111 protein-coding genes (1 of these 111 cut by a window edge) are annotated in these 110186 nt (G+C 70.6%); 68 read left to right on the forward strand and 43 right to left on the reverse strand.

Translation table 11 applies throughout. The annotated features are described in order from the left end of the window. Position 1 precedes the first annotated feature (1 nt). Positions 2 to 700: an IclR family transcriptional regulator gene (locus QRN26_RS09370; RefSeq protein WP_285036340.1), complete on the reverse strand. Its 699-nt coding sequence runs from the start codon at positions 698 to 700 to the stop codon at positions 2 to 4. A 26-nt stretch (positions 701 to 726) separates the two neighbouring features. Continuing rightward, entirely contained in the window at positions 727 to 1611 is an 885-nt protein-coding gene (locus QRN26_RS09375) for a TolB family protein (RefSeq protein WP_285036341.1), read from the reverse strand. An 84-nt stretch (positions 1612 to 1695) separates the two neighbouring features. Between QRN26_RS09375 and QRN26_RS09380 the strand changes: the two genes are divergently transcribed. Further along, positions 1696 to 2178, forward strand: coding sequence for a MarR family winged helix-turn-helix transcriptional regulator (locus QRN26_RS09380; protein ID WP_056009170.1), 483 nt, complete (start codon positions 1696 to 1698; stop codon positions 2176 to 2178). A gap of 97 nt (positions 2179 to 2275) precedes the next feature. Then, positions 2276 to 2554 carry a hypothetical protein gene (locus tag QRN26_RS09385; RefSeq protein WP_285036342.1) on the forward strand — a complete coding sequence of 93 codons (279 nt, stop codon included), beginning with the start codon at positions 2276 to 2278 and terminating at the stop codon, positions 2552 to 2554. 11 nt (positions 2555 to 2565) lie between these two features. Here the strand turns inward: QRN26_RS09385 and QRN26_RS09390 are convergent, their stop codons facing one another. Continuing rightward, the gene (locus QRN26_RS09390) at positions 2566 to 3774 is read right to left on the reverse strand and encodes a cysteine desulfurase-like protein (protein ID WP_285036343.1); all 1209 of its coding nucleotides are present in this window, start codon (positions 3772 to 3774) and stop codon (positions 2566 to 2568) included. Positions 3775 to 4102: 328 nt separating this feature from the next. On the opposite strand from QRN26_RS09390, the gene QRN26_RS09395 reads away from it, so the two are divergent. From QRN26_RS09395 to QRN26_RS09405, 3 genes are all read left to right on the forward strand, one after another. Beyond that, positions 4103 to 4597 (forward strand): FBP domain-containing protein, encoded by a 495-nt coding sequence (locus tag QRN26_RS09395; protein WP_285036344.1) that lies wholly within the window; start codon positions 4103 to 4105, stop codon positions 4595 to 4597. Between the two features lie 113 nt (positions 4598 to 4710). Then, a complete protein-coding gene (locus QRN26_RS09400) occupies positions 4711 to 5250 on the forward strand; it encodes a hypothetical protein (protein ID WP_285036345.1) in 540 nt (179 codons plus the stop codon). Continuing rightward, positions 5247 to 6089, forward strand: coding sequence for a nucleotidyl transferase AbiEii/AbiGii toxin family protein (locus QRN26_RS09405; RefSeq protein ID WP_285036346.1), 843 nt, complete (start codon positions 5247 to 5249; stop codon positions 6087 to 6089). Before QRN26_RS09400 ends, QRN26_RS09405 begins: the two co-directional genes overlap by 4 nt. A gap of 151 nt (positions 6090 to 6240) precedes the next feature. Here QRN26_RS09405 and QRN26_RS09410 read toward each other — a convergent pair whose 3' ends face one another. Further along, complete coding sequence (locus QRN26_RS09410; RefSeq protein ID WP_285036347.1) at positions 6241 to 6726, reverse strand: SRPBCC family protein; 486 nt, start codon at positions 6724 to 6726, stop codon at positions 6241 to 6243. Between the two features lie 27 nt (positions 6727 to 6753). Further along, on the reverse strand, positions 6754 to 7134 hold the full coding sequence (locus QRN26_RS09415) for an ArsR/SmtB family transcription factor (protein ID WP_285036348.1): 381 nt from the start codon (positions 7132 to 7134) through the stop codon (positions 6754 to 6756). Positions 7135 to 7267: 133 nt separating this feature from the next. Here QRN26_RS09415 and QRN26_RS09420 point away from each other — a divergent pair, with 133 nt between their 5' ends. The 7 genes from QRN26_RS09420 (at position 7268) to QRN26_RS09450 (ending at position 11932) form a co-directional block, all read left to right on the forward strand. Then, complete coding sequence (locus tag QRN26_RS09420; RefSeq protein ID WP_285036349.1) at positions 7268 to 8131, forward strand: CPBP family intramembrane glutamic endopeptidase; 864 nt, start codon at positions 7268 to 7270, stop codon at positions 8129 to 8131. Between the two features lie 30 nt (positions 8132 to 8161). Further along, positions 8162 to 8821 carry a YigZ family protein gene (locus QRN26_RS09425; protein ID WP_285036350.1) on the forward strand — a complete coding sequence of 220 codons (660 nt, stop codon included), beginning with the start codon at positions 8162 to 8164 and terminating at the stop codon, positions 8819 to 8821. Positions 8822 to 8844: 23 nt separating this feature from the next. Next, a complete protein-coding gene (locus QRN26_RS09430; RefSeq protein ID WP_056779407.1) occupies positions 8845 to 9456 on the forward strand; it encodes a DUF1349 domain-containing protein in 612 nt (203 codons plus the stop codon). A gap of 79 nt (positions 9457 to 9535) precedes the next feature. Continuing rightward, on the forward strand, positions 9536 to 9919 hold the full coding sequence (locus QRN26_RS09435; RefSeq protein WP_285036351.1) for a PadR family transcriptional regulator: 384 nt from the start codon (positions 9536 to 9538) through the stop codon (positions 9917 to 9919). Continuing rightward, a complete protein-coding gene (locus QRN26_RS09440; protein WP_285036352.1) occupies positions 9916 to 10683 on the forward strand; it encodes a hypothetical protein in 768 nt (255 codons plus the stop codon). The genes QRN26_RS09435 and QRN26_RS09440 overlap by 4 nt, the downstream gene beginning before the upstream one ends. Further along, entirely contained in the window at positions 10680 to 11300 is a 621-nt protein-coding gene (locus tag QRN26_RS09445; protein ID WP_285036353.1) for a hypothetical protein, read from the forward strand. Before QRN26_RS09440 ends, QRN26_RS09445 begins: the two co-directional genes overlap by 4 nt. A 38-nt stretch (positions 11301 to 11338) precedes the next feature. Beyond that, the gene (locus tag QRN26_RS09450) at positions 11339 to 11932 is read left to right on the forward strand and encodes a short chain dehydrogenase (protein WP_285036354.1); all 594 of its coding nucleotides are present in this window, start codon (positions 11339 to 11341) and stop codon (positions 11930 to 11932) included. A gap of 39 nt (positions 11933 to 11971) precedes the next feature. Here the strand turns inward: QRN26_RS09450 and QRN26_RS09455 are convergent, their stop codons facing one another. Further along, on the reverse strand, positions 11972 to 13252 hold the full coding sequence (locus QRN26_RS09455) for a helix-turn-helix transcriptional regulator (protein WP_285036355.1): 1281 nt from the start codon (positions 13250 to 13252) through the stop codon (positions 11972 to 11974). Positions 13253 to 13353: 101 nt separating this feature from the next. On the opposite strand from QRN26_RS09455, the gene hxlB reads away from it, so the two are divergent. From hxlB to QRN26_RS09480, 5 genes are all read left to right on the forward strand, one after another. Then, entirely contained in the window at positions 13354 to 13974 is a 621-nt protein-coding gene (gene hxlB, locus QRN26_RS09460) for a 6-phospho-3-hexuloisomerase (protein ID WP_285036356.1), read from the forward strand. Between the two features lie 71 nt (positions 13975 to 14045). Continuing rightward, entirely contained in the window at positions 14046 to 14672 is a 627-nt protein-coding gene (gene hxlA, locus QRN26_RS09465) for a 3-hexulose-6-phosphate synthase (RefSeq protein WP_056779385.1), read from the forward strand. 266 nt (positions 14673 to 14938) lie between these two features. Continuing rightward, positions 14939 to 16471 carry a carboxylesterase/lipase family protein gene (locus tag QRN26_RS09470; RefSeq protein ID WP_285036357.1) on the forward strand — a complete coding sequence of 511 codons (1533 nt, stop codon included), beginning with the start codon at positions 14939 to 14941 and terminating at the stop codon, positions 16469 to 16471. Positions 16472 to 16551: 80 nt separating this feature from the next. After that, the gene (locus QRN26_RS09475; protein ID WP_157579855.1) at positions 16552 to 16728 is read left to right on the forward strand and encodes a hypothetical protein; all 177 of its coding nucleotides are present in this window, start codon (positions 16552 to 16554) and stop codon (positions 16726 to 16728) included. Between the two features lie 153 nt (positions 16729 to 16881). Further along, the gene (locus tag QRN26_RS09480) at positions 16882 to 17046 is read left to right on the forward strand and encodes a hypothetical protein (RefSeq protein ID WP_162852292.1); all 165 of its coding nucleotides are present in this window, start codon (positions 16882 to 16884) and stop codon (positions 17044 to 17046) included. A 91-nt stretch (positions 17047 to 17137) separates the two neighbouring features. Here the strand turns inward: QRN26_RS09480 and QRN26_RS09485 are convergent, their stop codons facing one another. Beyond that, on the reverse strand, positions 17138 to 17887 hold the full coding sequence (locus tag QRN26_RS09485) for a type 1 glutamine amidotransferase (RefSeq protein ID WP_082498536.1): 750 nt from the start codon (positions 17885 to 17887) through the stop codon (positions 17138 to 17140). Between the two features lie 135 nt (positions 17888 to 18022). On the opposite strand from QRN26_RS09485, the gene dcd reads away from it, so the two are divergent. Both dcd and QRN26_RS09495 read left to right on the forward strand, forming a co-directional pair. After that, positions 18023 to 18613 carry a dCTP deaminase gene (gene dcd / locus QRN26_RS09490; protein WP_056009122.1) on the forward strand — a complete coding sequence of 197 codons (591 nt, stop codon included), beginning with the start codon at positions 18023 to 18025 and terminating at the stop codon, positions 18611 to 18613. Between the two features lie 63 nt (positions 18614 to 18676). Continuing rightward, a complete protein-coding gene (locus QRN26_RS09495) occupies positions 18677 to 19204 on the forward strand; it encodes a hypothetical protein (RefSeq protein ID WP_285036358.1) in 528 nt (175 codons plus the stop codon). Between the two features lie 18 nt (positions 19205 to 19222). Here QRN26_RS09495 and QRN26_RS09500 read toward each other — a convergent pair whose 3' ends face one another. Next, on the reverse strand, positions 19223 to 19702 hold the full coding sequence (locus tag QRN26_RS09500) for a MarR family winged helix-turn-helix transcriptional regulator (RefSeq protein ID WP_285036359.1): 480 nt from the start codon (positions 19700 to 19702) through the stop codon (positions 19223 to 19225). 45 nt (positions 19703 to 19747) lie between these two features. On the opposite strand from QRN26_RS09500, the gene QRN26_RS09505 reads away from it, so the two are divergent. Continuing rightward, positions 19748 to 20671 carry an EamA family transporter gene (locus QRN26_RS09505; protein ID WP_285036360.1) on the forward strand — a complete coding sequence of 308 codons (924 nt, stop codon included), beginning with the start codon at positions 19748 to 19750 and terminating at the stop codon, positions 20669 to 20671. Further along, a complete protein-coding gene (locus QRN26_RS09510) occupies positions 20668 to 21105 on the forward strand; it encodes a YdeI/OmpD-associated family protein (protein ID WP_285036361.1) in 438 nt (145 codons plus the stop codon). Before QRN26_RS09505 ends, QRN26_RS09510 begins: the two co-directional genes overlap by 4 nt. Positions 21106 to 21148: 43 nt before the next feature. On the opposite strand, the gene idi is transcribed toward QRN26_RS09510, so the two are convergent. Continuing rightward, positions 21149 to 21694, reverse strand: coding sequence for an isopentenyl-diphosphate Delta-isomerase (idi, locus tag QRN26_RS09515; RefSeq protein ID WP_056779373.1), 546 nt, complete (start codon positions 21692 to 21694; stop codon positions 21149 to 21151). 85 nt (positions 21695 to 21779) lie between these two features. On the opposite strand from idi, the gene QRN26_RS09520 reads away from it, so the two are divergent. The 6 genes from QRN26_RS09520 to QRN26_RS09545 are packed head-to-tail and all read left to right on the forward strand — an operon-like array spanning position 21780 to position 26988. Then, entirely contained in the window at positions 21780 to 22853 is a 1074-nt protein-coding gene (locus tag QRN26_RS09520) for a polyprenyl synthetase family protein (protein ID WP_082455943.1), read from the forward strand. Continuing rightward, the gene (locus tag QRN26_RS09525) at positions 22850 to 23818 is read left to right on the forward strand and encodes a phytoene/squalene synthase family protein (protein ID WP_285036362.1); all 969 of its coding nucleotides are present in this window, start codon (positions 22850 to 22852) and stop codon (positions 23816 to 23818) included. The genes QRN26_RS09520 and QRN26_RS09525 overlap by 4 nt, the downstream gene beginning before the upstream one ends. Further along, entirely contained in the window at positions 23815 to 25395 is a 1581-nt protein-coding gene (gene crtI, locus QRN26_RS09530) for a phytoene desaturase family protein (protein WP_285036363.1), read from the forward strand. Before QRN26_RS09525 ends, crtI begins: the two co-directional genes overlap by 4 nt. Continuing rightward, complete coding sequence (locus QRN26_RS09535; protein ID WP_285036364.1) at positions 25395 to 25748, forward strand: lycopene cyclase domain-containing protein; 354 nt, start codon at positions 25395 to 25397, stop codon at positions 25746 to 25748. The genes crtI and QRN26_RS09535 overlap by 1 nt, the downstream gene beginning before the upstream one ends. Continuing rightward, a complete protein-coding gene (locus QRN26_RS09540) occupies positions 25745 to 26125 on the forward strand; it encodes a lycopene cyclase domain-containing protein (protein WP_056779367.1) in 381 nt (126 codons plus the stop codon). Before QRN26_RS09535 ends, QRN26_RS09540 begins: the two co-directional genes overlap by 4 nt. Then, a complete protein-coding gene (locus tag QRN26_RS09545) occupies positions 26122 to 26988 on the forward strand; it encodes a prenyltransferase (RefSeq protein WP_056009095.1) in 867 nt (288 codons plus the stop codon). The genes QRN26_RS09540 and QRN26_RS09545 overlap by 4 nt, the downstream gene beginning before the upstream one ends. Before the next feature lie 98 nt (positions 26989 to 27086). Here the strand turns inward: QRN26_RS09545 and QRN26_RS09550 are convergent, their stop codons facing one another. Further along, complete coding sequence (locus QRN26_RS09550) at positions 27087 to 27887, reverse strand: isocitrate lyase/PEP mutase family protein (protein ID WP_056009092.1); 801 nt, start codon at positions 27885 to 27887, stop codon at positions 27087 to 27089. A gap of 218 nt (positions 27888 to 28105) precedes the next feature. Here QRN26_RS09550 and QRN26_RS09555 point away from each other — a divergent pair, with 218 nt between their 5' ends. From QRN26_RS09555 to QRN26_RS09580, 6 genes are all read left to right on the forward strand, one after another. Next, positions 28106 to 29215 carry a LacI family DNA-binding transcriptional regulator gene (locus QRN26_RS09555; protein WP_285036365.1) on the forward strand — a complete coding sequence of 370 codons (1110 nt, stop codon included), beginning with the start codon at positions 28106 to 28108 and terminating at the stop codon, positions 29213 to 29215. A 187-nt stretch (positions 29216 to 29402) separates the two neighbouring features. Next, entirely contained in the window at positions 29403 to 31079 is a 1677-nt protein-coding gene (locus QRN26_RS09560; protein WP_082498535.1) for an ABC transporter substrate-binding protein, read from the forward strand. Positions 31080 to 31087: 8 nt separating this feature from the next. Then, the gene (locus QRN26_RS09565; protein WP_056011596.1) at positions 31088 to 32059 is read left to right on the forward strand and encodes an ABC transporter permease; all 972 of its coding nucleotides are present in this window, start codon (positions 31088 to 31090) and stop codon (positions 32057 to 32059) included. Further along, positions 32056 to 32976: an ABC transporter permease gene (locus tag QRN26_RS09570; RefSeq protein WP_194668983.1), complete on the forward strand. Its 921-nt coding sequence runs from the start codon at positions 32056 to 32058 to the stop codon at positions 32974 to 32976. Before QRN26_RS09565 ends, QRN26_RS09570 begins: the two co-directional genes overlap by 4 nt. Continuing rightward, on the forward strand, positions 32973 to 34742 hold the full coding sequence (locus tag QRN26_RS09575; RefSeq protein WP_285036366.1) for an ABC transporter ATP-binding protein: 1770 nt from the start codon (positions 32973 to 32975) through the stop codon (positions 34740 to 34742). Before QRN26_RS09570 ends, QRN26_RS09575 begins: the two co-directional genes overlap by 4 nt. A 102-nt stretch (positions 34743 to 34844) precedes the next feature. After that, positions 34845 to 36023: a glycoside hydrolase family 1 protein gene (locus QRN26_RS09580; protein WP_285036367.1), complete on the forward strand. Its 1179-nt coding sequence runs from the start codon at positions 34845 to 34847 to the stop codon at positions 36021 to 36023. Between the two features lie 290 nt (positions 36024 to 36313). Here the strand turns inward: QRN26_RS09580 and QRN26_RS09585 are convergent, their stop codons facing one another. Beyond that, entirely contained in the window at positions 36314 to 37078 is a 765-nt protein-coding gene (locus tag QRN26_RS09585) for a winged helix DNA-binding protein (RefSeq protein ID WP_285036368.1), read from the reverse strand. A gap of 53 nt (positions 37079 to 37131) precedes the next feature. On the opposite strand from QRN26_RS09585, the gene QRN26_RS09590 reads away from it, so the two are divergent. After that, positions 37132 to 37797, forward strand: a complete 666-nt coding sequence (locus QRN26_RS09590) for a MarR family winged helix-turn-helix transcriptional regulator (protein ID WP_235522584.1) — start codon at positions 37132 to 37134, stop codon at positions 37795 to 37797. Positions 37798 to 37946: 149 nt separating this feature from the next. Here the strand turns inward: QRN26_RS09590 and QRN26_RS09595 are convergent, their stop codons facing one another. Beyond that, entirely contained in the window at positions 37947 to 38717 is a 771-nt protein-coding gene (locus QRN26_RS09595) for an SDR family NAD(P)-dependent oxidoreductase (protein ID WP_285036369.1), read from the reverse strand. Continuing rightward, positions 38714 to 39625 carry a fumarylacetoacetate hydrolase family protein gene (locus tag QRN26_RS09600; RefSeq protein WP_285036370.1) on the reverse strand — a complete coding sequence of 304 codons (912 nt, stop codon included), beginning with the start codon at positions 39623 to 39625 and terminating at the stop codon, positions 38714 to 38716. The genes QRN26_RS09595 and QRN26_RS09600 overlap by 4 nt, the downstream gene beginning before the upstream one ends. A gap of 182 nt (positions 39626 to 39807) precedes the next feature. Between QRN26_RS09600 and QRN26_RS09605 the strand changes: the two genes are divergently transcribed. The 4 genes from QRN26_RS09605 to QRN26_RS09620 are packed head-to-tail and all read left to right on the forward strand — an operon-like array spanning position 39808 to position 43348. Continuing rightward, entirely contained in the window at positions 39808 to 41097 is a 1290-nt protein-coding gene (locus QRN26_RS09605; protein ID WP_285036371.1) for an L-fuconate dehydratase, read from the forward strand. Then, a complete protein-coding gene (locus QRN26_RS09610) occupies positions 41090 to 42043 on the forward strand; it encodes an aldo/keto reductase (RefSeq protein WP_285036372.1) in 954 nt (317 codons plus the stop codon). Before QRN26_RS09605 ends, QRN26_RS09610 begins: the two co-directional genes overlap by 8 nt. Continuing rightward, positions 42043 to 42882, forward strand: coding sequence for an amidohydrolase family protein (locus QRN26_RS09615; RefSeq protein WP_056009066.1), 840 nt, complete (start codon positions 42043 to 42045; stop codon positions 42880 to 42882). The genes QRN26_RS09610 and QRN26_RS09615 overlap by 1 nt, the downstream gene beginning before the upstream one ends. Positions 42883 to 42931: 49 nt before the next feature. After that, the gene (locus QRN26_RS09620; RefSeq protein ID WP_056009064.1) at positions 42932 to 43348 is read left to right on the forward strand and encodes an RbsD/FucU family protein; all 417 of its coding nucleotides are present in this window, start codon (positions 42932 to 42934) and stop codon (positions 43346 to 43348) included. A gap of 18 nt (positions 43349 to 43366) precedes the next feature. Here QRN26_RS09620 and QRN26_RS09625 read toward each other — a convergent pair whose 3' ends face one another. From QRN26_RS09625 to QRN26_RS09640, 4 genes are all read right to left on the reverse strand, one after another. Then, complete coding sequence (locus tag QRN26_RS09625) at positions 43367 to 43777, reverse strand: hypothetical protein (protein ID WP_056779342.1); 411 nt, start codon at positions 43775 to 43777, stop codon at positions 43367 to 43369. Then, complete coding sequence (locus QRN26_RS09630; protein WP_285036373.1) at positions 43774 to 44871, reverse strand: serine hydrolase domain-containing protein; 1098 nt, start codon at positions 44869 to 44871, stop codon at positions 43774 to 43776. The genes QRN26_RS09625 and QRN26_RS09630 overlap by 4 nt, the downstream gene beginning before the upstream one ends. 26 nt (positions 44872 to 44897) lie before the next feature. After that, positions 44898 to 45470, reverse strand: coding sequence for a helix-turn-helix domain-containing protein (locus tag QRN26_RS09635; RefSeq protein ID WP_056779339.1), 573 nt, complete (start codon positions 45468 to 45470; stop codon positions 44898 to 44900). A 64-nt stretch (positions 45471 to 45534) separates the two neighbouring features. Then, on the reverse strand, positions 45535 to 47001 hold the full coding sequence (locus QRN26_RS09640; RefSeq protein WP_082455938.1) for an MFS transporter: 1467 nt from the start codon (positions 46999 to 47001) through the stop codon (positions 45535 to 45537). Between the two features lie 159 nt (positions 47002 to 47160). On the opposite strand from QRN26_RS09640, the gene QRN26_RS09645 reads away from it, so the two are divergent. From QRN26_RS09645 to QRN26_RS09675, 7 genes are all read left to right on the forward strand, one after another. Next, positions 47161 to 49743 carry an ATP-dependent Clp protease ATP-binding subunit gene (locus tag QRN26_RS09645; protein ID WP_285036374.1) on the forward strand — a complete coding sequence of 861 codons (2583 nt, stop codon included), beginning with the start codon at positions 47161 to 47163 and terminating at the stop codon, positions 49741 to 49743. A 334-nt stretch (positions 49744 to 50077) separates the two neighbouring features. Continuing rightward, positions 50078 to 51940: a molecular chaperone DnaK gene (gene dnaK / locus QRN26_RS09650; RefSeq protein ID WP_056009052.1), complete on the forward strand. Its 1863-nt coding sequence runs from the start codon at positions 50078 to 50080 to the stop codon at positions 51938 to 51940. Positions 51941 to 51942: 2 nt separating this feature from the next. After that, entirely contained in the window at positions 51943 to 52617 is a 675-nt protein-coding gene (locus QRN26_RS09655; RefSeq protein ID WP_056779333.1) for a nucleotide exchange factor GrpE, read from the forward strand. A gap of 2 nt (positions 52618 to 52619) precedes the next feature. Further along, the gene (locus QRN26_RS09660) at positions 52620 to 53621 is read left to right on the forward strand and encodes a DnaJ C-terminal domain-containing protein (RefSeq protein WP_056779329.1); all 1002 of its coding nucleotides are present in this window, start codon (positions 52620 to 52622) and stop codon (positions 53619 to 53621) included. Positions 53622 to 53645: 24 nt separating this feature from the next. Further along, positions 53646 to 54062: a heat shock protein transcriptional repressor HspR gene (locus tag QRN26_RS09665; RefSeq protein ID WP_056009042.1), complete on the forward strand. Its 417-nt coding sequence runs from the start codon at positions 53646 to 53648 to the stop codon at positions 54060 to 54062. A gap of 47 nt (positions 54063 to 54109) precedes the next feature. Beyond that, positions 54110 to 54769 carry a hypothetical protein gene (locus QRN26_RS09670; RefSeq protein ID WP_285036375.1) on the forward strand — a complete coding sequence of 220 codons (660 nt, stop codon included), beginning with the start codon at positions 54110 to 54112 and terminating at the stop codon, positions 54767 to 54769. A gap of 42 nt (positions 54770 to 54811) precedes the next feature. Beyond that, complete coding sequence (locus tag QRN26_RS09675) at positions 54812 to 56008, forward strand: class I SAM-dependent methyltransferase (RefSeq protein WP_056009036.1); 1197 nt, start codon at positions 54812 to 54814, stop codon at positions 56006 to 56008. Positions 56009 to 56024: 16 nt separating this feature from the next. Here QRN26_RS09675 and QRN26_RS09680 read toward each other — a convergent pair whose 3' ends face one another. Beyond that, the gene (locus QRN26_RS09680) at positions 56025 to 57494 is read right to left on the reverse strand and encodes a hypothetical protein (RefSeq protein ID WP_285036376.1); all 1470 of its coding nucleotides are present in this window, start codon (positions 57492 to 57494) and stop codon (positions 56025 to 56027) included. Between the two features lie 90 nt (positions 57495 to 57584). On the opposite strand from QRN26_RS09680, the gene QRN26_RS09685 reads away from it, so the two are divergent. The 6 genes from QRN26_RS09685 to QRN26_RS09710 all read left to right on the forward strand — a co-directional run bounded on the left by QRN26_RS09685 (position 57585) and on the right by QRN26_RS09710 (position 64024). Then, positions 57585 to 58502, forward strand: coding sequence for a DUF817 domain-containing protein (locus QRN26_RS09685; RefSeq protein ID WP_285036377.1), 918 nt, complete (start codon positions 57585 to 57587; stop codon positions 58500 to 58502). Between the two features lie 104 nt (positions 58503 to 58606). Next, positions 58607 to 60406 (forward strand): sensor histidine kinase, encoded by a 1800-nt coding sequence (locus tag QRN26_RS09690; RefSeq protein WP_056009031.1) that lies wholly within the window; start codon positions 58607 to 58609, stop codon positions 60404 to 60406. A gap of 52 nt (positions 60407 to 60458) precedes the next feature. Further along, positions 60459 to 60743 carry an ATP-dependent Clp protease adapter ClpS gene (gene clpS, locus QRN26_RS09695; protein WP_056009029.1) on the forward strand — a complete coding sequence of 95 codons (285 nt, stop codon included), beginning with the start codon at positions 60459 to 60461 and terminating at the stop codon, positions 60741 to 60743. Then, the gene (locus QRN26_RS09700) at positions 60740 to 61306 is read left to right on the forward strand and encodes a DUF2017 family protein (protein ID WP_285036378.1); all 567 of its coding nucleotides are present in this window, start codon (positions 60740 to 60742) and stop codon (positions 61304 to 61306) included. The genes clpS and QRN26_RS09700 overlap by 4 nt, the downstream gene beginning before the upstream one ends. A 36-nt stretch (positions 61307 to 61342) precedes the next feature. Beyond that, positions 61343 to 62548, forward strand: coding sequence for a glycosyltransferase (locus tag QRN26_RS09705; protein WP_285036379.1), 1206 nt, complete (start codon positions 61343 to 61345; stop codon positions 62546 to 62548). 9 nt (positions 62549 to 62557) lie between these two features. Further along, complete coding sequence (locus tag QRN26_RS09710) at positions 62558 to 64024, forward strand: MGDG synthase family glycosyltransferase (protein ID WP_285036380.1); 1467 nt, start codon at positions 62558 to 62560, stop codon at positions 64022 to 64024. 19 nt (positions 64025 to 64043) lie between these two features. On the opposite strand, the gene QRN26_RS09715 is transcribed toward QRN26_RS09710, so the two are convergent. After that, positions 64044 to 66296, reverse strand: coding sequence for a beta-glucosidase (locus tag QRN26_RS09715; protein ID WP_285036381.1), 2253 nt, complete (start codon positions 66294 to 66296; stop codon positions 64044 to 64046). 105 nt (positions 66297 to 66401) lie between these two features. On the opposite strand from QRN26_RS09715, the gene QRN26_RS09720 reads away from it, so the two are divergent. After that, positions 66402 to 67070: an ABC transporter ATP-binding protein gene (locus QRN26_RS09720; protein WP_056009017.1), complete on the forward strand. Its 669-nt coding sequence runs from the start codon at positions 66402 to 66404 to the stop codon at positions 67068 to 67070. Beyond that, positions 67067 to 68806 carry a hypothetical protein gene (locus tag QRN26_RS09725; RefSeq protein WP_285036382.1) on the forward strand — a complete coding sequence of 580 codons (1740 nt, stop codon included), beginning with the start codon at positions 67067 to 67069 and terminating at the stop codon, positions 68804 to 68806. Before QRN26_RS09720 ends, QRN26_RS09725 begins: the two co-directional genes overlap by 4 nt. Positions 68807 to 68924: 118 nt before the next feature. Here the strand turns inward: QRN26_RS09725 and QRN26_RS09730 are convergent, their stop codons facing one another. Next, positions 68925 to 69926, reverse strand: coding sequence for an iron-siderophore ABC transporter substrate-binding protein (locus QRN26_RS09730; protein ID WP_285036383.1), 1002 nt, complete (start codon positions 69924 to 69926; stop codon positions 68925 to 68927). A gap of 290 nt (positions 69927 to 70216) precedes the next feature. Between QRN26_RS09730 and QRN26_RS09735 the strand changes: the two genes are divergently transcribed. Next, positions 70217 to 70786: a hypothetical protein gene (locus tag QRN26_RS09735; RefSeq protein WP_285036384.1), complete on the forward strand. Its 570-nt coding sequence runs from the start codon at positions 70217 to 70219 to the stop codon at positions 70784 to 70786. Then, positions 70777 to 71616, forward strand: coding sequence for a hypothetical protein (locus tag QRN26_RS09740; protein WP_285036385.1), 840 nt, complete (start codon positions 70777 to 70779; stop codon positions 71614 to 71616). Before QRN26_RS09735 ends, QRN26_RS09740 begins: the two co-directional genes overlap by 10 nt. Positions 71617 to 71809: 193 nt before the next feature. Here QRN26_RS09740 and QRN26_RS09745 read toward each other — a convergent pair whose 3' ends face one another. The 4 genes from QRN26_RS09745 to QRN26_RS09760 are packed head-to-tail and all read right to left on the reverse strand — an operon-like array spanning position 71810 to position 75680. After that, entirely contained in the window at positions 71810 to 72613 is an 804-nt protein-coding gene (locus tag QRN26_RS09745) for an ABC transporter ATP-binding protein (protein WP_285036386.1), read from the reverse strand. 1 nt (position 72614) lies between these two features. Continuing rightward, positions 72615 to 73658, reverse strand: coding sequence for a FecCD family ABC transporter permease (locus QRN26_RS09750; RefSeq protein WP_056008997.1), 1044 nt, complete (start codon positions 73656 to 73658; stop codon positions 72615 to 72617). Continuing rightward, positions 73655 to 74725 (reverse strand): iron chelate uptake ABC transporter family permease subunit, encoded by a 1071-nt coding sequence (locus QRN26_RS09755; protein WP_082455935.1) that lies wholly within the window; start codon positions 74723 to 74725, stop codon positions 73655 to 73657. The genes QRN26_RS09750 and QRN26_RS09755 overlap by 4 nt, the downstream gene beginning before the upstream one ends. Before the next feature lie 4 nt (positions 74726 to 74729). Then, positions 74730 to 75680: a siderophore-interacting protein gene (locus tag QRN26_RS09760; RefSeq protein ID WP_082455934.1), complete on the reverse strand. Its 951-nt coding sequence runs from the start codon at positions 75678 to 75680 to the stop codon at positions 74730 to 74732. A 121-nt stretch (positions 75681 to 75801) separates the two neighbouring features. On the opposite strand from QRN26_RS09760, the gene QRN26_RS09765 reads away from it, so the two are divergent. The 4 genes from QRN26_RS09765 (at position 75802) to QRN26_RS09780 (ending at position 80279) form a co-directional block, all read left to right on the forward strand. Then, positions 75802 to 77964, forward strand: coding sequence for an ATP-dependent Clp protease ATP-binding subunit (locus QRN26_RS09765; RefSeq protein WP_082455933.1), 2163 nt, complete (start codon positions 75802 to 75804; stop codon positions 77962 to 77964). 110 nt (positions 77965 to 78074) lie between these two features. Next, entirely contained in the window at positions 78075 to 79052 is a 978-nt protein-coding gene (locus QRN26_RS09770) for a PrsW family intramembrane metalloprotease (RefSeq protein ID WP_285036387.1), read from the forward strand. A gap of 93 nt (positions 79053 to 79145) precedes the next feature. Then, positions 79146 to 79565 carry a hypothetical protein gene (locus QRN26_RS09775; protein WP_285036388.1) on the forward strand — a complete coding sequence of 140 codons (420 nt, stop codon included), beginning with the start codon at positions 79146 to 79148 and terminating at the stop codon, positions 79563 to 79565. 60 nt (positions 79566 to 79625) lie between these two features. Beyond that, positions 79626 to 80279, forward strand: coding sequence for a DUF1345 domain-containing protein (locus tag QRN26_RS09780; protein WP_235522583.1), 654 nt, complete (start codon positions 79626 to 79628; stop codon positions 80277 to 80279). 124 nt (positions 80280 to 80403) lie between these two features. Here the strand turns inward: QRN26_RS09780 and QRN26_RS09785 are convergent, their stop codons facing one another. Continuing rightward, positions 80404 to 80985 (reverse strand): nitroreductase family protein, encoded by a 582-nt coding sequence (locus QRN26_RS09785; protein WP_056779287.1) that lies wholly within the window; start codon positions 80983 to 80985, stop codon positions 80404 to 80406. A 79-nt stretch (positions 80986 to 81064) separates the two neighbouring features. Beyond that, the gene (acs, locus tag QRN26_RS09790) at positions 81065 to 83161 is read right to left on the reverse strand and encodes an acetate--CoA ligase (protein WP_056008981.1); all 2097 of its coding nucleotides are present in this window, start codon (positions 83159 to 83161) and stop codon (positions 81065 to 81067) included. Positions 83162 to 83334: 173 nt separating this feature from the next. On the opposite strand from acs, the gene QRN26_RS09795 reads away from it, so the two are divergent. Beyond that, complete coding sequence (locus QRN26_RS09795) at positions 83335 to 84291, forward strand: quinone oxidoreductase family protein (RefSeq protein WP_056779280.1); 957 nt, start codon at positions 83335 to 83337, stop codon at positions 84289 to 84291. A gap of 111 nt (positions 84292 to 84402) precedes the next feature. Here QRN26_RS09795 and QRN26_RS09800 read toward each other — a convergent pair whose 3' ends face one another. The 9 genes from QRN26_RS09800 to QRN26_RS09840 all read right to left on the reverse strand — a co-directional run bounded on the left by QRN26_RS09800 (position 84403) and on the right by QRN26_RS09840 (position 93463). Continuing rightward, entirely contained in the window at positions 84403 to 84747 is a 345-nt protein-coding gene (locus QRN26_RS09800; protein WP_056779278.1) for a hypothetical protein, read from the reverse strand. A 121-nt stretch (positions 84748 to 84868) separates the two neighbouring features. Then, a complete protein-coding gene (thrC, locus tag QRN26_RS09805; RefSeq protein ID WP_285036389.1) occupies positions 84869 to 86314 on the reverse strand; it encodes a threonine synthase in 1446 nt (481 codons plus the stop codon). An 85-nt stretch (positions 86315 to 86399) separates the two neighbouring features. After that, entirely contained in the window at positions 86400 to 87491 is a 1092-nt protein-coding gene (locus QRN26_RS09810) for a threonine aldolase family protein (protein ID WP_502927386.1), read from the reverse strand. A 143-nt stretch (positions 87492 to 87634) separates the two neighbouring features. Next, positions 87635 to 88078, reverse strand: coding sequence for a hypothetical protein (locus tag QRN26_RS09815; RefSeq protein ID WP_056779269.1), 444 nt, complete (start codon positions 88076 to 88078; stop codon positions 87635 to 87637). Further along, positions 88075 to 89118 carry an ABC transporter permease gene (locus QRN26_RS09820; protein ID WP_082456069.1) on the reverse strand — a complete coding sequence of 348 codons (1044 nt, stop codon included), beginning with the start codon at positions 89116 to 89118 and terminating at the stop codon, positions 88075 to 88077. The genes QRN26_RS09815 and QRN26_RS09820 overlap by 4 nt, the downstream gene beginning before the upstream one ends. 107 nt (positions 89119 to 89225) lie before the next feature. Next, complete coding sequence (locus QRN26_RS09825; protein ID WP_285036391.1) at positions 89226 to 90110, reverse strand: ABC transporter ATP-binding protein; 885 nt, start codon at positions 90108 to 90110, stop codon at positions 89226 to 89228. Positions 90111 to 90287: 177 nt separating this feature from the next. Beyond that, positions 90288 to 91292 carry an aldo/keto reductase family protein gene (locus QRN26_RS09830; protein WP_056008965.1) on the reverse strand — a complete coding sequence of 335 codons (1005 nt, stop codon included), beginning with the start codon at positions 91290 to 91292 and terminating at the stop codon, positions 90288 to 90290. 63 nt (positions 91293 to 91355) lie between these two features. Continuing rightward, positions 91356 to 92066 (reverse strand): response regulator, encoded by a 711-nt coding sequence (locus QRN26_RS09835; RefSeq protein ID WP_056008962.1) that lies wholly within the window; start codon positions 92064 to 92066, stop codon positions 91356 to 91358. Then, on the reverse strand, positions 92063 to 93463 hold the full coding sequence (locus QRN26_RS09840; protein WP_285036392.1) for a sensor histidine kinase: 1401 nt from the start codon (positions 93461 to 93463) through the stop codon (positions 92063 to 92065). The genes QRN26_RS09835 and QRN26_RS09840 overlap by 4 nt, the downstream gene beginning before the upstream one ends. Before the next feature lie 163 nt (positions 93464 to 93626). On the opposite strand from QRN26_RS09840, the gene QRN26_RS09845 reads away from it, so the two are divergent. After that, complete coding sequence (locus QRN26_RS09845) at positions 93627 to 94271, forward strand: SatD family protein (RefSeq protein WP_056779266.1); 645 nt, start codon at positions 93627 to 93629, stop codon at positions 94269 to 94271. Continuing rightward, entirely contained in the window at positions 94268 to 95035 is a 768-nt protein-coding gene (locus tag QRN26_RS09850) for a hypothetical protein (protein WP_285036393.1), read from the forward strand. The genes QRN26_RS09845 and QRN26_RS09850 overlap by 4 nt, the downstream gene beginning before the upstream one ends. A gap of 58 nt (positions 95036 to 95093) precedes the next feature. On the opposite strand, the gene QRN26_RS09855 is transcribed toward QRN26_RS09850, so the two are convergent. From QRN26_RS09855 to QRN26_RS09875, 5 genes are all read right to left on the reverse strand, one after another. Then, positions 95094 to 96527 (reverse strand): DUF6421 family protein, encoded by a 1434-nt coding sequence (locus QRN26_RS09855; protein WP_285036394.1) that lies wholly within the window; start codon positions 96525 to 96527, stop codon positions 95094 to 95096. A 155-nt stretch (positions 96528 to 96682) separates the two neighbouring features. After that, the gene (locus QRN26_RS09860) at positions 96683 to 97528 is read right to left on the reverse strand and encodes an ABC transporter permease (RefSeq protein ID WP_056008951.1); all 846 of its coding nucleotides are present in this window, start codon (positions 97526 to 97528) and stop codon (positions 96683 to 96685) included. A 3-nt stretch (positions 97529 to 97531) separates the two neighbouring features. Continuing rightward, complete coding sequence (locus QRN26_RS09865; RefSeq protein ID WP_285036395.1) at positions 97532 to 98593, reverse strand: aliphatic sulfonate ABC transporter substrate-binding protein; 1062 nt, start codon at positions 98591 to 98593, stop codon at positions 97532 to 97534. A gap of 60 nt (positions 98594 to 98653) precedes the next feature. Next, a complete protein-coding gene (locus tag QRN26_RS09870; RefSeq protein WP_082455931.1) occupies positions 98654 to 99571 on the reverse strand; it encodes an ABC transporter ATP-binding protein in 918 nt (305 codons plus the stop codon). 130 nt (positions 99572 to 99701) lie between these two features. Further along, the gene (locus QRN26_RS09875) at positions 99702 to 100283 is read right to left on the reverse strand and encodes a TetR/AcrR family transcriptional regulator (protein WP_056008947.1); all 582 of its coding nucleotides are present in this window, start codon (positions 100281 to 100283) and stop codon (positions 99702 to 99704) included. 139 nt (positions 100284 to 100422) lie between these two features. On the opposite strand from QRN26_RS09875, the gene QRN26_RS09880 reads away from it, so the two are divergent. Continuing rightward, positions 100423 to 100809: a DUF1304 domain-containing protein gene (locus QRN26_RS09880; RefSeq protein WP_285036396.1), complete on the forward strand. Its 387-nt coding sequence runs from the start codon at positions 100423 to 100425 to the stop codon at positions 100807 to 100809. A gap of 103 nt (positions 100810 to 100912) precedes the next feature. Further along, positions 100913 to 101926: an NADP-dependent oxidoreductase gene (locus QRN26_RS09885; protein ID WP_285036397.1), complete on the forward strand. Its 1014-nt coding sequence runs from the start codon at positions 100913 to 100915 to the stop codon at positions 101924 to 101926. A gap of 81 nt (positions 101927 to 102007) precedes the next feature. Here the strand turns inward: QRN26_RS09885 and QRN26_RS09890 are convergent, their stop codons facing one another. After that, positions 102008 to 103105 (reverse strand): Glu/Leu/Phe/Val dehydrogenase family protein, encoded by a 1098-nt coding sequence (locus QRN26_RS09890; RefSeq protein WP_235522582.1) that lies wholly within the window; start codon positions 103103 to 103105, stop codon positions 102008 to 102010. Between the two features lie 162 nt (positions 103106 to 103267). Here QRN26_RS09890 and QRN26_RS09895 point away from each other — a divergent pair, with 162 nt between their 5' ends. The 3 genes from QRN26_RS09895 (at position 103268) to QRN26_RS09905 (ending at position 107687) form a co-directional block, all read left to right on the forward strand. Next, positions 103268 to 104188, forward strand: a complete 921-nt coding sequence (locus QRN26_RS09895) for an AEC family transporter (protein ID WP_056779259.1) — start codon at positions 103268 to 103270, stop codon at positions 104186 to 104188. A 162-nt stretch (positions 104189 to 104350) separates the two neighbouring features. Further along, positions 104351 to 105943, forward strand: a complete 1593-nt coding sequence (locus QRN26_RS09900) for an amino acid permease (RefSeq protein ID WP_502927380.1) — start codon at positions 104351 to 104353, stop codon at positions 105941 to 105943. A gap of 160 nt (positions 105944 to 106103) precedes the next feature. Beyond that, the gene (locus QRN26_RS09905) at positions 106104 to 107687 is read left to right on the forward strand and encodes a DUF4832 domain-containing protein (protein ID WP_285036398.1); all 1584 of its coding nucleotides are present in this window, start codon (positions 106104 to 106106) and stop codon (positions 107685 to 107687) included. Positions 107688 to 107834: 147 nt separating this feature from the next. Here the strand turns inward: QRN26_RS09905 and QRN26_RS09910 are convergent, their stop codons facing one another. Continuing rightward, on the reverse strand, positions 107835 to 108710 hold the full coding sequence (locus tag QRN26_RS09910; protein ID WP_056008934.1) for an exodeoxyribonuclease III: 876 nt from the start codon (positions 108708 to 108710) through the stop codon (positions 107835 to 107837). Positions 108711 to 108881: 171 nt separating this feature from the next. Between QRN26_RS09910 and QRN26_RS09915 the strand changes: the two genes are divergently transcribed. Continuing rightward, positions 108882 to 109580 (forward strand): DedA family protein, encoded by a 699-nt coding sequence (locus tag QRN26_RS09915; protein ID WP_285036399.1) that lies wholly within the window; start codon positions 108882 to 108884, stop codon positions 109578 to 109580. A 15-nt stretch (positions 109581 to 109595) separates the two neighbouring features. On the opposite strand, the gene QRN26_RS09920 is transcribed toward QRN26_RS09915, so the two are convergent. Further along, positions 109596 to 110186 carry the 3' portion of a LysR family transcriptional regulator gene (locus QRN26_RS09920; protein WP_056779253.1) on the reverse strand. 360 nt of this gene lie beyond the right edge of the window, so the window shows 591 of its 951 coding nt (coding positions 361–951); the start codon falls outside the window, past its right edge; it ends in the stop codon at positions 109596 to 109598.

The raw sequence follows: 110186 nt of genomic DNA on the forward strand, positions 1-110186 counted from the left end.
CTCAGACCGACGACGCGATGGTCGCGGCCCCCTCGATGAGGCGGGCCGCGATCTCGGTTTCGGGGCGGCTGCTCGCGACGTAGACGACGGCGAGGGCCGCGGCCGGCGACCCGTGCACGGCGAGCGGGACGGCGACGGCACGGAGGCCCGTGATGACCTCGTCGTGGCTCGATGCCCAGCCCCGCTCGCCGACGTCGGTCAGCTCGGCGCGATGTGCGTCGTCGAGGGTGTCGGGCCACTGTGCGAGCGGTAGCCGCGAGGCGATCGCCTTGCCCGGCGCGCCCACACCGATCGGGTGTCGGGTGCCCGGCCGCTGCGCGATCGACCCCAGTGTGTGGCGCGGTTCGACGCTGACGAGCGTGACGATCTCGTCGCCGTCGAGCACCGTGAGGAAGCAGGTCATGCCGAGTTCGTTGGCGACGGCCGTCAACTCCGGGAGGGCGGCTGCCTGCAGGTCGTGGGAGACGCCGGCGGCGAGGGCGGCCAGTCGGGAGCCGAGGGCGATCCGACCGGCGGTGTCGCGAACGACGAGCCGATGGTCCTCCAGGGTGCGCAGCAGCCGGTAGGTGACGCTGCGGTGGAGGCTGAGCGCCGTGCTCAGCTCGTCGATCGTCAGTGGTGCCCGGGCGTCGGCGAGGACCTCGAGGATGCGGATGCCGCGCGAGAGCGTCTGCGAATGGGCGCTTCTGGCATCGGTCACCTCTCGACAGTACCCAGTGGCGACGGTCAGGGCGCGGTCGGGTAGGCGACGAACGCGAAGCGGGTGCTGTCGGGGGCCCAGCTGTTCACGTTGATCGTGCCCTGGCCGCCGAACACCGGGTACCGGCGGAGCGGGGTCGCCCAGTCGTCGGTCGAGACGAGGCGGACCTCGACGTCGAGGTCGGCCGGGTGCCCGATCGTCCCGGCGGGGAACGCGATGTACGCGGCGAGGCGGGCGTCGGGGGAGAGGTGCGGGAACCAGTCGACGGTGTCGCTCGCCACGAGGTGTTCGAGGGTGCCCCCGCCGTCGGGGATGCGGGCGAGCTGCGCGTGACCGGGCTCCGTGCCGAAGTGCTCGGTGTTGCACAACAGCCATCGGCCGTCGGGCGACCACTCCGGACCGTCGAGATGCCCGTCACCGGTGTCGAGGACCGTGACCGGGCCGCCGCCCTCGACCGCCGGGGCGACCGCGAGTCGCCCGGGGTGCTCGAAGCCCTCGAGTTCCACGTAGGCGATGCGCGCGCCGTCGGGCGAGACGCCGTGCAGGAAGTGCCAGCTGCCGTCGTCGGCGGTGAGCTTCGTGACGGAGCCGCCGGTGAGGGCCCCGCGGTAGATGTGGCCGTCCATGGCGGAGAGGAGGATGTGCTCGCCGTCGGGGTCGAGCACGTGGTCGTTGTTGAGCTCCGGCAGGCCCGCGAACTCGATCCGGGTCAGGCCCGCACCGGGGTCCTCCACGCTCAGCGACCACAGCCGGCCGTTGCCGTTGAGGACCAGCGTGCTCCCGTCGAGGGACCAGTTCGGCGCCTCGATGAGGAGCTCGTCCGTCTCGAACAGGACCTCCGGCTCCGCATCGGAGAGGCCGCCGAGGAGGATTCGGGAACGCTGGCCGGGGGCGAGGGCGCGGAAGGTCATGGGTCCATCGTCCTCCTCCGGGGCGGCGCCCGCACGGCCCGATCGCGGGGTCTTCGTTGTAGCGGCAAGCATTACGCTGGGACCATGACGGACACCCGCTGGCTGAGCGACGCGGAGCAGCGGGACTGGGTGCGGTTCGCGGCCGTCCTCGAGCTCCTCCCCGCTGCCCTCGATCTGCAGCTGACGCGGGACGAACACCTCACCCACTTCGACTACTTCACCCTCGCGATGTTGTCCGAGGCCCCCGAGCGCACGCTCCGCACCTCGGCGCTGGCCGCGCGGACGAACGCGACGCTCCCTCGTCTCTCGCGGGTGCTGACCCGCCTCGAGGGGGAGGGCTTCATCGCACGCTCACCGGTGCTGGAGGACCGGCGCGCGACGAACGTGACGCTCACCGACGCCGGATGGGACAAGGTCGTCCAGGCAGCGCCCGGGCACGTCGGCAACGTCCGCTCCCTGGTGCTCGACGCGCTCAGCGCCGAGCAGGTCGAGCAGCTCGGCGCGATCTCCGCGGCCCTCCTGACGCGACTCGACCCCGACGGGCGGATGTTCGCCAGCGAGGCCTGATCTCCGTCGCGTGGGGGATTCCGGTCGGTGCGGCTCGGCGTAGCGTGTCGACGGATGCCACGTGCACCACCGACAGCGTGGCGGATCGGAGCGAACCATGACCGGATCGACCCAGCCCGAACCGGGACCGGAACGAGACGAGGTGCCGGTGGCCGGCCCCGCGTCGTCGGAGCCCACGTCGTCGGAGCCCACGTCGTCCAGCGGGGGTTCCACCGCCGTCTGGTACTTCGTCGGCGCCACGTTCCTCTTCGCCGGACCGCTCATCTTCGGCGTCAACGACTTCGGGTTCTTCCGGATCATCACCCTCGTCCTCGGGGCGGTCGTGATGGTCGCCGGGTTCGTCGTGCTGCGACGGGAGACCACCAAGCGTTCCTGACCCGCGACGGGTCAGCTCGCGAGGAACGCCCTGACGCCGTTCAGCAGACGGTCGACGTCCTCGTCCGAGGTGTACGGGGCGACGCCGACGCGCAGGCCGCCGACGTCGTCGAGGCCGAGCGCCGCGAAGGGTTCGACCGCGTAGAACGAGCCCGACGGTGCGAGCACGTCGCGGGCTGCGAGGAAGGCCGAGACGTCCGCCGAACGTCGACCGGGGAAGGTCATGAACAGGGTCGCCGTGCGCTCCGCGGCCCGGGAGTGCAGCTCGACGGCGGGGGCGAGGGCGGCGAGTTCCTCCTCGATGCGGCTGCGCAGCGCGAGCTCCCGCTCGTGGACGGATGCGGCGGAGGCGACCAGGCGGTCGCGTCGGTTCTCGGCGGCACCGGGGTCGATCGTGGCGAGCACCCCGATCGCCGCGGTCACGCCGGCCAGCAGCTCGTAGGGCAGGGTGCCGAACTCGAAGCGCTCCGGCACGACGTTCGTCGACGGCTGCAGCTTGTCGGGGTGGATCGACTCGAGGAGCGTCGGCGATGCGGCCAGGACGCCGCAGTGCGGGCCGAAGAACTTGTACGGCGAGCAGACGAAGAAGTCGGCGGCGAGTGCCTCGACGTCGACGACGTGGTGCGCCGTGTAGTGGACACCGTCCACCCAGACGAGCGCGCCTGCCGCGTGCGCCCGGTCGGCGATGGTGCGCACGGGCGGGATCGTGCCGATGAGGTTCGACGCGGCCGTCACGGCGACGAGGCGGGTGCGCTCGCTGAGGGCCGCGTCGAGCGAGTCGAGGTCGAGCTCGCCCGTCGCGGCGTCGAGTTCGATCCACCGGACGGTCGCCCCGGCGTGTTCCGCGGCCTGGATCCAGGGCCGGACGTTCGCGTCGTGGTCGAGGCGGGACACCACGACCTCGTCACCCGCCGACCAGTCGCGGGACAGGTGCTTCGCGAAGTCGTAGGTGAGCTGGGTCGCGCTGCGTCCGAAGACGATCCCGCGCGGGTCGGCGGCGAGGAGGTCGGCGCAGGCGGCTCGGAAGGCGGTGACCGCGTCGTCGGAGCGGCGCTCCGAGGCGACCGACGTCCCGCGGTTCGAGAGCGGGCCGGTGAGCGTGTCGAGGATCGCCTGCCCCACCGCGAGCGGTGTCTGCGTGCCGCCCGGGCCGTCGAAGTGGGCGATGCCCGAGGCGAGTGAGGGGAACGCGGTCCGGAGTCGTGCGACGTCGAGGGTCATGCGTCCATCCTGCCGCGCGCTGAGCGTCGAGGACGGGAACGACGGGGGAGCAGGCGCGCCGTCGCTTGATACAGTGCGTGTGTGTCCCTGATCATCGCTCCGCCCCGTGTCGGGCGTCTGGAGGTCGTCGGCGTCCCCAACGCCGGCCCGAGAGCACGGTCCATCCGGTCGATCACCTCACCCGCACGGTGAGGACGTCGGCCCCGTCCAGCGCGCTCATCCGAGCCGCCGACGGGGTCGCGCACCCGACATGCCCGCTGCGGTGCCCAGGCGCCCGGAGGGTCTCTCCGCCGTCGCTCCGACGGCCCAGCCGAAACCGGTGAACCACATGATCCCCCTGAACGACTCCCAGATCAGAGCCTCCTTCGTCAACGCCTCGCGCAAGGAGGTGAGTGACGTGTCACTGCCCGCCGAGCTCGAGACGATCGACTTCGAGGTCCGCGATTTCCTCGGGTGGCGCGACAAGAAGCTGCCGCGGCGCGCGTATGTCGTGACGGTCGTCGACGGAGCACCCGTCGGCATCCTCCTCCGGCAGGCCGACGCCATGCCACGGACCCGGCCGCAGTGCGCCTGGTGCCAGGACGTGACCCTCAGCAACGACGTCGTCTTCTACAGCGCGAAGCGTGCCGGCCAGGCCGGGAAGAACGGTGACACGGTCGGCACGCTCGTGTGCGCCGAGTTCCAGTGCTCGGCCAACGTGCGCAAGCTGCCGCCGCTCGCCTACGTCGGATTCGACGCCGAGGCCGCCCGACAGGAGCGGATCGCGACCCTGCAGCAGCGGGCGGTCGCGTTCACCTCGTCCGTGCTCAACGGCGTCGGCTGAGCAGGCCGCACCGCCCGCCGTCCCCGTAACCGGGAGCGGCGGGCGGTGGGCGGTGCGTCGACGATGTCCAGTGCAGCGCGGCAAAAGTATACTGATAATGGTATAGTTTTGACATGTCGCAGGGAACCTATCGAGATGTCGTGCATGAGATCGCAGCCGACAATTACGGGTATGTGACCACCCGTGATGCGGAGGACGCCGGTGTCCCGAAGGTTGAGTTGGTGAAGCTCGCTACACGCAACAGGTTCGCGCACATCGCGTACGGGTTGTACCGCGACGAGACCATCCCGCACACCCCGTTGGACGAATACGCGGAGGCGACGCTGCGCGCAGGAGAGGGTGCGTTCCTGCGCGGGGAGACGGTTCTTGCGCTTCTCGGACTCGCAGACGTGAACCCGAAGACCATCAGCGTCGCAACTCCTCGGCGGACGCGGCGCGCCGTCCCAGCTCGTATCGCCATCACCCGGGCTCCTGCGGATGCGAGGCCGACGATGTACGAGGGCATCGCGGCGCAGCCCGTCGTGGATGCGCTCCTCGAATGCCGGGGGCGTGTCCAGACTGGTCGGCTCCGTGAAGCCGCCGACCAAGCGCGTGCGGAGGGCTACCTGACGACCGCGGAGCTCGCGCGCGTGCGAACGGCGCTGGACGTATGACGTACGACAGTGTCCCGCCGAGCCTCCGTTCACTCCGGCAGCGGGTCGCGAACCTCGAAGGCGACGACGGGCTGGTGAACAGGCGTACCGTTGCGATGGCGCTCGTCGTGGTCGGTCAGATGCTTCCAGCCGGGGCCATCAAGGGTGGGAGCGCGATGGCGCTCCGATACGGTCGGGCCACCCGATTCACGAGGGATCTCGATGCTGCGCGACCGGGCACCCTGGCGGAGTTCGTCAGCGAGTTCGAGGAACGGTTGCGCAACGGGTGGGCGGGATTCACCGGGCGACTCATCGAGCGCACGCCACCGAAACCGGCCGGGGTTCCAGCGACATACGTCATGCAGCCGTTCGACGTGAAACTCGATTATCGGGGCAGGCCGTGGTGCACCGTCACGTTCGAGCTCGGTCACAACGAGATCGGTGACGCCGACGAGCCCGAGATCGTGCTCTCGGACGACCTCGCGGCCCTGTTCGAAGCGGTCGGACTTCCCCGCCCGGAGCCGGTCCACGTGATGCGCAGCGACCATCAGATCGCGCAGAAGCTCCACGCAGCGACCGGGGTCGACAGCCAGCGCGCACACGACCTCATCGACTTGCAGCTCCTCGATCGCGAGGAAGACCTCGACTTGGAACTGGTGCGCGAGACGTGCACGCGACTGTTCGCCTACCGCGGCGGGCACGAATGGCCGCCTCTCGTCGTCGTGAACGCCGACTGGGACACGTTGTACGAAACGGCTGCAGACGGGGTCGAGGTCCTGCCGGATGCCGAGGCTGCCGCAGTGTGGGCGAACGACTTCATTCGCCGAATCGACGCGGCGACGGCTGAGGCTGCAATCTGACAGTGACCCGTCCCGATTCGTTCATCGAGCGTATGGCCGCTCGCGCGTACGCCACCGGCCGCGCCCCGAGCTGAACCGACCGCACCGCCCGCCGTCCCCGTGACCGGGAGCGGCGGGCGGTGGGTAGCCAGCGGGTTCGGTGTCCGGCGGTCTACGCCGCGAGAAGGGCGTCGATCTGGCCCATCGCCTGTCCCATGCCCTCCTCCATGCCCATCGCCAGCAGCTGCTCGAGCTGTTCGAGGCTGTCGAAGCGGTTCTCGATGGTCATGCGCGTGCCGGTCCCGAGGGCCTCGAGCGTGACGGTGGCGTGTATGACGCCCATGCCCTCCTGGCGTGCGCCGTGTTCATCCGCGAACCCGTCCTCGTAGCTCAGGGAGTCGGGCGCCCGGACCGCGGTGATCTCCCACCAGCCGTGCGCGCGCTCGCCGTCCGGCCCGGTCATGAAATACGCGGACTCGGACCCCGGGGTCAGGGCGTGCCGCGTGAACGTGGCCGGCCAGGTCGGCGGTCCCCACCAGCGCTCCAGCTGACGCGGGTCCTCCCAGATCTCCCAGACACGCGTCGGCGGTGCGTCGAACTCGGCGACGAAGGTCAAGGTGAGCTGGTCGAGGTCCTTCTCGGCGGTGAGCGTACTCATGGTCCAGTCCTGCTTCCGGTCGGTGTGTCAGGGGGTGTTGGGTGTGTCGCCGCGCTCCGGTCCGTCCTCGGCGAGGATCGCTCCGATGCGCAGCGCCCGTTGGTTCCAGACGTCCGCGTAGGCGTCCAGGAGGCGGGCAGATCGGTGCACGGTCGTGACGTCGCCGTGCACGATCTGCTGCCGGCCGCGTCGTTCCTTCATCACGAGTGCAGCCCGTTCGAGGACGGCGACGTGCTTCTGGACAGCGGCGAACGACATCTCGTACTGCTCGGCGAGTGCCGTCACCGACTGCTCCCTGGCGAGCACCCTCGTGAGGATGTCCCGTCGGGTCGCGTCGGCGAGCGCGTGGAAGAGGCGGTCCACCTCGTCGGCGGCCAGCTCCGGTCCTGCGTCAGTTTGTACAACCATTTGGTTGTAGGTTACGCGGCTCCCATGGGCGGTGCAAGCCCCTGATCGGCGGCGCGCCGTGCGCCGAGCGCCGCGCTCCAGTACGGTTCGAGCAGGTGCGTGAGGCGTACCGACGTGGCGGGAGGGCGGACGAGTGGGCGATCGGCGAGGTCAGCGGACACTGACGACCCGGGGATGGCACGACTTCTGGGCGAAGGGTGGCGTCTGGCGCTCGTTCGTGCTGGCCGTCGTCTACCTGGCGCTCTACCTCGGGGCGGGCCGGCTCATCGAGCTGGTGTTCGGCGACCAGATCGGGGCGGACCTCTTCGCGACACCGCAGAGCGTGTTCTTCGGACTCATGCTGCCGCTCATCGTCGGGTCGCTCCTGCTCACGGCCTTCGTCCTCTCCGTCGGTTGGTTCCGTGAGCTGTTCGCCCGGCAGCCGATCCGCGGTCGTTGGTGGATGTGGGTCGCGCCCGCTCTGATCCTCGCCGCCATCGTCCTCCGACTCCTCGGCATCGACTACGGCAGCTACCAGGGCTCCGTGGTCGCGGTCGCGATGCTCTCCGGGATCTTCATCGGGTTCGCCGAGGAACTCCTCACCCGCGGCATCGTCGTGAAGATGCTCCGCGACGCCGGAAGCTCCGAGTGGATCGTGATGGTGATCTCCTCGCTGGTGTTCGCGTTGCTCCACTCCGCCAACCTGCTGTCCGGCCAACCGGTCACCACCGTGCTCGTCACCGTCGTCTACACCTTCGGGTTCGGCGTGTGCATGTACCTGACGCTCCGCGCGACCGGCAACCTCGTCTGGCCGATGCTGCTCCACGCCCTCTTCGACCCGACCCTCTTCCTCTCCACCGGTGGCATCGACCACGCGGGTGCGGCGGCCGGGCAGAACGTCTTCCTGACGATCGCCGGCCCCGCCAACCTCGTCATCATGCTCGTGGCCGTCGTCGGGCTCGTCTTCGTCCGCGGGCACGTGCAGGCCAGGCCCGTCGACGACGCGCTCCGGCCGTAGCGCGGCGACGCGCTCGGTACGCTCGACAGGATGACCACCGTGCGGCAGTACCCGTCGACGATCGCGGCGCCGGTCGAGCATGAGCTCGTCATCAAGAAGTCGCGGTTCATCGGGCTCGCGCACCCGGTCTCCTCCCCGGACGACGCCGAGCAGGTCATCGCCCGCGTGAAGAAGCATGCCTGGGATGCCCGGCACCACTGCGTCGCGATGGTCACCGGGCCGCTCGGTGACCAGGCGAGGTCCTCCGACGACGGCGAACCGTCCGGTACCGCCGGCATGCCCATCCTCGAGGTCCTGCGCCGACGGGAGCTGACCGACGTCGTCGTGGTCGTCACGAGGTACTTCGGGGGCGTCAAGCTCGGTGCCGGCGGCCTCGTGCGCGCCTACTCCTCAGCGGCATCCGAGACGCTCGACCTCGCGACGATCGTGCGCCGAGAGACCCTCACCCAGGCGACCCTCGTCGTGCCCCACGCCGACGCCGGTCGCTACGACCACCTGCTCCGGGACTGGGCCCAGAGCAACGGTGCGACGCTCGGTGAGACGCGGTACGCGGCTCGGGCCGAGTTGGAACTGTGGGTGCCGCCGGCCAATCTCGCGCGGCTCGAGGCGGACATCGCGTCGGCCTCCAACGGCTCGCTCGCGGTCACGGTGGGAGACGAACGGGTCGTCGACGTCCCCGGCGCGTCCTGACCCCTCACCGATAGGGTCGCAGCATGCACACCGACGTGACCCGCATCGCCGGGCTTCCCGACCTCACCTGGACCTCGACCACCGGCCACGCCGACTACGACGCCGACGCCGGAGCGCTGACGATGACCTCCGCCGCGCAGGTGGACTGGAGCAACAGCTCCCGCGGCGGCCCGCAGGAGCTCGGGGCGACGGCGCTCGCGTTCGCAGCGCCCGAGCGGTTCACGTTGTCGGCCCGCATCGCCGTCGTGAGCGAGCGCAGCACCTTCGACGCCGGGGCCATCGCGCTCTGGGTGGACGGCGACCACTGGGCGAAACTCTGCTTCGAGCAGTCGCCGCAGGGGCAGGCGATGGTGGTCAGCGTCGTGACCAACACCTGGTCGGACGACGTGAACTCGACGCCCGTCGACGACGACGCGGTGTGGATGCGCGTCAGCCGGCTGGGCGAGGCGTGGGCGTTCCACAGCTCGACCGACGGCGTGCGCTGGGACTTCGTCCGACTGTTCCGACTCCACACCGACGCGCCGGTCCAGGTGGGCTTCCTGTCGCAGGCGCCGGTCGGGCCGCCGTGCACGGCACGCTTCGACGACATCGTGCTCGGCGACGAGCCGCCGTCGGACCTCCGCGACGGCAGCTGACGGAGGCTCGGCCGCGCTTCGGCTGCACTGCGGCGTCGCTCCGCTTGCGATTGGGAACCTATCTTCCTAGAGTGATCGCATGGCACGCAGACGACCCGGCACGCTCTTCCCGCTCGAGCTCGACATCCTCGACGTCGGCACGGTGCTGCAGTCCGCGGACGGCAGCTTCTACGGGTTCGCGCTCGCCAAGCAGCTTGCCGCGGGTGGCGACGGCGGCCTCACCGCCCACGGCACGCTGTACAAGGCGCTGTCCCGCATGACCGAGGCCGGCCTCATCGAGGCGAGCTGGGAGGACCCCGCGATCGCCGAGGGGGAGGGCAGGCCACGCCGCCGGCTCTACAAGGTCACGGGCGAAGGCGCGACCGCCCGCGACCGGGAGCACGCCCGGCTCGCGAGCGAGGCGGCGGCCAGCGCACGCCCGGCCGGCGCCGCCTGGTCGCAGACGCCGGGGGTCATCGCGTGAGCGCCCTCCGGACGCCCCAGTACCGCACGGCCTCGCGGCGGGTGCTCGGCTGGTGCGGTTGGTACACCCGCGACCTCGTGCCCGAAGTGGCCGGCGAGCGTCGGGACGAGATCGCCTCCGACCTCCACGAGCACGCCGTCTGGGCCGATGCCGAGGGGATCCCACCGACGCGACTGCGCCGCGACATCCTGCTGCGCGCCGTCCGCGGCATCCCGCACGACCTGTCCTGGCGCTCCGGACAGCTCCGCGCCGGCCGCGGCCTGGACCCCGTGTCGCTCGGGACGAGACGTACCGGGAACGTCCTCACCGCCCTCGTCCTGACCGGCGGCGTCATGGTCGCCGCAGCCGCGGTCTTCCTCCTCGTCCGCGTGGTCCGCGCGCTCTGGATCGGGGACGTCGTCGAAGCGCCGATCGGAGCGGTCGGCGTGGCGCTCGCCGCACTGCTGGCCGTGGTCGGCCTCCTGCTCGCGTTGCGTCAGCGGTCACGATGGCTCGGATCGGCCGTGCTGGCCCCGGCCGCCGCGCTCGTCGGCCTGCTCGCCGGCGACATCCTGTACCGCGTCAGCGCGACAGGCGTCCTCCTGATCTCCCGGCTGACGTCCCACAGCGGCGGTCTCGAACCCTGGTGGGTGCTGAGCCTGTCCATCGGTGTCGGTGCAGCGCTCGGCTTCATCGGTGCCGCCGTGTGGTGGTGGCCGGGTGGTCGACGGGTGGTCGGGCGGGACGCCGGCGGGTCCGGACGGATGCAGGGGGAGTCGGCATGACGCAGGACGGGATCGAGGAGTCGACCACTCCAAGGCCGGCCGGCGCGATCCGTCGTCGGATCGGACTCGGCATCGCGATGAGCGGCGTGCTCGCGGTCGTGGCCGGAGGGGTGTTCGTCGGTGTCACCAACGCCCGAGCAGCGGCCGACGACGCTCGGTCGATGGAGGCGGTGGCAGAAGCGGCGGCGTCCCTCGACGAGCTGCCACCCGTCGAGCCCGTGGTCCCCGCCGACCCGACGCAGGACCCCGGAGCACCCGAGTCACCCGCGGCCGGCGTCGACTACTCGAGAACCCCAGAGGGATGGTTCGACGCCACCACCGACCCGGCCGACGTCGTGATCCCGCCGACCGACGACCGGGGTGAGCCGAGCACCGGGATCTGGGAGAAGCAGCGGCAGATCACCGCGAAATGCATGGCGGATCAGGGGTTCTGGTACGCGTGGACGAACGACCGCGCGCTGGCCGACCCGACGCGCGGGATGATCCTCTCCGACGACAGTCCGGCCGCCGAATTGGCACAGTACGGGGACACCCCGCTCGGGGACGCCTACGACTGGACGCGGGCCGGGTGCAACGGCTACGCCGTCCACGTCACCGGGATGGACGACGCCAACTGACGGGACCGGCGTCGGAGCCCGGTGCTAGCGTCGCTCGCATGAGAATCCTGTTGATCGGCGCGAGTGGACACATCGGACGAGCGGCGGAGGCCGCGCTGGGCGACCGGCACGAGGTGATCGCGGTGTCGCGGTCGACGTCGCCAGCGGTGGACACGACGGACGAGGCCTCGATCGAAGCGCTGTTCGCGGAGGTCGGTGAGGTCGACGCCGTGATCGTCGCCGTCGGGTCCGTGCCGTTCAAGCCGCTCGACGCCCTCACCCGCGACGACTACCGTGCCGCGTTCCTCGGCAAGGTGTTGAGCCAGCTCGACGTCGTGCGGATCGGGACCCCGTTCGTCCGTGACGGCGGATCGTTCACCCTCACCACGGGCATCCTCGCCCGGGAGGCGATCGCGAGCGGTGCCGCCGCGTCGATGGCCAACGGTGCGCTCGAGTCGTTCGTGATCGGCGCCGCCGTCGAACTGCCTCGCGGCATCCGCATCAACGCCGTCAGCCCGACGGTCCTCGCCGACGCCCCCGGGTACCACGACACCTTCCCCGGCTTCCTCCCGGTCTCCTCCGAGGTGGTCGGCCTCGCCTTCGTCAAGGCCGTCGAGGGCGTCGGAACGGGCCGGGTGCTCGCGCTCGACTGAGCGCGCCGTGCCGCTGAGCGGTGATGATCGGGCGGGCGGTCAGCGGCCGGAGGACAGGGCGGCGGCCAACTCGACGCGACTCGCGACACCGAGCTTCCGCAGTACGTTGGCGACGTGGAACTTCACCGTGTTCTCGCTGATGGTGAGGGCTTCGGCGATCGCACGGTTCCGGGCGCCGCCGGCGGCCAGCTCGGCCACACTCCACTCGCGTTCCGTCAGCGCCGCCGCTGCACCGGAACGGCTCTGCGCGGTGGGAGGTGGGTCGAGGGGGAGTGACACGTGGAGTTCGGATCCCCAGCCGGGCGTCGCCTGCACCTGCAGATCGCCACGCAACGCCGTCACGCGCGCCCCGAGCTGCTGCACGCTCGGGGTGTCGATCGTCAGCTCGCCCGGGCCGTCGTCGCGGATGCCGATGAGGAGGTTGCTGCCGTCGCAGTCCCACTGCACCCGCACCCGTCCGACGGTCGACTGCTCCACGAGCGCCAGTACCGTCCCGCGGACGATGGCCCGTCCGGCGTGCGCGACCTCGCCCGGGAGCGCCCGGCCGTCGACGGGAGGCTCGATGAACTGCACCTCCGGTCCGCCGAACCGGGCGAGCGGACGGAGGTCGTCCTTCAGGCGCGCGAACGCCTGCGCGACGGGCTCCGAGGCGAGCTGGCGGTCGCGGTCGGAGACGGCGCGGAGCTGGACCATGGCCGCCGAAGCGATCTCCGTGACCGCCCGGCGGGCGTCCTCCGCCGTGGTCTGCCGCGAGCGGGTGACGGCGAGGATCGACTCGAGGGTCGTCGCGTGGGCGTCGGTCAGCTCGGCGATCGCATCCGCCCGCTCGCTCGATGCGGCGCGCGAGTCTCGGAGGTAGTCGGGAGCCGCGGTGGTGACCTGCTGCCGGATCTCGGCCGCGACGATCTCCCAGAGCGCGCCGATGAGGGCGTCATCGATCGGTCCTCGGGGGTCGGTCAGGACGAGGAGCGCCCCGGTGTCGGCCAGCCAGGCAGCGATGGGCCGTTCCGCTCCGGCGATGACGGCGGTCGTCGGGCGGTCGGTGGGCGCCGCGTGCGCTGAAGCGTCCCGCCGACGCGGCGTACGCTGCCGGACGGCGTCCAACTCGGCGATGGTGACACCCTCGACGATCGACGGGTCGCCGGCCTTCTTGCGCGGACGCCCGGTGCAGTCCTCGGTGAAGATGACGAGGGCTGAGTGCTGGACGACGGGTTCGAGGACCGCCCGGAGGGCGCCGGCGATGCGGAGCAGCGAGCTGGACGCGACGACGGCCATCCCCTGCAGCAGTTCGATCGGGTAGGTGTCTCGGTGTCCGTCCATCGTCGAACCCTACCCCAGCCCGTCCGACCCACCCGTTCGGGTAGGGGAAACCGTCCGCCTGACCAGCGGTGTACCTACCCGTTCGACGACAGGATGGATGGATGCCGAGTACGACGCCCCCCGATCACCAGCCCGGAACCGACCCGCAGCGTCCGCCGACGACCGTACAGGGCGCGCTCGCCGCCATCGACACGGAACTGCACCGCACCGTCACGACGCTGCTCTCCGCCGATGCGGCGCCGTTCGCCGAGACCCTCACGCGGCTCCAGGATGCCGAGCGGATCTTCGTCCTCGGTGCCGGTCGTTCCGGTCTGGCGCTGCGGATGACCGCCATGCGGCTCATGCACCTCGGACGCACGGTCCACGTCGTCGGTGAGACCACGACGCCGGCGATCGCCGCGGGCGACGTCCTGCTCGTCGCCAGCGGCTCGGGCACGACGACGGGCATCGTCCGGGCTGCCTCGACGGCGGCGTCCGTCGGTGCCGGCGTCATCGCCATCACGACCGACGCCGACTCCGAACTGGCCGAGCTCGCCTCCGTGGTCGTCGTCGTGCCCGCCGCCCAGAAGACCGACCACGGCGGCACGCGGTCGGTGCAGTACTCCGGCGGGCTCTTCGAGCAGTCGGTCATGCTCCTCGGCGACGCGATCTTCCACGCGCTCTGGCAGTCCGCCGGGGTCAGCGCGGAAGAGCTGTGGCCGCGCCACGCGAACCTCGAATAGTCCGCCCCATCCACTCCCCACGCGACCGACGGACGTCGGTCGTCTCCCCTCACGACAGAAAGCAGCACCACATGAAGCTCCAGGTAGCCATGGACGTCCTCACCACCGAGGCAGCCCTCGAACTCGCCGGGAAGGTCGCGCCCTACGTCGACATCCTCGAGCTCGGCACCCCGCTGATCAAGGCCGAGGGTCTCCGCGCCGTCACCGCGATCAAGGACGCCCACCCCGACAAGATCGTCTTCGCCGACCTCAAGACCATGGACGCCGGCGAGCTCGAAGCCGACATCGCGTTCTCGGCCGGTGCGGACATCGTCACGGTGCTCGGCACCGCCGGCGACAGCACCATCGTCGGCGCGGTGAAGGCGGCGAAGGCGCACGGCAAGTCCGTCGTCGTCGACCTCATCGGCGTCGCCGACAAGGTCGCGCGCGCCAAGGAGGTCACCGCTCTCGGTGCCGCCTTCGTCGAGATGCACGCCGGTCTCGACGAGCAGGCGGAGGAGGGCTTCACCTTCCAGACGCTCCTCTCCGACGGTGAGGCCGCTGCCGTGCCGTTCTCGGTCGCCGGTGGCGTCAACGCCTCGACGATCGCCTCGGTCCAGCAGGCCGGTGCGCAGGTCGCCGTCGCCGGTGGAGCCATCTACTCGGCCGACGACCCGGCTGCTTCCGCCGCCGAGCTCCGCGCAGCGATCGTCGCGTAACCCCTCCCCACCCCGCACCCTCGGGTTCGGCCAGCGCGGTGCGCTGAGCCGAGCGCGGTGCATCGGACGTGAGCGCGGGTCTCCAGAGACCCGCGCTCACGCGTGTGGGGCGCGCTCGCGCGGCAGCACCGCGCTGGCCTCCCCGACAGGTGGCTGGGTGAACCCCGGGCGTTGGACGGGATTCGGGTCCGGAGCGGCATACTGAGCAGATCACCGCCCGACGTTCGTCGCATATCGTGCCGGACGAGCACCCGGAGGATCTGCCGATGACGCCCGACACCAGCTCGACGTACCCCGTCGTCGACACGCTCGCCGGTGCCGTCCGCGGCATTCGTCGGCCAGACGGCTCGTCCGCCTTCCTCGGCATCCCGTTCGCCGACCCCCCGTTCGGCGCCCGCCGCTTCCAGGCGCCGGAGCCGACCGGCCCATGGGAGGGCGTGCGTGACGCCACCACGCACGGCGCGACGCCGCAGCGGAAGACCATGGCCGAGATCACGACGATCCCCGAGCCGTCCATCCCCGGCGAGTCGACCCTCAACGTCGACGTCTTCACCCCGGACCCCTCGCCCGCATCGGACGGCACCGGACTCCCGGTCCTCGTCTGGATCCACGGCGGCGGCTTCATCGCGGGTTCGCCCGCCAGCCCCTGGTACGACGGCCGCTCGTTCAACCGCGACGGCGTCGTCACCGTGTCGATCTCGTACCGACTCGGCTTCGACGGCTTCGGCTGGCTGCCCGACGCCCCGGCGAACCGCGGGGTCCTCGACTGGATCCTCGCCCTCGAATGGGTCCGTGACAACATCCAGGCCTTCGGCGGCGATCCGCGACGCGTGACGATCGCCGGCCAGTCCGCCGGCGGTGGCTCGGTGATGACCCTGCTCACCACGCCTGCCGCCCGGCAGCTGTTCCACCGGGCGATCTCGCTGTCCGGCGTCCCCGGGGACGTGCCGCTCGAGCAGGCCCGCTCGCTGACCGAGCGTCTCGCCGCCCACCTCGGGGTCGCGCCGACGGCCGCCGGCTTCGCGAGCGTGCCGGAGACCGCCCTCATCGAGGCGCAGGCGTTCGAGGCGACCGCCGGCGGGCCTCGCGACGCGGAGTCGATCCTCCGCGGGATGACGACCATGGACGGCCGCCTGGGCCTCGGACCGGTGGTCGACGGCGAACTCCTCGTGGACACGGTCGACGCCGGCCTGGCCGCAGGACGCGGGGCCGACAAGCCCCTGCTCGTCAGCGCGACCCGTGAGGAGTTCGCGGGTTTCTTCACCGGGCGGCCGGACGACTTCGACGCCGTACCGCCGGCCCGTGCCGTGCACCTCATGGGGGCTCCGGAATCGCTCGCCGACGCATACGTCGCGACGCAGGTCGGCGAGCCCACCAGCCTCATCGCCGGCCGCTTCATCAGCGACGTCATGTTCCGTGAGCGCATCATCCGTTGGGCGGCGGCGCGCAGTGACGCCGAGACCTGGGTCTCCGACTTCGTGTGGCCGTCGGCGGTCAGCGGCATCGCCGAGCACTGTCTCGACGTCCCCTTCTTCTTCGACCTCCTCGACGACCCGGACGTCACGCGGGTCGCCGGTCCCGCCGCACCGCAGGAGTTGGCGGACCGCCTCCACGGCGCCGCCGTCGCCTTCATCCGGGGCGGTTCGCCGGGTTGGTCACCAGCCGGGCCGTCGGCGTCGGACATCGAGGTGTTCGACGCCGCGGGAGCCCCGGCAACGGTGCCGTTCGCGAGCGCCCGGGTGATCGCCGAGGCCAGACGGCTCGCGGTCACAGCTCCGACGGGATCACCGACCGCGTAGGCCGATCCGGGTGGTCCCGCCAGGGGCTGTCACGAGCGCGTGCTGCGCGTTACGGTCTCCACACGACGAAAGGAATCAGCATGAGTGACCCACGAGACGAGATCGACGACGCGATCGGGGACGCCCAGGAGGCCATCTCCCGAGCGCTGCCCGACAACGCCCCCGAGAGCGACGACCCGATGGCGGCGCCGACGGACGATGACCCGCGTCCCGAGCCCGGCGACGGCGATCCGGCGGACCAGCCGGGCCTCCTGTAACCGCCGAAGAGGCGTCGTCGCCCGACCCCCGCGCGGTGTGCAACGCGGGGGCGCTCCGCGCGCGTATCGGAACGGCCGCGGACGATGTCAACCCCAGGACGGAATGACCGCACCCCAATACGGTGGTCACAGTTCTGCGAAAGGAGCTTCACCATGAACATCCTGCTCATCATCGTCATCGTCGTTGCCATCGTTCTCGCCATCACCGGTGGGTTCGTCCAGTCCCTCAACTTCCTGCTGTGGGTCGGCCTCGTGCTGCTCGCGATCGCGATCATCGCGTTCTTGATCAGGACGATCACGGGTCGCAAGGCCCTCTAGCTCGAACTCGAGCTTCACGAAGCGGTCGGAACCTCAGGGTTCCGGCCGCTTCGCTGTGTCCGGGCCATGGCACGCGCCGGAGCGTCGGTCGTCAGCGCAGTGACGGGTCGACGCTCGTCCGGCGCAGCACCGCGTCGGCGAAGGCGCCGAACAGTCGCTCGCCGGCCGCTCGCATCGGCTCCGCGATGGCGGCGAGGTCCGCCCGCAACCGATCGGCGGCCTCGGCGGCGGTGCCTGTCACGAACGGCAGGTCGCGGAGCATCGCGGGCTCCTCGAGCCAGTGGTCGAGTGTGGCGGGGTCCACCTCGAGGTGGAACTGGGTCGCGAACACCCGGTCGTCGATCCGGAACGCCTGATTCGGCGTCGAGGGCGAGGATGCCAACACGGTGGCCCCGTGCGGTGCCTCGACGACGTCGCCGTGCCAGTGCAGCACGGGGACCTGTTCGCCACGCATACCGAGTTCGCCGTCCACGAGCAGCTCGACGTCGCCGACCCCCACCTCGTGCGCGGACGCGCTGTGGAGCGTCGCCCCGAGGGCCGTCGCGATGAGCTGATGCCCGAGGCAGATGCCGAACACCGGGATGCCGAGCACCGCAGCGTCGCGGACGAGCTGCGCCTCGAGACCGAGGCCCGGGTGCTCCTCCACGTCGAGCGCCCCCATCGGACCGCCGAGGAGGACGAGGCCGTCGAAGCCGGTGATCTCGCGCTCCGGCGGGAGTTCGCGACGCGAGACGACGGTGTCGAGCGTCCAGTCGATGCCGGACGCCGTGAGCACCTCACCGAGCACGGCGGGCTGCTCCCAGGCGACGTGTTGCAGGATCAGGACGTGCGGTCTGGTCATCAGAGGCCTCCGGGTCGCTGCGGCGCCGACTGCTCGCCGCCCGGTCGGGGGAGTCGTCGCCGTGCGAGCATCGTAGCGAATCCGCGCGAGCGCACCCGCCCTCGGCGCCGCGCTCCCGGCCGATACACTGACAGCGTGCTGCTCTCGGACCGTGACATCAAAGCCGAACTCGACGCCTCCCGCATCGCGCTCGACCCGTACTCGCCGGAGATGATCCAGCCCTCGTCGATCGACGTGCGGCTCGATCGCTTCTTCCGGCTCTTCGACAACCACAAGTACCCGTTCATCGATCCCGCCGAAGACCAGCCGGAACTCACCCGGCTCATCGAGACCCTGCCGAACGAGCCGTTCATCCTGCACCCCGGCGAGTTCGTCCTCGGGTCCACGTACGAGCGCGTGTCCCTCCCGGACGACGTCGCCGCGCGGCTGGAGGGGAAGAGCTCCCTCGGCCGCCTCGGCTTGCTGACGCACTCGACCGCCGGCTTCATCGACCCCGGGTTCACGGGGCACGTCACGCTCGAGCTCAGCAACGTCGCGACCCTGCCGATCAAGCTGTGGCCGGGCATGAAGATCGGCCAGATGTGCTTCTTCCGGCTGACCTCGCCGGCCGAGCGCCCCTACGGGTCGAGCGAGTACAGTTCCAGGTATCAGGGACAGCGTGGACCCACCGCCTCCCGTTCCTTCCAGAACTTCCACCGGACCGACGTCGGCGAGACGCAGCGCTGACGGAGGTCTGAGGCGGGCGTTCCGACCGCGGGCCCGCTGGTGGACCAGTAGAAAGGCTCCGCCATGAGCACGTCAGAGCGTCCGGACTTCGCCAGCGCGATCACGGCAGACGGGCCGACGCCGTTCTACCCGCGCCGGATGGTGCGGTTCGGGCAGTTCGTCGGCTCCTGGGACGTGCACTCGAAGCGGCTGGACGACGAGACCGGCGAGTGGGTGGAGTCCGACTTCCGCTGGATCGTGTCGTACGTCCTCGAGGGCCGCGCCGTGCAGGACGTCCAACTCGTGGTGAACGAGGACGAGCCGTCGGGCTGGGAGACGGTGAGCACCGCGCTGCGGGTCTACGACCGGCTGATGGGTGCATGGCGGGTCAGTTACGTCGAACCGCGCCGCGGCGAGTTCTGCCAGCTCGTGGCGACGCCGCACCGCTCGGACGGCATCCGGCAGGACGGCACCCGCAACGACGACAAGTTGATCCGGTGGAACTTCAGCGCGATCACCGAGTCCTCCTACACGTGGGAGAGCTGGGTGTCCGACGACGAGGGTGCCAGCTGGTGGCTGCAGGAGCACAACGAGGGGCGCCGCATCGTCTGAGGCTCCCGCCGGGGTGGCTCAGGCGTCGGCGAGGCGTTCGAGGAGTGACGCGAGCTGTTCGCGCTCGGTGGCGGAGAAGCCTGCCAGGAGCCGCTCTTCGGCGGCGAGGTGGTCCGGGAGGGTCTCCTCGACGAGGTCCTTCCCCGCCGGCGTGAGGGCGACGACCGTCCCGCGCCCGTCGTGTTCGCTCGGTCGACGGGTCACGAGGCCGCGGTCGACGAGCTTGTTGACGCGCTGGGCGATGGCGCTCGACGTCACCATGGACCAGTGGGCGAGGTCCTTCGGGGGGAGCTCGTGCGGGGCGCCGGCCCTGAGGAGGGTCGCGAGGACGTCGAACGACGCGCTGTCGAGGCCGTGTGCAGCGAAGGTCGCCGCGAGGCGGGCGTCCACCGTCGTCGCGGCTCGGGAGAGTCGTCCGATCACGGCCATGGGGGAGACGTCGAGCTCGGGTCGCTCGGCTCGCCACTGGTTCAGGATGTCGTCGACGCGCGTGCTCATGCGACCACTCTAGCAATTCGCTCAGCGCTGAGCTATATTTGCTCAGTGCTAAGCAAAAACCTCCGCGTCGCCGCCATCACCGCGCTCGCCCCCGTCAGCTGGGGGACCACCTACCTCGTCACGAGCGAACTGCTCCCGCCCGGACGGCCGCTGCTCGCCGCGGTCCTCCGGGCGTTGCCCGCCGGACTGCTGCTGCTCGCGATCACCCGCACCCTGCCGGTCGGTGACTGGTGGTGGCGGTCCCTCGTCCTCGGCACCCTCAACATCGGCGCCTTCTTCGCCTTCCTCTTCCTCGCCGCCTACCGCCTGCCCGGCGGGGTCGCGGCCACCATGGGCGCGATCGGTCCCGTCCTCGTCGCCGTCCTCGCCAGCCTGCTCGTCGGGGAGGCGTTGACCCTCCGCCGCGTCCTCGCCGGCCTCGCGGGGATCGGCGGCGTCGCGCTCATCGTGCTGCAGGCGGACGCACGTCTCGACGTGGTCGGGGTCGTCGCCGCGCTCGCCGGTGCGGTGTCCATGTCCCTCGGCTCGGTGCTGAGCAAGCGGTGGGGCCGGCCGTCGACGGGTCGGCGGCTTGGTGGCCGCGACCAGGGTTCGTCGAGCCCCGTGTCGGGCCTGGCGGTCACGGCGTGGCAGCTCGTCGCCGGCGGGCTCGTCCTCGTGCCGGTCCTCCTCGTCGTCGAAGGGCTGCCCGCGGACGCACCCGGTCCCGCCGCGGTGGGCGGCTACGCCTACCTCGCCGTCGTGGGCACCGCGCTCGCCTACGCCCTGTGGTTCCGGGGCATCGGCGTCCTCCCGGTCGGTTCCGTCTCGTTCCTCGGGCTGCTGAGCCCGGTCGTCGCCGTGCTCCTCGGGGTCGCCGTGCTCGGTGAGGGTTTGAGCCTCGGCCAGCTCCTCGGCATCGGGGTCGTCGCCGGCTCCCTCGTCCTGGTCTTCACGGCACGGGCACCGAAGACCATACTGAGCGCATGAGATTCCGCACCGTCATCGAGCTGCAGGGCAACAACACCGGCATCCTCGTCCCCGACGCCGTCATCGACGAGCTCGGCGCCGGCAAGCGCGTCCCGGTCGTCGTGACCGTCGGCGCGACCACGTACCGCAGCACGATCACGCCGATGGGTGGCCGCTTCCTCATCGCCCTCAGCGCCGCGAACCGGGCTGCGGCCGGGGTCGCCGGCCGTGACGAGGTCGAGGTGGAACTCGAGGTCGACACGGCTCCCCGGGTCTTCCCCCTGCCGCCGGAACTCGAGCAGGTGCTCGCGGGTGACGAGCAGGCGCTCGCCGCCTACGGGGCGCTGTCGTTCAGCCGGCAGCGTGCGCTCGCCGAGCCGATCGCGCTCGCGAAGACGGACGCGACGCGCGACAAGCGCTTGGCCGCGGCCGTCGAGGCGCTCCGCGGCGCGTGACGACGAGGCCGACGCCTCCGGAGGGGCGCCGCACCGAGCAGACTCAGCGCGCGGGCGTCTCCGCGAGGAGCGGGACGACAAGCGGCAGCTGCAGGGTGAGCCACGGGCTGAACGCGAAGGGCGCGCGCTCGACCGACTCCAGGAGGGATGCGGGCTCGGCCCAAGCCCACTCCATGACCTCGGCCGGGTTCGGCTCGGGTACAGCGTCGGTGTAGGCGACGTAGACCGGGCAGATCTCGTACTCGACCACGCCGGAGGCGTCGACGGCGCGGTACCGGAAGTCGGGCAGCACGAGGTGCGGCGCCGAGATCGGCAGGCCCAGCTCGGCGCTTGCACGGCGGAGGACCGCGTCGACGCTGTCCTCCTCCGGGCCGGGGTGTCCGCAGAACGAGTTCGTCCAGACACCCGGCCAAGTGAGCTTCGACAGGGCGCGGCGGGTCACGAGGATGCGGCCGTCGGGACCGATGACGTGGCAGGAGAACGCGAGGTGGAGGGGCGTCTCCTGCGTGTGGACGGTCGCCTTCGGCGTGGTGCCGATGCGGGTGCCGTCCTCGGCGAGCAGGACGACGAGTTCTTCGGGTACCGACATGTGTCCATTCTCCCCGACGATCGGGGTGAACGCGAATGGACAGCTAGCGTACTAATCTCCAGGCTCGGTGAAGTAGCCTCGTGCTATGGAGACCCACCACGTCGTCGACGTGCCCTACCGGCAACAGCACCAGGTCGAGGACGCCCTCGAGCGGTTCCTCGAACTGGCGAAGACGCAGGCGGTGTCGTTCGGCGGCGCCGGGTACCTGCGGCTCTGGGAGACCATCGAACGCAGCATGGCCGGCGGCAAGCGCTTCCGCCCACGCATGGTCATGACCGCCTACGAGGCGCTCGGCGGAGACGACGTCGTCGCGGCAGCCCATGTCGCGGCCGCCTACGAGCTCCTCCACACCGCGTTGATCGTGCACGACGACGTGATCGACCGCGACTTCGTGCGGCGCGGCAGCCCCAACGTCTCCGGCAGCTACCGGGACATCGCGCAGACCGCCGGCATCCCCCTGCCGCTCGCCGAGCACCGTGGCATGTCCGTCGCCGTCATCGCCGGCGACCTCGCCCTGTCGGCGTCCTACCGTCTGATCGACCGCGCCGGCAGCGCCGACTCGGTCCGCACCCGCCTCCGCGAGATCCTCGACGACGCCATCTCCGCGTCGGCCGCCGGTGAACTCGCCGACGTCGACTTCACCGTCGGCGGCGTCGTCCCGACGGTCGACGACATCATCCGCATGGAACGCCTGAAGACCGCGTACTACTCCTTCGAGGCGCCGCTGCAGTCCGGCGGGGTCCTGGCCGGAGCGCCCGAGGCCACGATCGACGCCCTCGGCGCGTTCGGGCAGCAGATCGGCATCGCCTACCAGATCATCGACGACGTCCTCGGGGTCTTCGGCGACGCGAAGACCACGGGCAAGACCACGATCGGCGACCTCCGCGAGGGCAAGCTGACGGTCATGGTGGCCTTCGCCGCCGAGCAGCCCGAATGGCACGCCGTCGAGCACCTCTTCGGCGACCCGGACCTCGACGAGGACGGTGCCGCCGTGCTGCGGGACGTCCTCACCTCCACAGGTGCGCGCCAGCACGCGACGCTGCTCGCGGGGGACTACGCCAATCGGGCCTGGGAGCAACTGGCGTCGCCGAGCATCCCACAGCAGCTCCGCGAGGAACTGCGTCCCATCGTGGCCACGGTGCTCGAGCGGTCGCGATGACCGCGGGCGGCAACGGGACGGGGCACCCGAACGACGACGACTCGGCTGTCGGCGACGCCCGACGACTCTACGACCGGGTCGCGCAGGAGACGGCCAGCATCGTGATCCGGCGCTACTCCACCTCCTTCGGGCTCGCGGCCAGGCTCCTCGGCGGCGAGATCCGGCAGGACGTGGAGAACGTCTACGCGCTCGTCCGGATCGCCGACGAGATCGTCGACGGGGTCGCCGCGGCCGCCGGGCTCGACCCCGAGCGGGTCCTCGCCATGCTCGACGCCCTCGAGCGCGACACCGAGGACGCCGTCGAGACGGGGTACAGCAGCAACCTCGTCGTGCACGCCTTCGCCATCACCGCGCGGTCGGCGGGCATCGAGACCGACCTCACCCGGCCGTTCTTCGCGTCCATGCGGGCGGACCTCTCGCGCACCGTCCACACGCCCGAGACCTTCCGCGACTACGTGTACGGCTCCGCCGAGGTCGTCGGCCTCATGTGCCTCCGGATCTTCCTGCGCGGCCACGACATCGACGACGCCCAGCGCGCCGCGTTCGTCGTCGGAGCCAGGAGCCTCGGCGCGGCGTTCCAGAAGGTCAACTTCCTCCGAGACCTCTCGGCCGACCACGACGAACTGGGCCGCAGCTACTTCCCGGGCGTCGCCGTCGACGACCTCACCGAAGCGCAGAAGCACAGCCTCCTCGACGACATCGAGGCCGACCTCGACCGCTCGGCCGCCGTGCTCGCCCAGCTGCCGAAGTCGAGTCGTCGTGCCGTCGCACTCGCGCAGGAGCTGTTCTCCGAACTGGCGAGACGGATCCGCACCACCCCCGCCTCGGACCTCGTCCGCACCCGCGTGCGCGTCCCCGACCCCGTGAAGCTGCGGATCGCCGCCGGCGCACTCGCCGGCCGGACGCCCACCTCCACCGGCACCACCGCCTCCATCCCGACGATCGACGAGAGCTCCCTGTCATGACCACTTCCCCCACCCGCACCGTCGTCATCGGCGGCGGCATCAGCGGACTCGCCACCGCGGCCCTGCTCGCCCGTGACGGTCAGCAGGTCACCCTGCTCGAACGCCGCGACGTGCTCGGCGGGCGGGCCGGCACCTGGGAGCAGGACGGGTTCACCTTCGACACGGGGCCGAGCTGGTACCTCATGCCTGAGGTCTTCGACCACTTCTACCGACTCCTCGGCACCTCGGCGGCGGAACAGCTCGACCTGGGCCGCCTCGACCCGGCCTACCGGGTCTACTCCGAGGGCCGCGACGGCCACCTCGACCTCGCCGCGAACCGCGCCGACAACCTGGCCCTGTTCGAGTCCGTCGAGCCCGGTGCCGGCGCGAAGATGGACGAGTACCTCCGCAGCGCCAAGGAGACGTACGAGATCGCGATCCGGAGCTTCCTCTACACGACCTTCGAGTCGTACCGGACGCTCGCGAGCCGCGAGGTCCTCGCGCGCATGCCGAAGCTGGCGAAGCTCCTGACCGAGGACCTCGACACGCTCACCGCCCGCACCGTCTCCGACGTCCGCCTGCAGCAGATCCTCGGGTATCCGGCGGTCTTCCTCGGGTCCTCGCCGTTCGACGCGCCGAGCATGTACCACCTGATGAGCTACCTCGACCTCGAGGACGGCGTGCTCTACCCACAGGGCGGGTTCTCCCGGATCATCGACACCATCGCCGAGCTGGCCCGCGCCGAGGGCGTGGAGATCGTCACGGGCGCGGAGGTCACGGGCATCACGACGATGCCCGCCGGTCGTCGCTCGCGTGTCGCCGGGGTCAACTACGTCGATGTCGACGGTCGCCGTCAGCTCCTGCACGCCGACAACGTCGTGTCGGCCGCCGACCTCCACCACACCGAGACGACGCTCCTCCCGCGTGAGCTGCAGACCTACCCCGCCGAGTACTGGGAGAAGCGCACCGCCGGCCCCGGCGCCGTGCTCGTCATGCTCGGGGTCCGCGGTGAGCTGCCGGAACTGCTGCACCACAGCCTGTTCTTCACCACCGACTGGCGCGACAACTTCGGCCGCATCTTCGGCGAGGTGACGAGCGTGCCCGACCCGGCATCGCTCTACGTCTGCCGCCCGAGCGCCACCGACGCCGGGGTCGCCCCCGAAGGACACGAGAACCTGTTCATCCTCGTGCCCATTCCGGCCGACCCCACCATCGGCGGTGGCGGTGACGCCCGGGTCACGGAGATCGGTGACGCGGCCATCGCGCAGATCGCCGCCTGGGCCGGCGTGCCCGACCTCGCCGACCGCATCGTCGTCCGCCGCGATGTCGGTCCCGCCGACTTCGTGAACGACCTCAACGTGTGGAAGGGCACCTCGCTCGGGCCGGCGCACATCCTCTCGCAGAGCGCCATGTTCCGCAGCGGCAACGTCAGCAAGAAGGTGGACGGCCTCTACTACACGGGTGGTTCCACGATCCCCGGCATCGGGCTCCCCATGTGCCTCATCAGCGCCGAGCTCGTCGTGAAGCGCATGCGCGGCGACATCACGACCGGGCCGATGCCCGTGCCGTTGCGCAGACGTTCCGTGGCCGCCGACTGATGGGTCTGCTGTACCTGCTCGCGCTCCTCGTCTCGATCACCGGGATGATCATGCTCGACCGGCGGTTCCGACTGTTCTTCTGGGCGGACCGGCGGCGCGCCGCCGTCATCCTGCCGGTCGGCGTCGTGTTCTTCCTCGTCTGGGACCTGTTCGGCATCGGCCTGGGGATCTTCTTCCGCGGCGAGACCTCGTTCATGACCGGACTGCAGATCGCTCCGGAGCTGCCGATCGAGGAGGTCTTCTTCCTGACCCTCCTCTGCTACCTGACGATGAACCTCTTCGGGGCGGCGCGGCACCTGACCGGGCGCACGGCCAGAGGGACGGACGCCGCCACCGGGGTGAGCGGACGATGACGTACGCCGGACTTAACGCGTGGTTCCTCGCCGTCGTGGCGGTCGTCGCCCTCCTCGCCGTCGTGCGGCTCGACGCCCGCCGTCGCCGCGGTGCGCCAGGGAGCGGCCCGACGGCCGGTACCTGGCTGCTCGGTGTCGGCGGCGTCCTCGTCGTGCTGCTCCTCATGACCGCCCTGTTCGACAACGTCATGATCGGGATCGGGCTCGTCGGCTACGACCCCGAGCTCATCTCCGGCGCCTTCATCGGGGTCGCCCCGCTCGAGGACTTCGCCTACGCCATCGCCGCCGCCGTCCTGCTGCCCTCGCTCTGGGTGCTGCTCGAACGTCGCACCCCGGCTCCCGTCTCCCCATCCCCGTCCCAGGAGGACCCGGCATGAACCGACTCGGCCAGCTCGTGCTGTCCTCACGACCGCTGTCGTGGATCAACACCGCCTACCCGTTCGCGGCGGCCTATCTGCTGACCACCCGCGAGCTCGACCTGACCTTCTGGCTCGGGACGCTCTACTTCCTCATCCCGTACAACCTGGCCATGTACGGGATCAACGACGTGTTCGACTACGAGTCCGACCTCCGGAACCCGCGCAAGGGCGGCGTGGAGGGCGCGGTGCTCGACCGGCGGATGCACCGGCTGACGATCTTCGCGGCGATCGCGACGAACGTCCCGTTCCTCGTCTACCTGGTGGTCGTCGGGTCGCCGCTGTCCTGGCTCGTGCTCGCGATCAGCGTCTTCGCACTCGTCGCCTACAGTGCGCCAGGCCTGCGGTTCAAGGAACGGCCGTTCCTCGACTCGCTCACCTCGAGCACGCACTTCGTGAGCCCGGCGGTCTACGGGCTCGTGCTCGCCGGCGCGGTGTTCACCCCGGCGCTCTGGGCCCTGCTCGTCGGCTACTTCCTCTGGGGCATCGCCAGCCATGCCTTCGGCGCGGTGCAGGACATCATCGCGGACCGGGAGGGCGGCATCGGGTCGATCGCGACCGTCATCGGAGCGGCCCCGACGGTGCGCTTCGCCTTCGTCGCCTACCTCGCCGGTGGTGCACTCATGCTCGTGACGCCGTGGCCCATCCCGCTCGCCGGCCTGCTCGCCCTGCCGTACGCGGCGAGTGTGCTGCCGTTCTGGAACCTCCGCGAGGAGGACGCCGAGGGCGCGAACGCCGGCTGGAAGCGGTTCCTCCGCCTGAACTTCCTGACGGGGTTCCTCGTCACGATGCTCATCATCTGGTACTGGTTCCTGACGTCCTGATCGAACGCCGCGACCCTGTCTCAGGAGTCCGTCGGTGCGCCGCCCGCGTCATGCGGCGCCGCGCCCGGGAACTCCTGAGACAGGGTCGTCGGTCGAGGCTAGAGCTCGAAGGAGAAGCCGAGGTCCTCGGGGTACTCGCCGAGCTCGGTGAGGCCGGTCGCGGCGCGCTGCAGGGCGGCGAGCGTCAGGCCGAGCGTGCCGGGTCCGAAGCTGACGCGGGAGACGCCGAGCTCCGCCAGGCGCTTGAGCGGCACGGCGCCCGGGTAGCCGATGACGGAGATGCGGCCGTGGACCTGCTCGATCGCCTTCGCGACGAGCTCCTCCGTGCCGAGTCCGAGGAAGAAGATCACGTCGGCGCCCGCCTCGAGGTAGGCGTTGGCGCGTGCGACAGCCTCGTCCCACGCCTCGGGGTCGCCGGCGAGGGTGTCGACGCGGGCATTGATGACGAGCGGGACACCGGCGTCCTCGGCTCCGGCACGAGCGGCGGCGACACGGGCCGCGGCCTCCTCGATCGGGAACTGCGGGGCCTTCGCCGCGCCGACGGAGTCCTCGAGGTTGATGCCGACGGCACCGGCCTCGACGATCAGGCGACGGACGTTCTCGCGGACACCCGCGGCGTCGTCGGCGTAGCCCTTCTCGAAGTCGATCGTCACCGGCAGGTCGACGGCGCTCACGATGATCTTCGCGGCGGCGATCGCCTCGTCGACGTCGAGCCCGCCGCCGTCTTCGAGGCCGCGCACGTTCGAGACGGAGTGGCTCGCGGAGGCGAGGGCGACCACGCCGGGCGCCTCGGAGACGACCTTGGCGGTGATGGCGTCCCACACGTTCGTCACGATGAGGGGCGTACCCGGCTGGTGGAGGGAGTTGAGGAGGGTGGCTTTCGCCTGCAGATCGGTCATCTCCGCAGTCTGCCAGCGCGCGTCCACCGCCTGCCCGACAAGCGTCGGGAATTCAGCGAACGTTCGGGTTCGATGCGCTCCGCGGATGGCGCGAGCCGTCCGAAGCGCCGGGTCCCGTGACGGAAGACGGACCGGTCACGCACGGCATCCCGCGGCCGTCGCCGACCGGACGACCGTGATGCCCTGCGTATCATTGGTCCCCGAAGGAAGGCGTTCCCATGACGAAACCGCCGACGGTCTACGACGTCGCGCACCACGCGGGCGTCTCCATCGCCACCGTCTCGCGGGTCCTCGGCCGGCCGGACGATGTGAAGCCGGCCACCCGCGACAAGGTGCTGGCCTCGGTCGCGGAGCTGGGATACGTCCCGAGCGGTGCCGCCCGTGGACTCGCGGCCCGGCGCACGGGCGTCATCGGCCTGTTCTTCCAGGGGCTCGACGCCATGGACGATCTCGGCGACATCGCGCTCGAGGGTGACGAGGCCGCCGCCGGGGGAGCCCGCGTCGTCCGCGACATCCCCGAGCGGACCGACACGAGGACGCTCAACCTGTACTTCGACGAGGTCCTTCGCGGCTGCGAGCTCGAGTCCTGGCGGAGCGGCTTCGCGCTCCTCGTCGGGGTCGGCCGTGGGTCGACGGCGACGCAGACCGTGCGCGACATGGCGGGCCGGGTGGACGGGCTGATGGTCCTCGCCGGCAGTGCGAGCGAGGAGGAACTCGCGAGGCTGTCGCGTCACGTCCCGATCGTGGTCATGGCCGGACCCCGTCGCGGCGACGACCTCGACCACGTCTCGGTCAGCAACACCGAGGGCATGCGGACCCTCACGGCGCACCTCATCGACGACCTGGGCGCCCGCGAGCTCGAGTACGTGTCGGGGAGCCTCGGTTCGCCCGACGACGCGGAACGGTGGAGCGGCTTCCAGGCGGCCCTCGCCGAGCGGTCGCTCGACGTCCCCGACGCGCCGACGCTGCGCGGTGACTTCACGCGGGAGGGCGGTCGTCGCGTCGGTCGGGAGCTGTTCGGTCGCGGTGTGCTGCCGCGCGCCGTGGTCTGCGCCAACGACCAGATGGCGCTCGGTGTCATCGATGCCGCCCGGATCGCCGGGGTGGGGGTTCCGGACGAGCTCATCGTCACGGGCTTCGACGGTATCGACGCCGGCCGCCTCTCGACGCCCCGGCTCACGACCGTGCGCCAGCCGATGGAGACCCTCGGCCGGGTCTCGGTGCAGGCGCTCACCCGCCGGCTGGCCGAACCGAAGCTCCCGGCGATGTCCGTCCGCCTGCCGGTCGAGGTCCTCCTCCGGGAGAGCTCCGAGCCGGTCACGTCCTGACCATCGCCTCTGCTCGCGTTCGCAATTCAGGACGTTCTCGGCGTGCCGCGCCGCGTCCGTGCGCCGCGCGGCCGCCGCGCCGGGGCGGTCCTGAGTTGCGAACGAGACGGGAAATCCGACACGGGTTGCATAGGCCAATGTATGCGCTTACACTCAACGGGTACAGACTTCAGCAAGGACGGTGGCGATGACGCACACGACGCACGAGCGGACCCAGGTCCGCAGGCGCAGACGACTCGGAGCGGCGGCGATGATCGCCGCGGCGGCCCTGCTCGTCTCCGGCTGCAGCATCCAGATCAAGAGTGAGCCGGATCCCTCGATCCCCGCCGACACGATGCTGCTGGCCTCCGACAAGGGCACCCCGATGCTCGAGCGGAACTTCAACCCCTACCTCGTGAACAAGCGGTCGGCCTCGAGCTACATCTACGAGCCGCTCGTGATCATCAACGTGCTCGACGGCAAGGAGACGCCGTGGCTCGCCGAGCAGGTCGACCTCCCCGACGCGCGCACGATCGACTACACGATCCGCGAGGGCGCGACCTGGTCGGACGGTGAGGACTTCACCCCTGAGGACGTCAAGTTCACCTTCGACCTCATCAAGCAGTACCCGACGCTCGACCAGAAGGGTGCCTGGCAGCACATCGACACGGTCGAGGTGAAGGGCCAGCACGTCATCATGCACCTGCTCGACGACGACGCCCCCGCGGCCGACATCGTCTCGCAGACGCTGATCGTCCCCGAGCACATCTGGAAGGACGTCAAGAGCCCCGACACCTGGCGGAACCCGAACCCGGTCGGCACCGGGCCGTACGTCCTCGGCAACTACACCTCGCAGCAGTACACGATGGACAAGAACGAGACGTACTGGCAGGCCGACAAGATCGAGGTCAACCACCTCGTGATCCCCGCGGCCACCGGCGAGCTCGACATCGTGACCAAGGGCTTCGACTGGGCGTACTCGTTCCTGTCGAACGTCGAAGGTACCTGGGGCGCGGCGAACGACCACAACAAGTTCTGGTTCCCGCCGGGAGGCGTGATCGGGCTCGTACCCAACATGGACGTCGCCCCGTTCGACAACGTCGACGTCCGCCGCGGCATCGCCCTGGCGCTCGACCGCGACAAGATCGCCGACGCGGCGACCGAGGGCTACCTCGGTGCCGCCGGCCAGTCGAGCCTCATGCTCCCCAACCAGGAGGACGAACTCGACCCGACCCTGCCGAACCAGGGCATGATCACCCAGGACACCGCCGGGGCCCTCGAGGCCTTCGCCGCCGCCGGGTACACGCAGCAGGACGGCAAGCTCGTCGACGCGGCGGGCAAGCAGTTCAGCTTCTCGATCACGACGGCCAACGGTTACGCCGACTGGCTGCGTGCGGTGCAGGAGGTCCGCAAGGAACTCGGTGCCCTCGGCATCGACGTGCAGATCAAGCAGCCGCAGCCCCCGGGCTACCAGCAGGCCATCCAGAGCGGCACCTTCGAGGTCGCGATGGGCGGCATGGGCAACGGCATCATGTTCCAGGGCTTCAACAACAGCTTCAACAGCGAGTTCGCCAAGCCGCTCGGCGAGACGACGTCCAGCAACTTCGGTCGCTACCGGAACCCGCAGATGGACGCACTGCTCGCCCAGTACAAGGCGACCACCGACGAGGCGACCCGCCTGGGGCTGAGCCACCAGATGCAGCAGATCGTCTACAGCGACTTCCCGGTCATCGGGATGTACTACGGCGGACTCTGGGGCCTCTACAACGACAAGAAGTTCACCGGCTGGCCCGATGCGGACAACCCGTACGCGCCGCTGCAGACCTACGACCAGACCCCGCTCCTCGTGTTCACGCACCTCAAGCTCCGGAAGGACGGTGAGTGACCGTGTACATGGTGCGCAAACTCGGTCTCTTCGTCCTCACCCTCTGGGCGGCCGTCACGCTGAACTTCCTCCTGCCGCGGCTCATGCCCGGTTCCCCGACCGACGCCGCGATCGCGAAGCTCGCGCAGAACGGCCCCGTCTCCGCGGCGACGCGGGCGGCGATCGAGGCCCAGCTCGGTGTCCCCGGCGGCAACCTGTGGGAGCAGTACGTCACGTACCTCCACCAGGTCGTCACCCTCGACTTCGGGGTCTCGTACACCTTCTTCCCGCAGTCGGTCGGTGAGCTCATCTGGCAGGCGTTCCCGTACACGATCATCCTGCTCGGCATCGTCACGATCGTCGCGTTCATCCTCGGCACGCTCATCGGTGTGCTGGCGGCTTGGCGACGGAACACCTGGCTCGACGCCCTGCCGACCCTGACCGGTACCTTCGCGAGCACCTTCCCGTACTTCTGGACCGCGCTGCTCCTGCTGTTCTTCGCCGGGTACGTCCTCCACTGGTTCCCGACCTCGGGCGCCTTCGGACCGACGGCCTCGCCGGCCTTCACCTGGGACTTCATCGTCGACGTCGCGTACCACGCGGTGCTGCCGGCGCTGACGATCCTCGTCACCAGCCTCGGCGGGTGGATCATCGGCATGCGCAACGCGATGATCAACACGCTCGGTGACGACTACGTGACCTTCGCCGAGGCGAACGGACTCCGCGGTCGCACGGTCGCCGTCAAGTACGCGGCCCGCAACGCGATCCTCCCGAACCTCACCGGCTTCGGGCTCGCGCTCGGCGGTGTGGTCGGTGGCTCGATCCTCGTGGAGCAGGTGTTCGGATACCCCGGTATCGGCTTCCTCCTGTTCAACGCGGTGATCGGTCAGGACTACCCGCTCATGCAGGCGCTCTTCCTGCTCATCACGGTGAGCGTGCTCGTCGCCAACTTCCTCGTCGACATCCTGTACGGCGTACTCGACCCAAGGACCCGCCGATGACCACCACACAGCACGTCAAGACACTGCAGTCCGACGAAGCCGTCCGTCCGCCGAGGAAGTTCGCCTTCATCGGTCGATCGGCGGCGACGCTCTGGGCCAACTGGAAGTCACGCCTCGGCCTGATCATCCTCGGCTTCTTCATCCTCGTGGCGATCTTCGCGCCGCTCCTCGCCCCGTACGGTGCCAGCCAGGACGGCTTCCCGCGGAACGCCGACTCGAGCCCCGAGCACTGGTTCGGGACGACGGCGGCGGGCGAGGACGTCCTCAGTCAGCTCATCTACGGCTCGCAGATCAGCGTCACCGTCGGCTTCATCGCCGGCATCCTGTCGACGATCGTCGCCGTCCTGATCGGTCTCAGCTGGGGCTACATCAAGGGCTTCGGCGCCGAGGTCGTGAACTTCATCGTCAACCTGTTCCTCGTGGTGCCGGGTCTGCCGCTCATGATCGTCATCGCCGCGTACCTCCAGAACGGTGGACTGGTGATGATCGTCGCGGTCATCGTCATCACCGGGTGGGCCTGGGGTGCCCGCGTGCTCCGCAGCCAGACGCAGTCGCTGCGATCGCGGGACTTCGTGACGGCCGCCCGCTTCTCCGGCGACCGCCCGTTCCGCATCGTGTTCAACGAGATCCTCCCGAACATGACCTCGCTCATCGCCGGTGGCTTCTTCGGAGCCGCGACGAGCGCGATCCTGGCCGAGGCGGGCCTCGAGTTCCTCGGACTCGGCGACTCGTCGATCGTCAGCTGGGGAACGATCCTCTACTGGGCGCAGAACTCCAACGCCCTGCTCACCGGTCAGTGGATCCTCCTCTTCGCCCCCGGTCTCTGCATCGCGCTCCTCGCGATGAGCCTCACCCTCATCAACTTCGGTGTCGACGCGATCAGCAACCCGCGCCTCCGTGAAGGGAAGTCCCGATGAACGCCGTCAACCTCCAGGCCGACAGCGCACCGGCTCCGGCCCCCGGCACGGGAGCGCTGCTCGAGGTCCGCGACCTCTCCGTCGTCTACGAGTCCGTCGGTGCCGCACCGGTGCAGGCCGTCGACCACGTGTCGTTCTCCGTCGGCGCCGGTGAGTTCATCGGTCTCGTCGGCGAGTCGGGCTCGGGCAAGTCGACGCTCGGCTTCGCGGCCACCCGGCTCCAGAAGCCGCCGGCCCGCATCAACGGTGGCCAGATCCTCTTCGGCGGATCCGACATCCGCGAGCTCGACGAGGAAGCGCTCCGCGAGCAGCGTCAGGGCGGGTTCGCCATGGTGCTGCAGTCGGGCATGAACGCGCTCAACCCGGTCCGCACGATCCGCAACCACTTCGTCGACATCTTCAAGGCGCACGGGCACGTCTCCCGCGACCGCTGGGATGCACGGATGGCGGAGCTCGTCGAGAAGGTCGGGCTCACGCCGCAGGTCCTCGCCCGCTTCCCAGGTGAACTGTCCGGCGGTATGCGTCAGCGCGTGTCCATCGCGCTCGCCCTCTCGCTCGAACCGCGACTCATGGTGTTCGACGAGCCGACCACCGCGCTCGACGTGCTCGTGCAGCACGCGATCATGGACACGATCACCGAGCTGCAGCAGTCGGAGGGCTTCACCGCCATCCTCATCAGCCACGACCTCGGCGTCGTCCTCGAGGCGACCCAGCGCGTGCTCGTCATGCACGAGGGCCGCATCGTCGAGGACGCCCCGAGCCGCGACATCCTCGAGCGTCCGCAGGATCCGTACACACGGATGCTGCTCAGCCACTACGCCGACCCGCGTGCAGCGGTCGTCGAGCTGCCCGGCTTCCCCTCACGGGCGAACCGGGGCACGGCTCCCGTCTCCGGCACGACGACGAGTGTCCCGACCGCGACGAGCGCGAGCTCCGAGTCGGGCAAGGCCTCGTCGCGCGCCGGTCGTTCGGCGGAGTCGGCGGTCGTCGTCGACGCCGTCTCGAAGGTGTACCCGCCGCCGCGTCGCGGTGAGTCCGCGGTGACGGCCGTCGACGACGTGTCGTTCACGCTCGAACCCGGGCAGTCGCTCGCCCTCGTGGGGGCCTCCGGGTCCGGCAAGTCGACGATCGCGAAGCTCATCACGGGCATCGAGAAGCCGACGTCCGGCGCGGTCCGCTTCGGCGACCTCGACGTCGCCCAGCTGAACCGCAAGGGCATCCGGAATCTGCACAAGAACGTGCAGATGATCTTCCAGGACCCGTACGCGGCGCTCAACCCGCTGCACACGGTCGAGTACACGCTCACCCGTCCGGTCGTGAACTTCACGGGGCTGAAGGGCGACGCCGTCCGCAAGCGCGTGCTCGAGCTCCTCGAGACGGTCGGGCTCTCGCCGGTCGAGCAGTTCGCGGCGAAGCTTCCCCACCAGCTCTCCGGAGGACAGCGGCAGCGCGTCGTGATCGCCCGGGCGCTCGCGAGCGACCCGCAGGTGCTCATCGCCGACGAGCCGGTGTCGATGCTCGACGTGTCGCTCCGGGCCGGCGTGCTCGCGCTGCTCGAGGACCTCCGCGAGCAGTGGGGTGTCTCGATGCTCTACATCACGCACGACCTGCTGTCGGCGCGACTCGTGACCGACAACATCATGGTCCTCAATCAGGGCCGTGTGGTCGAACGTGGCGAGACCGCGCACGTCCTGCAGCACCCGCAGGATCCGTACACGATCCAGCTGCTCGACGCGGTCCCCAACCCGGCGCGCGCCAAGCGCTGAGCCCGTCCCGCCCCTGCGGTTTCTCCGGGCCCTGAGCCACCCCTCCCGGTCCCTGAGCTTGTCGCAGGGCCAACACCCCAACATGAAACAGGAGCAACACCCGTGCTGACCTTCCCCGACGGCTTCCTCTGGGGCGCCGCCACCGCCGCCCACCAGATCGAGGGCAACAACATCAACAGCAACTGGTGGGTGCACGAGCACGAAGCCGGGACGAACATCGTCGAGCCCTCGGGCGACGCGATGGACAGCTACCACCGCTACCGCGAGGACATGCAGCTCCTTGCCGACGCGGGGCTCAACACCTACCGCTTCAGCATCGAGTGGGCACGCATCGAGCCCGAGCGCGGCGTCGTCTCGCGGGCCGAGGTCGACCACTACCGCCGTATGGTCGACACCGCGCACGAGCTCGGGCTCAACCCGGTCGTCACGCTCATGCACTTCACGGTGCCGCGCTGGTTCGAGCGTGACGGGTTCTGGCGGGCGAAGGACGCCGCCGACCTCTTCGCGCGGTACACCGAGCTGACCCTGCCGATCGTCGGCGAGGGTGTCGAGCACGTCTGCACGATCAACGAGCCGAACATCGCCGCGATGCTCGCCGGTGGTGAGGACGCCGCGAACCTCGTCGCGTACGGGCTCCCCAACCCGGACCTGTTCGTCGCCGATGCGCTCCTCGAGTCCCACAAGCGTTCGCGTGAGGTGCTCTCGCAGGTCTCGGGGCTGAAGTCCGGCTGGACGATCGCGACGCAGGCGTTCCGCTCGAACGGTGAGCCCGGTTCCGACGAGATGCTGCGCGAGTACGGCTACCCGCGCGACGACTGGTACCTGGAGCAGTCCGCCGGCGACGACTTCCTCGGCGTCCAGGCCTACACGCGCACGTTCATCGGGCCGAAGGGGCCGTTGCCCGTCGAGGACGGCGTCGAGACGACGCTCACCGGCTGGGAGTTCTACCCGCCGGCCGCCGCCGAGGGCGTGCGGAGCGCGTGGGAGCTGTCCGGTGGCGTGCCGATCATGATCACCGAGAACGGCATCGCGACCTCCGACGACACGCGTCGGATCGACTACACCGACGGTGCGCTCCGAGAGCTGCACGCGTGCATCCAGGACGGGATCCAGCTGGAGGGCTACCTCCACTGGAGCGCGCTCGACAACTACGAGTGGGCGAGTGGCTTCCGGCCGACCTTCGGCCTCATCGCCGTCGACCGCGAGACCTTCGTGCGGACGCCCAAGCCGAGCCTCGCGTGGCTCGGGAACGTCGCGAAGGCGAACGGCCTCACCGACTAACTGAGGTTCGCAATTCAGGACGTCTCCGGCGTGTCCGTCCCCGGGCCCCGCTGACGAGTCGCGCCACGCGACGGGTCTCCTGAGTTGTGAACGAAGGGACCGCAGATGGTGTGTGTCCGCAATTCAGGACGCCTCCGGCGCGGCGCGCCCGATTGTGGTCCGGTCGTCCGCGACGCGCGGTGCTGGTCCTGAGTTGTGAACGGAGAGAGCCCCGGGCAGCGGTTGCTGCCCGGGGCTCTTCGGGTGGTGGTCCGGTGCGGGACGCATGGGCCGGTGACGCCGGCGACCGGTCAGCGGTCGCCGCGCGGGCCGCGACCGGAGCGACCATCTGGGCCGCGCCCGTGTGCGGTGCGCTCGTCCCAGCCGAAGGCCCGGGCGATGCTGCTGAGGCTGGCGAGGGTCGTCGCGAGGTCCTCGGGCGAGACGGCGTCGGTGACGGTCTGGCGGACCGCGTCGACCTTCGTGCGGAGCGCGTCGTGCGCCTCGCGTCCGGTGTCCGTCAGGGTGATGCCGTCGGTGTCGACGGTGACCCAGCCTCGCGCGGCGAAGTCCATGACGATCTCGGCGGTCGAGCGACGCGGCCCGCGGTGCCCACGGTGGTGGCCCCGGCCGAACGGCGCGCCACCGGAGTGGTGATCGTGTCCGAAGCCGGGACCGCCGGGCCGTCCTTGACCGAAGGTGTGGTCGCGGCCGGGGTGGCCGTGCTCGTGATCGCTCGGACGCTCGGCCGCCTCGGTGTCGGTCGCCGTCTCGGCGGTGTGTTCAGGACGGCCGAAGCCACGACCGGGGCCGAACCCGCCGCGTCGGGCGAATCGTTCGGGGCCGTGCGGTCCACGGCGGTGCGGCGGGAAGGACGCATCGATCTCGTCGACGCTCGTCGCGCCGCCTGCGATGAGCTCGAGGGTGCGCCAGCTTCGGCGACCGAGGCCGGCTTCGGCGAGCACCTCGTGCATGGAGTGCTTGATCGCATGGTCGACACTGCGGAGCCAGAAGCCGAGCGGACGCTCGTCGGACGGGCTGGTGGACTGCTCTGGGGAAGTCATTGGGGTGTTCATGGGTGGTCTCCTTATTTGCATGCTCTGTTACATGTAAATGTATAATGACATGTATGTCCGACGATCGTCAAGCGCAGCCCAGTGAACCCACAGCAACCGACCCGGTGGAGCTGATCGAGCAGGCGCTCGTCCAGATCCGGAGGGACCAGTCGGGTCGTCGCTTCGGCGGACGCGGCGGGCGTGGTGGCCCCGGGCATCGTCATCACGATGAGCACGGAGGAGACCATCACCACGACGCCCACGGCGGCGGCGGGGACGAGCACGGACGCGGTCGTGGGCCGGGCTTCGGACCCGGCCTCGGAGGGCCATGGTCCGCCGGCGGGGGAGGCCGTCATCCGCGTGAGCAGGCGATCGCTCAGGCGGCCCGGTTCCGGATGCTGGACGCGCTTGCTCGCGATGGGGCGTCCGGCGGCATGGGTATCAGCGCGCTCGCGGAGGCGATCGGGGTCGACCAGCCGCGGGCGAGCCGACTCGTGGCCGAGGCGACGAAGCGGGGCGAGGTCGCCCGGGCGGTCGACCCGAACGACGGACGACGGAGTGTCGTGCAGCTGAGCGCCGCCGGTCGCGCGGTCCTCCAGGAGGCGCATCGGGGCCGGCGTGAAGCGGTGACCACGGCTCTTGCGGACTTCACGCCCGAGGAGGCGGCGCAGTTCGCCGCCTTCCTGGAACGTTTCGTCGCGGCGTGGCCGCGCCCCGACGTCGCGGATCCGCCCGCCTGAGTTGTGGACCACGCGACCCGTCCGGTCTGAGCGGTCCACAACTCAGGACGAGTCAGGCGTGTCGGCCCGGGAACGGTAGCCTCACGGCAGACGCGCCGGGACGCTCCTGAATGGTGAACCGTGAAGCAGGCATCGAGACTCGGCTCGCGCTACTGGGGACGCAGGCGCAGCTCCTGCATGCCACCGTCGACGGCGATCGAGGTGCCGGTCGTGGAGCCGGACCGCGGACTCGCGAGGTAGGCGACGGCGTCGGCGACCTCGGTCGCCGAGACCAGACGGCCGTGCGGCTGTCGCGCCTCGAGGGCCGCGCGTTCGGCGGCCGGGTCCGCGGCGCTGTCGAGCAGGCGGCCGACCCACGGGGTGTCGGCCGTGCCGGGGTTGACGCAGTTCACCCGCACGCCCTCGCGCAGGTGGTCGGCGGCCATCGCCCGGGTGAGCGAGAGGACCGCACCCTTCGTCGCGGAGTAGAGCGCGCGCTGCGGGAGTCCGGCGGTCGCCGCGATCGACGCGGTGTTGACGATCGATGCGGCGGGCGACTCGCGCAGGTGGGGGAGTGCCGCCCGGGCGACCCTGGCCATGCCGACGACGTTGATGTCGAAGACGCGGTGCCACTCCTCGTCGTCGTTGTCCTCCACGCTGCCCTGCGCGCCGATCCCGGCGTTGTTCACGACGATGTCGAGGCGACCGAACCGGGCGACGACGGCGTCGACGGCCGCCCGCACGGAGGCGTCGTCGGCGACGTTCGTGCGCACCGAGAGTCGGTTCTCGGAATCACCGTCCACTGCGGGGTTGAGGTCGAGGATCGCCACCTTCGCGCCGTCCGCGGCCAAGCGGTCCACGATCGCCGCCCCGATGCCGGAGGCTCCGCCGGTCACGACGGCCACGAGTCCGGTGAACACGCCCGTCTCCGAGTCGCTCATCGTCCCGTCTCCATCGCTGCGAGGGCTTCCGCGGGCTTCGCCGCCGGTGCGACTCCGGGAACCGGCTCGACGAAGCGCTGCCGCTGTCGGCCGAGTCCCTCGATCTCGATCTCGCACACGTCGCCGGCCGAGAGATAGGGGAAGCGACCCGACAGGGCGACCCCCTCCGGCGTGCCGGTGAGGACGAGGTCGCCCGGTTCGAGCTGCAGGTACTGGCTGAGGTGCCAGATCACGGTCGCGACGTCGAAGATCAGGTCGGCCGTGGTGGAGTCCTGACGTGGTTCGCCGTTGACCCAGCTCCGCAGGCGGAGCGAGCCCGCGTCGACCTCGTCCGGGGTCACGAGCCAGGGGCCGGTCGGGTTGAATCCGGGGGCGCTCTTGCCCTTCGACCACTGCCCGCCGCTCACCGCCATCTGGAAGTCCCGCTCCGACACGTCGTTCGCGGTGACGAAGCCGGCGATGCGGCCGAGGGCCTCGTCCGGGCTGTCGAGGTAGGACGTGCGCTCGCTGATGACGACGCCCAACTCGACCTCCCAGTCGGTCTTCGTGCTGCCGCGGGGGATGCGGACGTCGTCGTTCGGGCCGACGACCGTGTTCGGCGTCTTGAGGAACATGATCGGGATCTCAGGCGGCGCCGACCCCGACTCGGCGGCGTGCGCGGCGTAGTTCATCCCGATGCAGACCACGGCGCTCGGCCTCGCGATCGGTGCACCGATCCGGAGGGATGCCGCGTCGTCGAGCACGGGAAGGGCGCCCGATTCGAGTGCGGCGCGAGCCCGTTCGACACCCCCGCCGGCGAGGAACACCCCGTCAACGTCGGCGGTGATCGATCGGAGGTCGTGGGCGGTGTCGCCTGAATACACGACGGGGATCTCCTCGTCCACGGGGCCGAGTCTGGCGAAGCGCATGCTGATCCTTCCGGTTCCGCCGGGTGTCCGCAGGCGAGGGACCCGGCCTCCTAGCCGATAACGTCTGAACTCTACCCCGAGGATGTCGTCGCCAGGGGTGGATTCGCGGGTTGATCCCAGCATTGACAGCACAGACATCGGATGTTTATGCTCGGGGGCACCAGCCGAAGGAGCACACCGCCGTGAGTAGCATCATCGGATTCGAGACGCATGACGTCCGTTTCCCGACCTCGACCACCCTCGACGGTTCAGACGCCATGAACCCGGACCCCGACTATTCGGCCGCGTACCTGCGTCTCGTCACCGACGCGGACGACGGGCATGAGGGTCACGGCTTCGTCTTCACGATCGGCCGCGGCAACGACGTCGAGGTCGCCGCCATCCACGCCCTCCGCGAGCACCTCCTCGGGCGCGAGGTCGAGCCGATCCTCGACACCATGGGTGCCTTCTGGCGTGAGCTCGTCTACGATTCCCAGCTCCGCTGGCTCGGCCCGGAGAAGGGCGTCATGCACATGGCGATCGGCGCCGTCGTCAACGCCCTCTGGGACCTCAAGGCGAAACGTGCGGGTCTGCCGCTCTGGCAGCTGCTGTCCACCATGACACCTGAGCAGCTCGTCGAACTCGTCGACTTCCGCTACCTGAGCGACGTGCTCACCCGCGAGGACGCCCTCGAGATCCTCCGCGACGCGGAACCGGGTCGCGCTGCCCGCACGGAAGCCCTCCTCGCCGCCGGCTACCCCGCCTACACGACGACGCCCGGGTGGCTCGGATACTCCGACGAGAAGCTCGACCGCCTCTGCCGGGAGGCCGTCGCGGACGGCTTCGCGCAGGTGAAACTCAAGGTCGGTGGTGCCGTGGAGGACGACGTCCGTCGCCTCGCCATCGCCCGGAACGCCGTCGGCCCCGACATCCGCATCGCGGTCGACGCGAACCAGCGCTGGGACGTCGCCGAGGCGATCGACTGGATGGCGCGACTCGCTCCGTACGACATCGCCTGGATCGAGGAGCCGACGAGCCCCGACGACATCCTCGGCCACGCGGCCATCGCGCGCGGCGTCGCCCCGATCCCGGTCGCGACCGGCGAGCACATGGCCAACCGCATCATGTTCAAGCAGTTCCTGCAGGCGGACGCCCTCCAGGTCCTCCAGATCGACTCGACCCGCGTGGCCGGGGTCAACGAGAACATCACGATCCTCCTCCTGGCGGCGAAGTTCGGCGTCCCCGTGTGCCCGCACGCCGGCGGCGTCGGCCTCTGCGAAGCGGTGCAACACCTCTCGATGTTCGACTTCATCGCCGTCTCCGGCAGCGAGGATGGACGCATGATCGAGTTCGTCGACCACCTCCACGAGCACTTCGTCGAGCCGGTGGAGATCGTCGCCGGCCGGTACCGCGCCCCCCTCGCGCCCGGTGGGGGATCCGAGATGCTCGCGACCTCGATCGCCGAGTTCACGTTCCTGGGTGCCGATGCCTGAGCTGCTCGTCCCCCGCCTCGCCTACGGCGCCGCCAACCTCGGCAACCTCTACCGGGAGCTCGGTGACGACGAGGCCTGGGCGATCCTCGACGCGGCCTGGGAGCACGGGGTCCGGTTCTACGACACCGCACCGCACTACGGGCTCGGCCTGTCCGAGCGTCGACTCGGCGCCTTCCTCCGCACGAAGCCGCGCGACGAGTACGTGCTGTCCACCAAGGTGGGCCGGTTGCTCGTGCCGAACCCGGACGGTGCGGGCACGCTCGACACCGACAACGACTTCGTCGTCCCGGCGACTCTGCGACGCGAATGGGACGCGAGCGAGTCGGGCGTACGTCGCTCCCTCGACGAATCCCTCGAACGTCTGGGAATCGACCACGTCGACGTGCTCTACCTCCACGACCCGGAACGCAACGACCCGGAGTCCGGGATCGCGGAGGGCATCCCGGCGCTCGCCGCCCTGCGCGACGAAGGTCTCGTCGGCGCAGTCGGCATCGGTTCGATGGACGTCGAGGCGCTCCTCGCCGCCGTCCGCACCGGGCTGACCGACCTCATCATGATCGCCGGCCGGTTCACGCTCGCCGAGCAGCCCGCCGCGGCGGAGGTGCTCCCGGCCTGCCTCGACCACGGGGTGGGGGTGGTGGCCGCCTCGGTGTTCAACTCCGGGCTGCTCGCGCGCTCGGTGCCGGATCCGGACGGTCGGTACGAGTACGGCGCCGTCCCCTCCGAGGTCTTCGACCGCGCGGTCGCCATCGCCGAGGTCTGTCGCCGGTTCGACGTCGAGCTGCCCGCCGCAGCGCTCCAGTTCCCGCTGCGGCATCCAGCCGTGCGGACGGTCGCGGTCGGCGCCTCCCGACCCGAGCAGATGGTGCAGAACATCGAACGCTTCGAGGCGCCCATCCCCGAGACGTTCTGGGCGGAGCTCCAGGCCAGCGGACTCCTCGGCTGATGCGCACGGTCGACGCGCACCTGCACCTGTGGAACCGCGCCGACGGGTACCGCTGGCTCGACGGCGCCGACGAGGTCCTGCGTCGGGACGTCACGGCGGAGGAGGCCGGGGCCGAGCTGCGTGCGGCCGGTGTCGACACGGCGGTCCTCGTCCAGGCGGACGACACGGAGGCCGACACGGAGTTCCTGCTCGACACGGCCGAGGCGCACGACTGGATCGTCGGCGTCGTGGGCTGGGTGCCGATCGACGACGCCACGCGCGCGGAGCGCCTGCTCGACCACTGGGCGGATCGACGCGCGCTCCGCGGGGTGCGTCAGCTCCTCCACGACGACCCGCGCGACGGCCTGTTGTCCACACCGGACGCGCGTCGGCTGGCCGCGCTACTCGCCGAGCGCGACCTCGTGCTCGACGTGCCCAATGCCTTCCCGCGGCTGCTCGGCGACGCCACGGCGCTCGCCGCAGCGGTGACGGACCTGACGATCGTCGTCGACCACCTCGCGAAACCACCGACCGACCCTGCGGGGTTCGACGTCTGGTCTGCGCAGCTGACGGCGATCGCCGCGCTGCCGAACACCGTCGCGAAGGTGTCGGGGCTCAGTACGGCCGGCCGTCGGTTCGCTGCCGACGATGCCCGGCGGGCGTGGGATGTCGCACTCGACGGATTCGGTCCCGATCGGCTCATGGTCGGCGGCGACTGGCCGATCACCCTCACGAGTGGCGGGTATGCGCCCGTCTGGGCGGCGCTGACCGAACTGGTCGGCACGCTCTCACCCGCCGAACGGGCGATGCTGCTCGGTGGGACGGCCGCACGGGTGTACCGACTGGACGACGTGGCGTGACCGTGGACGGACAGCCTGACGTGATCGAAACACCGACGAGGAGGTCACCATGTTGACAGGGATCGATCCGACGCTGAGCGGCGAGCTGCTGCTGCACCTGGACGCGATGGGACATTCGGACGCGGTGGTGATCGCGGACGCGCACTTCCCGGCGGCACGGCTCGGCGCACGCGTCGTCGTCCTACCGACGCTGTCCACACCGGAGGTGCTGCGCGCGGTGCGGACGGTCATCCCGCTCGACGACGAGCCGGTGCTCGACCTCATGACGAGCGCCGACGGGACGGTGCTCGAGGTGCAGCGCGAACTCATCGCCGCAGCCGGCACGACCGAGGACGCGGTGCGGTTCGTCGACCGCTTCGCCTACTACGACGAGGCTGCGACGGCGTTCCTCATCATCCGCACCGGTGAGACCCGGAAGTACGGGAACGTCACCCTGCGGAAGGGGCTCGTGACGCCTGGCGCTTGAGCCCGCCCCGCATCGTGCTCACCAGCAGAGGGCGACGATCGCGATGCCCACGGCCGCGTAGATCCCCGCTGTGACCTGCTGACGGCGGGTGCGCGGCTCGCCGGCGGTCTCGACGGTCGCCCCGTGCTCGTCGAGCGAGCGCTTCGGCTTGGGGGCGTGCCAGGGGAGTGAGCGCCAGCGCAGGGCTGCGCCGGCCAGCCCGAATCCGGTGATCGCGACCGCGAGCACCCACACCCACGACCAGACGCCGACCGGCGAGGCGAGCGCACGGACGAGGGCGAGGATCGCGATGCTGTCGACCGCGTCGACGACCAGTCGATGGCGATCGGTCGCGGCCCACCGACCCGTCGACCACGCGTGGACGACCTGGAGGGCGACGAACCACGCGATGACGAGTGACACGACCACGGGGATGAGGAGCTCGATCATCGTCCTGCTCCGATCTGTTCGAGGAGGGCGACGCCCGCGGCGTCGACCGACTGCTGGGTGGCCGAGACGAGCACGACCGTGGTGCCGGTCGCCGGGACGACGCCGACGAAGGACGCGAACCCGCCCGTAGCACCGTTGTGCCACACGAGGTCGTCGCCGTCGATGGCCTCGCGGTCGACGATCCAGGCCCATCCGATCTCACGATCGCCGAACGCCGACTTCGGGGCGAGCGCCTCGATGCCCGGTGCGCTGCCGTCGGCCAGCCGTTCCGCGAAGCGGGCGAGATCCTCGGTGTCCGAGCGGATGCCGCCGGCAGGCCCGATCGCCGTGCCGGTCCATGCGGCGGCGGTCCGTCCGCCGGCGGTCTCACCGAGGAGGTCGCGATCGCCGAGCTCGGCCGCATCGTCCACGGGGGCCGTCGAGTCGAGCCCCATCGGACCCGTGATCCGTTCCTCGAGCAGTTGGGCGTAGCTGGTGCCGGCGGCCGCTCCGAGCGCGGCGCCGAGGAGCTCGAAGCCGAGGTTGGAGTAGGTGCCCTTCGGGGTGTCCAGGGAAGCGGACCGGGCCTGCTCGAGGAGCTGGTCGAGGTCTTCGCCGTAGGGGTTCGCCGTCGTGAGCGCGAACCAGCTCGAGGAGAGGATGGTGGAGAGGTCGATCGGGAGCCGCGGCAGCCCGGAGCTGTGGGTCGCGAGCTGCTCGAGGGTCACGGCGGCGGCGGGTGCGTCGCCGAGTTCGAGGAGTTCGCCGAGCGTGGTGTCCGGGGCGACCTCGCCGCGCTCGATGGCGTCGGCGAGCAGCAGCCCGGTGAAGGCCTTGCTGACCGAACCGATCTCGAACCGGGTGTCCGGCTGGGCGCCGATCGTCGTGGTGCGGGTGCCGTCCGGGGTGACGACGACGGCCAGGAGGGCCCGGTGGTCCGAACCGGCGAGCTCGCGGACGGTCGCCGCGAGCTCCGCGTCACCCGTCGCTTCGGCCGGGAGGGTGGACGGGCCCGGCCGGACGGCGAGGCCGATCGCGAGGGCGACGGCCGTGCTGGCCGCTGCGATGATCCAGACCCGTCTGGATCGGGACGTGCGGCGTGCAGTGGTGGTCATGCTGAGTCCTCTCCGTGGTTCGGTGGTCATTCCATGGCGGCGACGGCGACGAGCAGCGGCACCAGCCGCGTGGCCGGGACGGCGACGCGTCCTCGTCCGGCTGCCTGCAGCCACCCCGCCGCGGTGAGCACGCGGACGTGGTGGTAGATCTGGCCGGTGGTGCCGATGCCGTCGAGCTCGCCGAGCTCGGTGAGGGCCGTCGTGCCGTTCGCGACCGCGAGGAGTAGCCGGAGGCGTACGGGCGACCCGATGGCCGCGAGCCGCGCAGCGGTCGTCGCGAGCGGGACGGATGCCGCGGCGTCGGCGGAACCGGCGTCGTCGCCGAGGGCGAGGAGGTCGTCGGTCGCCCTGGCGTACTGCCACTGGACCGGTGCCCCGCCCGCGACGACGGATCCGGTGAAGAGGATAGCGCCGTGTTCGAGCGATGCGGTGCGTTGTTCGAGTCCGCGGAGCGCCCAGAACGTGTCGTCGGAGGTGGCCTTCGGCAGGACGTCGTCGGAGTCCTCCGCGGCCTCATCGTCGCCGGCCGTGCCACCGAAGACCGCGGCCTCGAGCCGACGGAGGCGTGCCTCGTGATCACCAGGGTCGACGGTCGTCATGCCCCAAGTGTACAAATAACGTAATTACGAAATCAAGAGGCGGGCTGGTGTCGCCCGCCTTGGATCACCGGCGGGCGGCGAGCCTGCCCTGCTTCGCGTGGACCGGGAGGAGGAGTCCGAGGCCCACCAGGAGCACGAGCACGATGCCGAGGATCCCCCAGAACTGTTCGCCGCCGAGGGTGACGAACAGGGCGAAGGCGGTCGGTGCGAGGAAGGAGACGGCGCGGCCGGTCGTGGCGTAGAGGCCGAAGACCTCGCCCTCGCGGCCCTCCGGGATGATGCGTGCCAGGAACGAGCGGCTCGCGGACTGCGCCGGACCGACGAAGAGGCAGAGCATGAGCCCGAAGATCCAGAAGATCGTCGCACCGCCCTCGTGCAGGAGGAAGACCGCGCTGCCGGCGATCACGAGGCCGATGAGCGACGCGACGATGACCGGCTTCGGGCCGACCTTGTCGTCGAGCAGACCGATCGTGATGGTCGCGATGCCGGCGACGACGTTGGCGGCGATGGCGAAGATGATGACCTCGCCGGGCGAGAAGCCGAAGGTGCCTGCGGCCAGGACGCCACCGAAGGTGAAGACGCCCGCGAGGCCGTCGCGGAACACGGCGCTCGCGAGGAGGAAGTACAGCGTCTGCCGGCTGTCGCGCCAGAGCTCCGCGATGCTCTTCGCGAGGACGCCGTAGGAGGCGAAGAACCCGACGTGCGGCCGGGCGACGGCCTGGGGTGCGTGGTACTCGGGCACCGCGAACAGCACCGGGAGGGCGAAGATCCCGAACCAGGCGGCCGAGACGAGCATCGCGACCCGGACGTCCATGCCGTCGTCGCCCGTCACGCCGAACAGGCCGACCTCGGGGGAGATGAAGCCGAAGTACACGACGAGCAGCAACACGATGCCGCCGATGTACCCCATGCCCCAGCCGAGGCCCGAGACCTTGCCGATGGACGACGGCGTCGAGACCTGCGCGAGCATCGCGTTGTAGTTGACGCCGGCGAACTCGAACACGATGTTGCCGACCGCGAGGAGGACAAGCCCCAGCCAGAGGAAGTCCGGATCGGGGGCGACGAAGACCAGGAGCGCGGTGATCGCGACGACGACGTAGGTGTTGAAGCCGAGCCAGAACTTCCGTCGGCCGGCCGAGTCGGAGCGCTGGCCGACGACCGGCGCGAGGATCGCGATCAGCAGGCCGGCGGCGGCGAGCGCCCATCCGAGCGAGGCGGACACCGCGGCCTCGTCACCGAAGGCGTCGCTCGTCAGGTAGACGGTGAATACGAAGGTGGTGACGACGGCGTTGAAGGAGGCGGAACCCCAGTCCCAGAGGCTCCACGCGAAGATGCGTCCCTTGCGGCCCGACTGCGCCTTCACGGCGGCGACCTGTGAGGTGTCGAGGTCGACGGTGGCCGCCGCGGCGTCCGGGTCGACGAGCGGTGGGGGCGGGAAGTTGCGGGGGCGGGATCCGAGGCGTGGCGTGTCGTCGCCGGTGCCGCTCCGCTTGCCGGTGTCGTCGGTGCCACCTGGGGGTGTCGTGCTCATGCACCGAGGCTAGTGCTCCGCGGTGAACGGCCGGTAGCGCACGGCCTTCGCGCCATTGCTGGGGGTTCACTGGGACGCGGATCGGGCCCGGGAATAGCCGGGACGGTCCCGCGTTGGACTTGAGCGTACGACACTCAAGTTTGAATCCAGGAGGTTCACGTGCCCGAAGACTTCACCCAGGGCGGCGCAGCAGCAGACGGCGGTTCGTCGTCGTTCGACGACTTCCTCGCCCGATACCTCGAGGGCGAGCGGGCGCGTTCGGCGCGCACCATCGACCTCAGCCGCTTCCTCACCTCGCGGACGCAGGAGATCCTGCAGCGCGCCGGCCGGTTCGCACTCGAACGCGGCCAGAACGAGCTCGACGCGCTCCACATCCTGCGCGTCATCGTCAGCGAGGAGCCCGCGAAGGACGCCGTCGCGCGCCTCGGCGTCGACCCCAGGACCATCGCCCGCGCCGCCGAACAGCGACTCCCGCAGGCGTCGTCGCCGAGCGTCAAGGACCCGGCGATCACGCCGTCCGCGCAGCGGGCCCTGTTCCACGCCTACCAGGTCGCCCGTGCCGCAGGCTCCACCTACGTCGACCCGGAGCACCTCTTCTTCGCCCTCGTCATCAACCAGGACTCGCCCTCCGGTGAGGTGCTCGCACGCGCCGGTGTCACGGCCGACGCGCTCACGCAGGGGATGCGCCAGACCGTCGGCGACCCCGGCGTCGCGACCGAGGACCGGAGTGACGACGACGCCGACGACCTCGATTCCGACACCCCGATGCTCGACCGCTTCGGCACCGACCTCACGGCCCTCGCGGCCGGCGGCTCGCTCGACCCCGTGATCGGCCGTGCCGACGAGATCGAGCAGACCATCGAGATCCTCTCGCGCCGCACCAAGAACAACCCGGTGCTCGTCGGTGAGGCCGGCGTCGGCAAGACCGCCGTCGTCGAAGGCCTCGCGCAGGCGATCGTCGACGGCGGCGTGCCCGAGCAGCTGCGCGGTAAGCGCGTCGTCTCGCTCGACCTGCCCGCCATGGTCGCCGGAACCCGCTACCGCGGCGACTTCGAGGAGCGCCTCACCGGCCTCCTCGACGAGATCGCGGCGAACCGCTCCGAGCTCATCGTCTTCATCGACGAGGTGCACACGGTCGTCGGCGCCGGCGGGTCCGGCGAGGGCGGCATGGACGCCGGCAACATCCTGAAGCCACGTCTCGCGCGCGGTGAGCTGCACCTCATCGGAGCGACCACGCTCCGCGAGTACCGCGGCATCGAGAAGGACCCCGCGCTCGAGCGTCGGTTCCAGCCCGTGCGCGTCGGTGAGCCCTCCATCGAGGACGCCGTCCTCATCCTGGGCGGCCTCCGTCCCGCGTACGAGGAGCACCACGACGTCCGCTTCACCGACGACGCCCTCCGCGCCGCCGTGGAGCTCTCAGCCCGCTACCTGCCCGACCGCGTCCTGCCGGACAAGGCCATCGACCTCATCGACCAGGCCGGCGCCAGGTTGCGGCTGCGGCTCGGCACGACGGTGGACGTCAGTGCCCTGGTCGAGGAGCTCGCGACCCTCGAGGCTTCGAAGAACGCCGCGGTCTCGGCCGAGCACTACGAGGAGGCCTCGCGCGTCCGCGACGAGATCACCGCGGTGCAGGCCAAGCTCGACGCCGCGTCCAACGGCCCCGGCGCCCGGACGGACAGCGCGGCCGTGGTCGACGAGACGCAGATCGCCGGCGTCGTCTCCCGCGCGACCGGCATCCCCGTCAACCGCCTGACCGAGGGCGAGCGGGAACGCCTCGCCGGCCTCGAGGACGAACTCCACGCGCGCGTCATCGGTCAGCACGACGCGGTCGCCGCGGTCTCGAAGGCCGTGCGCCGCAACCGGACCGGCATGGGCGACGCGAACCGCCCCGTCGGCAGCTTCCTCTTCCTCGGCCCGACCGGCGTGGGGAAGACGGAACTCGCCAAGGCGCTCGCCGGATCCCTGTTCGCCGACGACACCTCGGTGATCCGCTTCGACATGAGCGAGTTCGGCGAACGCCATACGGTCTCGCGACTCGTCGGCGCCCCTCCCGGGTACGTCGGCTTCGACGAGGCCGGCCAGCTCACCGAGCGCGTGCGACGCAACCCGTACTCGATCGTGCTGTTCGACGAGATCGAGAAGGCCCACCCGGACGTCTTCAACCTGCTCCTGCAGGTGCTCGACGACGGACGCCTCACCGACGGCCAGGGTCGGACGATCGACTTCCGCAACGCGGTCGTCGTCATGACCTCGAACCTCGGTTCCGAGTTCCTCGCCTCCCGGTCGGGAGCGATGGGGTTCGTCGCCGGCGGTGCGGACGACCCGACGGGCTTCGGCTCGGAGGAGGCGCTCCGTGCCCGGGTCATGGGCAAGCTGCGTGAGGCGATGCGGCCCGAGTTCCTGAACCGGATCGACGAGATCGTCCTGTTCCGGAAGCTCGACCAGGCGCAACTGCAGGAGATCGTCGGGCTCATGCTCGGCCGCACCAGCGAGCGCCTCGCCGCTCGCGGGGCGTCCCTCGAGACGACGCCTGCGGCACTCGCGCTCCTCGCCGAGCTCGGGTACGAGCCGGAGTACGGAGCCCGTCCGCTGCGGCGCCTGATCCAGCGCGAGGTCGACGACCGGATCGCCGAACTCGTCGTCGCCGGTGGGGTCGCTGCGGGCTCCCGCATCCACGTCGGCGCGGCCGACGGGGCGATCGTCGTCACCGAGCAGACCGCGGTGTTGGCGGACGCAGCGTAGGGATCAGCCCTTCGACAGGCTCAGGGACCGGACCTCCGGCCCTGGGCCTGTCGGCGTCTCCGGCCCCGGTCCCCGCCTGTCGAAGGGCGGTCCCTGAGCCTGTCGAAGGGCACCCTGGCCATCCGCTGGGAGTTGAGCCAGCAGGACTCAACTTTCTTGACGACGAAACGGGCCTTCGCTAACATTGAGTCATCGGGGCTCAAGTCTCGTGCATCATCGGCAACACCCATCCAATCAGCTCGGTGCCGAGCTCGTCGAGTCGGCCGGAAGCGGCAAGCATGCCGTCCGGGTCGACGAGTTCTGAACCGGCAGTCAACACAAGGAGAACCAACACATGGCACGTGCAGTAGGCATCGACCTCGGTACCACCAACTCGGTGGTCGCCGTCCTCGAAGGTGGAGAACCCACCGTCATCGCCAACGCCGAGGGCTTCCGCACCACCCCCTCCGTCGTCGCATTCACGAAGGACGGCGAGGTGCTCGTCGGCGAGACCGCGAAGCGCCAGGCCGTCACCAACGTCGACCGCACCATCGCGAGCGTCAAGCGCCACATGGGCACCGACTGGAAGTTCGACGTCGACGGCAAGAAGTACACCCCGCAGGAGCTGTCGGCCCGCATCCTGGCCAAGCTCAAGCGCGACGCCGAGCAGTACCTGGGCGACACCGTGACCGACGCGGTCATCACCGTCCCCGCCTACTTCAACGACGCCGAGCGTCAGGCCACGAAGGAGGCCGGTGAGGTCGCAGGCCTCAACGTGCTCCGCATCATCAACGAGCCGACCGCCGCCGCCCTCGCGTACGGCCTCGACCGCGGCAAGGAGGACGAGCTCATCCTCGTCTTCGACCTCGGTGGCGGTACCTTCGACGTCTCGCTGCTCGAAGTGGGCAAGGACGACGACTTCTCCACCATCCAGGTGCGTTCCACCTCCGGCGACAACCGCCTCGGTGGCGACGACTGGGACCAGCGCGTCGTCGACTACCTGATCAAGCGCTTCAAGGACTCGACCGGTGTCGACGTCTCGGGCGACAAGATCGCGAAGCAGCGCCTCAAGGAAGCTGCCGAGCAGGCGAAGAAGGAGCTCAGCTCCTCGATGTCGACCTCGATCCAGCTCCCGTACCTCTCCCTCACGGAGAACGGCCCGGCGAACCTCGACGAGACGCTCAGCCGTGCGAAGTTCGAGGAGCTCACCAACGACCTCCTCGAGCGCACCCGCAAGCCGTTCAACGACGTCATCGCCGAGGCCGGCGTGAAGGTCTCCGACATCGCGCACGTCGTGCTCGTCGGTGGATCGACCCGCATGCCCGCCGTCGCGGAGCTCGTCAAGAAGCTCACCGGTGGTCAGGAGCCCAACAAGGGCGTCAACCCTGACGAGGTCGTCGCCGTCGGCGCAGCCCTCCAGGCCGGCGTGCTGAAGGGTGAGCGCAAGGACGTGCTGCTCATCGACGTCACCCCCCTGTCGCTCGGTATCGAGACCAAGGGTGGCATCATGACGAAGCTCATCGAGCGCAACACCGCGATCCCCACCAAGCGGAGCGAGACCTTCACCACGGCCGACGACAACCAGCCGTCCGTCGCGATCCAGGTCTTCCAGGGCGAGCGCGAGTTCACCCGCGACAACAAGAACCTCGGCACCTTCGAGCTGACCGGTATCGCTCCGGCTCCGCGCGGTGTGCCGCAGGTCGAGGTCACCTTCGACATCGACGCCAACGGCATCGTGCACGTGTCCGCGAAGGACAAGGGCACCGGCAAGGAGCAGTCGATGACCATCACCGGTGGCTCGTCCCTCGGCAAGGAGGACATCGAGCGCATGGTCCGCGAGGCCGAGGAGCACGCTGCGGACGACAAGGCCCGCCGCGAGCAGGCCGAGGTCCGCAACAGCGCCGAGCAGCTCGCCTACTCGATCGACAAGCTCATCAAGGAGAACGACGACAAGCTCCCCGAGGACGTCAAGACCGACGTCCAGGGCGATGTCGACGCCCTGAAGAGCGCGCTCGCCGGTGAGGACGAGGACGCGGTGAAGACCGCGTTCGACAAGCTCAACGAGAGCCAGGTCAAGCTCGGTGAGGCCATCTACGCCCAGGCGCAGGCCTCCGAGTCCGCCGCAGGAACCGAGGCCCCGGCTGAGGAGGCGACCTCCGATGAGGACGTCGTCGACGCCGAGGTCGTCGAGGACGAAGACGACAAGGACAAGAAGTAACCATGACTGACGAGAACCAGAACCAGAACCAGGACGATCCCATCATTCGCGACAAGCGTCGGATCGACCCGGAGACCGGCGAGGTTCGTCAGCCTGGCACCGAGGGGGCTGACGCCGACGCGTCGGCCCCCTCGGGCGCACCTGCCGAATCCGCCGACGCCGCCGCGTCGGGTGCCGAGGACGAGCTGACCGTCGAGGACATCCTCAACGCCGCTCCCGAGGAGCCCGTGCAGGCAGGCGACCTCTCGCCCGCCGAGCAGCTCGCCGCAGAACGCCTCGGTGACCTGCAGCGCGTCACGGCCGAGTACGCGAACTACCGCAAGCGCACCGAGTCCGGCCGCGAGGTGGAGCGCGAGCGCACCACCGGCGAGGTCGCGAAGGTCCTGCTGCCGGTGCTCGACGACCTCGACCGTGCCCAGAAGCACGGCGACCTCGAGGGCGACTCCCCGTTCGCGCAGATCGCGGCGAAGCTGCGCAGCTCCGCCGAGCGACTCGGTCTGAAGCCCTTCGGTACGGTCGGGGAGACCTTCGACCCCAACGTGCACGAGGCCATCTTCCAGCAGCCCACCCCGGGCGCCGAGGGCGAGACCGTCCTCGACGTCGTGGAGACCGGATACACCCTGGGCTCCACGCTGCTGCGCGCCGCGAAGGTGGTCGTCGCGGTCCCGGCGAGCTAGCCATGGCGAGTCAAGACTGGTTCGACAAGGACTTCTACAAGGTCCTCGGCGTCTCGAAGGACGTGACGCCGGCGGAGCTGAAGAAGGTCTACCGGAAGCTCGCCAGGCAGTATCACCCGGACTCCAACCCGGGCGATGCGAAGGCCGAGGCGAAGTTCAAGGAGATCAGCGAGGCCCACTCCGTGCTCGGCGACCCCGAGCAGCGCAAGGAGTACGACGCCGTGCGCGCGATGGGCGGTGGAGCACGCTTCACCGCTCCGGGCGCCGGTGGCGGTCAGGGCGGCTTCGAGGACGTCTTCGGATCGATGTTCGGTGGGGGCGGTGGCGGTGGCGGACGCCAGAGCTACAGCTACCAGCAGGCCCCTCCGGGCTACGAGGACATCCTGGGCGGCATGTTCGGCCAGGGTGGCTTCGGCCAGACGAGCGGCGGGTTCCGCGGCTACGGCGGACCGACGCCCGGACGCGACATCACCGCGCACACGACGATCGACTTCATCACGGCCACCCAGGGAGACACCATCTCCCTGCAGACCTCCGAGGGACGCACCATCAAGGTGAAGATCCCGGCAGGGGTGTCCGACGGCCAGAAGATCCGACTGCGCGGCAAGGGGCAGCCGAGTCCGGACGGCGGCGAGGCCGGCGATATCGTGGTCACCGTGAGTGTCCGCAAGCATCCCGTGTTCGAACGCGACGGCCTGAACCTGCGCGTCACCGTGCCGGTCACCTTCGTGGAGGCCGCGCTCGGCGCGACGATCGAGGTTCCGACGCTCGGCGGTGAGCCCGTCAAGCTGCGGGTCGCGCCCGGTACGCCGAGCGGACGCGTGCTCCGCGTCAAGGGTCGGGGCGTCGCGACGACGAAGGGCACGGGTGACCTGCTCGCCGTCGTGCAGATCGTCGTCCCCGCCCACCTCGGCGGCGAGGCGAAGGAAGCACTCGAACGGTTCCACGAGCTGGAACCGAAGGACAACCCCCGCGACGAGCTCATCGCCCGCGCGCGGGGCTAGGCACCACCGGAAGGGATTGGGCGCATGGACGAGAACTCGCCGGTCTTCGCGATCGCGATGGCTGCTGAGCTCGCCGGCATGCACCCGCAGACCCTCCGGCAGTACGACCGGCTCGGCCTCGTGTCACCCACGAGAACGGCCGGCAAGTCGCGCCGGTATTCGATGCGCGACATCGCCCAGCTCCGGGAGGTCTCCCGGCTGAGCGCCGAGGGCGTCAGCCTGGAGGGCATCTCCCGCATCCTGACCCTGGAGAACGAGGTCACCTCGCTCCAGGGTCGGGTGCGCGAGCTGGAGCACGCCCTCGCCAACGCCCTGCTGCGGTCCCCGGGGAACCGGGTGTTCGCCGCCGGCATGGAGGGCAGCGTCGTGCCGATGCGGAGCGGCACCCGCACGCGTCGGCGCACCGAGGTCGTCGTCTGGCGGCCGTCGCTCTCCGAGTAGTCCGACGACCACCCCGGCCGGACGCGCACGCCGCGTAGGGTTGGGGCATGAGCGCGCAGCCCGTGGTGACGAAGCCGGACCCGGCACAGACCGCTCCGGCGACCGCACGCCGGCGTCGCGGCGCGCGGCTGACGGGACTCTCGGCCTATCCGCTCATGTACTTCGGCGTCATCGCCGGGGTCCTTCCGCTCGTCACCCTCGTCGTGATCGGCGCGCCGATCCTGTTCGGCGTCCTCTTCGGCGCCGGCGAGGCGGAGTGGGTCGACGGCTTCTCCCGCGCGTTCGGGTTCATCCTGCTCTTCCTGACGCCGCCGTTCGGCGCGTGGGTGTGGGGCTACGTCGCCCTCGGCGTCGTCGCCTTCCTCGGCGGTATCGCCCTCAGCCTGCGGATCCTGCGCAGCCACGGCGTGCGCCGCGCCGGAGCCGTGACGCACTGGGGCATGTGGGCGACGGTGCCGCTGCAGCTCGTCTTCGCCGTCATCAGCCTCCTCGTCGTGTTCGGAGCGATCGCCTCCATCCGGGCCGAGGACGCCACCGGTGTCGAGACCGTGCGGGCCTTCGGCCAGGGGATCGCCATCGCGACGGGTGTGAACCTGATCGTCTCCGCCGGCCTCGGCGTCCTCATCTTCCCCGCCGTCCTCCGTGCCGTGAAGGCGGAGAAACCCGCGAAGGCGAAGCAGCCCGGGAAGCGGTCGCGCCGCCGTTGAGCCCGTCGAGCCCCGCCGACGACCCGCCGGTACGCTGAGGGGATGCCCGAGTTCTCCTTCGACGCACTGCGCCGGTTCCCCGATCACGAGGCACCGAACCTCTTCGCCGTCGATGCGACCGACCGGTTGCTGCTCGACGAAGCGGCCGCAGCCCTCGACGGGCGGGTCCCCGTCGCCGGTGAGATCGTCGTCGTCGGCGACACCCACGGTGCGCTGACGCTCGGCGCGATCGCCCTCCTCGGAGCGACGGACGTCCGGGTCCACCAGGACGCCGCGGTCGGTGAGCGCGCCCTCGCGGCGAACGCCGAACGGCTCGGCAGTGACGGCGGTTTCCGCAACCTGCCGCTCGGCGAGGAGCTGTTCACCGGCGCATCGCTCGTCCTCCTCCAGCTTCCGAAACACCTCGAAGCGCTGCACGAGATCGCCGCCGCCGTGGCCCGCTGGAGCACGGCCGATGTGCGTCTCCTGGCCGGCGGGCGGGTGAAGCACCTGACGCCCGCGATGAACGACGTCCTGGGGCGGAGCTTCTCGACGGTCGCCGCGAGCCTGGCCCGCCAGAAGTCGCGGGTGCTCCGAGCGAGCGGACCGGTGGTCGCCGCTGACGCCGAGGGCCGGCCTGCCGACACCACGACCGCGACGACGGTGCGCACCGAGCACCACGCCGACATCGGCCTGACCATCGCCGCCACCGGCACCGCGTTCGCCGGCACGAAGCTCGACATCGGCACCCGGTTCCTGCTCGAGCTGCTGCCGGACATCGCACCGGCGGCCCGGACGGCCATCGACCTCGGCTGCGGCACGGGCGTCCTCGCCGTGTCGCTCGCCATCGCGAGGCCCGAGCTCGCGGTCATCGCGACCGACCAGTCGGCCGCCGCGGTCACGTCGACCACCGCGACCATCGCCGCCAACGACGACGCGGATCGCCGGTTGGCCGAGCGCATCACGGTCGTCCGCGACGACGGCCTGTCGATGCAACCGGACACGTCAGCCGACCTCATCGTCCTGAACCCGCCGTTCCACAGCGGGACCACCGTCCACACCGGCGTCGCCCACGAGCTGTTCGCCGAGGCCGCTCGCGTGCTGCGACCAGGCGGCACCCTCGCCGTCGTGTGGAACTCGCACCTCGGTTACCGGGCGGCGCTCGAACGGCTCGTCGGCCCGACCACGCGGCTCGCGCGGAACCAGAAGTTCACGGTGACGATCTCGCACCCCCGGGCGACGGGCGGCACCACCGCCTGAGCTCGGAGCGTTCGCGTCAGGCGGCGTTCCAGAGTCGCTCGATGCGCTCCCGGTTCGCGGTCTCCTCCGGGGTCTCGTCGCTGTATGCGGACGCGTCGATCGTGACGGAGTCCGCGGCGTCGAACCACCACGTCCCCGGTTCGCCCTCGATCTCGATGCTCGTCCACGTCCCCGGTGCGACGCCGGCCTTGACGAGCCCGATCGCCGCCCCGAGCATCGCGTCGTCGCCGTTCCGGAACTCGAGCTGCAGGCGGTCGGCACTGCCCTCGAAGGAGACCAGCGAGCCCGAAGCGAGTCCCTGCTCGACCAGGGCGAACTGGGCGGCCGCTTCGGCACGCGAGCCGCCCACCGCGAAGGTGTCCGGGGTGCCGGCTGCGACGGGCCCGTCGATCCGGAGCGACGCGACGACCGACGCCGCCGGCAGGGTGTCGAGGGCGTCGAGCGCGGCACGTCCTGCCGCCGGGTCGGACACGGTGAGTCGGAGGCTGTCGCTCGACGCGTCGATGGCGGTGACGCCGGGCACGGCACCGACGGCCTGGACGACCGGCAGCATCTCCGCCGACTGGACACCGTCGTCCCAGGTGACGATGCCGCCCTGGATCTCCACTGAGACGTCCGTCGGCAGCGACCCCGTCGCGAGCGCGGTCGCAGCGGCGACGTCGTCGACGTTCGCGATCCGGAGGTCGAGGGTGCCCGGGGTCAGAGCCGCCCCGATCACCTCGAACTGTTCGGCGACGGCCAAGTAGGCGGCTCGACTCCCGCTCGGATCCCCGCTGGCGGTCGGGTCGTCGTCGTCACCGGAGGAGATGGAGAAGCGAGCGGCCTCGCCCTGCTCTGAGGACTCAGGGGTCGCGTTCGTCGCATCGTCCGCGCCGGACCCGATCGGGTCGCCGTCGTCGCTTCGACCGGTGAGGACCGCGTCGGCGTAGGCGGGGGTCGCCTCGGCCGTCTCGCCGGCCAGGTCGTAGGCGTCGAGGAAGTCCTCGCCGGGTCGCGCCTCCAGGGTGAGCGACGAGGCGCGTCCGCCGTCGGCTCCGACCGGGAAGAGGTGCAGCTCACCGCCCGGGACGCCTTCGGCCTCGAGCGATGCGAGCAGCTCCAGCTGGGTCGCGTTGTCCTCGCGCCGGTCGAGGACGGCGACGGTGAATCCGCGGACGGAGACGTCGACGCCCTCCCAGGTGGCCCCGCCGCTCCGCTTCGACTGCTCGCTGAGGAAGCCGCCGATGCGGTCCACGATCTCGCCCAGGTGGTCGGCGGTGACGGCGTCGTCGATGAGGACCGATGCGGACGCCGTTCCGCTCCAGGGGAGGTCGTTGCTGCCGCTCGCGTCCACGTCGACCACGTCGGGGACGCCGTCGAGGAGTTCCTCGAATGCGCTGGCGGCGGCCGAACCCGCGTCCACGTCCCCGCACCCGGTGAGGCCGGCGACAGCGGCCGTGGCGACCAGTGCAGCGGCGGCGATCCTGATCGTCCGGTGTCGAGGCATGCACCCACCCTAAGCAGTCGCCGCCGGGCCCCGCGTCGGGGGCGTCCCGGGTCCCAGCCCGGGTGCGGGCCGGGCCCGTATGCTGGCCCGATGTCCGAGCCGCCCACGCCAGCAGACGCAGCTGGTCGCGGTTCCCGTCGGACGGGCCGGCACGAACTCACCGCGGTCGAGCGGTGGATCGACGACCGCGCGAACCGGCTCCTGCGGGACGCCCCCGGCGGCGGCGCGCGTGCACGGCTCGTCGAGTTCCTCGTGTTCGGCGCGAAGCAGGCCTGGGCGTGCGTCTTCGGTGCCGCGATGCTCCTCGTCATCGTCGCCGCCCGGCTCTGGTACCCGGACGACGTCTGGCTCGCACGGAACGATGCTCTCGTCGTCGCCGCCGTCGTGATCCAGGTGGTCATGATCGCCACCCGGCTGGAGACCGGCCGCGAGCTGTGGGTGATCGTCCTGTTCCACCTCGTCGGGACGGGCATGGAGCTCTTCAAGACGGGTGTCGGGTCCTGGGAGTACGACGGCGGCGGGGTCCTCCATCTCGGTGCCGTCCCGCTGTACACGGGGTTCATGTACGCGGCGGTCGGCTCGTACCTGGTGCGCGTGTACCGGCTGTTCGACCTCCGGTTCGACCGCTACCCGAGCGTCTGGCTGACCACCCTGATCGCCGCGGGCATCTACGTCAACTTCTTCAGCCAGCACTACGTCGTCGACCTGCGGTGGGTGCTGCTCGCGGCCGTCCTCGTCGTGTTCGCCCGGACGATCATGCACTTCCGGGTCTTCCGGCAGACGTACCGGATGCCCGTGCTGCTCGCCTTCCTCCTCGTCGCCGGCTTCATCTGGATCGCCGAGAACATCGGTACCGTCACCGGTGCCTGGCTCTACCCGAACCAGGAGGACGGGTGGCAGCTCGTGCCGCTCACGAAGCTCGTGTCGTGGTTCCTGCTCATGATGATCTCCGTCGTGATGGTGACCTGGGTCTACCCACCGAAGCGGCCGGACCCCCGCCCGGCCTGAACGGCCGCGGACCGGGGATTGTCGGGCGTGTCCCCGTACCCGGTAGGGTTCCGAAGTGAGCGGCCCGATCCCGGTGCCCCGCTCGTCCACTCCGGAGAGCAGCCATGGCCCAGCGTCAGCCCCAGGACCCACGGTTCCGCGAACGTGCCGGCGCCCAGCCACGTCCCGTTCAGGCGCATGCAGCGCGGCCGGGCCCCGCTCGGCCGCAGCCTTCGCAGCCGGCTGCTGCTCGGCCGGATGCCGCCCGTCCTTCCGCGACGCCGGCCGTCGGCATCACCGTCCCCGCTGCGGCCGCCGCGCCCCTGCCCCGGACGAACCACCTCTTCGCCGGCGCGCAGTTCGCGTTCATCACCTCGATCGTGATGCTCGGGGTCTACATCGGCCTGACCTCGACGTGGACGCTCCTGGCACCCGACTTCCTCATCGGGCTCTCCCTCACGGCCGCAGCGACCTCCCTGCTCTTCGCCGTGCCGCCGGCGGGCGCCCTCCGCGGCCTGCTCGTGCTCGTGCCGACCATCGACATGCTCGCCGTGGCGTTCTTCCGCGACACCCTGCCGAACCTGCCGACGTCCGGTCTCCTGCTGGTGATCCCCGTCCTCTGGCTGGCCGGCGGGTTCGGGGTCTCCGCCCTGCCCGTACCGGTGTTCGGGGCGATCTTCGTCTCCCTCGTCCCCGTCGCGCGTGCCGGATCCTGGCCGACGACGCCCGGCGGCTGGGGTGCGCTGTGCATCCTGCCGGCGCTCGTCCTCATCATGACCGTCACGGTGCATCTGGCTGCCCGGCAGCTCCGTGCCCATGAGGGACGCGCCCGGATCGCGCTCGCCGCGGCGACCGAGGCGGCGGCGGTCGCGACGACGGTCTCGGAGTCCGTCGACGCCGCGGTGGTCTTCTTCCGCCCCGACGGTTCGGCCGCGCTCCGCAACCAGGCGACGTACGAACAGGCCGCGCTGGCGGGGTTCGACCCGAAGACCCGGTCGGGCGTCCACGTGTACGGGGCGGATCGGACGACGAAGCTCCGGCCCGAACAGCAGGTCATCAACCGGGCGCTGCGCGGGGAGAGCTTCCGCGGCGAGCTCTACTGGGTGGGGGAACCGGGCGACCAGCGCGCCATCATCGGGAACGCGCGACAGGTGCACACCGAGGACGGCACCTTCATCGGGACGATCACCGTCGGTCACGACGTCACCGACCTCGCCAACGCGGTCGCGTTGCGGGAGGCGTTCCTCATCGACGTCTCCCACGAGCTCCGCACCCCGCTGACCTCGATCATCGGCTACCTCGACCTCCTCACCGAGGGGCACGACCTCAAGGGACTCGGCCTCGAGCGCGAGGTCGCGACGATCCAGCGCAACGCCGAGCAGCTGTACGCGATCATCGGCGACCTCCTCGCGGCCGGTGACGCGGAGATGCGGGTGCGCATCGCGCTCACCGACCTGGGCGACATCGCCAGGGAGAGCGTGGCCGCGATCCTGCCGCGCGCCTCGGAGGCCGGGGTCGCCGTCCGCGCCGAGGTCCCACCGCACGTCGAACTGGAGGGCGACGGGTCGAGGCTGCGACAGGTCCTCGACAACCTGCTCTCGAACGCGGTGAAGTACACCCCGCGGGGTGGGCGCGTCGTGCTGACCGTCTCCGCGGACGACGACACCTCGACCGTCACCGTCGCGGACACCGGCATCGGCATCTCGCCGGACGACCAACGCCAGCTCTTCGACCGCTTCTTCCGGGCCAGGGAGGTCCGCGACGAGGCGCAGCCGGGTGTGGGCCTCGGCCTGTCGATCGTGAAGTCCATCACCGAGGCGCATCACGGGTGGATCACCGTGTCGAGCCGTCCGGGCCGTGGCTCCACGTTCACCGTGACCCTGCCACTGCGCCAGCCGCGCGCCGGCACCCCCGCCACCGCCTGAATCGGTCGCCCGCGGGGAGGCACAGCCGCACGCATCGTGGGAGGCTTGGAGGATGGCGCAGATCCTCGACCAGCCGATCGTCGACGAGGCGACCCTCACCATGCAACCGTGGGTCACCATCGTGTGGAACGATCCGGTGAACCTCATGTCCTACGTCTCGCTCGTGTTCCGCAGCTACTTCGGCTACACGCACGAGGAGGCCGAACGACTCATGCTCGCCGTGCACCACGAGGGCCGCGCCGTCGTCGCGACCGGCAACCGCGAGGAGATGGAGCGCCACGTCGAGGCCATGCACGGCTACGGGCTCTGGGCCTCCCTCGCGAAGGCCGACGCGTGAGCGCCTTCGTCCGGCCCCCGGCCGGGCCCGTCGTGCTGCGGCTCGACGAGCAGGAGACCTCGATCCTCGGCCAGCTGGCCGGGCAGCTCGTCGAGATGCTCGAGGACGCGACCCGTGCCGGTCTCGCGAACGCCGTCGAACTCGACCCCGCGATGGCCCGTCTGGTGCCGGAGGGCTACCGCGACGACCCGGAGGCGGCCGCCGAGTTCCGTCGCTTCACCGCCGACGACCTCGTCGGCGGGAAGGTGGACGCCGCCCGGACCGTGCTGGCCGCGCTCACGACGGACGACGGTGACCCCTCGGTGTCCGGCGCATCGACCGGAGCCGAGGACGGCGCAGCGGTCACGCTCGAGGGCGAGACGGCGTGGACGTGGTTGCGGTTCCTCAACGACACCCGACTCACCATCGCCGCCCGGCTCGGGATCGAGGAGGACGACGCCGAGGGCTTCGAGCCGCCGACGCCCGAGACGGACGACGAGCAGGACCCGCAGCTCATGCTCGCCATCTACTCCTGGCTCGGCTACCTGCAGGAGTCGATCATCGCGGTGCTCGACGAAGCCTGAGCGGCTGCGCGAGCGCCACGGGTAGCCTTGGGGACCATGCACATCCTCGTCTTCAGCGACCAGCATCCCGAGTCGTCCGGCGGGGCCCAGGTCTCGATCCGCCTGCAGCGGCGCTTCCTGGAGGCGGCCGGTCACACGGTGACGGTCTGTGCACCGCGGATGCACCAGACCCACGACGACGACCCGCACTACCTCGACACCCCGTCGATCCCCATCACGCTCGACCGCGAGTACTCCATGACCGTGCCCGGTCGCCTCACCGACCGGTGGCTCGACGCCCGTCTGGCCGCGCTGCCGCCGGTCGACGTCGTGCATGTGCAGGCCGACTTCTGGCAGGCGCTCACCGCCTACCGGTACGCCGAGCGGCACGGGATCCCGGCCGTGCACACGATGCACAACCGGATGGACGTCGGGATCGAGCAGACGATGCCGGCCCCCGGGCTCGTCATCGGTGCCCTCTCCTGGTGGCAGCGCCGGGTGCTCCGTCCGCGTCTCTCGACCCTGCCCACCGGCGTGTGGGCCTACCTGCAGGAGTTCGCGAAGCGCGCGGCCGTCGTCATCGCGCCGTCCCATCACTTCGCCCGGGTCCTCCGCGAGCAGGGCGTCACCGCGGGCGCCGAGGTGCTCTCGACGGGTGTCGACGACGCGGTCCTCGACGAGATCCTCGACGAACGCGCCACGACGCTCCAGGTGCCGCACCGGCTGCCGTCCTTCGTGTGGATCGGTCGGTTCAGCCAGGAGAAACGGCTCATGGAGTTCCTCGAGGCCGTCCGGCTGGCCGAGGTCGACGCGGTGTTCCGCCTGTACGGCGCGGGCCTCCTGCTGTCGAAGGCGCAGGCGTTCGTCGCGGAGCACGACCTCGCCGACCACGTCGTCTTCGCCGGGCGCGTGTCCTACCCGGATTCGCTCCGCGCCATCGCCGACGCCGACGCCCTCGTGCAGACCTCGATCGGATTCGAGACGCAGGGCATGACCGTGTTCGAGGCCGCCGCCCTCGGCACGCCGTCGATCATCAGCGATCCGAACATCGCCGCCGAACTGCCCGCCGGCACGATGTGGCAGCCCGCGGACGGTGGCGTCGAGGCGCTCGCCGCATCGATCCGCCGCGCGGTCGCCGACATCGACGCCGGCACGGCACCCGTCGTCCCGTCGGAACTCGCGCGCACCCTCCGTCAGTCGACCCAGACCGTCCGACTCATCGCGCTCTACGAGGCTGCGGCGGCTGGTGGGGCGGCGCGCTAGCATCGCCTCATGCAGCGGACGACGACACGGGACCCCGCCACGGGCGGCCACGAGCGCGTCCTGATCCTGTCGGCGGGGGTCGGTTCCGGCCACAACAGCGCGGCCGCCGCCGTGGAGCAGGCCTGCCTCGGGCGCGCGGACGTCGGCGAGGTCCAGGTCCTCGACGTGCTGCAGGCGAGCACCTCGCTGTACCGCGACGTCCTCGGCAAGGGCTACTTCGTGCTCGTCGAGGAGACGCCGTGGCTGGTGGAGTGGGGCTACGACATCAGCGACGCCCCGTTCCGGCGTCGCGGCCCGCTCGACCCGTGGACCCGGGCGAACGCCATGCCCGTGGTCGCGGCGATCAAGCGGTTCAAGCCGACGGCCATCGTCTGCACCCACTTCCTCCCGGCCCAGCTGCTCGCGTCGCTCATCCTGCGCGGCACCGTGGACGCGCGGACCGCCGTCGTGACCACGGACTACGACTTCCAGGGCCTGTGGTTGACGAGCGCCTTCCACTCGCTGTCGCTCGCGCGGGAGGAGGGGCGTGTGCAACTGACCGCCCTCGGTCTCCCGCCCGACCGGGTCGCCGCCACCGGCATCCCGATCGCCGCCCAGCCGAGCACCCCGGCCGAACGTGATCCGAGTGCTCCACCCGCGCTGCTCGTCTCCGCGGGGGCCTCGGGCGGCGACTACGCGCTCGCGGTCGTCCGACAGACGCTGCACCTGCGCTCGCCGTTCACGGCGACGATCGTGTGCGGCCGGAACGACGCGCTCCGGCACCGCATCGAGGAGCTCATCGCGCCCACGGACGACCGGTACACGGTGCTCGGCTTCACGGACGAGATGCCGCAGCTGCTCCACCGGGCAGACCTCTTCGTCGGCAAGCCGGGAGGCCTGTCGGCGTCGGAGTGCATGGCGGCCGGGCTCCCGATGGTGCTCGTGAACCCCATCCCCGGGCAGGAGGTGCGCAACGGCGACTACCTCATGGAGCAGGGCGCTGCGGTCCGGTGCAACACCGCGACGACGATCGGCTGGAAGATCGACGAGATCCTCTGCGAACCGGGGCGGCTGCAGCGCATGCAGGCGGCCGCGCGGCGCATCGGCCGCCCGGACGCCGCGCGCGACGTCGTCGGACGGTTGCTCGACGGACCGTCACGGCCGTTCGTCGTGACCAGGGCGGCGCAGAAGACGATCTTCGACGCGAGCGCCCGTCGCGTCGTCGCGAGCGAGTTGAGCGGGGAGGCGGCACTCGTCCGCCTCGTCGACCCGATCGCCGAGAGCACGGTCGCCCTACTCCGCGCTCGCGAACTGGACGAGCTGCAGCAGCGCTACACCGGCCCGGACGGCACGCTCGTCCTCCGGCGGGACGACGCGGTCCTGTCGGTCCGCCGCGACACGCAGCGACTCCTACGCGCCGTGCTCGGCCATGATGACGAGCTGGCCGTGCGGGTGGACGGGCTCGCGGATTCCGAGTCGCGGACGTCGCCGCGCTGAGCCGACCGACCGCCGCGGTTCAGCCGGCCGCACCCTCGGTCGCAACGTCGTCCTCGGCTGTGGCGTCATCGTGCCGCAGTGCCACGGCCGACGACCAGTCGTCCGGGCTGTGCTGCGCGGCCTGGAGCATCCAGTCGCCCGGACGGGCCGACCAGCGCCGGGTGGCCGGGTCCCGTTCGAGCGTCGGCGTGGGGTCGAGGGTGACGCGGACGATCCGCTCCTCGCCCGCTTGCAGGGTCACCTTCCGGAACCCCAGCAGCTCGGAGACGGGTCGCGCCCTGGCCACGTCCGCTGCGTAGAGCTGGACGACCGTGGAACCCTCTCGGTCGCCGGTGTTCGTCACGCGGACCTCGGCGGTCCCACCCGAGGCATCGAAGCGGTGACCGAGCAGGTCGTGGGCGATGGTCGTGTAGCCGAGCCCGAACCCGAACGGGAAGGCGGGCGTCCGGCCCTCGTCGTCCAACCGGCGTTGGCCCCAGCGGTCGTCGTACACGACGGCCTTGGCCGTGCGGTCGAACGGTGGGAGGTGCGCGGGGTCGGTCGGGATCACGAACGGCAGCCGCCCGCCGGGTTCGACCACGCCGGTGAGGACGTCGGCCAGCGCTCGACCGCCCTCCATACCGCCGTACCAGGCGAGGACGAGGGCCGGGACGCGGTGGCGCCAGATCTCGGTGAGGATCGCGCTGCCGCCGACGAGGACGACGACCGTCCGCGGGTTCGCGGCCGTCACGGCGAGGATGAGCCGCTCGTCCGAGGGGCGGAGCCGGAGCGAGGTGCGGTCGCCGCCACGCACGAAGCGCGACGCCAGGTGAGCGACCGCGGTGATGGCGCCACGCAGCCGGCCGGAGTCGAGGGCTGCCCCCAGCACGCCCACATCGACGCCGCCGGTCACGACCGACTCACCCTCGTCGTGCTGGTCGAAGCCGACGACGACGATCGCCGTGTCGGCCGCCGCAGCCGCCGCGACGGCAGCCCGCACGTCCCGCGCCGGCGCGGTCGTGATCTCCACCTCGGGCAGGGCCGCCCGCAACCCCTGCAGCGGCGAGACCGTGGAGGGCGGGCGGACGCGCGAGGAGCCGTGGTCGCCGAGGTTCTCCTGGTCGGCGAGGCGACCGAGCACGGCGATCCGACGCGTCGTCGCCGGCAGCGGGAGGAGCGGTGTGCCGTCGACCGGGGCGTTGGCGAGGAGCACGATCGACTCCTCGGCGACGTGCCTCGCGAGCGCCCGGTGCGCCGACCCTGCCACGATGTCGGTCGGCGGTTCCGCCGGGGCGCGGGTCGCGGCGTGCAGGAGCGTGGTGCGCAGGATGCGTCGCGCTGACTGCAGCACGGTGGCGCGATCCAGGGTGCCCGCCCGGAGGGCGGCGGGCAGTTCGTGCGCCCGTCGCAGGCGGAGCGGCATCTCCACGTCCATCCCGGCCTCGAGGCTCCCGACGGCGTCGTGGGTGCCGAAGACCCAGTCGCTCGTCACGAACCCGGTGAACCCCCACTCCTCGCGGAGGACCCCGGTGAGGAGCGGACGGTTGACGTCCATGTACTCCCCGCGCACCCGGTTGTAGGCGCTCATGACCGAGTCGGCTCCGGCGTCGACCACGGCCTTGAAGTGGGGGAGGTAGACCTCGTGCAGGGCGTGGTCGTCGACCGAGACGTCGACCTCGAAGCGTTCGTCCTCCATCGAGTTGAGGGCGAAGTGCTTCACGCAGGCCATCGTGTGCACCCGGACACCTCGGGTCATCGCCGAGCCCATCCGCCCCGTCAGCACCGGATCCTCGCCGTAGCACTCCTGGGCGCGCCCCCAGGCGGGATGCCGGAGCAGGTTGACACAGACGGAGGCCGAGTAGTTCGCGCCGCGGACACGGGTCTCCGCGCCGATGGCCGTCCCGACCTGCTGCTCCAACTCCGGATCCCAGGTGGCCGCACGCGCCATCGTGACGGGGAACGCCGTGGACGAGCCGATGACCACACCGCGGGCACCGTCGCTGAAACGGATCCCCGGGATTCCGAGGCGGGGGACCGCGCCTGCCACGAACGGCCGACGGTGGAGCAGGAGGGGGATGAGGGGCAGCAACCGCCGCGGGGAGTCGCCGTCGAGCAGCCCGAGGAGTTCCCGGTCGGTCAGCCGCGCGATGAGTCGCTCGGCACCGGCGTCGGCGTCGATCCGTCCGTCGCGGATCTGCCGGACGAGCTCGTCGTAGGCGTCCGGGTCGGTTGATCCGCCTGCGCGGCGCTGTCTCGGCGGACGGGCGTTCCGACGCCCGGTGACGATTCCCATGCTCTGCATTCTGCACCCTCGTCGGACCCATACGGCGCGAGGGCGATCACTCGGATCCGTCGCGCGGCGGAGGACACCCGGGCACCCGCCTGACAGGATGGAACGATGTCGGAACACGTGGGGGGACCGGCTGCCGAGACGCAGCCGCTGATCGAGGCCGACGAGGTCAGCGCCGTGATCGATGGCGAGACCCTGTTGGCGCCGACGGACATCCGGGTCGAGCGGGGGATGGCGCTCGCCGTCCGAGGACGCAACGGCTCCGGCAAGACGACCCTGCTCCGGATCCTCAGCGGCCGGATGCGCCCGTCGAGCGGCACCGCGACGATCGGCGGCCGGACGATCGACGATCGCGACCGCACGGTCCGACGATCGGTGTCCGCGCTCGTGGGCACGCCCGCCTACGCTCCCGACCTGACGCTCCGCGAACACCTGCGCTACATCTCCACCACCTGGGGTGTCACCGGGGGCGCGGCCGACGATGCCGCCGACGAGCTGCTCGCCGAGCTGCGCATCGACGCGCTCGCGCGACGGTTCACGACCGAACTGTCCTCGGGCCAGTCGCAGATGTTCGCCCTCGCGACGGCACTGGTGCGGCCCTTCGACGTACTCATCCTCGACGAACCCGAGCAGCGCCTCGACGCCGAGCGGCGGGCACTGGTCGCCGATCGCATCGTCCTCGCGAAGGAACGCGGAGCGGCCGTCGTCTTCGCGAGCCACGACCCCGGACTCATCGAGCGGATCGCCGACGAGGCGATCACGGTCGAAGCGCCGTGATCACCCCCGACGTCGGCACGGCACGCGAGGACCGTCGCGTCTTCAGCGCGAGCCGCGCGGTCCTCGCCGCGCGCGACGGTCGCCCACGGGCCACCGACATCGCGTTCGTCCTCTACGCCGGGCTGCTGACCGCCCTCATCGCGGGTGCGCCGCTCGTCCGGTTCGCGGTGCTCGGACTGATCGAACCCGATGCCGCCGGCGTGGTGTCGGCCGTCCGCCCCGGGGTGGTCGCGTTGATCGCGGCGGTCACGACGATCGTCGTCGTGCTCGGCGCGCGGTCGCGTGGCCCGGTCGTGCCCCGCCCGATGTCCGTGCAGTTCCTCGCGGACTCGCCGCTCCCCAGGCGACTGACCCTGCGCCGGCCCTTCGTCGGCTCCGTCCTCGCGCTGACGGGGCTCTCGGTTCTGGCGGCCGGGGTGGTCGGCCTGTCGCGCCTCCTGGTGTCGGGGGAGCCCGCCGCCGTCTCCGTCGGGGCGGCAGCCGAGAGCGCCACGCTGATCGCCGTCTCCGGCCCGACCTCACCCGCCGTCGTCGTCGCCCTCCTCATCGGTGCCGTCGGGTTCGCGCTCCTCCTCTCGGTGGCCTGGCTGGTGGGCCAGCAGGGGTCACGACGCACCGTCGCGGTCGTCGCCTCCGTCGCCGGTGGAGCAGGGATCCTCGGGCTCCTCGTCCCCGGTGGGCTGCTCCTGTCCCCGTGGGGGTGGTTGGGACTGCTCTGGTCGCCCGTCGTGGGCGGCGTCGAGAGCCTCGTGCTCGGGAGCGCCCTCGCGACCGGCGACTGGGCGGCACTGTTCACCTGGGGTGGCGGCGGCTCGTTCGCGGTGGTCGGCGTGCCGGTCGTGTGGTGGCCGGCGGTGGCCCTGGTCCTCCTCGGACTCCTCGCGCTCCTGCTCGTCCCGCGCGAACTGGACCGCCTTCGGAGCGGACCCCTGCTCGAGCAGGCGTTGCGGTGGCAGCGCGTCGGGATGATGGTGCAGAGCGGCGACGCCTCCGGTGCCGTCGGCGGCCTGCGCGCCTCGCCGACGCGGGGCCGTCGGATCCCGCTCCGGATGAGTGGTCCGTTCTGGCTCGTCGTCCTCCGCCGATCGGTCGTCGGCGCACGCCGCACGCCGGGACGGATGCTGCTCGGCTCGTCGGTGCTCGGCGCGTCGGGAGCCGCGGTCGTCGTCGCGCTCGGTCTCCCGGACGGCGTTCGGTGGATGCTCGCCCTCCCGGCCGTGTTCGGCGCCTACCTCGCGGTCGGCGTGTGGTGTGATGCCGTTCGGCACGGGATCGACAGTGCCGGCGCTCCCACCCTCTACGGCCGGAGCCCGCGTGCGCTCGTCCTCGCCGGTGCCGTCGCGCCCCTCATCGCGGTCCTCGGGTTCGGCGGCGTCGGTGCCGCGCTCGGCCTCCTGGTTGCCACGACGTCCGGTGGGACCCTGCTCCTGCAGCCGCTGGGGTGGTGGCTGCTGCTCGGGCCCTGGCTCGTCGTGCTGCGGGTCTTCGACGCCGCGAAGGGGCCGCTGCCGATCGGCCTGCTCATGCCGATCCCGACGCCGGTCGGTGACGTCTCGTCCCTCAACGTCCTCATCTGGCAGTCGGACGCCGTCCTGTTGGCGTTCCTCGTCGGTGGAGGGCTGACGGTGCTCTTCCCGGTGTCTGCCGGGGTGGCCGTCGCGCTGCTCCTCGCCGCCCTGCTGCTCGTCGGGTTGCTGGGCGCGATGCGGGTGCGGACGCTGGTGCGGCCGGCCTGAGCGACGCCGGCCTGACTCGTCTGACGCGCTGCGTCGCCGCCGGAGCGCACGAGAGCCGGAGGGAACACACGGTTCCGTCCGGCTCTCGGGTGCGGCCCCTTGCGGGGTGCCGCTGTGCCTACTTCGCGACCTTGGCGGCGGCCTCGGCGAGCTTCGGGACGAGCTGCTCGAGGACGACGGGGATGCTCAGCACCGATGCGGCGCTGTAGGCCTGCGTGAGCTCGTCGGTCGGGTCGAGGACGATGGCGCGGCCGTCCTGCACGACGGGGAGGCTCGCGAGGAGGGGGTCACCGGTCGTCTCGGCGGCGGTGAAGCCGATCGGGAGCATGACGGCGATGTCGGCGTCGAAGGCGGAGACCTGCTCCGCCGACACGGCTGCGTAGAAGCCGGCCGTCTCGAGGTCGAGGACGGCGGGGTTCTGTCGGAAGCCGAGGTCGGCGAGGATGTCGAAGCGCCCGTCGCCCTCGAGGTAGGCACCGTAGGCGTCGCCGAACTTCGTCGCGGCGACCGCGGTGAGGCCGGCGAACTCCTGGTGGAGGTCTGCGGCTTCGTTGATGGACTGCTTCGTGGCGGACACGAGCGCGTCGCCCTCCTGGGTCTTGCCGAGCGCAGCGGCGACCTGCTCGAGCTGGACGTCCCACGGGGTCGCGAACGCGGCGGTGCCCTTCGGTGCGAAGACCGTCGGGGCGATCTTGGAGAGTCGCTCGTACTGCTTCTCGTCGCCAGCGGAACGCGTGTTGAGGATGAGGTCGGGCTCGAGGGCCTGGATCTGTTCGTAGTTGACGGTGTCGCCGCTGTCCTCGATGATCTCCGGGGTGACGTCGCCGAAGAGCTCCGTCGCCCACGGGCCGACGCCCTTGTTCTCGGCTCCGAGGGACTGCCAGTCGTAGACGCCGACGGGCACGACGCCGAGGGAGAGCGCCATCTCCGCGTCCGACCAGCCGAGTGCGACGACGGTGAGGTCGCCGGCGGGTTCGGGGACCGTCACCTCACCGAACATCGTGTCGACGGTGCCGAGCGTGCCCGTGGACGCGTCGTCGGTGGAGGACCCGGCGGTGCAGCCGGCGAGGGCGAGGCCGGCGACCGCGAGCGCGGCGACGGCGGTGAGGGTGCGGGGCATGCGGCGCATGTTCTGCTTTCCGTAGAGAGTGCGGGGGATGAGGTAAGCCTAAGCTTCCCGGGTCACGTCCCGGTAACGACTGGTGGTTCGGCCAGCGCGGTGCGCTGACGCGAGCGCGGGTCTCTGAGGCGAGCGCGCCCCTCCGGAGACCCGCGCTCACCTCCATGGGGCGCGCTCACGTCAGCGCACCGCGCTGGCGAAAGGGCCAGTTGCGCGGCATATGTCGGTGTAGGCATATCTGCTCTGTGGATAACCCCGGGAGGGTGGGAGAGCACCCATAGCGTCGATGGATGCCAGTCACCCAACTTCCTCGCACCATCCCCGCCCTCGCCCTCGTGGCGTCGATCCTCGCCCTGACAGCGTGCACCGGCTCGGATCCGACACCCCCGTCGAGCAGTTCACCGCCGCCGGTGTTCGCGAACGAGGAGGAGGCGCTAGCGGCCGTGACGGAGACGTACCAGCAGTTTCTCGACACAGCGAATCTGATCCTGCATGAGGGTGGTTCGGCCCCCGAGCGCATCAGCGCGATCATGGCTCCGGAAGTCGCTGAGGTCGAGCTTGAGGCCTATGGCCGAATGCGAGACAACGGGTACCGATCGGTCGGCGACATCACGCTTGCCGATGTTCAACTGCGCGAGTTCTACAGCCATCCAGATGCCCTCGGTGTCGTTGCGCGGGCGTTCGCTTGCGAGGTGATCAGCTCGGTGGAAGTTGTCGATGCATCCGACCAGCCGATTTCGCAGCCTGGTCGAGCACCGGCAGTCGGCTTCGAGGTCTCCCTCGGCCTCGGTCCGAAGGACGGTTCCGAATTCATCATTCTCTCGAAAGAGGCAGAGGAAGGTGCATCCGCATGCGTTTAAAGAACATCGTCGTCGTCGCAGCGGTCGTCAGCATGGCGATCGCACTCGGCTCGCCCAGCGCGGTCTTCGCCGCGAGCTGTGGTTCCGCAGATGCGATCTGGGCTTGTCCCGGGAGCGGCTCGGTCGACATCGGTGGCAGTGTCGAGCGGCCCGGGACCGGGGGCGGGGGCTCCGGCGGCTCAGGCGGTGGTGACAGCGGTGGCGGTTCGACCGAGCTTCCGCCCGGCGTCACCGACGGACCCAACGGGGAACGCACCGTGTGTAGCCTCGTGCGTCCCGACGACTGCTACACGATCACCCCGGGTGAGCTGATCCCCGGCTTCGAACCCACACCCGCCGCACAACCGGTCACGATTCGGGACCTCGTCAGCTTCGCGCCCGCCGCCCCGACCGTCACCACCGAACCGGGGAGCTGGGGTGTGCGCGGGCTGCACACGAACGTGATCGCCGGTGCGTCTGGTCACACCCGCTCGGGCACCCTGCTCGGTCAGACGGCGGAGGTGAACTTTATCCCCGTGGGCTTCACCATCGACTACGGCGACGGCACCACCGCCACCAGCAGCACCGGCGGAGCCACCTGGGCGTCCCTCGGGCTCCCCGAGTTCTCCAAAACGCCCACCAGTCACCGGTACACGACCGCCGGGACCAAGACGATCACTGTGGAGGTCGAGTACGCGGCCGAGTACCGGGTCGGCGACAGCGGTTGGCTCCCCGTGATCGGAACCCTGACCATCCCGACGGACACTCCGCACCCCATCCAGATCGTCCGCAACGCGACCGTCGGTGTCGACAAGCCCTGCCGAACCGGCACACCCACCATCGGCTGCTGAACCCCGCACCGGTTCACTGCCGTGAGCGCGCCCCGGCGGCGTGAGCGCACCGCTCCGGAGGCCTGCGCTCACGTCACCGGGGCGCGCCCGTGCCCGCAGCACCGCGCTCACGCCAGCGCACCGCGCCGGCAGCACCGCCCTCACGCCAGCGCACCGCGCCGACACCACCCGCCCGCAACGAAGACGGGTCGGGTCAGTGCGCGCCCATGAGGGGGATGACCAGCGGCGTGTGCGACTCGGGGTCGTCGATGATGCGGCAGCGGAGCCCGAAGACCTCCTCCACGAGGTCGGCGGTCACGATGTCGGCCGGCGCCCCCTGGGCGACCACACGACCGTCGCGCATCGCGATCAGGTGCGTCGCGTACCTGGCCGCCTGGTTCAGATCGTGCAGCACCGCGACGAGCGTGCGGCCACCCTCCTGGTTGAGGCGGGTGAACAGGTCGAGGAGCTCCACCTGATGGGTGATGTCGAGGAACGTCGTCGGCTCGTCGAGCAGCAGCAACGGGGTGTCCTGAGCGAGCGCCATCGCGACCCACACCCGTTGACGCTGGCCACCCGACAGCTCGTCGACGAGCCGACCGGACAGCTCGGTGACGTTCGTCGCCTCCATCGCCGCGATCACCGCCGCCTCGTCAGCCGCCGACCAGCGCTTGAGGATCGACTGATGCGGGTACCGCCCGCGCGACACGAGGTCGATCACCGAGATGCCGTCAGGGGCGATCGACGTCTGCGGCAGCAGGCCGATGCGCTTCGCGACCTCCTTCGACGGGTACCGCGTGATCTCCTGACCGTCGAGCAGCACGTGCCCCTGCGTCGGCTTGAGCAATCGGGCCAGGGCACGGAGGAGCGTCGACTTGCCGCAGGCGTTCGGGCCGACGATGACGGTGAACGAGTCGTCGGGGATCGAGAGGTCGAGCTCGTGGATGATCGTCCGCTGGTCGTAGCCGACGCGGAGGCCGGAGCCGGCGAGTCTCGGGGTGGGGGATTCGGTCTTCATGTCAGCGCTTTCCCGCCTGCGTGATGAGCAGGGCGATGAGGTAGATGCCACCGAGGGTCACGGTCACCGCACCGACCGGCAGCGCGGCCGGGGCGATGATCCGCTGGGCCACGACGTCGCTCACGAGGAGCAACGCCGCGCCCATGGCGGCCGAGGGGACGAGGGTGATGCCGGCCGACTTCGTCAACCGACGCGCGAGTTGGGGTGCGGCGAGGGCGACGAAGACGATCGGACCGGCGACCGCGGTCACGGTCGCGGTCAGGGCGACCCCGACGACGAGCAGCAGCAGTCGCGTGCGCTCGACCGGGATGCCGAGCGCCTTCGCGATGTCGTCGCCGAGTTCGAGCATGCCGAGCCGACGCGACAGGAGTCCGAGCATCGGCACCAGGACGGCGACCGCGATCGTCACCGGGACGACGTCGCTCCAGCCGAGGTCGGCCAAGGAACCCATGCCCCAGCTCGCCGCCGCGATCGCCGCGTTGAGGTCCGCGCGCAGCTGCAGGTAGTCGTTGAAGGCGTTGAGGACGGCGCTGATCGCGATGCCGATCACGATGAGCCGGAACCCCTGGACGCCCCGCGACCAGGCGAGGACGTACACGACGAGGGCGGTCGCGAGCCCACCGACCAGCGCGCCGGTGACGGTCGCGGCGTACCCACCGCCGACGACGAGGGTGACGATGAGCGCACCCGTGAAGGCGCCGGAGTTGAAGCCGATGATGTCCGGGCTGCCGAGCGGGTTGCGGGTGATCGACTGGAAGATCGCCCCGGACAGCCCGAGGGCGATCCCGCCGACCACCGCGATCACCACCCGGGGCAGCCGCCACTCCAGCACGATCCGCAGCACGCTCTCCGAACCGTCACCCGCGAACGCCGCGAGGAGCTTGTCGAGCGGGATGCGGTACTCGCCCTGGGTGAGCGCGAACGCCCCGACGGCCAGGACGATCACGGACAGGATCGCGACGACGACGAGCTCGCGCCGATGCACCACCCAGCTGATCGGACCGAGGCGCACGGTGCGGCGCCCCGGCTCGGCGAACGCCGTCACAGCCCCTGCGCCTTCGACCGGCGGATCAGCACGATGAGCACGGGCGCCCCGATGAACGCGGTCACGATCCCGACAGGCATCTCACCCTGCACGGCCACCCGCCCGAGGAGGTCGGACAGCAGGAAGATGATCGGGGCGAACACCATCGTGAACGGCAGCGTCCAACGCTGGTCCGGACCGACGACGGCCCGGGCGAGGTAGGGCGACATGAGCCCGAGGAACGCGATCGGCCCGGCCGCCGCGGTGGCCGAACCGCACAACAGGGTGATCGCGACGACCGACAGCACACGCGTCCGGAGGACCTTCGTGCCGAGCGAGGTCGCGAGGTCGTCCCCGAGGGCGACGGCGTTGAGCGACCGCGAGACGACGAGCGCGAGCAGTGCGCCGACGACGAGGAACGGCAGCACCCCCAGGAACACGTCCAGCTGGCGATTCTGCAGGGAACCGGCCTGCCAGAAGCGGATCTTGTCGAAGATGTCGGGGTTCCGGATGGTGATGGCGAAGGTGACGCCCTGCAGCGTCGCGGAGAGGGCGACTCCGGCCAGGACGAGGCGCACCGGGGTGGCGCCCGCCCGCCCACGCGAGCCGATCACGTAGACCACGACGGATGCGACACCCGCACCGGCGAACGACCACCAGACGTAGGAGCCGAGGTCCGCCGTCCCGGCGATGGCGACGGCCAGGACGACCGCCAGGTACGCCCCCGCGTTGACGCCGAGGATGCCGGGGTCGGCGAGCGGGTTGCGGGTGACCGCCTGCATCATCGCCCCGGCGAGTCCGAGCGCCGCACCGACGCCGATCGCGAGGAGCATGCGTGGCACGCGGAACCCGGTCACGAGGATCGCGTTCGTGTCGCCGCCGCCCTGGGTGAGCGCCCGCCACACCTCCGACACGCTGATGGTGCCCGAACCGATGAAGAGGCTCGCGGCGGCGATGACCGCGAGGAGGAGGATCGCCGCGACGAGCAGGAGCCAGCGCGCGGTCGTCGTCCGGGCGATCCCCGTCGAGGCCTCGCGGGCGCGGGCGGCCGCGGTCGGGAGCCGCAGGCTGTCGAGGTCGGCGCTCACCGGCTCATCGGTTGTCTTCGGCCCTGCCGTGGCGCCAGTAGCCCATGAACGCGACCGACTTGCGGTCGACGCCGCATCCGGAGACGAGGTGCCTGCGCAGCGTCTTGATGGCGGAGGCTTCCCCCGCCAGCCAGGCGTAGAGCGGCGCACTCTCGAGGACCGGCCCTCCGGTCGCGTTGACGGGCGCCTCCCAGAGCAGCTGGGTGTCGACGTCGACGTCCTCGAGGGCGGGCTGCGTGGCGATCGTCGCGGTGTCGACCGACGGTGCGAGACGCCCGGCGATCCGCTCGACCTCGGGGATGAGGAGGGTGCCGACGGGCTGGGTGCCGCGGGGGAGGACGATGAGCTCGACGCCGTCGGGCTTCGTGGAGAGGGCGGCGACGTCGTCGGCGTGGGGGAGTTCGACGACGGCGATCCCGCGGGCGGTGTCCGGCAGGCTCTCGAGGATGCCGGCGATCGCCGGGAGTGCCGTCTCGTCACCGGCGAGGAGGACCTGATCGACCGTCGCGGGGGCGTGCCAGTCGATGCCGCCCGCCGCCACGGCGGACCGCGCGTTCGGGACGTTGACGATGAGCTCGTCGCCCACCTCGGCGTCCATCGCCCAGGAGGAGGCCGGTCCGACGCGGCCGTGGATGGCGATGTCGACGTCGAACTCAGCGAGCTCCGGCCGGACCTCGCGGATCGTGTAGGTCCGCATCGGGTGACGCTTGTCGTTGGGCAGCATCCGCCAGGCCTGGTACCAGTCGTCGTGCATGGGTAGCTCGTCGAACCCGGTGTCGGGCAGCGGGAAGAGCAGTTTGATGCGCTGATCGTGGCGGTTGTCCGCGATGTGCTGGACCTCGGGCCCCGTGAACGTGAACCGCCGATAGCTCGGGCTCACCTGCTCGATCCGCCGGACGACGGCTGCGAGGAGGATGAAGATCGAGTCGGGGGTCTGTTCACTGAGGCGAGGCATCGATAGGTAAGCCTACCCTTCGACGAGCTGGAGGGCACCTGTCGTGTGGATCTTGTCGCCCGCTCGGCACGGTGGTAAACTTGAGTCAGCTTCACTCAAGTTTGAACAGGAGACCGTACCCATGCCAGCAGGCCAGACGCCTCAGCAGGAGGATCAGCGCAGCGCGCTCGAGCAGTACGGCGTCAACCTGACCGAGATCGCCGCGTCGGGCAAACTCGACCCGGTCATCGGCCGCGACGCCGAGATCCGTCGCGTGAGCCAGGTGCTCACCAGGCGCACCAAGAACAACCCCGTCCTCATCGGCGAACCCGGGGTCGGCAAGACCGCCGTCGTGGAGGGCCTCGCCCAGCGGATCGTCGCGGGCGACGTCGCCGACAGTCTCAAGGGCAAGCAACTCGTGTCGCTCGACCTCTCCGCCCTCGTGGCAGGCGCCATGTACCGCGGGCAGTTCGAGGAGCGACTGAAGGCCGTCCTCAAGGAGATCGACGAGTCCGACGGCCAGATCATCACCTTCATCGACGAGCTGCACGTCCTCATGGGCGCCGGCGGCGGTGAAGGCTCCGTCGCCGCGGCGAACATGCTGAAGCCCATGCTCGCCCGCGGCGAACTGCGCCTCATCGGCGCGACCACCCTCGACGAGTACCGCGAGTTCGTCGAGAAGGACGCCGCCATGGAACGGCGGTTCCAGCAGGTCTTCGTCGGCGAGCCGAGCGTCGAGGACACCATCGCCATCCTCCGCGGGTTGAAGGAACGCTACGAGGCCCACCATAAGGTGGCCATCGCCGACAACGCGCTCGTCGCCGCCGCGTCCCTCTCCAACCGGTACATCACCTCCCGCCAGCTCCCGGACAAGGCCATCGACCTCATCGACGAAGCGGCCAGCCGGCTCCGCATGGAGATCGACTCCGCCCCGGTCGAGATCGACGAACTCCGACGCAGCGTCGACCGCCTCAAGCTCGAGGAGCTCGCGCTGAAACGGGAGAAGGACGACGCCTCGAAGGAACGCCTCGCCCGCCTGCGGGAGGACCTCGCCACACGACAGCAGGCGCTCGGTGAGCTGCAGGCACGGTGGGAGAAGGAACGCGCGAGCCTCAACCGGGTCGGTGACCTCAAGAAGCAGCTCGACGCCGCCCGCAGCAAGGCCGAACGCGCACAGCGCGAGGGCAAGCTCGAGCAGGCCTCGAAGCTCCTCTACGCCGACATCCCGCAGCTCGAACGCGAGTTGGCGATGGCGGAGTCCGCCGAGCAGGACGCCGACGGCGAGCCGCGGATGGTCAACGACCAGGTGACCGCCGAAGACATCGCGGCCGTGATCGCCGCCTGGACCGGCATCCCCGTCGGCCGACTCCTGCAGGGCGAGACCGAGAAACTGCTGCACCTCGAGCAGGAGCTCTCCCGCCGACTCATCGGTCAGCACCGCGCGGTCGCGGCCGTGTCCGACGCGGTCCGCCGCACCAGGGCCGGCATCTCCGACCCCGACCGCCCGACCGGGTCCTTCATGTTCCTCGGCCCCACCGGCGTCGGCAAGACGGAGCTCGCGAAGGCGCTCGCCGAGTTCCTCTTCGACGACGAGAAGGCCATGGTCCGGATCGACATGTCCGAGTACGGCGAGAAGCACTCGGTCTCCCGGCTCGTCGGAGCCCCTCCCGGGTACGTCGGCTACGAGCAGGGCGGTCAGCTGACCGAGGCCGTGCGTCGGCGCCCGTACTCGGTGGTGCTGCTCGACGAGGTGGAGAAGGCGCACCCGGAGGTGTTCGACATCCTGCTCCAGGTGCTCGACGACGGGCGACTGACCGACGGTCAGGGCCGCACGGTCGACTTCCGGAACGTGATCCTCGTGCTGACGTCCAACCTCGGCTCGCAGTACCTGATGGACGCCTCGCTCTCCCTCGAGCAGAAGGAGGAGGCCGTCCAGCAGCTGGTGCGCCAGGCGTTCAAGCCGGAGTTCGTGAACCGGCTCGACGACATCGTCGTGTTCCAGCCGCTCAGCGAGGAGGAGCTCGGCCAGATCGTCGAGCTCTACATCGACCGCCTGCAGCGCCGCCTCGGTGAACGTCGACTGCATCTGGCCGTGACCCCCGATGCCCGGGCCTGGCTCGCGGAGCGCGGGTACGACCCGATGTACGGCGCCCGTCCGCTGCGTCGACTCATGCAGCGGGAGATCGACGACCGCCTGGCACGGTCGATCCTCGACGGGTCGATCCGTGACGGCGACACGGTCCACGTCGGGCTGGCGCTCGACGGCGACGGCCTGACGGTCGAGCGCGCGGAGGTCCCGGCCTAGCGTTGCCCGGCCACCCCCGAATGGGGGAGGAACCCCCTGTCGTGCAGCGGGCGACGCGCACTAGCGTGATCCTCGCGATGGGCCCGATCGGCGCGCCCTGAGAGGACCCGATGTCACACGCAGCCCCGAGCACGACCCCTGAGGCGATCGAACCGCCAGCCCCGATCTGGCGACGCCGCCACGCGACCACCTGGTTCTTCTTCGGCGGGCTGGGCCTCTGGGCGTTCCTCCTCCTCGTGCCGCACGTGCTCCTCGGGAACCCGGCGGTCATCCCCGCCTGGATCCTCCTCGGCTCCGGCCTGGCCGCGGCGACGCTGCTCCTCGTGATGGTGCGGCGCCTCCAGCCGGGCGACGGAGTCACCATCCCCGTCCTGCTGTGGGCGGTGCTCGTCGGCGGATTCGTCGCGATCTCGCTCGGCAGCACCTTCGACTCCCTCATCGGCGTGGCCGCGACCGATCTGCACGACAACCCGCGCGACGTCGGTCTGTTCTTCGCCGGGGTCGCTGAGGAACTCGCGAAGATCATCGCGGTCGTCATCCTCGCCTGGCGCCTGCCGCGCAAGACCGCTCGCGGCGGCCTCTTCGTCGGCGGGGCCGTCGGCATCGGCTTCGCGGTCCTCGAGAACCTCTGGTACATCGGGCAGGGCTGGGCGCAGGGCGTCGAGGACACGCAGAAGCTGGCCGCCGGCGCGACTCCGATCGAGACGATCATCGCCCACCCGTCGTTCGAGGCGGCTCGAGCGGCCGTCGGGAGGACGATCTTCGATCCCGTCGGTCACCCGCTGTGGACGGCGCTCCTGGCCGCCGCGGTGTTCGCCGCCGCCCGCAACGGGCGCTTCCGCCTCACCGTCGGCGTCGTGCTCGCCTACCTGGGCGTGGCGCTCATGCACGGGCTGTGGGACGGGAACGCCGTGGTCTGGGGACTGCTCTTCCCCGACATGCCGGCACTCGGTGTCCTCAGCCTGCCCACCCTCGTGGTCCTCGTCGTCGTCTTCGCCCTGGTGTGGCGGGCCTGGGCTCGTCGGATCAACCGCGAGGCCGGGGTCGAGTCGCTCCACGTTCCGCGTCGCCGGCGGACGAAGGTCTGACCGCCACGCCTCCTGCACCGCGCCCACTGGGCGTCGGGCGCGCGGGGGAGTAGCGTGAGGCGCACCCGATCCGAGTCACCCGAGGAGACGCCCATGCTGGGACGCAAGACCTTCGAACAGCGCGAGGTCGACCAGGCGAAGGCGATGATCGCCGCGCTCGTCGCCGGACGGGTGACCCTCGCCGAGGCGGGAGCCGACCCCGCCGCGGTGGCCGTGGTCGACCCGGAGTTCTTCACCGGCCTGACCCTCGTGCTCGACCGTCCCTTCGTCCACCGGGTGCGGTCGGTGATCGGGCGCGGGCCGAGCGCCCTCAACGAGCTGGAACTCATCGTCGAGTCGATCATCGGACACGAGCGGGTGTTCACGGTGGGAACCGTCCTGGCGTACGCGGTGGAGGGCTCGTTCACCGGTCTCGTCCCCGGCGAGACGATCCGGCTGGGTGCCGAACCGTTCGAACGCCTCGCCGTCGGCGTCTTCGCCGAGCTGGAGGAGCTGTTCGTCGTACCGGCGTGAGCTGCGTCGTGGGCCGCGAGCCTGCACCGTGAGCCAGGCGGACGGTGCCACGATCAGCTCGTGAGCTCATCGACCCCAGGACCGATCATGGTGCGGCACGGCGCGAAACTCCGGCTGTCCGTCTCCGCCTGCATCGGCCTCGTCGTCGGCGTGGTCGCCGGGCTGCAGTGGTTCTGGGCGGGCGCGATCCTCGCCGGTTGGGGCGCCACCTGCGTCGTCTTCGTCGGATCGCTCTGGGTGCGGATCTGGCGGATGGGTCCCGAACGGACGCGCGAGCACGCGACGTCCGAGGAACCGGGGCGGACGACGAGCGAGGTGCTGATCGTCCTCGCGAGCGTCGGGAGCCTCGTCGCGCTGAGCGTCGTCATCCTCCAGGCGCGCGCGTCGACCGGCGTCGAGCAGGGCGTGCTCGCGGGCTTCGCCGTGCTGAGCGTGGCGCTCTCCTGGGCGCTCATCCACACGATCTACACGCTCCGGTACGCGCGCATGTACTTCGCGGCACCGGAGGGCGGGATCGACTTCAACCAGGAGGAGGCCCCGCAGTACAGCGACTTCGCCTACCTCGCCTTCGACCTCGGGATGACGTACCAGGTCTCCGACACGACGCTCCGCACGAGCGAGCTGCGGCGCACGGTGCTGAAGCACACGCTCCTGTCGTACCTCTTCGGTTCCGTGATCCTCGCGACCGTGATCAACCTCGTCGCCGGGCTCTAGCGCCTCGCCCGTCGACAGGTGGTCCCCGAGCCGGTCGAAAGGCCGGGACAGGGTCCGACGAACGACGACTGCGCAGCCCGGCGGACCGGACTGCGCAGCAGCGAAGCAGGGTGGAGCGAGCGGACTACTCCTGGACGATCACGAGGTCGGCGATGGGGCGACGCTCGCGCGGAGCGCTCTCGCGGTCGCGGAGCATGCCTTCCGGAAGCAGCTCGGGCTCGCCGAGTTCGCCGAGGGCTGTGACGGTGAAGGGCAGCAGACCGTCCGGCAGCGAGAAGGCCTCGCGGATGCCGTCGGCGGAGAATCCGGCCATCTGGTGCGCGAAGAGTCCGTCGCTGTGGGCCTGGACGCTGAGGTGCGCCATGGCCTGGCCGAGGTCGTAGATCGCCCACGGGCGCTCCTTGCCCTCGTCGTCGATCGTCTCGGCGACGGCGACGATGAGCGCACCGGCCTGAGCGGCCCAGCCGCGGTTGAACGGCACCAGCTGCTCGGCGATGGTGTCGAACGTCGCCGTGCCCTTCGTGCCGACGATGAAGCGCCAGGGCTGGCTGTTGTTGGCGCTCGGCGACCACCGTGCGGCTTCGAGTGCGGACGTCATCTTCGCCGCGTCGACGGGCTCGCTCGCGAAGGCGCGGGGGCTCCAGCGGTCGGCGAGGACGTCGAGGATGGGGGCATCGGTCTGAGCGGTGCGGGTCACGATGGACATGGATCTCCAAAGGGGGACGGGGAACGGGACAGGGTCGGCGTCTCCATTGACGATGGATGCAACTGCATGCATCTGCGGGCTATTCCCCGGCCTGCGCGATTCGGGCGGCGGCCACGATCTCGGCGATCCGGTGGGGCGCGGACTCGTCCTGCAGTGACGTGGTGTCGCCGAGCGGACGGCGGTCGACGATGTCGCCGAGGAGGCGCCGCATGATCTTGCCCGACCTCGTCTTCGGGAGGTCGGGGACGACGAAGACGTCGCGGGGCTTGGCGATCGGCCCGATCTCGTTCGCCACATGCGCGCGGAGCGCCGCCTCCAGGCTCGCGGACCGCTCCAGCCAGTAGGCCTCATCGTCGGCCTCGGGCCCGTGCGAGCGCGAGGACGGGATGACGAAGGCCGCGATCGCGCTCCCGGTGATCGGGTCGTGCACCCCGACCACGCCGGCCTCCCCGACGTGCGGGTGCGAGACGAGGGCCGACTCGATCTCGATGGTCGACAGGCGGTGGCCCGACACGTTGATGACGTCGTCGACGCGGCCGAGCACCCAGATGTCGCCGTCGGCGTCCCACTTGGCGCCGTCGCCGGAGAAGAAGTAGCCCTGTTTCCAGTACGTCGCCCAGTAGGAGTCGCGGTATCGCTCCGGGTTGCCCCAGACGGTGCGCGCGATCGAGGGCCCGAACCGGCTGACGACGAGGTACCCGCCGGAACCGTAGGGCACCGTCTCGCCCGCTTCGTCGACGACGAGCGCTTCGAGGCCGGGCAGGGCCCGGCTCCCGGAGCCCGGCTTGATCGTGGTCGCGCCGGGCAGCGGCGCGATGACGGCCGACCCCGTCTCCGACTGCCACCAGGTGTCGATGATGGGGGCCTCACCGCGCCCGATGCGCTCGCGGAACCACATCCAGGCCTCGGGGTTGATCGCCTCGCCGACGGTACCGAGCAGCCGGATGCTCGAGAGGTCGTGCTCGGGAGGCGGGCCCTCCGGGAACCAGGTCATGAGTGTCCGGATGAGCGTGGGCGCCGTGTAGTACGTCGTCACCCCGTAGCGTTCGATGATCTCGAAGTGCCTCGCCTGGTGCGGGGTGTTCGGCGTGCCCTCGTAGATGACCTGGGTGAGGCCGTTGGAGAGCGGCCCGTAGATCTCGTAGGTGTGGGCCGTGACCCAGGCGAGGTCGGCCGTGCACCAGTGGACGTCGTCGTCCTTGGCGTCGAAGACCGCCCAGTGGGTCCAGGACGCCTGCGTGAGATAGCCGCCGGAGGTGTGGACGAGGCCCTTCGGCTTCCCCGTCGTGCCGCTCGTGTAGATGATGAACAGCGGGGTCTCGGCGTCGAAGGCCTGGGCCTCATGGGTGTCGGGGGCGACGCCGACCGTGTCGTGCCACCAGACGTCGCGCCCGGGCGTCCACGGCACGTTCGGGGTCTCCTCGCCCGTCCGCGCCACCACGAGGACGTGCTCCACGGAGGGGACGCCGTCGACGGCGGCGTCGGCGTTCTGCTTGACCGGCACCGCGGAGCCGCGGCGGTACTGGCCGTCGGTGGTGATGAGGAGCTTCGCCTCCGTGTCCTCGACGCGGAACCGCAGTGCCTCCGCCGAGAAGCCGCCGAAGACGAGCGAGTGGATGGCGCCGATGCGGGCGACCGCGAGCGTCGCGATGACCGTCTCCGGGATGACGGGGAGGTAGATGACGACGCGGTCGCCCTGCCCGATGCCGAGTGCGGTCAGCGCGTTCGCCGCCTTCGAGACCTCGCGCTGCAACTCGGCGTAGGTGATCGAGCGGCGGTCGCCGGGCTCGCCCTCGAAGTGCAGGGCGACCTTGTCGCCTCGCCCGGCGTCGACGTGCCGGTCGACGCAGTTGACCGCGACGTTGAGCGTGCCCCCGGCGAACCAGGTCGCGGCGGGGACGGTGAGCTCCGGCGAGGGGTCGTCGGGATCGGAACCATCGACCGGCCGCGCAGGCTCCCAGGTGTGCGCCGTCTCCCAGGGGGTGACCCAGTCGAGTCGGCGCGCCTGTTCCTCCCAGAACGCGACGGGGTCGGCAGCGGCGCGCGCCCACTCGCCCGGCCCGACGTTCGCCTTGCGCGCGATGTCGGCGGGCGGCGCGTAGCTGCGGGTCTCGGCGAGCAGGTTCGCGATGGTCGCGGAGGCCGCGGCGGACGTCGATCCATCAGTGGGAGGCATGCTCCAACGCTACGGGGGCGGTGCCGGCCCGTGCCATCCCGCGGTCATCGGGCGTCATGCTCGCCCACCCCCGGGCGCTGTGGAGGAGGGTCGGGAGTAGCCTCGGAACGCCGCCTCCCTGCGCGGCGACCGTCGACGAGCGGCGCACCGCCGCGTCACGAGAAGGGAACGACATGGCCACCGTCATCCAGTACCGGGAACTCGGGTCCGCAGACGTCCTCGAGACCGTCGAGGTCCCGACCCCGCACGCCGGTCCGGGCGAGCTCGTCGTGGAGGTCCGCGCCGCCGGGGTGAACCCCATCGACTGGAAGCTCCGGAGCGGCATCCGAGGCGGTGAACTGACCGGGACGCGCCGGGTCGGGAGCGACGGTTCCGGCGTGGTCGCCGAGGTCGGCGAAGGGGTCGAGGGCTGGTCGGTGGGCGACGAGGTCGTCATCACGAACGCCGCAGGGACGTACGCGACGCACGTCGTCGTGACGCCGCAGCAGATCATCGCCAAGCCGTCGAACGTCTCGTTCGAGGAGGCGGCGGCGATCGGCATCCCGGTGAGCACGGCGTATCAGGCCCTGCGCTCGCTCGGGGTGACCGAGGGGACGACCCTGCTCATCCACGGCGGCTCGGGCGCGGTCGGGCACGCGGCCGTGCAGTTCGCCGTGGCGTGGGGCGCGACGGTCGTCGCGACGGCCAGCGAGCGGAACCATGAGCGGCTGCGCGAGCTCGGAGCCGTTCCGGTCGTGTACGGACCGGGCCTGGTGGAGCGCGTCCGCGAGGTCGCACCGCAGGGCGTCGACCGCGTGCTGGACGCCGTCGGGACCGACGAGGCGCTCGACGCCTCCTTCGAGCTCGTCGACGACCGCCGGAACATCGGGACGATCGTGGTCGGCGGGAGGGCGGCCGAGCTCGGGATCCAGGCGTGGTCCGGCGGCAACCCGCTCCCGCTCACCGACCAGGAGCAGGCGTGGCGTGCCGAGGCGATCCCCGCCGTCGCCGCGCTTGCGACCGCCGGGCCCGAGGGGCGTCCCGGGTTCAGTTTCGAGCTCGGCACGATCCGGCCGCTGGCCGAGGCCGCCGAGGCGCACCGCGAGAGCGAGTCGGGGCACCCCAGCGGGAAGCTGATCCTCGTCCCCTGACGACGAGCTGACGGCTGCCCCTCGACAGGCTCGGGGACCGGGTCGATGATGGGACCGCGACTCCCCGACGGGCTCGGTGAGCGCCGTCGGGGAGCCGAGGTCGGCGACCTCCTACTCGGGGCCCTCGCCGTTGTCGTCGCCCACCGGCGCGTGGTCGGCGAGGTCGTCGGCGTCGTCGAGGTCCTCGAGCGAGTCCTCGGTGTCGTCGGCCCCGTCGAGTCCGGCGTCGCCGACCACGTCGTCCCCGCCGACGCCGTCGCCGGCGTTGCTCAGGCCGCCGTCACCGGGTGCCGCGTCGTCGGCCGAGCGGTCGAACGTGTCGCCGTCGGGGACGACACCGCCGACGGAACTGTCGGTCGCGTCCTCACCCGGAACGTGTGCCTGAGCACCGGGGCCACCGTGCGCGAGGGCGTCGCGCTGCGCATCTGCTGCTGCTGCATCCATGGGATCGGTCATGTGAGCAGCGTAGGCACCCTCGACCCGTGCCGCTCGGGCTTGGCCGACGGCGTTCGGACGCCTATCCTCCGCGCTGCTCGCCGAGCGGCCCGCGGAACGCCAACGGCTCGACGCCCAGGGCTCAGCGGCCGCTGTGCTCCGCGATGATCGCCTTGATGCGGTCGACGTCGGCCGGCACGATCTCGAACCGCTGCTCCAGGCCCTCGATGCCCTCGAACGCCACCGGGCGCTCCGGCTCCTCGCCGAGCGCTTCGCGGACGATCTCGGCGAACTTCGCGGGCAACGCGGTCTCCAGGACGAGCATCGGGATGCCCTCCCGCAGGTGGCGCCGCGCGACGGTGACGCCGTCGGCGGTGTGCGGGTCGATCGTGACCCCGTAGCGCTCGTGCACGTCGCGGATCGTCGCGACCCGGTCGGCGTGCGTGCTGCGGCCGGAGACGAACCCGAACTCGCTGATGCGCTCGAACTCGGGTGTGCCGGAGAGGTCGAACCCGCCCTCCTCGTCGAGCGCACGGAACAGCTCGCCGAGTCGCGAGGCGTCCTGGCCGACGAGGTCGTAGAGGAAGCGCTCGAAGTTCGACGCCTTCGAGATGTCCATGCTCGGGCTCGAGGTGTGGTGCGTCTCGGCCGCTGACCGCGGGCGGTACACGCCGGTCCGGAAGAACTCGTCGAGCACGTCGTTCTCGTTGGTGGCGACGACGAGCTGGTCGATCGGCAGCCCCATCGAGCGCGCGATGTGGCCGGCGCAGACGTTCCCGAAGTTGCCGGACGGCACCGAGAACGACACCTTCTGGCCAGGACCGTCGGTGGCGAGCAGCCAGCCGTGCACGTAGTAGACGACCTGGGCGACCACGCGGGCCCAGTTGATCGAGTTGACGGTGCCGACGGCGTGGAGCGCCTTGAACGGTGCGTCCTTCGAGACGGCCTTCACGATGTCCTGGCAGTCGTCGAAGTTGCCCTCGACGGCGAGGTTCACGATGTTGTCGTCCTGGAGGCTGAACATCTGCGCGCGCTGGAAGCTGCTCATGCGGCCGTGCGGGCTCAGCATGATGACCCGGATGCCCGTCTTGCCGCGCATGGCGTGCTCGGCCGCGCTGCCCGTGTCGCCCGAGGTCGCGCCGAGGATGTTCAGCTCGTCGCCGCTCTTCGCGAGCGTGTACTCGAAGAGGTTGCCGAGGAGCTGCATCGCCATGTCCTTGAAGGCGAGCGTCGGGCCGTTCGACAGGCCGAGGAGCCGGAGTTCGGTGCCGCCCTCCTCACCGAGGGTGCGCAGTGGGGTGATGAGCGACGCGTCGTCGCCCTGGCGACCGTTCGAGTAGACCTCGGCGGTGTAGGTGCGTCGGGTGATGTCCTGGAGGTCGGCGGCCGGGATGTCGTCCGCGAACTTCGACAGCACGGCGAAGGCGAGGTCGGCGTAGGAGAGTGCACGCCACGACTCGAGCTCCTCGGCCGTCAGCTGCGGGTACTCCGCCGGCAGGTAGAGCCCGCCGTCGGGGGCGAGCCCGCCGAGGAGGATGTCCGAGAAGTGCTGGGGCAGGTCGTGTCCCCGCGTCGACTGATAGTGCATGACCGTCTCTCTCATCCGGATGGAAGCCCGACCACCAACCTTGCCACATCGTGGTTGGGCTCGCGTGGGTGGGTCGTCGCGAGAGCTAGGCGCGCGTGAGTTCCTCGCGGATCGCGGCGACGAACGCGTCGATGTCCGCTTCGGTGGTGTCGAAGGAGCACATCCACCGCACTTCGCCCTTCGCGGCGTCCCAGTCGTAGAACCGGAACCGCTCGCGCAGGCGGTCCGGAACCCCGGCAGGCAGGGTCGCGAAGACCGCGTTCGCCTGCGTCGGCTGGCTGAACCCGAGACCGGGCGCCTCGCCGGCTGCGATGAGGGCCTCGAGCGAGGAGCGGAGGCGAGCGGCCATCGCGTTCGCGTGGGAGGCGGAGCGCAGCCACAGACCGTCGCCGCCGTCGGCCGCGGGTTCGAGCAGGGCGATGAGCTGCGCGGCCCCGAACCGCATCTTCGACGCCAACTGCATGTTGAGCTTGCGCAGGTAGATCAGGCCCTCCGACGCCGAGGGCTCGAGGACGACGATGGCCTCGCCGAACATGAGTCCGTTCTTCGTGCCGCCGAACGACAGGACGTCGACGCCGGCGTCGGTGGTGAACGCGCGCAGCGGGACCCCGAGGGCGGCCGCGGCGTTGGCGATGCGGGCGCCGTCGAGGTGCAGCTTCATGCCGTGCCCGTGGGCGTGGTCGGCGATGGCGCGGATCTCCTCGGGCGTGTACAGCGTGCCGAGCTCGCTCGTCTGGGTGATCGAGACCACGAGGGGCTGGGCGCGGTGCTCGTCGCCCCAGCCCCAGGCCTCGCGGTCGATGAGCTCCGGCGTGAGCTTGCCGTCCGGTGCATCGACCGTCAGGAGCTTGATGCCACCGACCCGCTCGGGGGCGCCGCCCTCGTCGGAGTTGATGTGCGCGGTCGTCGCCGAGATGACGGCACCCCAGCGCGGGAGCATGGACTGCAGGCCGACGACGTTCGCGCCCGTGCCGTTGAAGACGGGGAACACGGCGACGTCGCGACCGAAGTGCTCGGCGAACACCTCGTGGAGGCGGCGGGTGTAGTCGTCCTCGCCGTACGCGATCTGGTGGCCGCCGTTGGCCGCCGCGAGGGCTTCGAGGATCTCGGGGTGGACCCCGGAGTAGTTGTCGGAGGCGAAGCCGCGGATGGAGGAGTCATGCAGAGAGGTCACCAGACCATCCTGTCGTATGCTCCCCGCAGCTTCCTTGCGTCCGACTCCGACTTCTTGCAGCGATGACCGTTCTCAGGAGACCTTCGGCGCGCCGGGGTCACGCGTGGGCGACGCGCCGGAGGTGTCCTGAGAACGGGAACGCAGGGTCAGTCGGCGGCGTGACGCGGGCCGTCGGAGGAGGGCGCGACCTCCTCCGACACCGCGTCGACCGCGGCGTCGACGTCGGCGTGCGCACCCGGCTCGGGTTCGGCGTCCGGCGTCTCCTGCGCGAGCGCGTGCTCGTACGCGAGGGCGTGCACGGCGATCGAGGACGCGACCGCGACCTGCTCGTCGTCGTCACCCACGGTCGGGGTCGCGTTCGCGTTCGCGGCGGCGTTCGCGGCGGCCTGCTCGGGCGTCAGGTGTGCGTCCTGGTCCTCCTCGTCCTCGTCCACGAGGTCGAGCACGATGGGCTCGTCGCCGTAGATGTCGCCGACCGGGTCGCCGGCGAGCGGGGCCGGCGCGGGGAGGCGCTGCTCAGCATCGAGGAACTGCTTCGCCTCGAAGGCGCCGGGGTTGAAGACCTCGTCGATCCCGCCGAGCCCGCTCATGCCTTGAGCGCTTCCGAGATCTTGACGCGCCCACCCATTTTGAGGAGCGAGTTCTCGTAGATGCGCGAGCCGACGAGGATGACGAGCGCCGCGGAGACCGCGAGGATCAGGAGCGACAGGATCGGCTCCCACCACTGCGCCGAGCCCACGAACAGGCGGACCGGCATGCCGACGGCGGCCGAGAACGGCACGTAGGACATGATCGTCATGATCAGCGGATTGTCATTGAAGAGGATGACGGCGAAGTACGGGATCATGATGAGCATCGTAATCGGCGTGGTGGTCGATCCGATGTCCTCCTGGCGCGAGACGAGCGATCCGGCGGCGGCGAACAGTGCCGCCAGCAGGATGAAGCCGAGGATGAAGAACACCACGAACCAGACGACCGGGGTCCCGAGACCGGCGAGCAGCTCGCTCTGACCCGTCACCGTCAGGCCGATGACCGACAACGCCGCGATCGCGAGGATCTGACCGAACGCCAGGATGCTGTTGCCGAGCACCTTGCCGGCCAGGAGGGCCTTCACCGGGATCGCGGACATGAGGATCTCGACGACACGCGTCTGCTTCTCCTCCACGACGCTCTGCGCGATCGACGCACCGAAGGTCGTGGCCGACACGAAGAACACGAGCCCGAAGCCCAGCGACACGATGTAGAGCAGGAAGCCCGCCGACCCGTCGCTGTCGGGGTCGAGGATCGTGACCTGGGGTTGGACGCTCATCTGGGAGACGAGCGCCGGGTCCGCCTCGGTCGCGAAGATCAGTTCGAAGCCGGTCGCGTTGCTGTCGCTCGGGACGACCGCCGCTTCGACGTCACCGTCCTTCACGAGCTGCTCGGCGGTGGCGACGTCCGGTGCGCCCGTGATGTCGAACTTCCCGGCGGCGCCCTCGGTGAGTCCACCGCCCGGGCTCCCCACGACCGCGACCTTCGTCGCCTCGGATGCCGTGTTCTTCGCCATGAACCCGCCGACGACGATGCCGGCGAGGATCACGAGCAGCAGGATGCCCGTCGAGATGAGGAAGGTCTTGCTCCGGAGGCGCATCTTGACCTCGCGCTCGGCGACGAGGCCGATGCTCTGGACGAGGCTGGGTGTGGCGGGGCCGGAGTGACGGCGTCCGCCCGACTGGGTCGGCGTGTGCGTTGCGGTGCTCACTGGATGACCTCCTTGAAGATCTGGGCGAGGGTGGGACGGAGGGGGGCGAAGCTCGTGACGTCGCCGTGGGCGAGCGCCTCGCGCAGGACGACCTGGGCGGCCGCGGCGTCGTCGGCGTCGAAGAGCGCGTAGCCGCCGTCGAAGTCGACGACCGTGATGCCCGGCCGTTCACGGAGCCAGCCGGTGTCCGCCGTGGTGAGGAGTTCGTAGCGGTTGCCGGCGTGCGCCTCACGGAGGGTGTCGCGCGAGCCGGAAGCCCGGATGGTGCCGGACGCGATGATCACGAGGTCGTCGCAGAGTCGCTCGACGATGTCGAGCTGGTGGCTCGAGAACAGCACGGGCGCTCCACCCGATGCGACCTCGCTGAGCACGCCGACGACCACGTCGACCGCCATCGGGTCGAGGCCCGAGAACGGTTCGTCGAGGACGAGGACCTCGGGGTCGTGCACGAGCGCCGCCGCGATCTGGGCGCGCTGCTGGTTGCCGAGCGACAGGCTCTCGAGGGTGTCGTTCCGGCGTTCGCCGAGGCCGAGACGCTCGAGCAGTTCGCCGGCGTTCCGCTTCGCGGCGTGCGCGGTGAAGCCGTGCAGCCGCGCGAGGTACACGAGCTGCTCCTCGACCCGCATCTTCGGGTACAGGCCGCGCTCCTCCGGCATGTACCCGAACCGGCGGCGGTCCTCGGGGGTCAGGGCGGTGCCGTCGAGGGTCACGGTTCCGGCGTTGGCGGTGAGGACCCCGAGGAGGATGCGCATGGTCGTCGTCTTGCCGGCCCCGTTGCCGCCGACGAAGCCCGTCATGCGTCCGGGAGCGACCTGGAAGCTGACGTCGTCGAGCACCTTCCGTTCGCCGTACGACTTGTCGATGTGGCTGAGTTCGAGCATCGGCCGCCTCCAGTGAGCGTGTGTCCGGCGGGGGCCGGGGCGGGGGTCTCCCCGTCTGCTCATCACGCTACGGCCGCGCCGCGTGCACCGGCATCCCCCGCGGGGCGGGTTGACGCGACGACGCCCGGCGTCCCCCGTCCGTCTGACGGGGGAGGCCGGGCGTCTCGTGTGGCCTGATCAGGCGGGACGCGACTCCGGGGAGACGGTCTTCGCCGGGTCGGTCTCGGCGACGGATGCGACGGCCTCGTCGATCCGGGCGATCACCGAGTCGTCGAGCTTCACGCCGGCCGCGGCCGCGTTGGCCGTGACCTGCTCCGGGCGGGAGGCGCCGACGATGGCACCCGCGATGTTGTCGTTGTGGAGCACCCACGCGAGCGCCAGCTGCGCCATCGTGAGGTCGAGCTCCTCGGCGATCGGCTTGAGCTGCTGCACGGCGGTCAGCACCTCGTCGTCGAGGAAGCGCTTGATCGTGTCGGCGCCACCCTTCTCGTCCGTCGCGCGGCTGCCCTGCGGCAGCTCGGCACCCGGGAGGTACTTGCCGCTGAGGACGCCCTGCGCCACCGGCGACCAGACGATCTGCGAGATGCCGAGCTCGCGGGAGGTCGGGACGACCTCCTCCTCGATGACGCGCCACAGCATCGAGTACTGCGGCTGGTTCGAGATGAGCTGGAAGCCGAGCTCCTTCGAGAGCGCGTGGCCGGCGCGGAGCTGCTCCGCGTTCCACTCGCTGACGCCGATGTAGAGGGCCTTGCCGGCACGCACGACGTCGGCGAAGGCCTGCATCGTCTCCTCGAGCGGCGTCTCGCTGTCGTAGCGGTGCGCCTGGTAGAGGTCGACGTAGTCGGTGCCGAGGCGCGTGAGCGACCCGTCGATCGACTCCATGATGTGCTTGCGGGAGAGGCCCACGTCGTTGTGTCCCTTGGGGCCGGTGGGCCAGTAGACCTTCGTGAAGATCTCCAGGCTCGCGCGTCGTTCGTCCTTAAGAGCGTCGCCGAGCACCTGCTCCGCCGCCGTGTTCGCGTACGCGTCCGCGGTGTCGAAGGTGGTGATGCCCGCGTCGAGGGCGGCCCGGACGCTCGCCGTCGCGACGTCGTTCTCCACCTGTGAGGCGTGGGTCAGCCAGTTGCCGAAGATGATCTCTGAGATCTTGAGTCCGCTGTTGCCGAGGTATCGAAATTCCATGGTCGTCACGGTACTCCTCCCGCCGGTTCGGGGGACGGGGTTGCGCCGAGGCGGAGCGAACCCTCAGCTGCGCGGTGCGGCGAGCCCGTGCTCGTAGGTGTAGATGACCGCCTGGATGCGGTCGCGGAGGGCGAGTTTCTGCAACACCTTCGAGACGTGCGACTTCACGGTCGCCTCGCCGACGAAGAGGGTCGTCGCGATCTCCTGGTTCGACAGCCCCTGGGCCACCAGGTGCAGGACCTCGCGCTCGCGCTCCGTCAGCTGCTCGTAGTCGGAGCCGGTCGTGCGGACGGTCGGGGTCGGTGTCTGGCCGGCAGCGGGATCGGTGGCCGCCGCGTTCTGCCGGGTGAAGCCCTCGATGACCCGACGGGTGACCGCGGGGGACAGCAGCGCCTCACCGTCGGCGATCACCCGCACCGCCGCCACGAGCTCCTCCGGGGACGAGTTCTTCAGCAGGAAGCCGCTCGCGCCGGCCAGGAGCGCTTCGGCCAGGTAGTCGTCGCGATCGAAGGTGGTGAGGATGAGGACCGCGGCGTGCACCTCGGGGTCGGCCACGATCCGACGGGTGGCCTCGAGGCCGTCCATGCCGGGCATCTGCACGTCCATGCAGATGACGTCGGGCGCGAGCGTCGTCGCGAGTGCCACCGCCTCGGAACCGTTCGACGCCTCGCCGACGATCTCGACGCCCGGCTGTGAGCCGAGGATGATGCGGAACCCCGCGCGGAGGAGTTCCTGGTCGTCGACGAGGAGGATACGGGTGGGGTGCTCGGTCATGCGGGGTCCTCCGTCATCGGGGTCGAGGGGTGGGCTGCTGCGGACGACAGCGCCCTGGTGTCGTCCCGTGCGGGGCCGACCGGTTCCATCGCCTGGTCGCCGGATCGCCCGAGCGGGATGGCCGCGCGGACGAGGAAGCCACCACGGGTGCGCGCACCGACCTCCAGGACACCGCCGGAGGATGCGACCCGCTCGCGCATGCCGATGAGCCCGAGCCCGCCAGGTCTGGCCGACGCGGGGACGGTGCCCGTGTTGGTCACCTCGAGCTCCACGGCGTCGGTCAGGTAGCGGAGCCGGAGCTCCGCCGTCGCGTGGGTGCCGCCGTACTTCCGGGCGTTCGTCAACGCCTCCTGCGCGATCCGGTACAGGTTGAAGGAGACCACCGCGGGGATGGGGACCGGAGCACCGATGCGCTCGAACCGGGTCGGCAGGCCGTTCGCGCTCGACTCGTCGGCGAGCTGCCCGAGCCGGCCGACGCCCACCGTCGAGGGTCCGTCCTCCGGGTTCGTGTCGCCGTCCGCCCGCAGGGTGCCGAGCATCTTCCGCAGTTCGTCGATCGCGCTCCGGGCGCCGAGTTCCACGTTCGTGAGGGCGTCGCGCGCGGCAGCGGGGTTCGCATCGAGCACGGTGCGCGCCGCCCCCGCCTGCACGCCCATCACCGAGACGTGGTGGGCGACGACGTCGTGCAGTTCACGGGCGATCCGCACCCGTTCGAGTGCGACCGCCTGCCGGGCAGACCGCGCGCGCTCCTGCTCGAGCTCGATCGTCCGCGCTTCGAGCACCGCCCGCTCCCTCGCGGACTGGTACGCGCGCTCGCCGAAGAAGTAGGCGCCGCCGAAGTACAGGATGTTCGTGAGGATCTGGATGAGGATGAACGCGACGAGCGGCGAGAAGAGGCCGACCCTGGAGAGGTTCGGGAGGGCGTCGGGGTCGGTGGCCTGGATGAACATGTAGACGAGCAGCCAGGCGAACATGGCGAAGATGATGAGCACCCGGACGAGCACGGCACGACGTCGGTCCGACACCCAGGCGCCGACCGTGTAGATGGCCATGAACAGGGCGATGTTGGTGAACAGCACCTCGGGGACGAGCACCGTGCCGCCGATGATGAACATGACCCCGACGATGACCGACACGGTGCAGGGGGCGCGGCGACGGAACGCGAGGGGAGCGGTGATACCGATCGCCCAGAGCACCGAGGCCCACATCGGGGCGGGCTCGGCGTAGAAGCCGGCGATCGTGTAGAGCGTGAGACTCAGGAGGGTGCCGACGCCGAGCGCGATGGCGAGGACGACGTCGGATCGCAGCTCCGCGGCGGTGGCCGGTGGTCGTCGCCATCCGGCGTCGTACGGGTCGACCGGGCGTTCCTCGTGCTGCTCGGCGGCGGAGTCGCTCATGCCGTCAACGCTAGCGCGGAGCCCTCGCGCGGACATCCGTCGTGCGGAGGAGCGCGCAGCACCGGGTCCGGACTCCCGCGATCGTCCTGAAGCTCCTGGCTTCACTTCGCAAGACTGAAGTCTCACGCTTCATTTTGGCTGAGTGAAGGGATAGGCTTCACTCATGAACGCCTCCATCGCCGTGATCGTCGACATCTCGAGGTCGAAGGAGCACGAGGACCGCGTCGCCCTGCAGCGGACCGTCGAACACGCGCTCGCGCAGGCGGGTGAGCGGGTCGCGGCCAGACAACCGTTCGTCCCGACCGTCGGCGACGAGTTCCAAGCGGTCTTCTCCGACCTCCCCGCCGCACTCCTCGCGTCGTTGCTGGTGCGCCTCGAACTGCCCGCCGGCGTGGACTGTCGCTTCGGCCTGGGATTCGGAGCGGTCAGGGAGATCGGCGCCGGGCCGAACGTCCCGCTGCAGGACGGTCCCGGATGGTGGGCGGCGCGAGCGGCGATCGACCGGGCCCGCGCACACGAGTACGCCAGGTTGCCCGAACTCCGGACCTGGTTCGCCGTCGGCGGCACCCGCGACGACGCCCCGGACGAGGCGCTGGTCAACGCCTACCTCCTCGGACGCGATCACCTCGTGGGGACGATGTCGGACCGCGGTCGTAGGCTCCTGCTCGGCAAGCTGTCGGGACGGACGCAACGGGAGCTGGCCGAGCGTGAAGGCGTGTCAGCCTCCGCGGTCTCACAGACCGTGCGGGCGCAGGGGGTGCTGGCCGTCTTCGAAGGACAGCGGTTGATGACGGAGGTACTCGGATGATGGTGGTCGCCACCCTGTTGATCGCCGTCGGTGTCTCGGACGTCGCGCGGCTCGTGCTGGGCGCGGCGCTCGGCTGGCGCCGGGATCGACTGCTCGGCACCGCCGTCGGTCTCGTGCTCGGGACGATCGTCGCCCTGGGCGTCGGGATCGGCGCCTGGGCGGCCGTGCTGCTGTTCGTGCCCGTCTGGCAACTCGCCACCCGGCCAGGACGCCACCGCGCGGCGGCGGCCGTCGTCGGTCTGCTCGGTCTCCTCGTCGTCGCCGTCCTGGCCCTCGGCTCGGCGCAGCCGTCGCCGGAGGGGCTGGTGGTCACCTGGTACGAGGCGCTGCCGTACGCGGGCCTCACGGCCGTGCCGCCGGAGGTCGCGGCCATCGTCGCCGCCTCGACCCTCTTCCTCATCGAATCGGCGAACGTGGTCGTCCGACTGGCGCTGGCGCCGCTCACCGCGAAGGAGACGGCGGAGGAACGGCGCACCGGCGACGGCGCCGTCCTGTTCCGCAGTCCCGACGACGTCCTCGAACTCCCCCTGCCCGGCGGGCGACTCATCGGACCGCTGGAGCGCATCCTCATCCTCGCGCTCGCCCTGGCCGGACAGTTCACGGCGATCGGGGCGGTCGTCGCGGCGAAGGGCATCATCCGCTTCCCGGAGATCTCGAAGGACTCCGCCGGAGGATCCAAGGCCGAGTTCTTCATCGTCGGCAGCCTCGCCAGCTGGGCGCTCGTCGGCGGAGCGGTGGCGCTCGCCGGCCTGGGCACAGCCTGAAGCCCGGAGCGGCACGCAGGGTGCGGGCTGCTCCGGGCTCCTCCGCGGCATGGTCGGGTCAGGCCGCGGAACGCCCCGTGATCCCGGCGGTCGACGAGATGACGTCGGTCATCTTCTTGCCGAGCGCCTCGTAGAACATCGACAGCGGGAACTCGTCGTCGAGGACCGCGTCGGTCAGCCCACGCGGCGGGCCACTGAGGATCTCGTCGGACAATCCGCGCGCCCAGTTCGACGCGGGATGCGGGGTCAGTGTGGTCCGGACGAGGTCGTACGCCGCGAGCCAGTGGGCCGTCTTCGGGCGGTCGATCGAGCGCCAGTACAGCTCGTCGATGCTCTCCCCGAGCTGGACGACCACGTCGGGCACCTCATCCCAGTCGATGGTCAGGCGGGTGTCGGTCCAGTGCAGCACGCCGTGCTGGTGCATCCAGGCGAAGAGCAGCTGCCCGCCCACCCCGTCGTAGTTGCGGACCCGGGAGCCGGTGATCGCGAACCGGAAGATGCGGTCGAAGATGATCGCGTACTGGACGAGCTTCGCGTGCCCGAGGATGGCCGCGTCGGCTGCGTCGAGCGTCTCCGTCTCGGAGCGGAGCGTCAGGGACCGTTCCAGCTGCACGGACTCGCGGAAGGCCGTGAGGTCGCAGCGCAGTTCCTCGAGGGAGTAGAGGAAGAACGGCATCCGCTGCTTGATCATGAACGGGTCGAAGGGCAGGTCGCCGCGCATGTGCGTGCGGTCGTGGATGAGGTCCCACATGACGAAGGTCTCCTCGGCCAGCTGTTGGTCGTCGAGGAGGGAGGCGGCGTCGGCCGGGAGATCGAGCTTGGTGATCCCGGCTGCGGCACGGACGACGCGTCGGTAGCGCGCCGCCTCGCGGTCCTGGAAGATCGCGCCCCAGGTGAACGGGGGGATCGCGCGCATGGCGACCGTCTCGGGGAACAGGACCGCGGAGTTCGTGTCGTAGCCGGGGGTGAAGTCGAGGAACCGGATGGGGACGAACAGGGCGTTCGTGTAGTCACCCGCTTCGAGCGCGGCGATGAACTCCGGCCAGATGACCTCGACGAGCACCGCCTCGAGGTGGCGGTCGGGGGAGCCGTTCTGCGTGACCATCGGGAACACGACGAGGTGACGGAGGCCGTCGACCCGGTGCTGCTCCGGGTGGAAGGCGACGAGGGAGTCGAGGAAGTCCGGGACGCCGAACCCGTCTCGTGCCCAGCGTTCGAGGTCGGTGACGAGGGCCTCGAGGTACTCGGCGTCGTGGGGGAAGCGCGGGGCCAGGGTCGTGACGCTCGCGACGATCGTCGCGACGTGCGCTGCGGCCGCGGCGTGGTCGCCCACCTCGGGGATGGATCCGTCCTTCACCTGGACGGTCTGCACGGCGGTCGCGGCGGTCTTGAGCTCCACCCAGGCCGGGTCTGCGGCGAGTGCTGCGCCGTCTTCGACGACCTCCGGCTCTCCGACGATGCTCTTCGTGTTGGTGGTGGCGACGTTCGACATGGTGAACCTCCTGACCGCTGTGCAAGATGCCGCCTCACGGGATGGGAGGCGATCTCTTCGAGCGTACGGGCGGAGCAGGCGGTGGTTTCTTGCGTCGAGAGCGACTTCGCTGCAACATTCAGGCATTCGCGCCGCGGACGTGCGGCAGGCGTCGGTTATCCCCAGCGGCGCTTGATCCAGCGGTCGAACACACCCACCAGGGCGTCGGTGAGGGCACCGAGCAGGGCGAGCACGATGATGACGAAGAAGATCCGGTCGACGCGGCCGTTGTTCTGCGAGTCGACCAGCCGGAAGCCGAGGCCCATCGACGAGGCGATGAGCTCCGCGGCCACGAGGAACAGCCACGACTGCGCGAGCGCGAGACGCAGCCCGGAGACCACGGAGGGGGTCACCGCCGGCAGCTGGACCGTCCGGAAGAGTGCGACCCCGTTCAGCCCGAACGCGCGGCCCGCTTCGACCAGCTGCCGGTCGACGTGCCGGAGGGCGGCCGACACGGTCGTGTAGACCGGGAAGAAGGCGCCGATCGCGATGAGGGTGATCTTCGACTCCTCGCCGATCTTCAGCCACAGGATGAGCAGCGGCACCCAGGCGAGCGACGGGACGGCACGGATCGCGGCGAACGTCGTCGACAGCAGGATGTCACCCAGGCGGGAGAGCCCGACGACCGCGCCGAGGACGAGGCCGAGCACGGCGCCGATGAGGAAGCCGATGAGGACCCGCTGCACCGAGATGGCGACGTCCTGTTGCAGCCAACCGCGTTGCGCGAGGTCGACACCCGCGGCCCACACCTCGGCGGGCGCCGGCAGCTGCGAGGCGGGCACGAGACCGAAGGCCGTGACGAGCTGCCAGGCCACGAGGATGAGGACCGGGACCAGGAGGCCGCCGAGGACGACGACGATCCTGCGGGACCCGAGGACGGCGCGCGCCTCGCGGCCGGACCGGGTGGCCTGGGCGCCCGCGAGCGCTGCGGTCGGGGTGCCGAGGCCGGGTCGGTCGCTCACGGGCTACTTCGCGCCGATGGCGGACGGGTCGGCGTCCTTGACGAAGCTCGGGTCGAAGAGGTCCGCCAGGGCGTCGTCCACCTTGTCCTGCGAGGAGACGTCGCCGGATTCCACGAAGATCGGCCCGATGATCGACAGCACCTGCTCCTGCGCCTTCCCCGGGGTCGGGTCGACGTCGAGGTTGGAGCGCTCCGTGATCACCTTCGTCGCGACCGCGAGGTCGAGGCCGGCGGCGTCGGCGAGGATCTGCGCCGTCTCGTCGGGGTTCGACGTGGCCCACTCGCGGCCGTGCTCGTAGGCGTTCACGACGGTCTGGGCGACGTCGGGTCGCTCGTCGATGAAGGACTCCGTCGCGGCGAGGATGCCGTAGCTGTTGAAGTCGACGTTGCGGTAGATGAGCTTCGCACCCGCCTCCTCGGCACCGGCCATGATCGGGTCGAGCCCCGCCCACGCGTCGACGGAGCCGTTCTGCAGGGCCGCCCAGCCGTCGGCGTGCTGGAGGTTCTCGATCGTGACGTCGGAGGCCGAGAGTCCGGCCTCCTCGAGGGCCTGGAGGAGGAAGAAGTACGGGTCGGTGCCCTTCGTGGCGGCGACCTTCTTGCCCTTGAGCTCGGAGACGTCGGTGATGGGGGAGCCGGCGCCGACGACGATCGCGGACCACTCGGGCTGGGAGAACACGTCGATCGCCCGGATGGCGGAGCCGTTCGCGCGGTTCAGGAGCGCCGCCGAACCAGCCGTGGAGCCGACGTCGATCGCGTCCGCTCTGAGAGCCTCGTTGGCCTTGTTCGAACCGGCCGACTGCACCCAGTTGACGGTGATGTCCTGGTCGTCGAGCGCATCCTCGAGCCAGCCCTGGTCCTTGATGATGAGCGAGAGCGGGTTGTAGGTCGCGAAGTCGATGTTCAGGGTGCCGCCCTCGGTGGTGCCGGCGGTGCTGTCGCCGCCGGCTGCCGGGGCGTTCTCGCCGGCGACGCAGCCGCTCAGGAGGAGCGCGGCCGTCGCGGTGGCGGCGACGAGCGCGATGCGTCCGGCTCGGGAGGTGGTGAAGCGACGTCGAATGGGCATGCGTTGGTCCTTGCTGTGGATCGGTGCGCGATGGGTGGTGCCGGGTGGGTGCTGCCCGGGTCAGTACGGGAAGTGCGGGATGGACGGCAGTCGTTGGTCGCCGCGGGCCAGGCCGTGGCGGTCGATGCCGAGCCCGTCGAGGAGGCGTCCGCGCAGTTCGGCGAGTTCGGCCGAGCCGCGGTCGCGTGGTCGGCCACCGGGGACGGTCACGGTCTGCGCGATGGTCGAACCGGGTTTCCCCGGCTCACGTCCGAGGAGGATGACCCGGTCGGCGAGCTGGAGGGCCTCGTCGACGTCGTGCGTCACGAGGAGGATCGTGGTGGGTGCTGCGAGGTGGATCGAGAGCAGCAGGTCCTGCATCTTCAGCCGGGTGAGGGCGTCGAGGGCGCCGAACGGCTCGTCGAGGAGGAGGACGCCGGGTCGCCGGGCGAGCGCTCGGGCGAGGGAGGCGCGTTGGGCCATGCCGCCGGACACCTCGCGGGGACGGTGCTCGGCGAAGTCGGCGAGGCCGACGAGCTCCAGGAGACCGGCCACGCGCTCGCGCCCCTCCGCCGTGGGTGTCCGCTTCGGGAGTCCGAGGGCAACGTTGGCCGCGATGGTGCGCCAGGGGAGGAGTCGCGGCTCCTGGAAGCCGAACGCCATGCGGGGGTCGATGCCGGCGACGGGGGTGCCGTCGATGAGCACGGAGCCGGAGGTGGGGTGGTCGAGACCGGCGGCGATGCGCAGCAGGGTCGACTTGCCGCAGCCGCTCGTCCCGAGGATGGCGACGACCTCGCCGGCTTCGGCCGTGATGGTGACGTCGCGGAGCACCGGACGCGGGTCGGCGGAGGAGGTGCCGGGGCCGTTCGCGAAGGCTCGTCCCACGGCCTCGAAGGCGACCGCGGAGGCGCGGGTCTCCACGGCTGCGGCTCCGGATCCCGCCGCGCGGGCGGCGGTGGAGCTGCTCCCGGCGAGCGGGCTGCGGGCGGCGTTCGTCATGGGTCGATGGCTCCAGGGGTGGGGTGCCCGCCATGCTACGGGAGCCCGGCCAGCCCCTCTCGGCCGCCGCAACAGGGCGTCACATTCGCACGCGCGCGTGTCACCCTGGACCGCCCGGTGTCGGCGCCCGCTACCAGCGCGCGACCTGCGAGACCGCGACGTCGAGGATCGCGACGGCCTCGTCGCGGTTGACCCTCGCGAGCAGGAGGGCGCTGACCGAGAGCGAGGTGAGCTGGCGTGCCTCGGCGGCGAGTTCGGCCGCATCCGCGTCGGGCCGGGCGAGGGCGAGCGCGTCCGAGACCGCCGCGGTGAGCTCGGCCCGGTAGCCGTCGACGACTTCGCGCAGGGCGTCGTCGTGGGCGGCGAGGCCCGCCGCGCTGTTGAGGAGGAGGCAGCCGCGGCGGGGGGAGTCGTCCGGCAGGGTCGCGATCACGTGCTGCACCCCGGAGAAGTAGGCGGCCAGTCCGGCGCGCCCGTCGTCCGCCCGGGCGAGGACGGCGAGCCGAGGTCGGATGACCGTGTCGAGGTAGTCCTGGACGGCGGCGTCGAAGAGTCCGCGCTTGCTCTCGAAGGCGTGGTACAGGCTCGATCGACGCAGTCCGGTGGCGGCCTCGAGATCGGCGAGGGAGGTCGCCTCGAAGCCGTGATCCCAGAACACGTCACGCGCCGCCTGCACGACGGCGACGGTGTCGAACTCCTGCGTGCGTCCCATGGACGGCCTCCTCATGGCTCGGCCGTCCACGATGCGGACGGGGTTGTGGACCGAGCATTCTACTATTATAGTAGACCTATCGGTACAGATAGTCCCTCACTCCGAGTGACTCGATCCCGATCTCTCGGAAGGCCCGTCCATGCTCGTCGTCAGTCTCGTCCTCGTCGGCATCGCCGCGCTCGTGCACGTCTACATCTTCGTCCTCGAGTCCCTGCGCTGGACCGAGCCCTCCACCCGCAAGACCTTCGGCACCTCCGAGCTGGAGGCCGAGACGACGCGGGGGATGGCCTACAACCAGGGCTTCTACAACCTCTTCCTCGCCATCGGCACGATCGTCGGCATCGTGTTCCTCATCACCGGCTCGACCGGGATCGGCGCCGCCCTCGTCTTCGCATCCGCCGGTTCGATGCTGCTGGCCTCGCTCGTCCTCATCACCTCCGACCGCACGAAGGCCCGTCCGGCCGTCGTCCAGGGCCTGCCCCCGCTGCTCGGGCTCATCGCGCTCGGCATCGCCCTCGCCCTCTGACCCCGGTCCGACCGACCGCGTCGCCCACCGGCGACACCCCGTCCGCAACCCGACGTCGTGCTGCGAGCTCCAACCGAATCACCGCACCAAGGAAAGGCACCACGTGAACACCTCCGCGCTCAGCACCCAGATCCAGCTCGTCTCACGACCGCAGGGCTGGCCGACCGAGTCCGACTTCCGCACCGTCTCCGTCGAGTTCCCCGAGCTCGCGCCGGGCCAGCTGCGGGTCCAGAACCTGTTCCTGTCGGTCGACCCCTACATGCGCGGCCGCATGAACGACGCCCGCTCCTACGTCGCGCCGTACCAGCTCGGCGAGACCATGACGGGCGGAGCCATCGGCCGCGTCGTCGAGTCCGCCGCCGAGGGGTTCTCCGCGGGTGACGTCGTCCTGCACCAGTTCGGGTGGCGCGACCTCGTCCAGGAGGACGCGAGCGGCTTCCGCGTCGTCCCCGAGCTGCCGGGCGTCCCGCTGTCCGCCTACCTCGGTGTCCTCGGGATGACCGCCCTCACCGCCTACGTCGGCCTCCTCGAGGTGGCGAAGTTCCGCGAGGGTGACACCGTGTTCGTCTCCGGTGCGGCCGGCGCCGTCGGCACCATGGTCGGTCAGATCGCCCGCCTGAAGGGCGCGAAGCGCGTGATCGGTTCCGCAGGCACGGCCGAGAAGGTCGCCCTGCTCACCGAGAAGTACGGCTACGACGCGGCCTTCAACTACAAGGACGGTCCGGTCACGGAGCAGCTGGCCGCCGCCGCACCCGAGGGCATCGACGTCTACTTCGACAACGTGGGTGGCGAGCACCTCGAAGCGGCGATCGACGCCTTCAGCGACGGTGGACGCGCCGCGCTCTGCGGGGTCATCTCGCAGATCAACGAGACCGACCGTCCCGAGGGCCCCCGCAACCTGGCGAACATCGTCACCCGCGGCCTCACCCTCACCGGCTTCACGGTCGGCAACTACACGCAGCACTTCCCGGCGTTCTCCGCCGAGATGGCCGGGTGGCTGCAGCGCGGCGAGGTCGTCTTCGACGAGACCGTCTACGAGGGCCTCGACCACACGCTCGACGCGTTCCTGGCGCTCATGCGCGGCGCGAACACGGGGAAGATGGTCGTCAAGCTCTGACGCACCCCGGTCCCACCGCCCGTCGCAGGGCCACCCGCGGCCCGCTCACCCCTCATCGGGTGAGCGGGCCGCGGTCCGTGGTCACACCGCCGCGAGAGCCCCGGTGGCCGCGTCGATCCGCGACATCGCCAGCCGTTCGGCGGCGACGAGCGTGGTGACGCCCGTGGCGGCGGCATCGCGGTAGACCGCCTGCACCGTCCGGCCGATCGCCGACACCCGCTGCTCGATCGCCGCCGCGTCGGCACCCGGCTCCGACGCCATCGCGAGGTATATCACCCCGCCGGCGTTGGCGACGAAGTCCGGAGCCCAGAGGATCCCGCGCTCCTCCAGGGCGAGCGCGTCGGCCCTCGTGGCGAGCTGGTTGTTGGCCGCCCCGACGACGGCGCGGCAGCGCAGCTGACCGATGACCCGCGCACTGAGGGCGCCGCCCACGCCGCAGGGGACGAACAGATCGGTCTCGACGAGGTGCTCGTCACCCGGTTCGATCCAGCTGGCGCCGATCTCCTCCGCGAGCGCGCGTTTGCGCGGGTCGACGTCGGTGACGATGAGCCGCGCACCCTCCGCCGCGAGCCGACGTGCCAGTCGACCGCCGACCTGGCCGAGGCCGGAGATCGTCGCCCGGTGCCCGGCCACGAGCGGCGTGCCGAAGACCGTCTCGAGCGTCGCGGTGATGGCCGCGTGCACCCCGGCCGCGGTCGCCTCGCTCGGTTCTCCGACGCCGCCCCGGTCCGCCGGCAGGCCGCTCACGTGGGCGGTCCGCTCCGAGACGACCGCCATGTCCTCCGCCGTCGTGCCGACGTCCTCCGCGGTCCGGTACCGCCCGTCGAGGGCTTCGACCGCGTCGCCGAGGTCGAGCATCGCGTCGCGTCGTTCCTCGGCGTCCAGGGTGCGGCCCGGTGGGAGGTGGATCACCGACTTGCCGCCGCCGTGGGCGAGACCGGCTGCCGCGTTCTTCATCGTCATCCCGGCCGCGAGTCGGAGCGAGTCGTCCACGGCGTCGACCCAGCTCGGATACCGCCAGAGCCGCGCGCCGCCGAGTGCCGGACCGAGCGCGGTGGAGTGGAGGGCGACGCTGATCGTGAGGCCGGAACGCGGACCGTGCGTGATCGACAGCCGTTCATGGGGGAGGGTGGTGCTGTGCATCGCGTCGCCGGACGCGGCAGGGTCGAATGACGTCATCGTCGGATCTCCTCGTGGGTGATTGGTGCGGGCTCCTGGTGGGAGCGTTCGGTGGGGCCGTGGTGGTGTCGCGGCTCCTGTCCAGATTCTCCACGGCCGGAGGCCCGCCCACAACCGTCGCCTCACCGGGCGGGATGTCAGCCTGCGCCTAGGCTGGGAGGCATGGGTGGAGTGTTGACGGGGTTCGCGATCATCGGCACCGTCATCCTCGTCGGCTACCTCGCGGGACGTTTCGGCGTCGGAGGCCCGACCACCGGGCACGTCCTCAACCGGGTCGCGTTCTTCGTCACCAACCCCGCGCTGCTGTTCACCGTCCTCGTCTCGGCCGATCTGCGCGAGGTGTTCAGCAGCTTCATCTGGGTCGCGCTCGCCAGTGCGCTCGCGGCCGCCGGCCTCTTCCTCCTGCTCAACGCGGTGTGGCTCCGGAAGGACCTCTCGGTCGCGACCATCGGCGCGCTCGGTTCGGGCTACGTGAACGCCAACAACATCGGCATCCCGGTCGCGGTCTACGTCCTCGGCGAGGCAGGGTACGTCGCGCCGGTCATCCTGCTGCAACTCCTCGTCTTCGCGCCGATCGCCCTCACGATCCTCGATGTCAGACAGCGCGGTTCGGTGTCCTTCCGCGGCATCGTCACGCAACCCTTCCGCAATCCGATGATCATCGCGTCGATCATCGGGGTGGTGCTCAACCTGTTCGGGGTGCGGCTCCCCGAGCCGGTCCTGGCGCCGTTCGAGCTCGTCGGTGGTGCCGCCGTCCCGCTCATCCTCATGGCCTTCGGCATGTCCTTGCACGGCATGCGTCCGCTCCAGGCGGGCAGTGGGCGCCGGGAGATCTTCGTGGCGACGGCGATCAAGGCCGTCGTGATGCCCGGGTTCGCGTACCTCATCGCCCACTTCGGCTTCGGGCTGAGCGGCACGCCGCTGTTCGCCTCGGTCGTGCTCGCCGCGTTGCCGGCCGCTCAGAACGTCTACAACTTCGCCAGTCGGTACGAGCAGGGGGTCGCGCTCGCCCGCGACACGGTGCTGTTGACGACCATCCTCTCGGTCCCGGTCCTCGTCGTCGTGGCGGCCCTCCTCGCCTGATCGAGCGGCGTCGCGCGCCATCCGATGTCCTCAGAAGAACGGACACCCGTGGCCGAAAAAAGCGAACGTTCCCGACTAACGTGGGGCGGGCGCCTTCGAGATATACCAGCCGACGTCTCGATGGGCGGCAGCCCGAACGGCCCGTGATTCGAGGAGAACGACATGACCGACGGCACGACACCCAGGCACGAACGCGCAGGCGATCGGGCCGCATCCCGCGAGACGATCGGCGACGAGATGCTCGCCGTCCAGGACTTCTCGAGCGAGGAGCAGGGGTACCACAAGACGCTCAAGCCGCGCCAGATCCAGATGATCGCCATCGGTGGTGCGATCGGTACGGGACTCTTCCTCGGAGCCGGTGGTCGGCTGAACAGCTCGGGCCCCGCGCTCATCCTCGTCTACGCACTCTGCGGCTTCTTCGCGTTCCTCATCCTGCGCGCGCTCGGTGAGCTCGTCCTGCACCGCCCGTCGTCCGGCTCGTTCATCTCCTACGCCCGGGAGTTCTACGGCGAGAAGATGGCGTTCGGCGCCGGCTGGTTGTACTTCCTCAACTGGGCCATGACCTCGATCGTCGACGTCACCGCCGCCGCGCTCTACATCAAGACCTTCGGCAAGCTCTTCGGGTGGAAGGAGCTCGAGGACTTCCCACAGTGGGTCTTCGCGCTCGGAGCCCTCGTCATCGTGCTCGCGCTCAACCTCGTCTCCGTGAAGCTGTTCGGTGAGATGGAGTTCTGGTTCGCGCTCATCAAGGTGTCGGCGCTCGTCGTCTTCCTCATCGTGGGCGTCTGCTTCATCGTCTTCGGCGGTCGCACCGACATCGGTGCCGTCGGGTTCTCGGTGATCGGCGACAACGGCGGGCTCTTCCCCGTCGGGGCGTTCGCGCCGATGATCGCGATCTCCGGGGTCGTGTTCGCGTACGCCGCGATCGAGCTCGTCGGGACCGCCGCGGGCGAGACGGCCGAGCCGAAGAAGATCATGCCGAAGGCCGTCAACACGGTCATCTTCCGCATCGCGATCTTCTACGTCGGATCCGTCCTGCTGCTGTCGCTCCTCCTGCCGTACACCGCCTACCAGGCCGGTGAGAGCCCGTTCGTCACCTTCTTCTCGCACATCGGTTCCGAGCAGGCCGGCGCGATCTCGGCCTCGGTCATGAACTTCGTCGTCCTCACGGCGGCCCTGTCGAGCCTCAACGCCGGTCTCTACTCCACCGGTCGTATCCTCCGCTCGATGGCCGTCAACGGTTCGGCGCCCGCGTTCACCGGGAAGATGAGCAAGAACGGCGTACCGTTCGGCGGCATCCTGCTGACGGCGGCGCTCACGCTGCTCGGCGTCCTCCTGAACGCCCTGTACCCGTCGAAGGCGTTCGAGATCGTGCTCGAGATCTCGGCCATCGGCATCATCGGCGGCTGGGCGACGATCATCCTCTGCCAGATCCAGTTGCAGCGTTGGGCGAAGCAGGGCAAGGTCGAGCGGCCGTCGTTCCGCTTGTTCGGCGCGCCGTTCACGTCCTACCTGACGTTGGCCTTCCTGGCGTTCGTCCTCGTCACGATGGGCTTCTCGGAGACCGGGCGGTGGGTGCTCGCCTCCCTCATCATCCTCATCCCGATGCTCATCGTCGGGTGGTTCGCCGCGAAGCCGAGGATCCTGGCGGCGGCGAAGGCCCGGGAGGGGCACACGGGCACCTGGCCCGTGGTCGCCGAGCGGCCTGCGATCGACGCCAACAAGCGGAAGCGCGGTGGCGCACCACGCTCCTAGGAGTACGCACGAGCGAGGGTCGGTCGGCGATCCGAGGTGAATCGCTAAGCGATAGTGATCACTTGGTGCCGGTTCCGAGCATTCCCTTGCACCGCGGGATCCGGTTCTGCAGGATGTGGGCAACCTCTTCCGTGCACCACCGGATCCCGTTGGAGTTCCTGTGAACCGTCGTCTCCGTCTCCTCGCCGTCCTCGCCGCCTGCGGGCTCGCCGTGGCCACCCCGCTGAGTGCCGCGGCGCAGGCACCCGCCCCGACACCCGCCGACACCGTCGTCTACGAGCCGAGCGACGCGATCATCGCGAACCCGGAGCGCGGCTTCGACCACACGAACAACACCCACTACTACCCGGAGGGGACGGCGGGCGGCCCGGGCTACACGCCGCTCGACGTCCCGACGCTCGCCGCCTACCGCGAGGAGGGCATCACCGAGCTCGTCCGCGTGTTCTACCTGGAGCGGTTCGTCGCCGAGCCGACGCTCGACCCGGCCTGGCTCGCGCTCGTCCAGGCGGACTTCGACGCCGCCCGCGAGGCGGGCATCTCGATCATCCCGCGCTTCGCCTACCTGGCCGGCGGGGACTGGCCCTACACGCCGCCCTACGGTGACGCACCGCTCGACATCGTGCTCGGGCACATCGAGCAGCTGACGCCGATCTTCCAGGACAACGCCGACGTCATCTCCGTCGTCCAGGCCGGCTTCGTCGGGCTCTGGGGTGAGGGCTACTACACCGACCACTTCGCGGCCGATCCGGCGAACCCGGGCGTCCTCACGGCCGAGGACTGGGCGAAGCGGCGTGCCGTCGTCGACGCACTGCTCGAGGCGGTTCCGGCCGACCGGTCCATCCAGGTGCGGACGATGAGCATGAAACAGAACATCCTGGGGGTCCCGAGCGGCACCGAGGGGGCGATCACCGAGGCGCAGGCGTTCGACGGCAGCGCCATCGCGCGCATCGGTCACCACAACGACTGCTTCCTCGCCGCGCCCGACGACTGGGGCACCTACCTCTCCGACCCGCTGACCCTCGACCAGGACTACCTCGCCCAGGAGAGCGACTGGGTGCCCGTCGGCGGCGAGACCTGCAACGTGAACCCGCCGCGCTCCGAGTGGGAGACCGCCTCGGCGGAGATGGAGCGGTACAACTTCAGCTACCTCAACTGGGACTACCTGCAGGACGTCCTGCAGTCGTGGGGCCAGGAGAACCTCGACACGACCGCGAAGCGCCTCGGGTACCGGTTCGTCATGACGGGGAGTTCGGTCGCCGAGGGCACCCTGTCGCTCACGATCCGCAACGACGGTTGGGCCGCGCCCTACAACAGCCGTCCCGCGTACCTCGTCCTGTCGAACGCCGAGCGCACCGTGCAGGTGCCCTTCGGTTCTGATGCCCGCACCTGGGCCGCCGGCGAGACGGTGACGCTGCAGGCGTCGCTCGCCGACGTGCCGGCCGGCCGGTACGACACCGCCCTCGCCCTCCCGGCCACGCACGAGACGGTCGCGGCCGACTCCCGGTACGCGGTGCAGACGGCGAACGTCGGCACCTGGGATCCGGCGACGGGGCTGAACAGCCTGCAGCGTCAGGTCACGGTCGCGGACGGCGTCGTCATGGCCGAGCCGGCCGCGGGTGCCGCGCCCCGGTTGCCCGACACCGGTGTCGCCGCGGCGCTGCCGGCGGTGATCGGCGCCGGCGTGGTCGGCCTCGGGGCGTTGGCGCTCGTCCTCACCCGGCGTCGCCGGGTCATGGTCGACTGACCCGTCGGGTCGCGGTCGCTCAGCCGAGGGTGGCTCAGCCGAAGATCATCGGTGCGTCGTCGTTCTCCTCGTCGGTGAGCGAGAAGTCGAGGTCGACGACGACGGGCACGTGGTCGCCACGTGTCCCGTCTGGAGCCGGTCGACGGCTCAGCCGAAGATCATCGGTGCGTCGTCGTTCTCCTCGTCGGTGAGCGAGAAGTCGAGGTCGACGACGACGGGCACGTGGTCGCTCGGGCTGTCGCCCTTGCGCTCGTTGCGGTGGATCGACGCTTCGACGACGTGGTCTGCGAAGGCCTGCGAGCCGTAGATGAAGTCGATCCGGAGACCCTCGTTGCGCGGGAACCGGAGCTGCTTGTAGTCCCAGAAGGTGTACCCCTCGGGGACGAACGGCCGAACGGTGTCCTGCAGGCCGGCGTCGACGAAGGCGGCGAGGGCGGCCCGTTCGGGTGCGGTGATGTGTGTGGAGCCCGGCCCGAAGCTCGGGTCGCCGACGTCGGAGTCGAGCGGTGCGACGTTCCAGTCGCCCATGAGGGCCAGGGGCAGCTCGGGGTTCTCGGCGAGCCAGGTGCGGGTGTCGGCCTCGAGGGCGGCGAGCCAGCGCAGCTTGTAGTCGTAGTGGGGATCGCCGACTGCGCGCCCGTTCGGGACGTACAGACTCCAGAGACGGACGCCGTCGACGGTGGCCCCGATCGCGCGCGCTTCGAGTGGGAGTCCGTCGGCGTCGAAGCCGGGGCCGTCGAGGGCGAGGCTCGCCGGTGGCTTGCCGAAGCCGGGCATGTCGGGGAACCCGATCTGCACGTCCTCCATCGGGAGGCGGCTGGCGATGCCGACGCCGTTCCACTGGCTGAGTCCGTGCAGCTCCACCTGGTAGCCGGCCTTGGTGAAGGCCTCCATCGGGAACTGCTCGGGCTTGCACTTGAGCTCCTGCATCGCGAGGACGTCGACGTCCTCGCGGACGAGCCAGTCGACCACGCGGCCGACGCGGGTACGGATCGAGTTGACGTTCCAGGTGGCGATGCGCATGCCCCAACGCTATCGGTTTCCTTTCTCAGGAGACCCTTGGCGTGTCGGCCGTGGCAGGGTCCGCCACGCCGGCGAGGTCCTGAGAACGGGCCGGTCCGGTGGAACCGACAGGTGGGCGATTGAGCGGAGGTTCCCAGGGATAGCGACCAGGTGTCGCGTAGCGTCGGTGGGATGACGACGTCCACCGCCGCCACGGTCAGCCTGTCCACCGCCTCGACCGGAGGCGACAGCGCCCTCGGAGGCGTCGCCGAATGGGCGGTCGGACTCATGGAGACCCTCGGCGGTCCGGGCGCCGCGCTCGCGATCGCGCTCGAGAACCTGTTCCCCCCGCTGCCGAGCGAGATCATCCTGCCGCTCGCCGGATTCGCCGCCAGCCAGGGCAAACTCGGTCTCGTCGAAGTCCTCGTCTGGACGACCGCGGGCTCGGTGGTCGGAGCGCTCGCCCTCTACGCGATCGGCGCCGTCCTCGGGCGGGACCGCATGCGTCGCCTCGTCGCGCGCGTCCCCCTCGTCCACGTCGAGGACGTCGACCGGGTGGAGGCCTGGTTCCAGAAGCACGGCTCGAAGGCGGTGTTCTTCGGGCGCATGCTGCCGATCTTCCGGAGCCTCATCTCCATCCCCGCGGGCGTCGAACGGATGCCGGTCCTGCGCTTCGCCCTCCTCACCCTGGCCGGCAGTGGCATCTGGAACACCATCTTCGTGCTCGCCGGGTTCTTCCTCGGAGAGCAGTGGCACATCGTCGAGGAGTACGCGGGCATCCTGCAGAAGGTCGTCATCGCCGGTGTCGTCATCGCCCTCGGCTTCACGATCTGGAAGGGCGTGAAGCGCTACCGCCGGGAGCGGAGCGCCGCGACGTCGTCCGACGACTGAGCACGGCCCGGACGGTCACACCCAGCGCGGGGTGGTGAGCTCCTCGGGCTCCGGTGCGGTGTGCGAGGCGGCCACCGAGCGCGCCTCGGTGCGGATCGCCTCGAGGACCGTCCGCACGGCGAGCCGCTCGGCGCGGTCGGGGCGGGACAGCGCGACGATCCGCCGGGTCGCGTCGAGCCCGGCGAGCGGCCGGAGGACGATGCCCCGCTCCGGACCACTCGCCGTGAACCGCGGGAGGAGCCCGATGCCGAGTCCAGCCGCCACCATCGCCTCCGCGATGCGGTTGTCGCTCACCCGCTGCACGACGCGCAGCTCCGCACCCGACTCCGCCTCGATGCTGCGGAGCAGGCGGTCGAGCGGGTAGCCGACCGGGACGCCGATCCAGGACTCGTCCGCGAGGTCCGCCGGCGTCAGCACCGTCTGGCCGCTGAGCCGGTGCCCGACCGGCAGGACGACGTCCAGGGGCTCGGCGAGCAGCTGCGTGATCCGGAGGCCGCGACGCACCCAGGTGCGCTCACCGCTGATCGCCTGCGCGATGACGATGTCGAAGTCGGCGGCGAGGTCGGGGAAGTCCTCCAGGTCCGGGTCGCGGTCGCTCACCTCGAC

The organism is Plantibacter sp. ME-Dv--P-095, from assembly GCF_030209365.1.
In the GTDB taxonomy this organism is placed as follows: Bacteria; Actinomycetota; Actinomycetes; order Actinomycetales; family Microbacteriaceae; genus Plantibacter.

What these genes read in the sequence shown, in the direction of transcription:
- QRN26_RS09375 (WP_285036341.1), bottom strand. Translation starts at nt 1,611, where the DNA reads ATGACCTTCCGCGCCCTCGCCCCCGGCCAGCGTTCCCGAATCCTCCTC.
- QRN26_RS09380 (WP_056009170.1), top strand. Translation starts at nt 1,696, where the DNA reads ATGACGGACACCCGCTGGCTGAGCGACGCGGAGCAGCGGGACTGGGTG.
- QRN26_RS09385 (WP_285036342.1), top strand. Translation starts at nt 2,276, where the DNA reads ATGACCGGATCGACCCAGCCCGAACCGGGACCGGAACGAGACGAGGTG.
- QRN26_RS09390 (WP_285036343.1), bottom strand. Translation starts at nt 3,774, where the DNA reads ATGACCCTCGACGTCGCACGACTCCGGACCGCGTTCCCCTCACTCGCC.
- QRN26_RS09395 (WP_285036344.1), top strand. Translation starts at nt 4,103, where the DNA reads ATGATCCCCCTGAACGACTCCCAGATCAGAGCCTCCTTCGTCAACGCC.
- QRN26_RS09400 (WP_285036345.1), top strand. Translation starts at nt 4,711, where the DNA reads ATGTCGCAGGGAACCTATCGAGATGTCGTGCATGAGATCGCAGCCGAC.
- QRN26_RS09405 (WP_285036346.1), top strand. Translation starts at nt 5,247, where the DNA reads ATGACGTACGACAGTGTCCCGCCGAGCCTCCGTTCACTCCGGCAGCGG.
- QRN26_RS09410 (WP_285036347.1), bottom strand. Translation starts at nt 6,726, where the DNA reads ATGAGTACGCTCACCGCCGAGAAGGACCTCGACCAGCTCACCTTGACC.
- QRN26_RS09415 (WP_285036348.1), bottom strand. Translation starts at nt 7,134, where the DNA reads ATGGTTGTACAAACTGACGCAGGACCGGAGCTGGCCGCCGACGAGGTG.
- QRN26_RS09425 (WP_285036350.1), top strand. Translation starts at nt 8,162, where the DNA reads ATGACCACCGTGCGGCAGTACCCGTCGACGATCGCGGCGCCGGTCGAG.
- QRN26_RS09430 (WP_056779407.1), top strand. Translation starts at nt 8,845, where the DNA reads ATGCACACCGACGTGACCCGCATCGCCGGGCTTCCCGACCTCACCTGG.
- QRN26_RS09435 (WP_285036351.1), top strand. Translation starts at nt 9,536, where the DNA reads ATGGCACGCAGACGACCCGGCACGCTCTTCCCGCTCGAGCTCGACATC.
- QRN26_RS09445 (WP_285036353.1), top strand. Translation starts at nt 10,680, where the DNA reads ATGACGCAGGACGGGATCGAGGAGTCGACCACTCCAAGGCCGGCCGGC.
- QRN26_RS09450 (WP_285036354.1), top strand. Translation starts at nt 11,339, where the DNA reads ATGAGAATCCTGTTGATCGGCGCGAGTGGACACATCGGACGAGCGGCG.
- QRN26_RS09455 (WP_285036355.1), bottom strand. Translation starts at nt 13,252, where the DNA reads ATGGACGGACACCGAGACACCTACCCGATCGAACTGCTGCAGGGGATG.
- hxlB (WP_285036356.1), top strand. Translation starts at nt 13,354, where the DNA reads ATGCCGAGTACGACGCCCCCCGATCACCAGCCCGGAACCGACCCGCAG.
- hxlA (WP_056779385.1), top strand. Translation starts at nt 14,046, where the DNA reads ATGAAGCTCCAGGTAGCCATGGACGTCCTCACCACCGAGGCAGCCCTC.
- QRN26_RS09470 (WP_285036357.1), top strand. Translation starts at nt 14,939, where the DNA reads ATGACGCCCGACACCAGCTCGACGTACCCCGTCGTCGACACGCTCGCC.
- QRN26_RS09475 (WP_157579855.1), top strand. Translation starts at nt 16,552, where the DNA reads ATGAGTGACCCACGAGACGAGATCGACGACGCGATCGGGGACGCCCAG.
- QRN26_RS09480 (WP_162852292.1), top strand. Translation starts at nt 16,882, where the DNA reads ATGAACATCCTGCTCATCATCGTCATCGTCGTTGCCATCGTTCTCGCC.
- QRN26_RS09485 (WP_082498536.1), bottom strand. Translation starts at nt 17,887, where the DNA reads ATGACCAGACCGCACGTCCTGATCCTGCAACACGTCGCCTGGGAGCAG.
- QRN26_RS09495 (WP_285036358.1), top strand. Translation starts at nt 18,677, where the DNA reads ATGAGCACGTCAGAGCGTCCGGACTTCGCCAGCGCGATCACGGCAGAC.
- QRN26_RS09500 (WP_285036359.1), bottom strand. Translation starts at nt 19,702, where the DNA reads ATGAGCACGCGCGTCGACGACATCCTGAACCAGTGGCGAGCCGAGCGA.
- QRN26_RS09510 (WP_285036361.1), top strand. Translation starts at nt 20,668, where the DNA reads ATGAGATTCCGCACCGTCATCGAGCTGCAGGGCAACAACACCGGCATC.
- idi (WP_056779373.1), bottom strand. Translation starts at nt 21,694, where the DNA reads ATGTCGGTACCCGAAGAACTCGTCGTCCTGCTCGCCGAGGACGGCACC.
- QRN26_RS09520 (WP_082455943.1), top strand. Translation starts at nt 21,780, where the DNA reads ATGGAGACCCACCACGTCGTCGACGTGCCCTACCGGCAACAGCACCAG.
- QRN26_RS09525 (WP_285036362.1), top strand. Translation starts at nt 22,850, where the DNA reads ATGACCGCGGGCGGCAACGGGACGGGGCACCCGAACGACGACGACTCG.
- crtI (WP_285036363.1), top strand. Translation starts at nt 23,815, where the DNA reads ATGACCACTTCCCCCACCCGCACCGTCGTCATCGGCGGCGGCATCAGC.
- QRN26_RS09535 (WP_285036364.1), top strand. Translation starts at nt 25,395, where the DNA reads ATGGGTCTGCTGTACCTGCTCGCGCTCCTCGTCTCGATCACCGGGATG.
- QRN26_RS09540 (WP_056779367.1), top strand. Translation starts at nt 25,745, where the DNA reads ATGACGTACGCCGGACTTAACGCGTGGTTCCTCGCCGTCGTGGCGGTC.
- QRN26_RS09545 (WP_056009095.1), top strand. Translation starts at nt 26,122, where the DNA reads ATGAACCGACTCGGCCAGCTCGTGCTGTCCTCACGACCGCTGTCGTGG.
- QRN26_RS09550 (WP_056009092.1), bottom strand. Translation starts at nt 27,887, where the DNA reads ATGACCGATCTGCAGGCGAAAGCCACCCTCCTCAACTCCCTCCACCAG.
- QRN26_RS09555 (WP_285036365.1), top strand. Translation starts at nt 28,106, where the DNA reads ATGACGAAACCGCCGACGGTCTACGACGTCGCGCACCACGCGGGCGTC.
- QRN26_RS09560 (WP_082498535.1), top strand. Translation starts at nt 29,403, where the DNA reads ATGACGCACACGACGCACGAGCGGACCCAGGTCCGCAGGCGCAGACGA.
- QRN26_RS09565 (WP_056011596.1), top strand. Translation starts at nt 31,088, where the DNA reads ATGGTGCGCAAACTCGGTCTCTTCGTCCTCACCCTCTGGGCGGCCGTC.
- QRN26_RS09570 (WP_194668983.1), top strand. Translation starts at nt 32,056, where the DNA reads ATGACCACCACACAGCACGTCAAGACACTGCAGTCCGACGAAGCCGTC.
- QRN26_RS09575 (WP_285036366.1), top strand. Translation starts at nt 32,973, where the DNA reads ATGAACGCCGTCAACCTCCAGGCCGACAGCGCACCGGCTCCGGCCCCC.
- QRN26_RS09585 (WP_285036368.1), bottom strand. Translation starts at nt 37,078, where the DNA reads ATGAACACCCCAATGACTTCCCCAGAGCAGTCCACCAGCCCGTCCGAC.
- QRN26_RS09590 (WP_235522584.1), top strand. Translation starts at nt 37,132, where the DNA reads ATGTCCGACGATCGTCAAGCGCAGCCCAGTGAACCCACAGCAACCGAC.
- QRN26_RS09595 (WP_285036369.1), bottom strand. Translation starts at nt 38,717, where the DNA reads ATGAGCGACTCGGAGACGGGCGTGTTCACCGGACTCGTGGCCGTCGTG.
- QRN26_RS09600 (WP_285036370.1), bottom strand. Translation starts at nt 39,625, where the DNA reads ATGCGCTTCGCCAGACTCGGCCCCGTGGACGAGGAGATCCCCGTCGTG.
- QRN26_RS09610 (WP_285036372.1), top strand. Translation starts at nt 41,090, where the DNA reads ATGCCTGAGCTGCTCGTCCCCCGCCTCGCCTACGGCGCCGCCAACCTC.
- QRN26_RS09615 (WP_056009066.1), top strand. Translation starts at nt 42,043, where the DNA reads ATGCGCACGGTCGACGCGCACCTGCACCTGTGGAACCGCGCCGACGGG.
- QRN26_RS09620 (WP_056009064.1), top strand. Translation starts at nt 42,932, where the DNA reads ATGTTGACAGGGATCGATCCGACGCTGAGCGGCGAGCTGCTGCTGCAC.
- QRN26_RS09625 (WP_056779342.1), bottom strand. Translation starts at nt 43,777, where the DNA reads ATGATCGAGCTCCTCATCCCCGTGGTCGTGTCACTCGTCATCGCGTGG.
- QRN26_RS09630 (WP_285036373.1), bottom strand. Translation starts at nt 44,871, where the DNA reads ATGACCACCACTGCACGCCGCACGTCCCGATCCAGACGGGTCTGGATC.
- QRN26_RS09635 (WP_056779339.1), bottom strand. Translation starts at nt 45,470, where the DNA reads ATGACGACCGTCGACCCTGGTGATCACGAGGCACGCCTCCGTCGGCTC.
- QRN26_RS09640 (WP_082455938.1), bottom strand. Translation starts at nt 47,001, where the DNA reads ATGAGCACGACACCCCCAGGTGGCACCGACGACACCGGCAAGCGGAGC.
- dnaK (WP_056009052.1), top strand. Translation starts at nt 50,078, where the DNA reads ATGGCACGTGCAGTAGGCATCGACCTCGGTACCACCAACTCGGTGGTC.
- QRN26_RS09655 (WP_056779333.1), top strand. Translation starts at nt 51,943, where the DNA reads ATGACTGACGAGAACCAGAACCAGAACCAGGACGATCCCATCATTCGC.
- QRN26_RS09660 (WP_056779329.1), top strand. Translation starts at nt 52,620, where the DNA reads ATGGCGAGTCAAGACTGGTTCGACAAGGACTTCTACAAGGTCCTCGGC.
- QRN26_RS09665 (WP_056009042.1), top strand. Translation starts at nt 53,646, where the DNA reads ATGGACGAGAACTCGCCGGTCTTCGCGATCGCGATGGCTGCTGAGCTC.
- QRN26_RS09670 (WP_285036375.1), top strand. Translation starts at nt 54,110, where the DNA reads ATGAGCGCGCAGCCCGTGGTGACGAAGCCGGACCCGGCACAGACCGCT.
- QRN26_RS09675 (WP_056009036.1), top strand. Translation starts at nt 54,812, where the DNA reads ATGCCCGAGTTCTCCTTCGACGCACTGCGCCGGTTCCCCGATCACGAG.
- QRN26_RS09680 (WP_285036376.1), bottom strand. Translation starts at nt 57,494, where the DNA reads ATGCCTCGACACCGGACGATCAGGATCGCCGCCGCTGCACTGGTCGCC.
- QRN26_RS09685 (WP_285036377.1), top strand. Translation starts at nt 57,585, where the DNA reads ATGTCCGAGCCGCCCACGCCAGCAGACGCAGCTGGTCGCGGTTCCCGT.
- QRN26_RS09690 (WP_056009031.1), top strand. Translation starts at nt 58,607, where the DNA reads ATGGCCCAGCGTCAGCCCCAGGACCCACGGTTCCGCGAACGTGCCGGC.
- clpS (WP_056009029.1), top strand. Translation starts at nt 60,459, where the DNA reads ATGGCGCAGATCCTCGACCAGCCGATCGTCGACGAGGCGACCCTCACC.
- QRN26_RS09705 (WP_285036379.1), top strand. Translation starts at nt 61,343, where the DNA reads ATGCACATCCTCGTCTTCAGCGACCAGCATCCCGAGTCGTCCGGCGGG.
- QRN26_RS09710 (WP_285036380.1), top strand. Translation starts at nt 62,558, where the DNA reads ATGCAGCGGACGACGACACGGGACCCCGCCACGGGCGGCCACGAGCGC.
- QRN26_RS09715 (WP_285036381.1), bottom strand. Translation starts at nt 66,296, where the DNA reads ATGGGAATCGTCACCGGGCGTCGGAACGCCCGTCCGCCGAGACAGCGC.
- QRN26_RS09720 (WP_056009017.1), top strand. Translation starts at nt 66,402, where the DNA reads ATGTCGGAACACGTGGGGGGACCGGCTGCCGAGACGCAGCCGCTGATC.
- QRN26_RS09730 (WP_285036383.1), bottom strand. Translation starts at nt 69,926, where the DNA reads ATGCCCCGCACCCTCACCGCCGTCGCCGCGCTCGCGGTCGCCGGCCTC.
- QRN26_RS09735 (WP_285036384.1), top strand. Translation starts at nt 70,217, where the DNA reads ATGCCAGTCACCCAACTTCCTCGCACCATCCCCGCCCTCGCCCTCGTG.
- QRN26_RS09740 (WP_285036385.1), top strand. Translation starts at nt 70,777, where the DNA reads ATGCGTTTAAAGAACATCGTCGTCGTCGCAGCGGTCGTCAGCATGGCG.
- QRN26_RS09745 (WP_285036386.1), bottom strand. Translation starts at nt 72,613, where the DNA reads ATGAAGACCGAATCCCCCACCCCGAGACTCGCCGGCTCCGGCCTCCGC.
- QRN26_RS09760 (WP_082455934.1), bottom strand. Translation starts at nt 75,680, where the DNA reads ATGCCTCGCCTCAGTGAACAGACCCCCGACTCGATCTTCATCCTCCTC.
- QRN26_RS09765 (WP_082455933.1), top strand. Translation starts at nt 75,802, where the DNA reads ATGCCAGCAGGCCAGACGCCTCAGCAGGAGGATCAGCGCAGCGCGCTC.
- QRN26_RS09770 (WP_285036387.1), top strand. Translation starts at nt 78,075, where the DNA reads ATGTCACACGCAGCCCCGAGCACGACCCCTGAGGCGATCGAACCGCCA.
- QRN26_RS09775 (WP_285036388.1), top strand. Translation starts at nt 79,146, where the DNA reads ATGCTGGGACGCAAGACCTTCGAACAGCGCGAGGTCGACCAGGCGAAG.
- QRN26_RS09785 (WP_056779287.1), bottom strand. Translation starts at nt 80,985, where the DNA reads ATGTCCATCGTGACCCGCACCGCTCAGACCGATGCCCCCATCCTCGAC.
- acs (WP_056008981.1), bottom strand. Translation starts at nt 83,161, where the DNA reads ATGCCTCCCACTGATGGATCGACGTCCGCCGCGGCCTCCGCGACCATC.
- QRN26_RS09795 (WP_056779280.1), top strand. Translation starts at nt 83,335, where the DNA reads ATGGCCACCGTCATCCAGTACCGGGAACTCGGGTCCGCAGACGTCCTC.
- QRN26_RS09800 (WP_056779278.1), bottom strand. Translation starts at nt 84,747, where the DNA reads ATGACCGATCCCATGGATGCAGCAGCAGCAGATGCGCAGCGCGACGCC.
- thrC (WP_285036389.1), bottom strand. Translation starts at nt 86,314, where the DNA reads ATGCACTATCAGTCGACGCGGGGACACGACCTGCCCCAGCACTTCTCG.
- QRN26_RS09815 (WP_056779269.1), bottom strand. Translation starts at nt 88,078, where the DNA reads ATGAGCGGGCTCGGCGGGATCGACGAGGTCTTCAACCCCGGCGCCTTC.
- QRN26_RS09820 (WP_082456069.1), bottom strand. Translation starts at nt 89,118, where the DNA reads ATGCGCCTCCGGAGCAAGACCTTCCTCATCTCGACGGGCATCCTGCTG.
- QRN26_RS09825 (WP_285036391.1), bottom strand. Translation starts at nt 90,110, where the DNA reads ATGCTCGAACTCAGCCACATCGACAAGTCGTACGGCGAACGGAAGGTG.
- QRN26_RS09830 (WP_056008965.1), bottom strand. Translation starts at nt 91,292, where the DNA reads ATGGAATTTCGATACCTCGGCAACAGCGGACTCAAGATCTCAGAGATC.
- QRN26_RS09835 (WP_056008962.1), bottom strand. Translation starts at nt 92,066, where the DNA reads ATGACCGAGCACCCCACCCGTATCCTCCTCGTCGACGACCAGGAACTC.
- QRN26_RS09840 (WP_285036392.1), bottom strand. Translation starts at nt 93,463, where the DNA reads ATGAGCGACTCCGCCGCCGAGCAGCACGAGGAACGCCCGGTCGACCCG.
- QRN26_RS09845 (WP_056779266.1), top strand. Translation starts at nt 93,627, where the DNA reads ATGAACGCCTCCATCGCCGTGATCGTCGACATCTCGAGGTCGAAGGAG.
- QRN26_RS09850 (WP_285036393.1), top strand. Translation starts at nt 94,268, where the DNA reads ATGATGGTGGTCGCCACCCTGTTGATCGCCGTCGGTGTCTCGGACGTC.
- QRN26_RS09855 (WP_285036394.1), bottom strand. Translation starts at nt 96,527, where the DNA reads ATGTCGAACGTCGCCACCACCAACACGAAGAGCATCGTCGGAGAGCCG.
- QRN26_RS09865 (WP_285036395.1), bottom strand. Translation starts at nt 98,593, where the DNA reads ATGCCCATTCGACGTCGCTTCACCACCTCCCGAGCCGGACGCATCGCG.
- QRN26_RS09870 (WP_082455931.1), bottom strand. Translation starts at nt 99,571, where the DNA reads ATGACGAACGCCGCCCGCAGCCCGCTCGCCGGGAGCAGCTCCACCGCC.
- QRN26_RS09875 (WP_056008947.1), bottom strand. Translation starts at nt 100,283, where the DNA reads ATGGGACGCACGCAGGAGTTCGACACCGTCGCCGTCGTGCAGGCGGCG.
- QRN26_RS09880 (WP_285036396.1), top strand. Translation starts at nt 100,423, where the DNA reads ATGCTCGTCGTCAGTCTCGTCCTCGTCGGCATCGCCGCGCTCGTGCAC.
- QRN26_RS09890 (WP_235522582.1), bottom strand. Translation starts at nt 103,105, where the DNA reads ATGACGTCATTCGACCCTGCCGCGTCCGGCGACGCGATGCACAGCACC.
- QRN26_RS09895 (WP_056779259.1), top strand. Translation starts at nt 103,268, where the DNA reads ATGGGTGGAGTGTTGACGGGGTTCGCGATCATCGGCACCGTCATCCTC.
- QRN26_RS09900 (WP_502927380.1), top strand. Translation starts at nt 104,351, where the DNA reads ATGACCGACGGCACGACACCCAGGCACGAACGCGCAGGCGATCGGGCC.
- QRN26_RS09910 (WP_056008934.1), bottom strand. Translation starts at nt 108,710, where the DNA reads ATGCGCATCGCCACCTGGAACGTCAACTCGATCCGTACCCGCGTCGGC.
- QRN26_RS09915 (WP_285036399.1), top strand. Translation starts at nt 108,882, where the DNA reads ATGACGACGTCCACCGCCGCCACGGTCAGCCTGTCCACCGCCTCGACC.